Source organism: Pantoea sp. X-Soil-OKNW-713 (assembly GCF_059730685.1).
Genome location: NZ_AP035995.1, coordinates 345,752 through 461,094, shown reverse-complemented (window position 1 = coordinate 461,094; position 115,343 = coordinate 345,752). Strand labels below are relative to the sequence as shown.

General features: G+C 54.1%; 100 protein-coding genes (2 of these 100 running past the window's edge). 44 read left to right on the top strand and 56 right to left on the bottom strand.

What is annotated here, in order from left to right:
- A protein-coding gene (locus AC6I8R_RS02035; RefSeq protein WP_415173106.1) for a glucose/quinate/shikimate family membrane-bound PQQ-dependent dehydrogenase crosses the window boundary here: on the top strand, positions 1–2,128 show its 3' portion. Its footprint begins 263 nt before the window's first position; 2,128 of the gene's 2,391 nt are visible here — the last part of the coding sequence; its start codon lies off the left edge, out of view; it ends in the stop codon at positions 2,126–2,128.
- Between the two features lie 81 nt (positions 2,129–2,209).
- Here the strand turns inward: AC6I8R_RS02035 and AC6I8R_RS02030 are convergent, their stop codons facing one another.
- The 3 genes from AC6I8R_RS02030 to AC6I8R_RS02020 form a co-directional block, all read right to left on the bottom strand.
- Complete coding sequence (locus AC6I8R_RS02030; protein ID WP_415173105.1) at positions 2,210–3,418, bottom strand: MFS transporter; 1,209 nt, start codon at positions 3,416–3,418, stop codon at positions 2,210–2,212.
- 111 nt (positions 3,419–3,529) lie between these two features.
- Positions 3,530–4,426, bottom strand: coding sequence for a LysR family transcriptional regulator (locus tag AC6I8R_RS02025; RefSeq protein WP_208724647.1), 897 nt, complete (start codon positions 4,424–4,426; stop codon positions 3,530–3,532).
- Positions 4,427–4,532: 106 nt separating this feature from the next.
- Positions 4,533–4,901 carry a helix-turn-helix domain-containing protein gene (locus AC6I8R_RS02020; RefSeq protein WP_013507554.1) on the bottom strand — a complete coding sequence of 123 codons (369 nt, stop codon included), beginning with the start codon at positions 4,899–4,901 and terminating at the stop codon, positions 4,533–4,535.
- A 163-nt stretch (positions 4,902–5,064) separates the two neighbouring features.
- On the opposite strand from AC6I8R_RS02020, the gene AC6I8R_RS02015 reads away from it, so the two are divergent.
- The 3 genes from AC6I8R_RS02015 (at position 5,065) to AC6I8R_RS02005 (ending at position 8,377) form a co-directional block, all read left to right on the top strand.
- A complete protein-coding gene (locus AC6I8R_RS02015) occupies positions 5,065–5,724 on the top strand; it encodes a response regulator (RefSeq protein ID WP_021184146.1) in 660 nt (219 codons plus the stop codon).
- A complete protein-coding gene (locus AC6I8R_RS02010) occupies positions 5,721–7,076 on the top strand; it encodes a sensor histidine kinase (RefSeq protein WP_021184145.1) in 1,356 nt (451 codons plus the stop codon). The genes AC6I8R_RS02015 and AC6I8R_RS02010 overlap by 4 nt, the downstream gene beginning before the upstream one ends.
- Before the next feature lie 434 nt (positions 7,077–7,510).
- Entirely contained in the window at positions 7,511–8,377 is an 867-nt protein-coding gene (locus tag AC6I8R_RS02005; RefSeq protein WP_036626344.1) for a nucleoside-specific channel-forming protein Tsx, read from the top strand.
- Positions 8,378–8,486: 109 nt separating this feature from the next.
- Here AC6I8R_RS02005 and yjdN read toward each other — a convergent pair whose 3' ends face one another.
- Both yjdN and AC6I8R_RS01995 read right to left on the bottom strand, forming a co-directional pair.
- Entirely contained in the window at positions 8,487–8,912 is a 426-nt protein-coding gene (gene yjdN, locus AC6I8R_RS02000) for a VOC family metalloprotein YjdN (protein WP_021184142.1), read from the bottom strand.
- Positions 8,913–8,990: 78 nt separating this feature from the next.
- Positions 8,991–9,893 carry a LysR family transcriptional regulator gene (locus AC6I8R_RS01995; protein WP_013507549.1) on the bottom strand — a complete coding sequence of 301 codons (903 nt, stop codon included), beginning with the start codon at positions 9,891–9,893 and terminating at the stop codon, positions 8,991–8,993.
- 116 nt (positions 9,894–10,009) lie between these two features.
- Between AC6I8R_RS01995 and AC6I8R_RS01990 the strand changes: the two genes are divergently transcribed.
- The 4 genes from AC6I8R_RS01990 to AC6I8R_RS01975 all read left to right on the top strand — a co-directional run bounded on the left by AC6I8R_RS01990 (position 10,010) and on the right by AC6I8R_RS01975 (position 15,987).
- Positions 10,010–11,323: an amidohydrolase gene (locus tag AC6I8R_RS01990; RefSeq protein WP_497831848.1), complete on the top strand. Its 1,314-nt coding sequence runs from the start codon at positions 10,010–10,012 to the stop codon at positions 11,321–11,323.
- Entirely contained in the window at positions 11,320–12,765 is a 1,446-nt protein-coding gene (locus AC6I8R_RS01985; RefSeq protein WP_415173281.1) for a M20 family metallopeptidase, read from the top strand. Before AC6I8R_RS01990 ends, AC6I8R_RS01985 begins: the two co-directional genes overlap by 4 nt.
- 92 nt (positions 12,766–12,857) lie before the next feature.
- Positions 12,858–14,378, top strand: a complete 1,521-nt coding sequence (gene abgT / locus AC6I8R_RS01980) for a p-aminobenzoyl-glutamate transporter (protein ID WP_021184139.1) — start codon at positions 12,858–12,860, stop codon at positions 14,376–14,378.
- A 199-nt stretch (positions 14,379–14,577) separates the two neighbouring features.
- Complete coding sequence (locus tag AC6I8R_RS01975) at positions 14,578–15,987, top strand: MFS transporter (RefSeq protein WP_021184138.1); 1,410 nt, start codon at positions 14,578–14,580, stop codon at positions 15,985–15,987.
- 652 nt (positions 15,988–16,639) lie between these two features.
- On the opposite strand, the gene AC6I8R_RS01970 is transcribed toward AC6I8R_RS01975, so the two are convergent.
- Genes AC6I8R_RS01970 through AC6I8R_RS01960 form a run of 3 tightly spaced genes read right to left on the bottom strand, consistent with a single transcriptional unit; the run spans position 16,640 to position 20,492 of the window.
- Positions 16,640–17,959 carry a c-type cytochrome gene (locus AC6I8R_RS01970; RefSeq protein ID WP_497831847.1) on the bottom strand — a complete coding sequence of 440 codons (1,320 nt, stop codon included), beginning with the start codon at positions 17,957–17,959 and terminating at the stop codon, positions 16,640–16,642.
- Between the two features lie 11 nt (positions 17,960–17,970).
- Positions 17,971–19,755, bottom strand: a complete 1,785-nt coding sequence (locus AC6I8R_RS01965; RefSeq protein ID WP_208724641.1) for a GMC family oxidoreductase — start codon at positions 19,753–19,755, stop codon at positions 17,971–17,973.
- A 2-nt stretch (positions 19,756–19,757) separates the two neighbouring features.
- A complete protein-coding gene (locus AC6I8R_RS01960; RefSeq protein WP_036626341.1) occupies positions 19,758–20,492 on the bottom strand; it encodes a gluconate 2-dehydrogenase subunit 3 family protein in 735 nt (244 codons plus the stop codon).
- 295 nt (positions 20,493–20,787) lie between these two features.
- Between AC6I8R_RS01960 and sbmA the strand changes: the two genes are divergently transcribed.
- Complete coding sequence (gene sbmA / locus AC6I8R_RS01955) at positions 20,788–22,029, top strand: peptide antibiotic transporter SbmA (RefSeq protein ID WP_021184133.1); 1,242 nt, start codon at positions 20,788–20,790, stop codon at positions 22,027–22,029.
- Positions 22,030–22,103: 74 nt separating this feature from the next.
- Here sbmA and yncE read toward each other — a convergent pair whose 3' ends face one another.
- The 3 genes from yncE to AC6I8R_RS01940 form a co-directional block, all read right to left on the bottom strand.
- On the bottom strand, positions 22,104–23,159 hold the full coding sequence (yncE, locus tag AC6I8R_RS01950) for a 7-bladed beta-propeller protein YncE (RefSeq protein ID WP_415173283.1): 1,056 nt from the start codon (positions 23,157–23,159) through the stop codon (positions 22,104–22,106).
- A 210-nt stretch (positions 23,160–23,369) separates the two neighbouring features.
- Positions 23,370–23,579, bottom strand: a complete 210-nt coding sequence (locus AC6I8R_RS01945; protein WP_013507539.1) for a YdgH/BhsA/McbA family protein — start codon at positions 23,577–23,579, stop codon at positions 23,370–23,372.
- Positions 23,580–23,873: 294 nt separating this feature from the next.
- Positions 23,874–25,061: an MFS transporter gene (locus AC6I8R_RS01940; protein WP_021184131.1), complete on the bottom strand. Its 1,188-nt coding sequence runs from the start codon at positions 25,059–25,061 to the stop codon at positions 23,874–23,876.
- A 103-nt stretch (positions 25,062–25,164) separates the two neighbouring features.
- On the opposite strand from AC6I8R_RS01940, the gene AC6I8R_RS01935 reads away from it, so the two are divergent.
- Positions 25,165–26,124: an AraC family transcriptional regulator gene (locus tag AC6I8R_RS01935; RefSeq protein ID WP_021184130.1), complete on the top strand. Its 960-nt coding sequence runs from the start codon at positions 25,165–25,167 to the stop codon at positions 26,122–26,124.
- Here the strand turns inward: AC6I8R_RS01935 and AC6I8R_RS01930 are convergent.
- Positions 26,121–27,653, bottom strand: a complete 1,533-nt coding sequence (locus AC6I8R_RS01930) for a methyl-accepting chemotaxis protein (RefSeq protein ID WP_415173284.1) — start codon at positions 27,651–27,653, stop codon at positions 26,121–26,123. The genes AC6I8R_RS01935 and AC6I8R_RS01930 overlap by 4 nt on opposite strands.
- Before the next feature lie 1,309 nt (positions 27,654–28,962).
- Between AC6I8R_RS01930 and AC6I8R_RS01925 the strand changes: the two genes are divergently transcribed.
- The 10 genes from AC6I8R_RS01925 to AC6I8R_RS01880 all read left to right on the top strand — a co-directional run bounded on the left by AC6I8R_RS01925 (position 28,963) and on the right by AC6I8R_RS01880 (position 42,405).
- Positions 28,963–31,167 (top strand): polysaccharide biosynthesis tyrosine autokinase, encoded by a 2,205-nt coding sequence (locus AC6I8R_RS01925; RefSeq protein WP_497831846.1) that lies wholly within the window; start codon positions 28,963–28,965, stop codon positions 31,165–31,167.
- 45 nt (positions 31,168–31,212) lie between these two features.
- Positions 31,213–31,956: a hypothetical protein gene (locus AC6I8R_RS01920; protein WP_497831845.1), complete on the top strand. Its 744-nt coding sequence runs from the start codon at positions 31,213–31,215 to the stop codon at positions 31,954–31,956.
- A gap of 190 nt (positions 31,957–32,146) precedes the next feature.
- Positions 32,147–34,300, top strand: coding sequence for a polysaccharide biosynthesis tyrosine autokinase (locus AC6I8R_RS01915; RefSeq protein ID WP_497831844.1), 2,154 nt, complete (start codon positions 32,147–32,149; stop codon positions 34,298–34,300).
- Positions 34,301–34,391: 91 nt separating this feature from the next.
- Complete coding sequence (locus AC6I8R_RS01910; RefSeq protein ID WP_415173286.1) at positions 34,392–35,270, top strand: glycosyltransferase; 879 nt, start codon at positions 34,392–34,394, stop codon at positions 35,268–35,270.
- Between the two features lie 38 nt (positions 35,271–35,308).
- Positions 35,309–36,523, top strand: coding sequence for a hypothetical protein (locus tag AC6I8R_RS01905; protein ID WP_415173287.1), 1,215 nt, complete (start codon positions 35,309–35,311; stop codon positions 36,521–36,523).
- Between the two features lie 29 nt (positions 36,524–36,552).
- The gene (locus AC6I8R_RS01900; protein WP_415173288.1) at positions 36,553–37,590 is read left to right on the top strand and encodes a glycosyltransferase family 4 protein; all 1,038 of its coding nucleotides are present in this window, start codon (positions 36,553–36,555) and stop codon (positions 37,588–37,590) included.
- A gap of 29 nt (positions 37,591–37,619) precedes the next feature.
- Positions 37,620–38,435, top strand: coding sequence for a glycosyltransferase (locus AC6I8R_RS01895; protein ID WP_415173289.1), 816 nt, complete (start codon positions 37,620–37,622; stop codon positions 38,433–38,435).
- Positions 38,436–38,541: 106 nt separating this feature from the next.
- Entirely contained in the window at positions 38,542–39,078 is a 537-nt protein-coding gene (locus AC6I8R_RS01890; RefSeq protein ID WP_497831843.1) for a serine acetyltransferase, read from the top strand.
- Between the two features lie 13 nt (positions 39,079–39,091).
- A complete protein-coding gene (locus tag AC6I8R_RS01885) occupies positions 39,092–40,777 on the top strand; it encodes a hypothetical protein (protein WP_415173291.1) in 1,686 nt (561 codons plus the stop codon).
- A 47-nt stretch (positions 40,778–40,824) separates the two neighbouring features.
- Positions 40,825–42,405: a hypothetical protein gene (locus tag AC6I8R_RS01880; protein WP_415173292.1), complete on the top strand. Its 1,581-nt coding sequence runs from the start codon at positions 40,825–40,827 to the stop codon at positions 42,403–42,405.
- Between the two features lie 35 nt (positions 42,406–42,440).
- Here the strand turns inward: AC6I8R_RS01880 and murQ are convergent, their stop codons facing one another.
- Together murQ and gltP are read right to left on the bottom strand one after the other, a co-directional pair.
- Positions 42,441–43,352 (bottom strand): N-acetylmuramic acid 6-phosphate etherase, encoded by a 912-nt coding sequence (gene murQ / locus AC6I8R_RS01875; protein ID WP_021184118.1) that lies wholly within the window; start codon positions 43,350–43,352, stop codon positions 42,441–42,443.
- 145 nt (positions 43,353–43,497) lie between these two features.
- A complete protein-coding gene (gene gltP / locus AC6I8R_RS01870) occupies positions 43,498–44,799 on the bottom strand; it encodes a glutamate/aspartate:proton symporter GltP (RefSeq protein WP_021184117.1) in 1,302 nt (433 codons plus the stop codon).
- A 561-nt stretch (positions 44,800–45,360) separates the two neighbouring features.
- Here gltP and acs point away from each other — a divergent pair.
- From acs to actP, 3 genes are all read left to right on the top strand, one after another.
- A complete protein-coding gene (gene acs / locus AC6I8R_RS01865) occupies positions 45,361–47,316 on the top strand; it encodes an acetate--CoA ligase (RefSeq protein ID WP_415173293.1) in 1,956 nt (651 codons plus the stop codon).
- A 248-nt stretch (positions 47,317–47,564) separates the two neighbouring features.
- A complete protein-coding gene (locus AC6I8R_RS01860; protein WP_021184114.1) occupies positions 47,565–47,894 on the top strand; it encodes a DUF485 domain-containing protein in 330 nt (109 codons plus the stop codon).
- On the top strand, positions 47,891–49,543 hold the full coding sequence (actP, locus tag AC6I8R_RS01855) for a cation/acetate symporter ActP (RefSeq protein WP_497831842.1): 1,653 nt from the start codon (positions 47,891–47,893) through the stop codon (positions 49,541–49,543). The genes AC6I8R_RS01860 and actP overlap by 4 nt, the downstream gene beginning before the upstream one ends.
- Before the next feature lie 229 nt (positions 49,544–49,772).
- Here actP and AC6I8R_RS01850 read toward each other — a convergent pair whose 3' ends face one another.
- The 3 genes from AC6I8R_RS01850 to AC6I8R_RS01840 all read right to left on the bottom strand — a co-directional run bounded on the left by AC6I8R_RS01850 (position 49,773) and on the right by AC6I8R_RS01840 (position 51,577).
- Positions 49,773–50,318 (bottom strand): YfaZ family outer membrane protein, encoded by a 546-nt coding sequence (locus tag AC6I8R_RS01850; RefSeq protein ID WP_021184112.1) that lies wholly within the window; start codon positions 50,316–50,318, stop codon positions 49,773–49,775.
- Positions 50,319–50,463: 145 nt separating this feature from the next.
- A complete protein-coding gene (locus AC6I8R_RS01845) occupies positions 50,464–51,159 on the bottom strand; it encodes an LrgB family protein (protein ID WP_497831841.1) in 696 nt (231 codons plus the stop codon).
- Positions 51,152–51,577 carry a CidA/LrgA family protein gene (locus AC6I8R_RS01840; RefSeq protein WP_497831840.1) on the bottom strand — a complete coding sequence of 142 codons (426 nt, stop codon included), beginning with the start codon at positions 51,575–51,577 and terminating at the stop codon, positions 51,152–51,154. The genes AC6I8R_RS01845 and AC6I8R_RS01840 overlap by 8 nt, the downstream gene beginning before the upstream one ends.
- A gap of 107 nt (positions 51,578–51,684) precedes the next feature.
- On the opposite strand from AC6I8R_RS01840, the gene AC6I8R_RS01835 reads away from it, so the two are divergent.
- Complete coding sequence (locus tag AC6I8R_RS01835) at positions 51,685–52,587, top strand: LysR family transcriptional regulator (RefSeq protein WP_021184109.1); 903 nt, start codon at positions 51,685–51,687, stop codon at positions 52,585–52,587.
- 15 nt (positions 52,588–52,602) lie between these two features.
- On the opposite strand, the gene AC6I8R_RS01830 is transcribed toward AC6I8R_RS01835, so the two are convergent.
- The 4 genes from AC6I8R_RS01830 to soxR form a co-directional block, all read right to left on the bottom strand.
- Positions 52,603–54,252: a Na+/H+ antiporter gene (locus tag AC6I8R_RS01830; RefSeq protein ID WP_415173295.1), complete on the bottom strand. Its 1,650-nt coding sequence runs from the start codon at positions 54,250–54,252 to the stop codon at positions 52,603–52,605.
- Between the two features lie 140 nt (positions 54,253–54,392).
- The gene (locus tag AC6I8R_RS01825) at positions 54,393–55,742 is read right to left on the bottom strand and encodes an NCS2 family permease (RefSeq protein WP_497831839.1); all 1,350 of its coding nucleotides are present in this window, start codon (positions 55,740–55,742) and stop codon (positions 54,393–54,395) included.
- Between the two features lie 353 nt (positions 55,743–56,095).
- Positions 56,096–56,761 (bottom strand): glutathione S-transferase family protein, encoded by a 666-nt coding sequence (locus AC6I8R_RS01820; protein WP_415173327.1) that lies wholly within the window; start codon positions 56,759–56,761, stop codon positions 56,096–56,098.
- Between the two features lie 49 nt (positions 56,762–56,810).
- Positions 56,811–57,287 (bottom strand): redox-sensitive transcriptional activator SoxR, encoded by a 477-nt coding sequence (gene soxR / locus AC6I8R_RS01815; RefSeq protein WP_013507513.1) that lies wholly within the window; start codon positions 57,285–57,287, stop codon positions 56,811–56,813.
- An 83-nt stretch (positions 57,288–57,370) separates the two neighbouring features.
- On the opposite strand from soxR, the gene soxS reads away from it, so the two are divergent.
- Both soxS and AC6I8R_RS01805 read left to right on the top strand, forming a co-directional pair.
- Complete coding sequence (gene soxS, locus AC6I8R_RS01810) at positions 57,371–57,799, top strand: superoxide response transcriptional regulator SoxS (RefSeq protein ID WP_021184105.1); 429 nt, start codon at positions 57,371–57,373, stop codon at positions 57,797–57,799.
- A gap of 469 nt (positions 57,800–58,268) precedes the next feature.
- Positions 58,269–58,550: a YjcB family protein gene (locus AC6I8R_RS01805; protein ID WP_013507511.1), complete on the top strand. Its 282-nt coding sequence runs from the start codon at positions 58,269–58,271 to the stop codon at positions 58,548–58,550.
- A gap of 54 nt (positions 58,551–58,604) precedes the next feature.
- On the opposite strand, the gene AC6I8R_RS01800 is transcribed toward AC6I8R_RS01805, so the two are convergent.
- Complete coding sequence (locus AC6I8R_RS01800) at positions 58,605–59,555, bottom strand: ATP-grasp fold amidoligase family protein (protein WP_021184103.1); 951 nt, start codon at positions 59,553–59,555, stop codon at positions 58,605–58,607.
- An 8-nt stretch (positions 59,556–59,563) separates the two neighbouring features.
- Complete coding sequence (locus tag AC6I8R_RS01795) at positions 59,564–60,820, bottom strand: MATE family efflux transporter (protein WP_021184102.1); 1,257 nt, start codon at positions 60,818–60,820, stop codon at positions 59,564–59,566.
- 526 nt (positions 60,821–61,346) lie between these two features.
- Here AC6I8R_RS01795 and AC6I8R_RS01790 point away from each other — a divergent pair.
- Positions 61,347–61,742, top strand: coding sequence for a transposase (locus AC6I8R_RS01790; RefSeq protein ID WP_021184101.1), 396 nt, complete (start codon positions 61,347–61,349; stop codon positions 61,740–61,742).
- Between the two features lie 918 nt (positions 61,743–62,660).
- Here AC6I8R_RS01790 and AC6I8R_RS01785 read toward each other — a convergent pair.
- Entirely contained in the window at positions 62,661–63,620 is a 960-nt protein-coding gene (locus tag AC6I8R_RS01785; RefSeq protein ID WP_021184099.1) for a DMT family transporter, read from the bottom strand.
- 73 nt (positions 63,621–63,693) lie between these two features.
- The gene (locus AC6I8R_RS01780) at positions 63,694–64,524 is read right to left on the bottom strand and encodes an AraC family ligand binding domain-containing protein (protein ID WP_497831838.1); all 831 of its coding nucleotides are present in this window, start codon (positions 64,522–64,524) and stop codon (positions 63,694–63,696) included.
- 129 nt (positions 64,525–64,653) lie between these two features.
- Here AC6I8R_RS01780 and AC6I8R_RS01775 point away from each other — a divergent pair, with 129 nt between their 5' ends.
- Positions 64,654–65,193, top strand: coding sequence for an isochorismatase family protein (locus AC6I8R_RS01775; protein ID WP_021184097.1), 540 nt, complete (start codon positions 64,654–64,656; stop codon positions 65,191–65,193).
- Here AC6I8R_RS01775 and AC6I8R_RS01770 read toward each other — a convergent pair.
- Entirely contained in the window at positions 65,183–66,313 is a 1,131-nt protein-coding gene (locus AC6I8R_RS01770) for an SMP-30/gluconolactonase/LRE family protein (RefSeq protein WP_497831837.1), read from the bottom strand. The genes AC6I8R_RS01775 and AC6I8R_RS01770 overlap by 11 nt on opposite strands.
- 390 nt (positions 66,314–66,703) lie before the next feature.
- On the opposite strand from AC6I8R_RS01770, the gene AC6I8R_RS01765 reads away from it, so the two are divergent.
- Positions 66,704–68,089 carry an amino acid permease gene (locus AC6I8R_RS01765; RefSeq protein WP_021184095.1) on the top strand — a complete coding sequence of 462 codons (1,386 nt, stop codon included), beginning with the start codon at positions 66,704–66,706 and terminating at the stop codon, positions 68,087–68,089.
- Positions 68,090–68,170: 81 nt separating this feature from the next.
- On the opposite strand, the gene ssb1 is transcribed toward AC6I8R_RS01765, so the two are convergent.
- Positions 68,171–68,710, bottom strand: coding sequence for a single-stranded DNA-binding protein SSB1 (gene ssb1, locus AC6I8R_RS01760; RefSeq protein WP_021184094.1), 540 nt, complete (start codon positions 68,708–68,710; stop codon positions 68,171–68,173).
- A gap of 214 nt (positions 68,711–68,924) precedes the next feature.
- Here ssb1 and uvrA point away from each other — a divergent pair, with 214 nt between their 5' ends.
- Together uvrA and AC6I8R_RS01750 are read left to right on the top strand one after the other, a co-directional pair.
- Positions 68,925–71,753, top strand: coding sequence for an excinuclease ABC subunit UvrA (gene uvrA / locus AC6I8R_RS01755; protein ID WP_021184093.1), 2,829 nt, complete (start codon positions 68,925–68,927; stop codon positions 71,751–71,753).
- 221 nt (positions 71,754–71,974) lie between these two features.
- Positions 71,975–73,039 carry an NAD(P)-dependent alcohol dehydrogenase gene (locus AC6I8R_RS01750; RefSeq protein ID WP_415173298.1) on the top strand — a complete coding sequence of 355 codons (1,065 nt, stop codon included), beginning with the start codon at positions 71,975–71,977 and terminating at the stop codon, positions 73,037–73,039.
- Here the strand turns inward: AC6I8R_RS01750 and AC6I8R_RS01745 are convergent.
- The 6 genes from AC6I8R_RS01745 to dnaB all read right to left on the bottom strand — a co-directional run bounded on the left by AC6I8R_RS01745 (position 73,036) and on the right by dnaB (position 78,041).
- Positions 73,036–73,386, bottom strand: coding sequence for an MmcQ/YjbR family DNA-binding protein (locus AC6I8R_RS01745; RefSeq protein WP_021184091.1), 351 nt, complete (start codon positions 73,384–73,386; stop codon positions 73,036–73,038). The genes AC6I8R_RS01750 and AC6I8R_RS01745 overlap by 4 nt on opposite strands.
- Positions 73,387–73,388: 2 nt before the next feature.
- Positions 73,389–73,805, bottom strand: coding sequence for a secondary thiamine-phosphate synthase enzyme YjbQ (locus AC6I8R_RS01740; protein WP_013507498.1), 417 nt, complete (start codon positions 73,803–73,805; stop codon positions 73,389–73,391).
- Between the two features lie 124 nt (positions 73,806–73,929).
- Complete coding sequence (locus AC6I8R_RS01735) at positions 73,930–75,123, bottom strand: amino acid aminotransferase (RefSeq protein WP_497831836.1); 1,194 nt, start codon at positions 75,121–75,123, stop codon at positions 73,930–73,932.
- Positions 75,124–75,171: 48 nt separating this feature from the next.
- The gene (locus AC6I8R_RS01730) at positions 75,172–75,786 is read right to left on the bottom strand and encodes a YitT family protein (protein WP_013507496.1); all 615 of its coding nucleotides are present in this window, start codon (positions 75,784–75,786) and stop codon (positions 75,172–75,174) included.
- Positions 75,787–76,014: 228 nt separating this feature from the next.
- Complete coding sequence (locus AC6I8R_RS01725) at positions 76,015–76,506, bottom strand: Lrp/AsnC family transcriptional regulator (RefSeq protein ID WP_208724612.1); 492 nt, start codon at positions 76,504–76,506, stop codon at positions 76,015–76,017.
- A gap of 128 nt (positions 76,507–76,634) precedes the next feature.
- Positions 76,635–78,041: a replicative DNA helicase gene (dnaB, locus tag AC6I8R_RS01720; RefSeq protein WP_021184088.1), complete on the bottom strand. Its 1,407-nt coding sequence runs from the start codon at positions 78,039–78,041 to the stop codon at positions 76,635–76,637.
- 73 nt (positions 78,042–78,114) lie between these two features.
- Here dnaB and AC6I8R_RS01715 point away from each other — a divergent pair, with 73 nt between their 5' ends.
- Entirely contained in the window at positions 78,115–79,098 is a 984-nt protein-coding gene (locus AC6I8R_RS01715) for a quinone oxidoreductase (protein WP_415173300.1), read from the top strand.
- 190 nt (positions 79,099–79,288) lie between these two features.
- Here the strand turns inward: AC6I8R_RS01715 and pspG are convergent, their stop codons facing one another.
- The 3 genes from pspG to AC6I8R_RS01700 all read right to left on the bottom strand — a co-directional run bounded on the left by pspG (position 79,289) and on the right by AC6I8R_RS01700 (position 82,146).
- Positions 79,289–79,555 (bottom strand): envelope stress response protein PspG, encoded by a 267-nt coding sequence (gene pspG / locus AC6I8R_RS01710; protein ID WP_021184086.1) that lies wholly within the window; start codon positions 79,553–79,555, stop codon positions 79,289–79,291.
- 246 nt (positions 79,556–79,801) lie between these two features.
- Positions 79,802–80,797, bottom strand: a complete 996-nt coding sequence (dusA, locus tag AC6I8R_RS01705; protein WP_415173301.1) for a tRNA dihydrouridine(20/20a) synthase DusA — start codon at positions 80,795–80,797, stop codon at positions 79,802–79,804.
- A 98-nt stretch (positions 80,798–80,895) separates the two neighbouring features.
- A complete protein-coding gene (locus AC6I8R_RS01700) occupies positions 80,896–82,146 on the bottom strand; it encodes a conjugal transfer protein TraF (RefSeq protein ID WP_021184083.1) in 1,251 nt (416 codons plus the stop codon).
- A 449-nt stretch (positions 82,147–82,595) separates the two neighbouring features.
- On the opposite strand from AC6I8R_RS01700, the gene zur reads away from it, so the two are divergent.
- On the top strand, positions 82,596–83,117 hold the full coding sequence (gene zur / locus AC6I8R_RS01695; RefSeq protein ID WP_415173302.1) for a zinc uptake transcriptional repressor Zur: 522 nt from the start codon (positions 82,596–82,598) through the stop codon (positions 83,115–83,117).
- 69 nt (positions 83,118–83,186) lie between these two features.
- Here zur and AC6I8R_RS01690 read toward each other — a convergent pair whose 3' ends face one another.
- From AC6I8R_RS01690 to AC6I8R_RS01675, 4 genes are all read right to left on the bottom strand, one after another.
- Positions 83,187–83,399, bottom strand: coding sequence for a CsbD family protein (locus tag AC6I8R_RS01690; protein WP_021184081.1), 213 nt, complete (start codon positions 83,397–83,399; stop codon positions 83,187–83,189).
- A gap of 164 nt (positions 83,400–83,563) precedes the next feature.
- A complete protein-coding gene (gene dinF / locus AC6I8R_RS01685; RefSeq protein WP_415173303.1) occupies positions 83,564–84,889 on the bottom strand; it encodes an MATE family efflux transporter DinF in 1,326 nt (441 codons plus the stop codon).
- Between the two features lie 90 nt (positions 84,890–84,979).
- Positions 84,980–85,594: a transcriptional repressor LexA gene (gene lexA, locus AC6I8R_RS01680; protein ID WP_021184079.1), complete on the bottom strand. Its 615-nt coding sequence runs from the start codon at positions 85,592–85,594 to the stop codon at positions 84,980–84,982.
- Positions 85,595–85,699: 105 nt separating this feature from the next.
- Positions 85,700–86,068, bottom strand: coding sequence for a diacylglycerol kinase (locus AC6I8R_RS01675; protein ID WP_208724607.1), 369 nt, complete (start codon positions 86,066–86,068; stop codon positions 85,700–85,702).
- A 125-nt stretch (positions 86,069–86,193) separates the two neighbouring features.
- On the opposite strand from AC6I8R_RS01675, the gene plsB reads away from it, so the two are divergent.
- Positions 86,194–88,617: a glycerol-3-phosphate 1-O-acyltransferase PlsB gene (gene plsB, locus AC6I8R_RS01670; RefSeq protein WP_415173304.1), complete on the top strand. Its 2,424-nt coding sequence runs from the start codon at positions 86,194–86,196 to the stop codon at positions 88,615–88,617.
- A gap of 74 nt (positions 88,618–88,691) precedes the next feature.
- Here plsB and ubiA read toward each other — a convergent pair whose 3' ends face one another.
- Both ubiA and ubiC read right to left on the bottom strand, forming a co-directional pair.
- Positions 88,692–89,576 (bottom strand): 4-hydroxybenzoate octaprenyltransferase, encoded by an 885-nt coding sequence (gene ubiA, locus AC6I8R_RS01665; protein WP_415173305.1) that lies wholly within the window; start codon positions 89,574–89,576, stop codon positions 88,692–88,694.
- Between the two features lie 11 nt (positions 89,577–89,587).
- Positions 89,588–90,100, bottom strand: coding sequence for a chorismate lyase (gene ubiC / locus AC6I8R_RS01660; RefSeq protein WP_021184075.1), 513 nt, complete (start codon positions 90,098–90,100; stop codon positions 89,588–89,590).
- A 148-nt stretch (positions 90,101–90,248) separates the two neighbouring features.
- Between ubiC and AC6I8R_RS01655 the strand changes: the two genes are divergently transcribed.
- Together AC6I8R_RS01655 and AC6I8R_RS01650 are read left to right on the top strand one after the other, a co-directional pair.
- Positions 90,249–92,285 carry a prolyl oligopeptidase family serine peptidase gene (locus tag AC6I8R_RS01655; RefSeq protein ID WP_415173306.1) on the top strand — a complete coding sequence of 679 codons (2,037 nt, stop codon included), beginning with the start codon at positions 90,249–90,251 and terminating at the stop codon, positions 92,283–92,285.
- A 282-nt stretch (positions 92,286–92,567) separates the two neighbouring features.
- Complete coding sequence (locus AC6I8R_RS01650; RefSeq protein WP_497831835.1) at positions 92,568–93,551, top strand: IS110 family RNA-guided transposase; 984 nt, start codon at positions 92,568–92,570, stop codon at positions 93,549–93,551.
- A gap of 29 nt (positions 93,552–93,580) precedes the next feature.
- Here the strand turns inward: AC6I8R_RS01650 and psiE are convergent, their stop codons facing one another.
- Positions 93,581–93,991, bottom strand: coding sequence for a phosphate-starvation-inducible protein PsiE (psiE, locus tag AC6I8R_RS01645; protein ID WP_013507480.1), 411 nt, complete (start codon positions 93,989–93,991; stop codon positions 93,581–93,583).
- A gap of 70 nt (positions 93,992–94,061) precedes the next feature.
- Complete coding sequence (locus tag AC6I8R_RS01640) at positions 94,062–94,760, bottom strand: UTRA domain-containing protein (protein WP_021184073.1); 699 nt, start codon at positions 94,758–94,760, stop codon at positions 94,062–94,064.
- 225 nt (positions 94,761–94,985) lie between these two features.
- On the opposite strand from AC6I8R_RS01640, the gene AC6I8R_RS01635 reads away from it, so the two are divergent.
- The 6 genes from AC6I8R_RS01635 (at position 94,986) to AC6I8R_RS01610 (ending at position 101,235) form a co-directional block, all read left to right on the top strand.
- Positions 94,986–96,047 carry an ABC transporter substrate-binding protein gene (locus tag AC6I8R_RS01635; RefSeq protein ID WP_021184072.1) on the top strand — a complete coding sequence of 354 codons (1,062 nt, stop codon included), beginning with the start codon at positions 94,986–94,988 and terminating at the stop codon, positions 96,045–96,047.
- A 10-nt stretch (positions 96,048–96,057) separates the two neighbouring features.
- The gene (locus tag AC6I8R_RS01630; RefSeq protein ID WP_021184071.1) at positions 96,058–96,876 is read left to right on the top strand and encodes an alkaline phosphatase family protein; all 819 of its coding nucleotides are present in this window, start codon (positions 96,058–96,060) and stop codon (positions 96,874–96,876) included.
- Positions 96,866–97,711, top strand: a complete 846-nt coding sequence (locus AC6I8R_RS01625; RefSeq protein WP_021184070.1) for an ABC transporter permease — start codon at positions 96,866–96,868, stop codon at positions 97,709–97,711. Before AC6I8R_RS01630 ends, AC6I8R_RS01625 begins: the two co-directional genes overlap by 11 nt.
- Positions 97,712–97,721: 10 nt before the next feature.
- The gene (locus AC6I8R_RS01620) at positions 97,722–98,507 is read left to right on the top strand and encodes an ABC transporter permease (RefSeq protein ID WP_021184069.1); all 786 of its coding nucleotides are present in this window, start codon (positions 97,722–97,724) and stop codon (positions 98,505–98,507) included.
- A gap of 2 nt (positions 98,508–98,509) precedes the next feature.
- Entirely contained in the window at positions 98,510–99,502 is a 993-nt protein-coding gene (locus tag AC6I8R_RS01615) for an ABC transporter ATP-binding protein (RefSeq protein WP_497831834.1), read from the top strand.
- A 107-nt stretch (positions 99,503–99,609) separates the two neighbouring features.
- On the top strand, positions 99,610–101,235 hold the full coding sequence (locus AC6I8R_RS01610) for a Na/Pi cotransporter family protein (protein WP_021184067.1): 1,626 nt from the start codon (positions 99,610–99,612) through the stop codon (positions 101,233–101,235).
- A 145-nt stretch (positions 101,236–101,380) separates the two neighbouring features.
- On the opposite strand, the gene gntU is transcribed toward AC6I8R_RS01610, so the two are convergent.
- The 3 genes from gntU to gntR form a co-directional block, all read right to left on the bottom strand.
- The gene (gene gntU / locus AC6I8R_RS01605) at positions 101,381–102,721 is read right to left on the bottom strand and encodes a gluconate transporter (protein WP_415173307.1); all 1,341 of its coding nucleotides are present in this window, start codon (positions 102,719–102,721) and stop codon (positions 101,381–101,383) included.
- 2 nt (positions 102,722–102,723) lie between these two features.
- Entirely contained in the window at positions 102,724–103,260 is a 537-nt protein-coding gene (gene gntK, locus AC6I8R_RS01600) for a gluconokinase (protein WP_021184064.1), read from the bottom strand.
- A gap of 139 nt (positions 103,261–103,399) precedes the next feature.
- Positions 103,400–104,395 carry a gluconate operon transcriptional repressor GntR gene (gene gntR, locus AC6I8R_RS01595; RefSeq protein ID WP_021184063.1) on the bottom strand — a complete coding sequence of 332 codons (996 nt, stop codon included), beginning with the start codon at positions 104,393–104,395 and terminating at the stop codon, positions 103,400–103,402.
- 330 nt (positions 104,396–104,725) lie between these two features.
- Between gntR and AC6I8R_RS01590 the strand changes: the two genes are divergently transcribed.
- On the top strand, positions 104,726–105,220 hold the full coding sequence (locus AC6I8R_RS01590) for a GNAT family N-acetyltransferase (protein WP_497831833.1): 495 nt from the start codon (positions 104,726–104,728) through the stop codon (positions 105,218–105,220).
- Between the two features lie 78 nt (positions 105,221–105,298).
- Here AC6I8R_RS01590 and ggt read toward each other — a convergent pair whose 3' ends face one another.
- Positions 105,299–107,050, bottom strand: coding sequence for a gamma-glutamyltransferase (gene ggt, locus AC6I8R_RS01585; RefSeq protein ID WP_021184061.1), 1,752 nt, complete (start codon positions 107,048–107,050; stop codon positions 105,299–105,301).
- Between the two features lie 190 nt (positions 107,051–107,240).
- Between ggt and AC6I8R_RS01580 the strand changes: the two genes are divergently transcribed.
- Entirely contained in the window at positions 107,241–107,516 is a 276-nt protein-coding gene (locus tag AC6I8R_RS01580) for a DUF2756 domain-containing protein (RefSeq protein WP_021184060.1), read from the top strand.
- Here the strand turns inward: AC6I8R_RS01580 and ugpQ are convergent.
- The 8 genes from ugpQ to AC6I8R_RS01540 form a co-directional block, all read right to left on the bottom strand.
- Complete coding sequence (gene ugpQ, locus AC6I8R_RS01575) at positions 107,513–108,256, bottom strand: glycerophosphodiester phosphodiesterase (RefSeq protein ID WP_415173308.1); 744 nt, start codon at positions 108,254–108,256, stop codon at positions 107,513–107,515. The two genes, AC6I8R_RS01580 and ugpQ, sit on opposite strands and share 4 nt — an antisense overlap.
- A complete protein-coding gene (locus tag AC6I8R_RS01570; RefSeq protein ID WP_208724595.1) occupies positions 108,253–109,326 on the bottom strand; it encodes a sn-glycerol-3-phosphate import ATP-binding protein UgpC in 1,074 nt (357 codons plus the stop codon). The genes ugpQ and AC6I8R_RS01570 overlap by 4 nt, the downstream gene beginning before the upstream one ends.
- Position 109,327: 1 nt before the next feature.
- A complete protein-coding gene (gene ugpE, locus AC6I8R_RS01565; RefSeq protein WP_021184057.1) occupies positions 109,328–110,173 on the bottom strand; it encodes a sn-glycerol-3-phosphate ABC transporter permease UgpE in 846 nt (281 codons plus the stop codon).
- The gene (ugpA, locus tag AC6I8R_RS01560; protein WP_021184056.1) at positions 110,170–111,060 is read right to left on the bottom strand and encodes a sn-glycerol-3-phosphate ABC transporter permease UgpA; all 891 of its coding nucleotides are present in this window, start codon (positions 111,058–111,060) and stop codon (positions 110,170–110,172) included. Before ugpA ends, ugpE begins: the two co-directional genes overlap by 4 nt.
- A 60-nt stretch (positions 111,061–111,120) precedes the next feature.
- Positions 111,121–112,437, bottom strand: a complete 1,317-nt coding sequence (gene ugpB, locus AC6I8R_RS01555) for a sn-glycerol-3-phosphate ABC transporter substrate-binding protein UgpB (RefSeq protein ID WP_021184055.1) — start codon at positions 112,435–112,437, stop codon at positions 111,121–111,123.
- 241 nt (positions 112,438–112,678) lie between these two features.
- Positions 112,679–113,392, bottom strand: a complete 714-nt coding sequence (gene livF, locus AC6I8R_RS01550) for a high-affinity branched-chain amino acid ABC transporter ATP-binding protein LivF (protein WP_021184054.1) — start codon at positions 113,390–113,392, stop codon at positions 112,679–112,681.
- A 1-nt stretch (position 113,393) separates the two neighbouring features.
- Positions 113,394–114,161, bottom strand: a complete 768-nt coding sequence (gene livG / locus AC6I8R_RS01545; RefSeq protein ID WP_013507459.1) for a high-affinity branched-chain amino acid ABC transporter ATP-binding protein LivG — start codon at positions 114,159–114,161, stop codon at positions 113,394–113,396.
- Positions 114,158–115,343: the 3' portion of a high-affinity branched-chain amino acid ABC transporter permease LivM gene (locus AC6I8R_RS01540; protein ID WP_021184053.1), read on the bottom strand. 86 nt of this gene lie beyond the right edge of the window; 1,186 of the gene's 1,272 nt are visible here — the last part of the coding sequence; the start codon falls outside the window, past its right edge; its stop codon occupies positions 114,158–114,160. The genes livG and AC6I8R_RS01540 overlap by 4 nt, the downstream gene beginning before the upstream one ends.

Below are 115,343 nucleotides of genomic sequence, written 5' to 3'. Positions count from 1 at the left end.
GCTGGCACCGCGTACTGACGTACTGGTGATTTTTGGCATCTGGCTGGTGTTGCCGTTTGTGTATCGCAAACTCAACAACGCCGGAAAAGGTGCGCTGGGCATTATGGGCATCGCCCTGGTTGCCAGTGCGCTGGTGCTGGCGTGGGCAGTATTCCACGATCCGCAAGAGCTGAATGGCACTCTGCCAGCCACCGAAGCCAATGCCCCGCAGGCACAACCGCTGAGCAACATCGCCGATGGCGACTGGCCTGCTTACGCGCGTGACCAGCAAGGCACCCGCTTCTCACCGCTGAAGCAGATCAACGCAGATAACGTGAAAAATCTGCAAGTTGCCTGGCAGTTCCAGACGGGTGACCTGAAGACGCCAAACGATCCGGGTGAAATCACTGATGAAGTGACCCCGATTAAAATCCGCGACACCCTGTATCTCTGCTCACCGCACCAAATCCTGTTTGCACTGGATGCGAAAACCGGTAAGCAGAAGTGGAAATTTGATCCAGGCTTGAAGCCGAACCCGACCTTCCAGCACGTAACCTGTCGTGGCGTTTCTTACCACGAAGTTCCGGCCGCTGCTGATGCGTCTGGCACCCAGCCTGCGCTGTGCTCACGCCGCATTTACCTGCCGGTAAACGATGGTCGTCTGTTCGCGCTGGATGCGGAAACCGGTGAGCGTTGTGCTGCTTTCGGCAACAACGGCGAGCTGGATCTGCAACACAAACAGCCGGTGCTGACCCCAGGCCAGTATGAGCCGACTTCACCACCGATCATCACCGATACCACCATTGTGATTGCCGGTGCGGTGACGGATAACTACTCAACCCGTGAGCCGTCTGGTGCCATCCGTGGTTTTGACGTCAATACCGGTAAACTGCTGTGGGTGTTCGATCCGGGCGCGAAAGATCCGAACGCGATTCCTGATGATGAACATACCTTCACCATGAACTCGCCGAACTCCTGGGCGCCGGCGGTGTACGATCCGAAACTGGATATCGTTTACCTGCCGATGGGCGTGTCTACCCCGGATATCTGGGGCGGTAACCGCACACCAGAACAGGAGCGCTATGCGAGCAGCGTACTGGCGCTGAACGCCACCACCGGTAAGCTGGTGTGGTCGTATCAGACCGTGCATCACGATCTGTGGGATATGGACCTGCCGTCACAGCCGACGCTGGCCGATATCACTGACAAAGATGGCAACACCGTACCGGTGATTTATGCTCCGGCGAAAACCGGTAACATCTTTGTGCTGGATCGTCGCACCGGTAAGCCAGTTGTTCCGGCACCGGAAACCCCGGTTCCGCAGGGCGCAGCGAAGGGTGACCACGTTTCTCCGACTCAGCCTTATTCAGAACTGACCTTCCGTCCGAAGCAGAATCTGACTGATAAGGATATGTGGGGCGCGACCATGTACGACCAGCTGGTGTGCCGCGTGATCTTCAAGCGTCTGCGCTATGACGGTCCGTTCACCCCGCCGTCTGAGCAGGGTACGCTGGTGTTCCCGGGTAACCTCGGTATGTTCGAATGGGGCGGCATTGCGGTCGATCCGCATCGCCAGATCGCTATCGCTAACCCGATGGCCCTGCCGTTCGTCTCCAAACTGATTCCGCGCGGTCCGGGCAACCCGATCGAGCCGCCGAAAGGCGCGGAAGGGGGTTCTGGCACCGAAACCGGTATCCAGCCGCAGTACGGCGTGCCGTATGGCGTGGAGCTGAACGCGTTCCTGTCACCGTTTGGTCTGCCGTGTAAACAACCGGCGTGGGGCTATGTCTCTGCCGTTGACCTGAAAACCAACGAAACCGTGTGGAAAAAACGCATTGGTACGGTTCGCGATAGCGCGCCGGTTCCGCTGCCGTTCAAGATGGGTATGCCGATGCTCGGCGGCCCGATCACCACAGCCGGTAACGTATTCTTCATCGGTGCGACCGCAGATAACTACCTGCGTGCCTTCAGCACCAACACCGGTGAAATGCTGTGGCAGGCACGTCTGCCAGCAGGCGGCCAGGCAACGCCGATGACCTACGAAATGGATGGCAAGCAGTATGTTGTCATCGCTGCCGGTGGTCACGGTTCGTTTGGCACCAAGCTGGGCGATTATGTGATTGCCTACGCACTGCCGGACAATAAATAGCGTAAATAAAACAGGCGGACTCAGTCCGCCTGTTTTATGCATTCAAAACCGTAGCGGCGTGATTTATCGCGCAGTTATGAATCAATGCTTCCGCAGCACCCGCGCATTCAACACCGCACACAACGCCATAATCACGCAGGTTGCCAGAAACACCGGACGCATACCGAAAGCCCCACCGACAAAGCCGCCAAACAACGGGCCGCTCACCTGACCGACATACTGCGCCGACGTTGAGTATCCCAACATTTTCCCCACCTGGGTTTGCGGCACATTGTGGCGAATCAACGCCGTGACGCACGGCATCAGCCCCCCCAAAGCCATCCCCATCAGAAAACGCAGCACCACCAGTTGCCAGGCTGCGCTAATAAACGCTTGAGGAATCAGCAGCAACGCACATGCAATCAAACCATAAATCAGTACCCGGCCATGACCGATACGGTCGGCCAGCCGTCCGAGACGTGGTGCAGAAAGAATGCTGCCGAGTGCAGCGGCTGCCATCACCAGGCCGGCGGTGACGGTAATCGCGTGGTCGCCGCTGACAAACTGCCCGACATACAGCGTGATAATCGGTTCAATCGACATATTGGCGAAAATCAATAACGTGCCGGATAACCACATCAAACGTACCACCGGCAGGTTCACCGCTTTCTCATCGGCGCTGCTGCTCTGTACCGCCTTTTTCGCCTGACGCGGCGCTTCTTTCAACAAAAAAGTAGTGGCGAGAAAAGCGAGAAAAATCACCGCACCGGTCAGCCAAAAGGTATGACGAATGCCGATCAACGGCGGCAGCACGCCGCCCAGTAACGGCCCCACCACATTACCCGCCATAATACCGGACGACAGCATACCCAGCGCCCAGCCGGTCTGCTCTTTCGGCGTTTGTGCCGCCACCAGGATGGTGGAGCCGGATGCGTAGCCGCCGAGCAAACCAGCCAGCAGACGCAACGCCACCAGTTGCCAGGGCGCGGTTGCCATACCAATCAATGACATGGCAATCGCCATCCCCAGGCTGGCGCGGATCAGCATCAGTTTGCGACCATAGCGATCCGCCAGCTTGCCCCACAGCGGCGCAGTCAGGGCAGCGCTGAGGAAGGTAGCGCCATAGGCCGCCCCCGACCAGCGTGCAATCGCTGCCGGTTCCTGCACCCCGAGTTGCTGTACATACAACGGCAAAAACGGCAGCAGAAGCGTCATCGCCACGATGGTGCTGAAGGAACCGAGTACGCAGACGAACAAATTTCGCCGCCAGTGTTGCTGTTCAGGCGCTAACGCCGTTGGAGGTTGCTGCATGATGATATCCCTGTTTTAAGCTGACATTCAGGCTAACAGCGGCATCTTGTCGATAACAGAGCGACCGGGATATTTGCCACGCAGCGCGCTATTGTTGCCAAAATGCAACAATCAGTTCTCACCCAATGCGGTGATCAGCGCATCGCACAATAACGTCACTGGCGAGGAGGGTTCTGGCTGCGTTTTCAGCAGCAGATAACTGTGCAGGCGATCCATTTGCCACTCCGGCAGCACCTGCACGATATCCCCCTGCGCCAACGCTTCACGCGTCATATAAGCCGGTAGATAGGCAATACCGGTGCCTGCCAGCGCCGCATTCAGCAATGCCATGCTGTTATTGGCACGGAAGCGACTACGAACATCCAGCGCCAGCCGCTGTTTATCACGGCGAAACGGTAGCGCAGCGGTGTGGGCTGGGCCGTGGAACAACAACAAATCGTGGCGCGTGAGCTTTTCGGGATGATCGATAACCGGATGCGCGGCCAGATAATCAGGCGCGGCGTACAAGCCCCAGTCAATGGTGCTCAATTCGCGATAATCAGGGGTTTCTGGTGCGCGCGCGCGAATGACGATCGCCACATCCGCGAGGTTCGAAAGGTCTTCACTGACACGATCGGTCAGTTCAAGATCAACATTGATATGGATATGGCGACGAATAAAGCGGTTTAACGTCGGCACCACGCACTGGCAGCCAAAGGTCACCGGTGCCTGCAAACGCACGTTGCCGGTCGGCAGTTGATGCACCTGTTGGACAAAGGCATCAGCGCGATGCATCTCATCCATCAGGCGGATGCAAAAGGGATAATAGGCCTGGCCAAGTTCCGTCAATGCCACTTTACGCGTGGTACGCTGCAATAATTTGATGCCGAGGCGTACTTCCAGCCGGGCAATTTCACGGCTGACATAGGATTTTGATACGCCGAGGGTGCGAGCTGCTTCGCTAAAACTTTGCCGTTCAACCACGCGCGCAAACAGCATCATGGCGGTGAGATTGTCGCTGTTATCCATTGTCCATAACCGGCAGAGTAAGGGAGAACAGCAGCTTAAAAGGATTAGTGCGGAATAGCACCTGATTTCCCGCGCCCACATGGCAACGGGAAATCAGGTTGGCGACTCAACTGGCCACCGCCAGCGGAAATAACAGACGATCCGGTTCGACACGGCGCTGACGACGCAGCTGACCCGGTGTGACGCGGAAGTAGTTTTTAAAGGTGCGGGTGTAAGCCTGCTGCGTGTCGAAGCCGTAGCTCATCGCCACTTGCAGGATCGCCTCATCACTGTTCAGTAACGTCAACGCCGATTCGGTCAACCGACGCTGGCGAATGTACTCAGCCAGTGAAAATCCGGTGTGCTGACGAAACAGACGTTGCAGATGCCAGCGGGAATACCCGGAACGGCGTGCGACTTCATCCAGATGCAAATCGTGTCCTAAGTTGTCTTCTATCCAGTCCAGCAAACTGCGGATAAATTGACTCTGATTCATGGCTCCTCCTGATACGACGTGATGTCCAGTAAAGCCACTTTAGCGCGTTAAATTTATCCCTTAATTAGCGGAAAATTAGCGCAGAATTAGCAAGGGGAAAACGGGTGTAATTCTGCGCTAATTTTCCAGCGCTACACTTTGTTCATACATTTGGGAGGGCATCATGCGTGTGCTGCTGGTTGAAGATGATGAGATGATTGGCGCGAACTTGCAGCAGGCGCTGGAGGCCGCTGGCTGGTCGGTGGACTGGGTACGGGATGGCGTGTTTGCCACCAATGCCTGGACTGAAGGCGGCTACAGCTGCGTGTTACTCGACCTGGGCTTACCGCGGGAAGATGGCATCCATGTCCTACGCCGCGCCCGTACCCGTGGCGATATGACGCCGGTGCTGGTGCTGACCGCGCGTGATACCGTGGCCCAGCGTGTTCAGGGACTCGACAGCGGTGCCGATGATTACCTGCTAAAACCCTTTGATTTACAAGAGGTCCTGGCGCGAATGCGAGCGATTACCCGACGTCGTCACGGTGCGGCGGATTCCCTGTTAGGCAGCGGCGACGTGCAGCTCGATATGATGACGCGTGAAGTGCTGTATAAAGGGCAGCGTGAGCAACTTACCGCGCGTGAATACGCCCTGCTTTATGCGCTGCTGGAGCGTCCGGGCGCCATTCTTTCACGCGAACAACTGGAAAACCGCATCTACGGCTGGGGCGAAGAAGTCACCAGCAATGCGGTTGATGTCTTAATTCATGGCATGCGCCGCAAGCTGGATAACGAAGTGATCCGCAACGTGCGCGGCCTGGGGTGGCGAGTCCCTGCAATATGAAACCCTTCACGTTTATGCGTTCCCTGCGTAATAAATTGCTGACCACCCTGTTGCTGATGCATCTGGCGATGATCGGTGGTGTCACCTCCTATTTTTACAGCTGCTACGGCGACATGATCGGCACCATGAAGGACGATCAGCTGGCAAAAATCGCCGATGCCTGGGCCAGCAGCAAACGCATTCCCGCCCTGATGCCGCTGATGCTCAACGCCGATAAACTCAAAAGCGCCTATGTGGTGCAATTGTGGGATGACAATCAGCAGCTGCGCGCCAGTTCCTGGCCGGAGTTGAATGCGCCATTGCAGAGTAAAAAAGGCTGGAGTGACGTTAAGATCGGAGATTGTGAAGACTGCGACTGGCGTGTCTTCAATCGCCCCGGTGAACCCGGCAGTGAAATCGCTGCCATTCAGGTGCTCTACAACATCGGCTACATGAAAAGCGTGATGGTGAAGCGCGCGCTGTCAGCCATTATCCCGTTGATTTTAATGATGCCACTCTCGCTGCTGGTGATCTGGCTGGTGGTGCGCGCCATCACGCGCGACTTACGCGTGGCCTCGCGCCAGATTGCCGCCCAGGAGATGTTGCATCCCGACAGCGTCCCCCCGGATGGCTTACCGGACGAGATCCTGCCGCTGGTTGCCGCCTATAACTCGCTGCTGGATAAACTGCGTGCTGCCTGGTCGTCACAGCGCCAGTTCCTCGAAGATGCCGCCCACGAACTGCGTACGCCGGTCACCGCCGTGACGTTGCAGCTGGAGAACCTACGCCAGCATATTCAACCGGGCGAGGCCAGCCGTCAGTTTGATCAACTGGAAGCGGGCGTGACCCGTACCCGCCATCTGGTGACACAGCTGCTGAACATCTCGCGCCAGGAAGATCAGTCGGTGGTTGCCACGGTAGAAAATATTGAGCTGGAAGACCTGCTGAAGGAGAGTATCGAGCAGCTGATGGTGGTGGCCGATAAGCGCGGGATTGATATCGGTTTTAACGGCACTGCCCACTACCGCATCCAGGCTAGTCGTTCCGATTTACGCAGCCTGTTTGACAACCTGATCGGTAATGCCATGCTGCACACCCCCGAAGGTAGCCTGGTGGATGTGCTGCTGCATCGCGTCGGCAATCACACCGTGGTGGATATTGTTGATAACGGGCCGGGTATGCCGGAAGGCTTTATCGAACGCGCGTTTGACCGCTTCACCCGTTCGCCTGATGTGCAGGCCCAGGGTAGCGGTCTTGGGCTGTCGATTGTTCGCAGCGTGGCGCAAAAACACCGTATGCAGGTGGCACTGTCGAACTGCCTCAATCCGCAGGGTCAGATTTGCGGTTTGCAGGTGCGAGTCACCCTCCCTTAATAGCTGTCCCTCATCCGTAACGGCGCGATTTATCGCGCTGTTTATTCCTGCTCCTCATCCGTAGCGGCGCGATTTATCGCGCTGTTTTTTTGTGCTGTGCCCCTCCATGCAAAAAGATGCGCGATAAATCGCGCCGCTACGCATTTACCCATTCAGGTTGTTCTGCGATGAAGGCGACAACGTAAACGGTTGCGGGGTTCCGTTCGATCCATGACATTTATGTGACATAACTCACATTTTTGGTGAATGGAATTGCAACACTTTTTGACAAACGTGATCAAAATCTATTTTCTATCGGACTGATACAGGCACCCTACGCGAGCTTTAAAAACCGGCGGCTCAGACCGGCTTAAAACAATTCACCGCCCACCCCTGGGATCGACTGACACCGATCGCGCATTTTTGCGACGATCACGAGCATGTGGTTAACGATAATGAAATATAAAGCATTGATAGCAGGGGCCTTACTGGCCAGCAGCTGGACCGGCGCGACCCAAGCAGCAGACAGCAACCCGCAATACCTTTCCGACTGGTGGCATCAGAGCGTCAACGTGGTGGGCAGTTATCACACCCGTTTCGGACCACAGTTTAATAACGACGTGTATCTGGAATACGAAGCCTTTGCCAAAAAGGACTGGTTTGATTTCTACGGCTACGCCGACCTGACCAACTTCTTCGGTCTGGGCAACAGCAACGCTAACGGTATTTTCGACCACGGTTCGCCGCTGTTCATGGAAATTGAGCCGCGTTTCTCCATCGATAAGCTGACCGGCACCAGCCTGGCGTTTGGTCCGTTTAAAGAGTGGTACTTCGCCAACAACTACATCTACGACATGGGCCGCAACGCGTCGCAGCGCCAGAACACCTGGTATATGGGTCTGGGCACCGATATCGACACCCATTCCGATGTGGGCCTGTCGCTGAACGTGTACGCGAAATACCAGTGGCAGAACTACGGTGCCGCCAACGAAAACAGCTGGGATGGCTATCGCTTCAAGGTGAAATACTTTGTGCCGATTACCGATCTGTGGGGCGGTAAGCTGAGCTATATCGGCTTCACTAACTTCGACTGGGGTTCCGATCTGCGTGACGAAACCGGTCCATCACGTACCAGCAACTCGATTGCATCCAGCCACATTCTGTCGCTGAACTACGACCACTGGCATGTTTCTACCGTGGCACGTTATTTCCACAACGGTGGACAGTGGGCTGATGGCCAGGAGCTGAACTTCGGCAATGGTCCGTTTGAAGTGAAATCAACCGGCTGGGGTTACTACCTGGTTGTGGGTTATAACTTCTAACTTAGCTAACGCCACCTTCATCCGTAGCGGCGCGATTTATCGCGCAATGTTTTCCGGCACAGCGCCGAATTGCGCGATAAATCGCGCCGCTACGGGTTAACATCGGTGACTAAATTCTTGGTTTGTAAGCATTCACCATCCACGGCACACCGAACTTATCGGTGAACATGCCAAAACCATTCGCCCAGAACGTCGGCTCCCAGCTTTTTGTCACCTGCCCGCCGGCAGACAACGCATCAAACCATCGCTTGCCCTGCACTTCATCCGGCGTGGAGAGACTCACCGCAAAGCCGTTGTAGTGCGCCTCACGATTCCCGTCACTCAACATAATTTCGCCCTGCCCGATGCGTAGGTGCGCGTGCATGATATGTTCCGGCGGAAAGGTCATCCCGGAAGGACAACCTTCTGTGGATTCCGTCTCCGGCATATCGCCAAAGGTCATTTTAAACAGCAACTCGCCGTCAGTCGCCTCAAGGTAGAATGCGATGGCCTCTTCGCAGCGGCCGTCATAAAACAAATAAGGGGTAATTTGCATGGTCGGTTCTCCAGAGTGAACGCCCGATGCCAAGTGTAGTGGCTGCCAGCCAAACAGGACGCGAGCCGGGCCGCACTCTTACCTTTGTTGACAATAGCGCCGGAACAGCTGCGCCATATAGGCGCTCATCGGCGTCAACGCCGTGTCCTTACGCTGAATCAGATAAAAGTTTGCCTTGGGTAACGGATCATCCAGCTCCAGCGCCACCAGCTGGCCGCCGTGGGTGGGGTCTTCAATCACATCTCGCGAGATAATGCTGACGAAATCGGTCTTTGCCACCAGGCTGGTGCAGGCCATAAAGGTTTCGCAGGTGACGACGATTTTCGGTGCCATGCCGCGCTCGCCAAACATATCGTGCAGCAGCCGATAATAGCTGCCCTGCGGCGTCGGCATGGTCCAGTCACAATGCTGCAACTCCGCCAGCGAGCGCGCATGAGCCATCGGATGCCCCTTGCGCACCACCACCTGATAATCTCGCTCCATCAGTCGTTCGTAGGTCAGTTCCTGATCGAGATGGCTTTGGTCGTAGGTGTTGATGGTGAAATCCAGCTCCCCCTGGCGCAGCTCATGTACCATCGCCACCAGTTGTCCTTCGACGATACGCACCTTTACCAGCGGATATTCGCGGTGAAAATGATTGATCACCTGCGGCATCACGGTACGCGCGATGCTGCCGCCGACGCCAATATTCACCCTGCCGCCCGCCAGCCCCAGTCGCTGCTGAATATCTTCCTGCGCGACGCGCAGTTCTTCCAGCACCAGGCTGGCATGCCGAAAAAAGTTATCACCAATATCGGTCAGGGTAACGCCCTGATGGCGTCGTTCAAATAAACGCGCACCGAGTACCAATTCCAGTTCCTGGATCGACTTAGTCAGCGCAGGCTGCGATACGCCTGAAAGACGGCTGGCAGCGCGGATGCTGCCCTGGCGGGCCACATCAACAAAGGCGCGGAGCTGATGCAATTTTAAGTTAGCAGGCATAGTTACTCGGTGATAACCGTTGTTTATCAGGCACAAGATATTCGCATCTTATGCGCGCCAATACCATTGTGTAGATTCGGGACAATGCATAAAAAACCAACATAAAGGATATGCCGATGAAAACCCTTTCCGACCGCGTCAGCGCCCTGGTACCACAAATGCAAAGCTGGCGACGCGACCTGCATCAGTTTGCTGAGTCGGGCTGGCTGGAATTTCGTACCGCCACCCTGGTTGCCGAGGAGCTGCATCGTCTTGGTTATCAACTGCAACTGGGCCGTGAAGTGGTGGATGCCGATGCGCGTATGGGGCTGCCTTCAGCCGCAGTGCTGGCGGCACAGGAAGCGCGCGCCCTGGAGCAGGGGGCGCTGCCGCAGTGGCTCAGCCATTTCTCCGGCGGCTTCTGTGGCATTGTTGCCACCCTGGCAACCGGTCGCCCTGGCCCGGTGATGGGCTTCCGCGTCGATATGGACGCGCTCGACCTCAATGAAAGCACCGCCGCCGATCATCTGCCGCAGCGCGAAGGCTTTGCCTCCTGCAATGCGGGCATGATGCACGCCTGCGGTCATGACGGTCATACCACCATCGGCCTTGGCCTCGCCAACGTGTTGATGGCGATGAAAGACCAACTGAGCGGCACCATCAAACTGATTTTCCAGCCCGCCGAAGAGGGCGTGCGTGGTGCAAAAGCGATGGTGGCAGCGGGCGTAGTGGACGATGTGGATCTGTTTACCGCCATCCATCTCGGCACCGGCGTGCCTGCCGGCGAAATCGTTTGCGGCAGCGACAGCTTCCTCGCCACCACCAAACTTGATGTGCAATTCACCGGGGTGGGAGCCCATGCGGGTGGTCGCCCGGAAGAGGGACGCAACGCCCTGCTGGCCGCGGCGCAGGCCACGCTGGCGCTGCACAACCTGCCGCAACACAGCGGCGGCGTGGCGCGTGTTAACGTCGGCGTGTTGCAGGCTGGGACCGGCCGCAACGTGGTGGCCGACACCGCGCTGATGAAGGTTGAGACGCGCGGCGTCAGTAACCAGGTGAACGACGATATTTATCAGCAGGCGCTGCGTGTGATTGCCGGTGCCGCAGCGATGTACGGCGTTGAATCCGACGTCAAACTGATGGGCGGCGCACGTAGCTGCACCCCAAGCCAACCGTGGGTCGCGTTTATCCACCAGCAGGCAGAAGCGCTGGGGCTGTTCGACTCGGTCATCGACACCAAAAAGCAGGCCGCCGGTTCCGAAGATGCCACCTATATGCTGGAGCGCGTGCAGCAGCGCGGCGGTCAGGCATCCTACGTGATTTTCGGCTGCGAGCTGGCGGCAGGCCACCACAACGCGAAGTTCGATTTCGATGAAGGCATCATGGCGGTGGCGGTACAAACCCTCGCCACGCTGGCACTGAACGGGGCACAGTTCGGAGTCCAGTCATGAGCCATCCTGAGTTTATCGATCACTACATCAATCAACATCAGGCGCGCTTCAGCGCCATCAGCGACGCCATCTGGGATGTGCCAGAAACCCGTTTTGAAGAGACGCAATCCTCGGCGTTACTGGCCGATGCACTGGAGCAGGAAGGCTTCAGCGTCGAGCGCGGCGTGGGGGGGATCGAAACGGCGTTTATCGCCAGCATCGGCAGCGGTAAACCGGTGATCGCCATTCTGGGTGAGTTCGATGCCCTGGCCGGTCTGAGCCAGAAAGCGGCCTGCGCTGAGCCGCAGCCGCTGGTGGAGAACGGTAACGGCCACGGTTGCGGTCACAACCTGTTAGGTACGGCAGGTCTGGCGGCCGCCTTCGCCATCAAGGCCTGGTGGGCAGAGCACGGCCAGCGCGGTACGCTACGTTTTTACGGTTGCCCCGGCGAAGAAGGCGGCTCCGGCAAAACCTATATGGTGCGCGAAGGGTTGTTTGACGATGTTGATGCGGCAGTGACCTGGCACCCGGAAGGTTTCAGCGGCATGTTTAACCTCAGCACCCTTGCCAATATCCAGGCGGCGTTCCACTTCAAAGGGGTGGCAGCGCACGCGGCCAACTCGCCACATCTGGGGCGCAGCGCCCTCGACGCCGTCACGCTGATGAATACCGGCGCGAACTTTCTGCGTGAACATATCGTGCAGGAAGCGCGCGTCCATTATGCCGTCACCAACACCGGCGGCGTCTCTCCCAACGTGGTACAGGCCGATGCCGAAGTGTTGTACCTGATTCGCGCGCCGCAACTCGACCAGGCTCAGGATATTTATCAGCGGGTGATCAATATCGCCAAAGGCGCAGCGCTGATGACCGACACACAAATGACGGTGCGCTTTGATAAAGCCTGCTCTAACTACGTTCCCAACCGCGCGCTGGAAGCGGTGATGGAGGGTTATCTGCATCAGTTTGGCCTGCCGGATTACAACGACGATGAGCGGGCCTTTGCGACGCAGATCCGCGCCACCTTAACCAAAGATGATCTGCGCAACGCCCGGCTCAACGCGGCACGCACCGGCGGTGAAGCCGGAGTTGCCTGGAGCGAGGCGCTGGGGGACAAAGTGCTGATGGATGACGTTGCCCCGTATGCAGTAACGCGTGAGCTGCTGTATGGCTCCACCGATGTGGGCGATGTCAGTTGGGTGACACCCACCGCGCAGTGCTTCGCGCCGTGCTTTGCCTTCGGTACGCCGCTGCATACCTGGCAACTGGTGGCGCAGGGTCGCACCGCTATCGCCCACAAAGGTATGTGCCTGGCGGCAAAAGTACTGGCCGCCACGGCGCTGACCCTGTTGACCGATGATGCCGCTCTGGCACGCTGCCGCGACGAGTTTATCCGCGTACGCAGCGAGCAACCCTATCAATGCCCGATTCCGCCAGGGGTAAAACCGTCAAAACTGGCATCCTGATAATAAACCCGCGCCCATGCAGGCGCGGGCAGTCGTACCCAAAACAATAAAATTTTTACGCAAATACAACATAACGAGACGAGGAAATGCCGATGGAAGTCACCACGGAGAATCGCAGCCCAGGGAAGCTGTTTAGCTGGATTGAGCGGGTCGGTAACAAAATACCGAACCCTTTTTTATTGTTCGTCTATTTGATTGTGGTGCTGATGGTCGCGACGGCCATCATCAGCGGTCTGGATCTGGCGGTGAAGAATCCGACCAACGGCGAGCTGGTGCGGGTCAATAACCTGCTGAGCGTAGCCGGATTGCAGTGGATCCTGCCCAATATCATCAAGAACTTCAGCAGTTTTACCCCGCTGGGTTCGATTCTGGCATTGGTGATTGGTGCCGGTCTGGCAGAAAAGGTCGGTCTGCTGCAATCGCTGATGGTCAAGATGGCGTCACGCGTTAGCCGTCGCTACGCCAGCTATATGGTGTTGTTTATTGCCTTCTTCAGCCACATCTCCTCCGATGCCGCGCTGGTGGTGATGCCGCCGCTCGGCGCGCTGATCTTCCTCGCCGTGGGACGTCATCCGGTAGCGGGTTTGCTGGCGGCGATCGCCGGTGTGGCGTCCGGGTTTACCGCTAACCTGCTGATTGTCACCACCGATGTGCTGCTGTCGGGTATCAGCACCGAGGCCGCCAAAGCGGTGAGCGACACGGTGCACGTCAGCGTGATCGATAACTGGTTCTTTATGGCTTCATCGGTGGTGGTGCTGACCATTGCCGGAGCGGTGCTGACCGACAAGTTTATCGAGCCGCGTCTGCCCGCCTGGAACGGTGGCCACCAGGATCGTCTGCCGCCACTAACCGCACTGGAAAACCGCGGCCTGCGAGCCGCAGGTATCGCCGCGCTGGTGTTTATCGCGCTGATGGCGCTGCTGGTGGTGCCGGAACACGCGCCACTGCGTAACCCGAAAACCGGCGGCATTATCCCGTCGCCGTTTATTCAGGGCATCGTGCCGATCATCATCCTGTTCTTCTTTGTGGTGGCGATTGCCTATGGCGCGGTGACCAAACAGATCCGCCGCGCGGATGATATTCCGCAATTGCTGGTTGATCCGATGAAGAGTATGGCGGGCTTTATTGTGATGGTGTTTCCGCTGTCGCAGTTCGTCGCCTTCTTCAACTGGAGCAACATGGGTAAGTTTATGGCGATTGGCCTGACGGATATGCTGGAAAGTGCCGGAATCAGCGGCGCACCGGCGTTTCTTGGCCTGATGTTCCTGTCGGCGTTCCTGTGTATGTTTATCGCCAGCGGTTCCGCCATCTGGTCGATTCTCGCCCCGGTGTTTGTGCCGATGTTTATGCTGCTCGGCTTCCACCCGGCCTTTGCGCAGATGATTTTCCGTATCGCTGACTCAGCAGTGCTGCCGCTGGCCCCGATGTCACCGTTCCTGCCGCTGTTCCTGGGTTTCCTCCAGCGCTACCAGAAAGATGCGCAACTTGGCACCTATTATGTGCTGATCTTCCCCTATCCGCTGGTGTTCTTCGCCACCTGGATTGTGTTGCTGGTGGTCTGGTACGCACTCGGTTTACCGATCGGTCCGGGCGTCTATCCCAGCCTGCATTAATCGCATCGCCAGGGACGGCGATCACACTTACGTGATTTGCAACGTACGTTGCTAAAATCTCACCGCCTCACCTCTCGGCAACCTGTGCGTAATTGATTATTCTGCTATTCCTTCGCTTGCTAACGGTTAATTATTTTTAAAACCAATCTCCGCCGTTCGCGAGTTTTGTAAACACCGTCATACCGAGGTTCACACAAAAATGACAACAGCCTGCACCACAGGGATGGCTGGCGATTTTATCGCTGCGGATCGCCGCACCTTAGCTGGACGCATTGATGCGCTCCCCTCTTCCGCTGGCCTGTGGCGTTTTATTACGCTGCTGGCACTGGGCGGCTTCTTTGAACTCTACGATCTGTTCGAAACCGGCTATATCAGCTCCGGGCTACTGGCGGCGGGCGTGTTCCACACCGGTAGCGCGGGCGTGTTCGGTATTGCCGATCAGGCCGCTTTTGCCTCGGCCACGTTCCTTGGCCTGTTTGTTGGTGCCAGCCTGCTCGCGCCCTACGCAGACCGCTTTGGCCGCCGCCTGACCTTTATGTGTGCACTGGCATGGTACGGTGCATTTTCGCTGCTGATGGCGTTCCAGCAGAGCGCCGAGATGATTATCCTGTGCCGCTTTCTGGTGGGGATTGGCCTCGGCATTGAGCTGGTGACCATCGATACCTATCTTTCCGAGTGGGTGCCGACCCAGCTGCGTAGCCGCGCTTTCGCCTTCTCGTTCTTTATTCAGTTTCTTTCGGTTCCGGCGGTGGCGCTGATGTCGTGGTGGCTGGTGCCGCAAACCATTCTCGGTCTGGAAGGCTGGCGTTGGGTGGTGATTGCTGGCGCGCTCTGCTCGCTGGTGATCTGGTTTATTCGTAAGAACCTGCCGGAATCAGCGCGCTGGCTGGCACAACAGGGACGGCATCAGGAAGCGCATCGCGTCCTGAGTGCAATGGAACAACGCTGCGGCATTGCGCCGGGAGAAGACTTTTCCGACAGCGATGCGGCGGCGCAACTGCCGAAGAAAGGCCGTTTCAGTGAGATTTGGGCGCCGGCGTATCGTAAGCGCACCCTGATGCTGGTGGTGATGAACTTCTTCCAGGCGATTGGTTTCTTTGGCTTTGGCAACTGGCTGCCAGCGCTGCTGTCCGGCAAAGGAGCCACGGTGACGCACAGCCTGTTGTATGCGTTTTTCATTACCCTGGCGTACCCGCTGGGTTCGCTGATTTGCAGCCGCTACGCCGATAAGCTGGAGAACAAGTGGCAGATTGTTCTGTCGTCGTTGATGACGGTGGTGTTCGGTACCCTGTTCGCCTTTATGACCAACCCGGTGTTGATGATTATCTGTGGCTTCCTGATTACCTACAGCAACGCCTGGCTGACCTTCAGTTACCACGCTTATCAAACTGAGATTTTCCCGACGCACATTCGCGCCCGCGCGGTGGGTTTTTGCTACTCCTTCAGCCGCCTGTCAACCGCATTCAGTAGCATTCTGATTGGCATGATTCTGCAATATGCCGGAAGCGAAGGGGTGATTGCCTTTATCGTGTTGAGTATGTTGATGGTGATGCTGTCGGTGGGGATTTACGGTCCGAAGACGCGTGGGATTGATTTGGAGAATATTTAATCGCTGGCAGCAGCGGGCTGACACCGAGAAGGTTCCGCCCGCCAGGCATTAGGGAGTTTCAGTTGTAACGTGCAGGCGGACGGGTTAAGGCCCGAAGGCGCGGGCCTTAACAATCCGCGCCCTGCGCCGTCCTCGCGCAGCGCATCGCGCTGTCCCCTCGCTTATCACTCAGGCCACCCGGACCGCGCGGATTCGCCATCCCTGGCTCATTCCGCTCTCTCGCCGCATCCATGCGGCTCGCCCTGGCCTTCCCTCTGCGCTCGGCGCTGCGGATGCCGCCCACCTCACCGCCTGTAAGCCAAGTGCTCTCTTCATTGCGCGATAAATCGCGCCGCTACAAATAACCGCACGTAACGTAGCGGCGCGATTTATCGCGCAGACAGCAGTGATGATTTTACAGAGAAGTAAAAGGCGTGCAGCGAGGGTGGGACGCCATCCGGACTCGCTGAGCGAATGAATGCCGCCTGGATGAGCCGCATGGATGCGGCGAAAGGCGGCGTTGAGTGGTAGCGGCGCGATTTATCGCGCAAAAAAGAGGCTGGCGCGAGGCCCGGGATTGCAAAGGGTGCGGCCAGGCACCCTTTGCTCGGTCGCCGCACCGGCGAGCTGCAACTGCCGGTGCCTATGGCGAACGAAATCAGCACCTTCGCTGCTACTGCTGCTCCAGCACCTTAATATCCGCATTACCCTGATGGGCCTGCACAGCCTCATCCTTCCGTAACGACGCCACATCCTTCGCCGTCACCGTGGCTTTGGCACCATTCCCCCAACTGCCGCGAATAAAGTTCACCACATCCGCCACCTGTTGGTCGTTGAGACGCCAGCCGAAGGCCGGCATGGTGATCGCCGTTGGCGCACCCTGCACGCCCGGCAGCGTTCCGCCCGTCAGCACGATATGGATCAGCGAAGTGGGATCTTGCGCCAATACCACCGGGTTGCCACGCAGCGCCGGGAAGAAGCGTTGATAGCCGCTACCGTCCGTTTTATGGCAGGCCGCACAGCTATCGACATACACCGACGCGCCAGGCTGGCTGTCATCCCCTTTCCACAACGCCTGCGCGACGGTGTCATCCTGCTTAAACACCGCCTGGTTGGCATCTTTCGCCCCCAGCGACTTCAGGTAACGGGCAATCGCCGCGATATCCTCATCGCTCAGATATTGCAAGCTGTGCTCAACCACATCGGTCATGCCGCCAAAAGCCGCAGTGTGATCGTTGCGACCATAGCGCAGGAACTGACGCAGGTCGTCCTCGCTCCAGCGGCCTAAACCGTCGCGATTGTCACCACGCAGGTTGCTGGCCGTCCAGCCGTCAATCGGTGCGCTGCTGCCGGAGAGATAATCGTGGGCATCATCGTTACTCAGCGCCTTCTCCTGCATGGTGATGCTACGCGGCGTATGGCAGGCACCACAGTGACCCAATCCTTCCACCAGATAACGCCCACGCGCCAGCTGCGGATCTTCCTGCGCGGCAGGCTGGAACGCTTTCACATCCGGCGCAAACATGCCACGCCAGATAGCCAGTGGCCAACGCATCGACAGTGGCCACGGAATGTCACTGTCTTTATTGGCCTGTGCGACCGGTGCCACACCGTGCATAAAGTAGGCATAGAGCGCCTGCATATCTTCATCGCTCACCACCGCGTAAGACGGATACGGCATCGCCGGATACAACGTGTCACCGTTTTTCGCCACACCATGACGCACCGCTTTCTGGAAATCGTCATAGCTGTAGTCACCAATCCCGCTGGTTTTATCCGGGGTAATATTGGTGGAGTAAATGGTGCCAATCGGGGTCGCCATCGGCAGACCACCGGCAAAAGGCTGGCCACCTTTCACGCTGTGACAAGCCACGCAGTCCCCGGCACGCGCCAGATATTCACCCCGTTTCACCAGGGCATCATTTGCCTGATCATCCGCCAGCGCGGCGAACGACAGCGTGCCCAGCACCAGGGCCAAAATGTTTTTGAACATCAATGAATTCCTTATGCCTGCACCAGTGGACCGGGGTTTTTCAGATACTGTTCACGGATGGCTTTAGCTGACCAGTAAGTCAACGCTGCCACCATACCGGTTGGGTTGTACCCCAGTCCCTGCGGGAACGCAGACGCGCCCGGGACAAAGACGTTCGGCACATCCCAGCTCTGCAAATAACGGTTCACTGCGCTGGTTTTCGGATCTTCACCCATGATCGCGCCGCCGCTCATGTGCGTGGTCTGATACACGGTGGTGTCAAAGTGGCTACCCGGCCCTTTCGCGCCGCCGATGATCATCTTCGGGTTCATCGCTTCGGTGATTTTGCGCATTTTGCCGATCATAAACTGCGCCATCTTGATGTCGTTGTCCTGCCAGTCAAAGGTCATACGCAGCAACGGCTGGCCGTAGGCATCTTTGTAGTTAGGATCGAGATCGAGGTAGTTGGCGCGATACGACTGGTGCGCACCGTGGGCATCCATCGAGATGTGATGGTTATAGGTATCCGCCACCGCCGCTTTCCACTTGCTGCCCCAGGTCGGAGTGCCTTGCGGCGTCGGCAGACCCGAAATCGGTTTGGTGCCCGCCTGGTTAACCCAGAACGGCGAACCGCCAACGAAACCATACGGACCGTGGTCGAAGTTGTCGGCGTTGAAATCATCCACCGCCACCCCTGCGCCACCGGCACCGATAAACGGGTTGGTGGTGGTGTTCTTGTCGAACAGCGCTTTCAGCGTCGAGATGTTCTGATAAGCAAAGTTACGGCCTACCGTGCCTTCGTTGGTGATGGGGTTGTACGGCTGGCCGATACCGGACAGCAGCATCAGATGCACGTTATGGAACTGGAACGCCGACAGGATCACCAGATCAGCGGGTTGCACCACTTCACGTCCCTGACCATCGAGGTATGTCACGCCGGTGGCGCGTTTTTTGTCGTCGGTCAGATTGACGCGCAGCACGTAAGCGTTGTTGCGCAGCTCAAACTTCGGCTCCTGACGCAGCGCAGGCAAGATGTTCACGTTGGGCGAAGCCTTGGAGTACATGTAACAGGCATAGCCGCTGCAATAACCGCAGAAGTTACACGGCCCCATTTGCGCGCCGTAGGTGTTGGTGTACGGGCCAGAAGTGTTGGCCGACGGCATATCATAGGGGTGATATCCCACCGCTTCTGCCGCCTGAGCAAACAACTGTGCGGAGTAAGTACGCTTCTGCGCCGGTAACGGGAAGTCGCTGGAACGATCGGGCGCGTATGGGTTGCCACCTTTCTCTTTACCCACCAGCTTACCTTTGATGGTCCAGGCGCTGCCGGACGTGCCAAACACCTTCTCGGCCTGATCGAAGAACGGTTCCAGCTCGTTGTAGCTGACGCCGAAGTCCTGAATCGTCATGCCTTCCGGAATGAATTTTTTACCGTAACGCGCTTCGTAATGGCTGCGCAGATTCAACTCGACCGGATCGACACGGAAATGCACGCCGGACCAGTGCAGGCCAGCGCCGCCGGTACCGGTGCCCGGCAGGAACGCCGCCAGTTGGCGATACGGCACCGCCGTTTGTGAGGCATCGTGACGAATGGTGACGGTGCTTTTCGACAGATCCTGGAACAGCTTTTTACGGATGTTATAGGTCAGTTCATCAATGGATTGCGGATACGCGCCATCCGGATAGGTGTCGCGGTGTGGGCCACGCTCCAGCGCTACCACGTTCAATCCGGCTTCGGTCAGCTCTTTCGCCATGATCGCACCGGCCCAGCCAAAACCCACCACCACCGCATCCACTTTCTTCAGTTCATTTGCCACGCTTACGCCCTCTCCCCGCGAATATCCACCGACGGGAACGGATAACGTTCACCGCGTTCCACCCAATCCATATAGTCAGCACGGGCACCCGGGAAGCCGATCAGCTGCCAGCCCACCATGCCCTGATTACCACCGTGGATGGGATCGCTGAAGTAACCCTCGCGGGTGTTCTGCAACAGGAAGGAGAAGAAGGTTTTGGCCGGAAGCTGCGTGAACGCCGCTTTGCCGCTTTCGAAGTCACTCAGCAGCGCGTCCTGCTGCTCACCGCTCAGCTCAGCAAACACTTTGCCGTGCTGCTGTTTGCTCCAGTTATCGGCTTCCGCCAGACCGAGACGGTAGATCTGCTGCGGCACCAGCGAGAGCTGATAACCCAGCTCTTTTGGCAGATCGGGGTTGAACGGCCCCTGCATATACCAGTTGCTGCCGGTGGCGTACGGGGTGTTCATCTGGCGATCGATAAACTCCGGCACCCCGGCTTCCAGCGCGCCTGGACCCCGTTCATCGTTGGGGATCAGCCGCGCCACTGCGGCGGTAATCAACGCGAACTCTTCGGCGGTGAACCAGGTGGGCTGATAATCGCGCGCTTTTTGCGGCGCACCCTGTTGCTCTGCTGCACCGGCAGCCATTGGCGCAACCAGTGCGCCCATCGCTGTGGTTCCAACCGCCATTGCTGGCGCCAGAGTGATGGTTCTCAGCAGAAAGTCCCTGCGCGTGTGACCATTTTTGTGTTCTGACATGACATTGCCTCAGTGCCGCATATAATGTGGCATGAAAGGTTAACTAATTGCGTTGTAATGATTTTTATGTGCGGGCTTAAGGATACAGCGCCACCGTTACCGGTAACATTGCGCGCAGTGTAACACCGATGCTGACAAAGATTTAGCGGAAGGAAACAAATTCGCACAAATTAATTAACATTTTGCGCAGCTGCTTTACACCGCAGGCGCGACATTGTCATTGTCTGATACAACAGCCTACAGACAGTTAAGTCCCCAAAACGGTATAAAGGGATCTGATCACAGCGGAGTGTCTATGTTTAAGTCCTATTTTCCCCGGCCAGCGCTGTTTTTCAGCTCGGCTGCCATCTGGAGTTTGATGGCGATTTTTGCCTGGTTTGGCTTCGCCAGCGATTTACCGGCAATGTGGCCCAACATCGCCGCAGCGATGAGTAAACCTTTGCCCGATAATGCGTTGCGTTTTATCGCCGCCAGCCAACTGTGGTTTTACGGCTATTACTGGCTGGTGGTGGCGCTGTTTGCCATTGCCTGGCGCATCGTCGATAACCACCCGTGGCAACGCTGGTCGGTGTGGGGTTCCGCGCTGATCATCTTTGTCACCTGGTTTGGCGTACAGGTCGGCGTGGCGGTGAATGCCTGGTACGGTCCGTTTTACGATTTGATCCAGAAAGCGTTAACTAAAGCGGGATCGGTGCAGATCGGTGAGTTTTACCAGCAGGTTATCGCCTTTTTAGGCATTGCGTTAATCGCCGTGGTGATTGGCGTGATGAACTCATTCTTTATCAGCCACTGGGTGTTCCGCTGGCGTACCGCGATGAACAACTACTACATGCACAACTGGCAGCGCCTGCGTCATGTAGAAGGTGCCGCACAGCGTGTGCAGGAAGATACCATGCGCTTCGCCAGCACACTGGAAGACTGGGGGGTGAGTTTTATTCAGGCGATTATGACGCTGATTGCCTTCCTGCCGGTGCTGATCGCCCTGTCACATCATGTGAAAGATATTCCGCTGTTGGGCAATATCCCTTATGCGCTGGTGATCGCCGCCGTGTTGTGGTCAATTTTCGGCACCGGCCTGCTGGCACTGGTGGGGATTAAGCTGCCAGGTCTGGAGTTCCGTAACCAACGGGTGGAAGCCGCCTATCGTAAGGAACTGGTCTACGGCGAAGATGACGCCTCGCGCGCCTCGCCGCCAACCGTAACCGAGCTGTTTAGTCGTGTGCGTTTCAACTATTTCCGCCTCTACTTCCACTATCTGTACTTCAACATTACCCGCATTCTCTACTTGCAGGTGGATAATGTGTTCGGGCTGTTTTTGCTGTTTCCGTCGATTGTCGCGGGCACCATCACGCTCGGTTTACTCAACCAAATCACCAACGTGTTTGACCAGGTACGTTCATCTTTCCAGTATCTGATCACCTCATGGTCAACGCTGGTGGAGCTGATGTCGATCTACAAACGTCTGCGCAGTTTTGAGCAGATTTTGCAGGATATCCCGCACGAAGAGATGATGCGCGAAGCAGCGGAGTCTGAATAACATCCGTAGCGGCGCGATTTATCGCGCGGATTTTTCCTGAATCGCGCACGAAATCGCGCCGCTACGGGTTCTGATTACAGTGTGATACGCAGCACGCTGTCCGGATTTTTCGGTGGCTCTTTACGGGAACCCGGCTGCTTGATGCTGACAAACAGCGTTTTACCGTCGGCAGACAGCGCCAGGCTGTTCGGCAGGCCCGGTGCTTTCACGGTGCGTTTCACCTTGTAGCTGCTGGCGTCGATGATGCTGATCTCACCTGCTTTACGGTGCGTCACATACAGTTCGTCACGGTCAGCGTTAAACAGCACCGCCAGAGATTCCGGTACATCGATCTTGTGGATGACCTGCTGAGTACGGGTATCCAGCACCAGCACCTGCGGCTGTTTGGAGTCGCTGAGGAAGGCGCGATGGCCTTTGGTATCCAGCGCGATATTCAGGAAGAAGTGATCCTTCTCCGCATCAATTTTCTGACGTTTTTCAATCGCATTCAGACGGGTATTGATGGTGACCAGCTCGCCATCACCGTTGGTGACGTAGAGTTTCTGTGCAGCGGAATCCAGCGCCAGACCGGTCCCCATTTTGCCGGTGTTCGGCACGGTGCTGACTAACTGCAAGGTTTTGCCATCCACCACCCATACCACGCTTTGCGGTCCGAGGCCGGTGATATACACGCGGTCGGTTGCCGCATCGGCCACCAGCTCACGCGGTTGCAGCGGGCGCACATCTTCACTGCGTTTGCGCGCATCCAGCACCAACGTGTTCAGCACCTTGCCAGTGCTGGCATCAATAGCCGTCACCGCCGCATTCACGGTATTACCGATATACAGGGTATTGGTTTTGGTATTGATGGTGGCACCGAAGGCTTTCAGATCGGTGTCGATGGTCTGCTTCACCGCCAGATTCTGCGGGTCGAGACGATAGACAGTGCCGCCTTTTTCATTGGTGGCATTTTGTGACGTCGCGAGGAACAGCGCGTTATCGCTGTTGCTGAACGCCAGTTCATACGCACCTTTAGAAATCGGCTGATTCAGTTCCTGCGCATCAGCTGCCAGAGCAGCAGAGCCAGAGAACAGAGCCGTTGCCAGAAACAGTGGACGCAGCACCCACTGCACAGTTTTATTCGCTTTCATGACTTCTCCATAGCAAAACCACCGCCTCACGGCAGTGAATGAAAGCCCGACATTGCAACCAGATAGTTAAAAGCAGCCCGAGGCGGGCCGACGAAGGATATTAGTTTTTGCGAATAGTAATCATTTGCGAGGGAAAGTGACAGGATTTTATCTGCTTAAACGCGGCCAGGGCGCCCGGAGGCGCCCTGTCAGCACAGATTGTTAACCGACTTATTTGGTCAGTTCAGCGGTCATGTGCACGCCGTTGTTGAAGTTGGCTTCGGTCACTTTATATGAAGCACCAGCTTCGTGTGCCTGAGCAGCGATTTTCGCTTCAGCACCGTCCAGAGTAGAAGCGGTAGCGGTCACGCTCTGAGCAAAGCTGGCGAACGGCAGAACAGAAAGGGCAACAACAGCAGCAAAAGTTTTGATAGATTTCATGGTCAATTCCTCGGTCAACGTTTGATTAGGTAAGGCATCATCGCCTTGTTGAGAGATATAATAGGCGGGAAATTGATCAACAAAAAGCGGAGAGATTTGCGGATATCATTCAAATAAACTGAATTTAAAAAGCACGATATGATTAGCTTTTATGCAGAGTGTTAATAATCTGCCTTTTAGTTAAAAGGCAGGATTTATTGCTGCGATTGGTAAAGGTTAACGTGCGCGATACATCGTGCCGCTACAGACAGGTGCAGTTTGTAGCGACGCGATGTATCGCGTGGTTTTCATTACCTAACCGTGATGGCGCACGCGGGTGAAAATGGTGATCGCCGCCAGCAGCATCAGTACGCCACTGGAGAGGAACACGCCGCCAGCTCCCTGTAAATCAAACATCCAGCCACCGGCGGCAGCACCGACGGTAATCGCCAGTTGGATGGTGGCGACCAGTAATCCGCCCCCGGATTCGGCATCATCCGGCACAGCGCGTGAAATCCAGGTGGACCAGCCGGTCGGCATCGAGCCAAACGCCAGGCCCCAGAGCGCAACACCCGCCCCCACCAGCCAGGACACGCCGCCAAAACTCACCAGCACCAACGCGGTGACACTCATCACCAGCGCCATGCCACTCAACGTCAACGACACGCTGCGCGTCACCAGATAACCCGCCAGCGATGTGCCAAAAAAGTTTGCTACGCCAAACGCCAGCAACACCAGAGACAGTTGGTTGACGTTGAGCTGGGCCGCGCTTTCGAGGAACGGACGCAGATAGGTAAAGAAGGCGAAGTGACCGGTAAACATCATGATCACCGCCAACATGCCCCAGCGCATCACGCTACGACGCAGCAGGTCGAGCACGCCACCGCTACGCGCCTTGTTCTCCGGCGGCATAGCAGGCAGGGTAAAGAACTGCCAGAACAGCGCCAGTACCCCCAACGCTCCGGTCAGCAGGAAGATATTACGCCAGCCAATCAACCCACCCAGATAGCTACCCAACGGGGCCGCGATAATGGTCGCCAGTGAAATCCCGCTAAACACAATCGACAATGCACGCGGCACCTGTTCACCTGGCACCAGACGCATGGTGATGGCGGTTGATAACGTCCAAAAGCCGCCAATCGCCATCCCCAACAGCACGCGTGCCAGCAGGATCATGGTAAGGTCCTGAGCAAACGCCACCAGCAACGCCGAGGCAATCAGCAGCAGGGTAAACGCCAGCATCACCATCCGGCGATCGAGACGGCGGGTGATATTGCCGATGACCAGGCTGGTCAGCAGCGCCACCAGCGCAGTGACCGTCACCGTCTGTCCGGCCTGCCCTTCGCTGACCTGCAATGCATCGGCAATCGGCGTGAGCAGGCTTACCGGCAAAAATTCGGCGGTAATCAGACCGAATACGCCAAAAGCCATGGCAAATACCGCCCCCCAGGCCGGTTTTTCTACCGGCAAACTCTGTTCGACGACATCACTATTCAGGCTCATCTGCGATCCCCATCACAAAAAATTAAAATGTGAGCATAGTGAGCAACAGCAAGACGATCTATGATACAAAAACTTTGTTTTTTGATAATTCGTCTGGAATCGTATGAGCCGCTATGAAGATCTGACCAGCGAACTGCTGATGGGCATGCGCCTGTATGGCGTCAAATACCAACGTATCGCCCTTAACGCCCCGTTTGGTCTGCGTTATGACGACGCGCCGGGTCGGGCGCAACTGCATTTTGTCGGGCGTGGATCGCTGTTGATCCGTTCTGCCTCCGGGACGATCTATCCCCTTCAGGCGGGTGACGCTTTGTTGATCCCACATGGCCGACCGCATGCGCTGATCTCCAGCGAAGAGGTAGAGTGCGAACCGATCAGTACCTTTAACAGCAAACCGATCTGCGCCAGCGTGTGTGCCATTGACGGCGCTGAAGGGGAGTGCGTGGACAACACCGATGTCGTGCTGTTCAGTGCCTGCATGGCGTTTGAGTTGGGCGGCATGCAGCCGCTGGTCCACACCATGCCGGATGTGATGCTGGTCAGCACGCTGTTGGCGCAATACCCGGAAATCCAGCCCATTCTCGACGCGATGGAGCGGGAAACGCGCCAGCGCCAGGCGGGTTTTGCCGGGATTTTGTCCCGGCTGGCGGATGTGGTGGCGGCGCAGATTGTGCGTGGTTGGGTGGAGAATGGCTGTGGTAAGGGCAGCGGCCTGGTGCAGGCGTTGCGCGATCCGCGTCTCAGCCTGGCGATGGCCGCCATGCATCGTGCGCCGGGGGAAAACTGGACTGTCGAACGACTGGCGCGTGAATCCGGCAGTTCACGCTCGGTGTTTGCTGCACGCTTTCAGTCGGCGACCGGAATGACGCCCCTGCGCTACCTCACCGAACTGCGTATGCGGCTGGCGGTGCAGCGTATCGTCAACGAGGGTGAGGCGATGGAAAGCGTCGCTTTTCATCTGGGTTACGGTTCGCTGGCGGCCTTCAGCCGGGCGTTTAAACGGATTGTCGGACAACCGCCAGGCGCTTTGCGCGCCCGACGGGAGATGCTGCCCGATGTCTAACGGAACACGCTAATCGCTTCCACCAGGCGGTTCGCCTGACGTGCCATACGGCCCGAGGCTTCCGCCCCCTCCTGCACCCGCGCTGCGTTCTGATGGGTAATATCGTCAAGATCTTCTACCGCCCCGCTCACTTCACTCAGCGCGGTGGATTGCTCTGCGGTGGCGGCACTGATTTGCGCGATAAGCGTGGTAACGTGCTGCACCTGTTCGACGATGTCCTGCATGGTGCGCCCGGCAGCATCGGCGTGCGCACTTCCCGACTGCACGCGGCTGGCGCTGGTTTCCACCAGATTTTTAATCTCACTGGCTGCGGTGGCACTGCGCTGTGCCAGATTACGCACCTCACCGGCTACCACAGCAAACCCTTTCCCCTGTTCACCGGCACGAGCCGCTTCCACTGCGGCGTTCAGGGCAAGGATGTTAGTCTGGAAGGCAATGCTATCAATCACGCTGGTGATATTGGCAATACGCTTCGAACTGTCCGCTATTTCAGCCATCATCCCCACCATCTCCTGTACCACCTGACCGCCCTTCACCGCCGACTGGCTGGTGTTGACGGAGAGGTTATTCACCTCGCTGGCAGTCTCGGTATTACTTTTTACCGTCGCAGTCATCTCATTCATGGTGGCGGCAGTTTGCTGCACGTTAGCCGCAGCCTGTTCGGTGCGACGGCTCAATTCATCGTTACTGCGCGCAATAGCGTCGCTGGCGCTCAGTACATTAATCGCCTGACCGCTAACATCATCCACTAACCAGCGGAACATCAACCCCAATTGGCCGATGGCACGCAACGTGACGCCGATTTCATCTACCCGATCCATCTGCTCCACTTTATGACTGGCACCGGTCGCCACGCTCAATGCCTGACGGCACATGCGTTCTATCGGGCGGGAAATCTGTTGTTCCAGCCACAAACAAGCCAGCAGCAGCAACACTGACATGCCGCCGGTAAAACAACCGATGGCCAGCGGGGCCATCTCCAGTAGCCAGACACTCAACGCCGATAGCGGCAACAACGCCGCGAGGGTGGAACGAATCCGCCAGCGCAGTGGCAGGGTTTTCAGCACCGCACTGAACCGGCCCACAATCAAGCCCTTATGGAAGCGCCGCCCTTTGGCACGCCCTTCGCGGAAATCACGATACAGCGCCTCTGTCTGGCGGATCTCCTCGGATGTCGGTTTGGTACGTACCGACATATACCCCTGAACCTGCCCCTCACGCACCACCGGAATGGCATTGGCACGCACCCAATAATGATCGCCATTTTTGCGGCGGTTTTTCACCAGCGCAGTCCAGGGTTCTCCCTGCTTCAACGTTGCCCACATATCCGCAAAGGCCTCCGGCGGCATATCCGGGTGGCGCACCATATTATGTGGCTGACCATTGACCTCTTCCGGGCTAAACCCGCTGACTTCAATAAAAGCGTCGTTGGCGTAGGTGATATAGCTGTTGAGATCGGTGGTGGACATCAATGTGGCATGATCGTCGAAAACGTATTCGTGCTGAGTAATGGGCTGGTTGTTACGCATGAGTCAGTCCTTGCAAGGCCCGCAGAGGGTGAAGTATTGATAACGCTTTTTTATATTTTCGGCAGGCAATGGTCCTTACTTTAGCGTGGCTTTATAATTTTAGAGCCAGATCCCACGAGGGAGAAGCGCTGCGGTGCGCTTTAACAGAGGGGTAAATCAATAAAATTTTATTTAGAGTAAATAAAATCAATGTTTTACCATGAAAGTCAGCTTATCCTCCTGACCGCGCGCTGATATCGACAGCCACCCCCGCCAGAAAGACGGACGATTAATCGCGTAGTTCCAGTGCCACTCCCCTTTATGTTTTTCTGCTCCCGGTAAAAAACATTATTTTCCGGTCCAGCCAGGTATAGCGAATACTCCTGAGCCCGATAAACAGACTCAGTCGTCAGGTTAATCATTCAGGTTCAGATCACTGGTTATGGCTGGTCATGTTATCTGGCCTCTACCAAATCTGGCTTTAAGTTCCTGTTAACACACGCCCTAACACCTCTGCATCACAATTTCTATAAGATAATTACTGAAGTCCCGATACACGAAACCGCCGTGCTGAGTGCAATACGGACGTGGGAAAATGCTTTTAATGCCTTCCAACTAAATGGCTAAAATCCTAAGACCATTCACGCAGGACAAAAATCATCTCAATAAAAACGGCAGCTTATTAATTTAACTATATCGCCTGGTAATATTTTTATTCTTTAGCAGAAATAATATGCCAATCTAAAATGAATAGCCAAAATCTTAGATGAGATTGTCATTCAATCTAAGTCACGCGCATTTTAGGAAATTAGCTATATTCCTTTGCCCCCAATTGGAAGATATTACTAAGCATGACAAAGATGTTTTCTTGTAAGAAATTCACCCGGACAGCAGTTGTTTTTTAACTGCCTAAAGACCAAATTAAGATTTACATTCATCAAAAAAATAATAACGATGCATCACATTTTTACGTTAAGTTATCAATTTATGGCTACAGACACACTACAGATGCCACTTTTATGTAACATGATGGATATTAAGGGATTATTATTAAATTACATTCTGTTCGCTGAGCGCCATTCAGGGCCATTAATAAATAGAGAATAAGCGAGCAATTAAAATTTATTTATTTAACCACTGCAACAACAGCATGGTTCTCCAACAGGGACGTACCACTGGCAGATAAGACGAAATTGAAAATATCCATACCGTACTGGCAGTAATGATGTACTGCTATCGCGGAGCTTTTGATGCTGTTTATCAATTTATTGCTCAGGCCGGTAATTGTTGGGCTGCAAGGCTCACTGGTGGATTTCACGGGAATCATGGCATGACAACCACTATTAAACATAAAATCGTCACCGCCAAATCAGAAGAGATCGATTTGGGGCGCATTTACGGTGGGCTGCTGGATCATCGTAAATTGATTATCGCGGTGACCAGTGTCGTTACCCTGTTTGCGATTGTTTATGCACTGTTCGTCACGCCGGTTTATCAGGCGAATGCGATGATTCAGATTGAGCAAAAGCAGGGGAATGCGTTGCTGAATAACATCAGCCCAATGCTGCCGGATACCGAGCCCGTCTCCGCGCCCGAGATCGCATTGCTGCAATCGCGCATGATCCTCGGCAAGACCGTTAATGATTTGAACTTACAGGCTGTCATTAGCCAGCAATATTTTCCGCTGTTTGGCCGTGGATGGGCAAGGTTGACGGGAGAGGTGCCGGGAAAACTCAGCATCAGTCAGTTGTATCTGCCACGTACAGATGAAACCCCGCCGCGCATTACCTTAACCGTTGTGGATAACGAGCGTTTCCTTGTCGAGAACGGCAATGTCCAGTTCTATGGCAACGTCGGTAGCCCGATCACCCGCGATGGCATGTTACTGAATGTCGATAGCATGCATGCCCAACCGGGGACGAAATTCACCGTGAAATATATTTCACGCCAGGCGGCTATTGCCAGTCTGCTGGATAACTTTGATGTCGAGGATCAGGGCAAGAAAACCGGGATCCTGCTGCTGACATTGAGCAGTGATGACAAAGCCAGAGCCGCATCGATCCTGAATGTAATCAGCGAGAACTATTTAGAACAGAACGTTGCCCGGCAACGGGCTGAGGATACTAACAGTCTCGATTTTCTGCATCAGCAATTACCACAGGTACGCAGTAATCTCGATGCAGCAGAAGACAAAATGAACCTTTACCGTCGTCAGGTAGACTCGGTGGATTTGTCTCTTGAGGCGAAAGCCGTGCTTGATCAAGTGGTGAATGTGGATAGTCAGCTGAATGAACTGACGTTTCGTGAATCTGAAATTTCACAGTTATATACCAAAGATCACCCGACCTATAAAACGTTGCTGGACAAGCGCCAGACGTTATTACAGGAGCGCGACGATCTGAACAAGCGTATTTCCACGATGCCGGCCACCCAGCAGCAAGTTGAACGTCTGAGCCGCGATGTGGACTCCGGACGTGCTATTTACATGCAGCTACTTACCCGTCAGCAAGAGCTGGGCGTGGCGAGATCCAGCATCATCGGCAATGTGCATATTATTGACACCGCGGTAACGCAGCCGTCACCTGTTCTGCCGCAAAGAACAAATATGGTGGTGACGGCCCTGGTCGCCGGATTTATTTTCTCGCTGATACTGGTTGCCGGGAAGATGTTATTGCGTCGGACAATTGCATCAGCTGAGCAACTGGAGCACATCGGGGTGAGTGTGTATGCCAATGTGCCGGTGTCCGAATGGTTGAATAAGCAGAATCAAGGCGTGAAACGCTTCGGTAGCAAAAAGTCGGTTGTGGGGATCAAGTTCCTGGCAATTGAAAACCCTGCTGACCTGGCGATTGAGGCATTGCGCAGTCTGCGCACCAGCCTTTACTTTGCGATGCTGCAAGCCAGAAACAACGTGTTAATGATCTCTGGCGCCACGCAAAACGTCGGTAAGACATTTATTGCCAGCAACTTAGCGGCGGTGGTCGCTCAGTCAGGTCAGAGGGTGTTATTTATTGACGCCGATATGCGTAAAGGCTATGCCCATAAGCTGTTTAATCATCGTGGGAATAAAGGGTTGTCAGACATTATATCTGGTCAGGTCAACGTGGTTGACTTAGATAAGAAAGTCCCTGGTGTTGGCTTCGATTTTATATCACACGGAAGCATTCCTCCGAACCCGGCAGAATTGCTCTCGCATAAGAGATTTGAAGCTTTATTAACCTGGGCATCGAATAATTATGATCTGGTGATTGTTGATACTGCGCCGATTCTGGCAGTCACCGATGCCGCAATCATTGGACGCTATGCAGGCACGTCCATGCTGGTTGCGCGATTTGAGGTCAACACCATCAAAGAAGTGCAGGTCAGTATCAAACGCTTCGAACATGTGGGGGTGGAAATCAAAGGATGCATTCTTAATAGCGTGCTCAATAAGGCAAGCAATTATTATGTCTATGGATATAGTCAATATAATTACGCCTATGCAGATGAAAAAAAGGATAACAAGACTGAGTCAATGAAAATGCCCTCTGTGTAACCAGGGTGTTTTTAAACGCTAAACTCAATGGTTAAAGGTTTTCCTATGCGTAAAACAATCTTCGTTGTAATTTTAAGCGGTAAAAATTATAAAGACTCACGCGTTCTTAATGGCATGATGAATAAATCCTGTGCTGATACCGATCTCCTGATCATCAATCGGGGACCGAATCCGCTGCGATTTGATAAAGACTTCATTCATACCCTGGGCTTTTGCGTCAATAATATCGACATCAAAGAGTCAATTGGTGATCTGCCATTGGGCGAAGTCTGCAATAATGTTATCAGCAAAAATGCAAGCTATGACCGCTTTATCTTTTGCGATGATGACAGTGTTCTGAACAAAGAATATATAAAACGTCTGGATCGCTACCATAAGCAAGGTGTGGACTTACAAATCCCGAGTATTCGGGGGCGTGTCGATGGCCGGGTTTATTATCCAATTATCAATGAAGCGGTGTGTAAAGCCGCCGACGGTTTCAACATCAACACCGAGAGCACGGTTAAATCATTGGGGTTAGGCCTGGTGATCTATCGCTCATTAATCGAGAAATTTTCAGCAAGAAATATGGGCGTATTCGACAGCCAGTTTGCATTAAACGGTTGTGATACTGGCTTTTTTAGTCGACTCGACTTGTTGAAAACGGAGAAGATCAATATCGCCATACAGGTTGTTAACTCACTTAATTATGCCCTGGTGCAGTCGCAAGAGATAACCAGTAAATGGCGCGCGCTGGACAAACTGCGCGATAGTTTCTTATCGGTAAAAATGAGTCGTTTTCGCTATTAATATGAATGAAAGAAAATAATAACACTTATGACAGGATATTTTCCGGGACATTTTTAATTTTTTGGATTTATTTTATATGACTACTTTACAGCAGCGCATACACATTCAATCTGAGTGTCGTCTCTCTCCGTCGATCATCTGGCGCGGGCTATGCCTGTAACTTCTGTACAAAGATAACAGGATAAAAACCATGGCCATGAAACCGGTTGTAAACATGCTAATGGATGACGAAGAGGGGGTCGATACCAGTCGACTCTTCGCGGAACTGCTCGACTCCCGCTATTTGATACTGGTGATCACCGTCAGTTTTATGCTGATGGCGTGGGTCTATACGTTGCTGACGCCCGTCGTCTATCAGGCCAATGCACTGATTCAGTTAGAGCCGCAACGCGCCAACGCTATTCTGGCTAATCAGAACAGTACGCCGCTGCCTGATGGCAAACCGGTTTCAGCTATCGATGTGAAATTACTGCAATCACGCCATATCCTCGGTGCGACGGTGGACGACCTGAATTTACAGGTGGTGGTTGAGCCGAAGCACATGCCGATTATTGGTTCAGCGTTGGTAACGTTGACAGGAAAATCTTCGGGTGAAATTGACGTCAGCCAACTTTTTTTGCCCGGCACCACTGACGACAACAGCGAGCAAGTGACATTAACGGTGCTGGATAGCCGCCATTATCAGATTAACTGGGGCAATGCCTCCTTTGTGGCTGAAACCGGCAAAGTTTTTGCGCACGCAGGCATGCAGATCCTGGTTGCCAGCATCAACGCGCTGCCGGGGATGCAATTCACTGCGACTTATCTCTCCAGACTGAACGCAATCAACAGGCTTCAACATCAGCTGAGCGCGCAGGACCCGGATATCAATAGCAGCATGATCAGACTGACATTGACCGGAGAAGATCAACACGAAACCATGCGGGTGCTGGATAATATCGCCTCACATTATCTTCACCAGAATATTAGCGAGCAGGTTGCGCAGGATAGTCGCAGCCTGGTGTATTTGAACCAGCAACTCCCCGAAGTGCGCAGTGAGTTAGACCGTAATGAAGATAAGCTGAATGCTGCCAGAGAAAAAAACGGCAGCGTCGATCTGCCGCTGGAAGCGCAATCGGTTCTTGACCAGTCGGTAGATATTGATAATCAACTCAATGAGTTGACTATCAACGAAGCTGACATCTCACAGCTCTATACCAAAGGTCATCCCGTGTATAAAACGCTGCTGGATAAACGCCAGACGCTGCTGGCAGCAAGAGATGGGTTGAAAGAGAAGATATCGGCGATGCCCGCTGTGCAGCAGGAAATATTACGCCTGACCCGTGATGTTGATTCCGGACAAGCACTTTATATGCACTTGTTGAGCAGGCAACAGGAACTGAACATCACCGTATCCAGTGCGATTGGTAATGCGCGCGTGCTTGACCATCCGCTTGATGATCCTGAACCGGTTTCACCGAATAAATACCTCATCATTATTCAAGGCTTGTTGCTTGGCCTTTTAGTGTCGATAAATGTGATTTTTATCCGATTTGTGCTGGATAAAGCGGTGGAAACATCAGAGGAATTAGAAGAGCAGGGAATGACCGTTTATTCCAGCATTCCGTTTTCACCCTGGCTGGAAAAAAGTAATAAGAAGAACATCTACAAAATGGCAAAGTCCTTTCTTCTGCGGGAAAACCCCACGGATCTGGCGATTGAAGCATTGCGTAGTTTGAGAACCAATATACATTTTTCCATGCTGGAAGCACGCAATAACATTCTGATGATTTCAGGTGCCAGCGCCAGTGTGGGGAAAACCTTCATCAGCACCAATTTCAGTGCGGTGATGGCGCAAACAGGGAAGAAAGTGCTGCTGATTGATGCTGATTTAAGAAGAGGCACCGCGCATCATATTTTCAATGTTAAGGAAAAAGCAGGATTATCAAATATTCTGGCGGCGAAGTATCCCATTGAATCAATCCAGCCAATAACCATCAGCGATGATCTGCACTTTATTGGTCGTGGCACCCTTGACCAGGGTTTTACCGAACTCCTGATGAGCCGACGGTTTGGTGATCTGATGCGCTGGGCTGAGAAAAATTACGATTTAGTGGTGGTAGACACACCCCCGGTGCTGGCCGTTACGGACGCGGAGATTATTGGTGCCTACGCCGGAACGACCATGCTGGTAGTACGCTGCGAGAAAAATACCCTCAAGGAAGTTGAAATCAGTCAGCGTCGTTTTGAACGCAACGGCATTCATATTAATGGATGTATTCTGAATGGGACCAAACTTCGTTCCTATGGATATTACCGTTACAGCAACATCCAATATACTTACGAGTCCGCCAGACAAGGATAAAATAATTATTCACGCGTCGTTATGCACTTAATTAACTTTAACATTTCACACGAAGTGAAGTGTCCATTATATTTCCCAGGAGATCAGCATTATGAATGCTAAGTACGCAGCACAACCTTTAGTGACGATTTATATTCCTACCCACAATCGCTCGTCACTGGTTAAACGTGCCATAGCATCGGTTCAAAACCAGACCTATACAAACCTGGAAATTATTATCTGTGATGATGGTTCGTCTGATAATACCCAAATGGTGATTGCGGAGATGAAAAAACGGGATGGCCGCATTATCTATCTTAGAAATGATGTCCCAATGGGAGCCTGTTATGCGCGTAATCGCTGCATCGCCATCGCCAAAGGTGAATTTATTACTGGCCTGGATGATGACGACTATTTTCTGCATAGCAGAATTGCGAATTTTGTCACTGCCAGCCAGAAACTGAATAAATCATTTCTTTGCGCCAACATGATCTTCAAAAATCGTCACATTGAGAAAAAATGGAAGAGTTATGTCGGTGACATCACACTAAATATGATGGGATTTAAAAATTGGGTGGGTAACCAGGTATTCATCGAAACCCGCATGATGAAAAACATTGGTGGCTTTGATATCAACTTTCCCGCCTGGCAAGATTATGACCTCTGGTATCGCATGATCATGCAGTATGGTTCATGTTACAGAATTGATGACGCCAGCTATGTCGTTAATATTGAAGATGATCGCCCACGTATTACCACTGGCAGTAAGGCATGGCAGGGTTATCAAAAATTTATTACGACACATAAACCTTCTCTGAGCCGTCAGCACCTGAACTCGCTCTATTTTCAGGATAAGCTGAACAGAAAGGATGAAATTAATCTCAGAGAATTCTTCTACCACCCCAGCATTGATAATTTTCTGATCCTTGCCAGACATAAAGTCAGAAAGCTTATTAGCATTCAGAAACAATCACTAAAGGTCCGCTTATGATGATAAGAATGAATAAGCTAATGCCGCTGAGCTTAGCAATGAGCATGACCATTCCAATAGGTGGGTTGATACTTTCCTTTTTATCTCTGGATAAAAAAGGGATGAACCGACTGCCCTTTCTGGTGATGTCGATGTTCTATTTCTTTCTGCTGATCAAGATACCGCCATTAGGGGATCTCTACAGGCGCTATCTGGAAATCCATGCTTATGGTCCAGGTACGCATTTTTCTGATATTGCCAGTGCCCATACCGATGTTCTGCTTTATGTTAATGGCTGGATTTTCCAGCTACTGAATATTCCGTTCTTTTTTATCCCGGCATTTTACGGTGGCGTGATGTGTTACTTGTTACTCGCAGCATTCCGTAATGTGACATTGATAGACAGTTCGGGAAGAGAAAACAGAGAGGTTTCATCAACCAGATTGGCCCTCACCTATTTTACGGTTTTTTCGGCGCTGAATATTTTGAACCTCGTGCTGGGTATCCGCTACGGTACGGCACTGGTGTTTATGATTTATGCCGTTACCTGTTACTTCAGCAGAAGCAAACTGCGCTGCGGTATTTTTGTACTGCTTGCATTGCTGATGCACTTTTCGATGGTGTTTGTCTCTCTTGTCTTCGTGGCAAGCCTGTTCTTTAAAGTTGAAAAGAAATTTGTCTTACCTTTAAGCATCTTGTTCTGGCTGCTGAGTTCTGTGGCGCTGCGTTCAATTCTGCCCAGCATCGGGTTTATGGGCATTGGTGACTATGCCATGGGGGGGTATGTTGATGGTAGCTTTAGCGCAACGCCCAATGACAGCAACACCATTATGGTCGCCATTATTACCCGTGCACTCGGATTGGCTTCTTTCGTTTTCTATCTTTTCAGCAAAGGTGAGGTGAAAGGTTTTGACCGTTTTTTAAACCTCTTCATTCCCTGCTGTTTCATCATGTCTGTCTCATATACCGCAATGGGGCGTTATCTCAACATTGCACAATATTTGCTGGCGATCCGCATTTGTTATGTTTATTTGTTCTCAACCGGAGTTGACTCGGCAAGATTTCGCCTGCTACTCAGAAACTATCTTGTCGTATTTGCGTTACTTAGCTTACTGATTATCAATATTTATACCCAACGCAGAACGTTAACGATGGGAGGACTCTGGTCATATGCCTGGACCAGCCCGGTTTTTCTTCTTAATTACAGTGAACAGGACTTTGAGAAATATCTCAATGATATTGATTATGACGGCTACTGGATAAAACACAGATAACCTTACTACCCTATTAAAAGACCTAAAAAATGAAAAATAAAATCCTTTTTATTGTCCCAAGTTTGAAAAATGCGGGACCGGTTAACGTATGCCTTAACATCATCAAAAACCTGCCTGCGTTTTATGATATTGAAGTTCTGGCGCTGAATGGTGGCGAAAGGGAAGAGGAATTCGCCTCGCGGGCTAAAATCACCGTCTTCAAACGTACCGCCATATTACAGATACTGAGATTTATCCGTAAAGGTGGCTTTTCGGTTATTCATAGCCACTGTACCGTCTCGGATATATTTAACTATTTATCGTTCCCCTCTGTACCACAAGTCACCACGATACATAACTATTTCGAAGTGGATTTTGTCCAGACCAAGGGATTCGTTAAAGGCATGCTCGAAGGCCTGGTCGGGCGTTATATGATTCGCCACTTTCATAAAGTCGCCTGTTCATATGCGGTGATGAAACATTGCGTCAATTACCATGCGATGCATAACGTTACCGCCATTCCCAATGGTGTTGAGCAGCCGCGTCCACTACAACATCAGAATCATGACAATGAGGTTCACTATTTTTATTTAGGTGTACTTAACAAAAGAAAGAATGTTCAGCAAATTCTTGAAGCCTTCAGTGGCTGGTGCCAGGGAAAAATGGCAAAGCTGCATATTATTGGAGCAGGTAGCGATGAAACGTTTCTGCGCCAAAAATTCAACAATGAGAAAATCATTTTTCATGGTAGTACCGATCAACCGCATGCGGTGTATAAAGATTTTGATTGTTTTATCTCAGCGTCTCATGCCGAAGGGCTGCCATTAGCACTGATTGAGGCAATGGCTTCAGGAAAGACCTTTATCTGTTCAGATATCGAACCTCATCAAGAGGTACATAACGCCTTTGAACAAAAAAGCGGATATTTATTTAACAAAACCACACATGGTTTGATCTGCTGCCTCAACGAGTATTACCTGTCCGATGAAAAAGCCAGTCTGGCGGATAACGCCAAAAATAATTATTTAAAAAATTACTCAGCAAAAAAAATGGCACTTAGCTACAGCGACCTTTACCAAAAAATATAAATTATTCTACACACAGCAAAAGGTGACTTATGTTACAACAACATTTTTCCGTGTTGATGTCCCTATATTACAAAGAAAGTGCTGAAAATCTGGATAGTTGTTTTCGTAGTCTGGAACAGCAAACTCTTCAGCCAACCGAAATAGTTCTGGTTATAGATGGACCTGTTGGACCTTTACTGGAAAAGGTGGTTTCACGCTGGGAAGATAAACTCCCCATCCACCGGGTACAACTGAAAACAAATATTGGCCTGGGATTAGCACTGGCTGAAGGAATGAAACATTGCTCATATGAATATATTGCCAGAATGGATACCGATGATATATGCCTGCCGCACCGTTTCCAGCGGCAAATGACGTTTATGTCCGAAAACAACGATGTGGCCCTGTTGGGTTCCGCAGTGATTGAATTTGATGAAGAAGGTCAACATCGACTTAAACGCTTACCTGAACTGCACGCTGACATTAAACATTTCTCACGGTTCAAAAATCCGTTTAATCATATGAGTGTCGTGTTTAGAAAATCCGTAGTGGATCACGTTGGAGGTTATCAACATCATCTATTTATGGAGGATTACAATCTGTGGTTAAGAATAATCGCAGAGAATTACACAACACATAATTTAACAGATATTCTGTTGAACGTGCGGGCAGGCTCTGGCATGTTAAAGAAACGCAGGGGTTTGAACTACATCAAAAGTGAAGTCTCTCTTTTTAATTTGAAGCGCAAATTGAAAACGGCTTCGGTAGTTAACAACCTTGCGGCTTTTCTTGTTAGGGTATCTACCCGCGTCGCACCAGAAAAATTTCTTGAGCTTCTGTATCGTGTAGACAGAGCCAAAATTTAATTTTTTACTTTTCATCCCATCATACTTATTTTTTAAATAATAAAATTCTGTTCTTACAGGATATTGCTGTGAACAGGATTAATGACTATCCAGCGTAAGGTGAATCATGACGAACATCATTCGTAGCCTCAAACTGACATTATCTGAAATTAAAATGAATCCTGGCATCAAATCCAAGCTGGTTGTACTGCTGTACCGCCTGGCTTCTTTACATGCTAAACGGGTGCGGGTGTCTTATCCCATCACGCTGGCTTTTGTTATTCTGCATAAGTTCTTTAACGAGTTTATGTTTGGCGTCGAGATCTCCTATCGGACCAGGATCGGTCATGGATTTGTTATCTGGCATGCTTACTCCGTCATCATTAACAGTGGTTGCGTAATTGGGAAAAACTTCAATATTCGACAATGCTGCACCGTCGGCGGGAATAGATTGCCGTATCCTAAACATTTTATCATTGGTGATAATGTTTCTATGGGCGTTAACTCCTGCATCCTCGGTGATGATATTGAAATTGGCCACAATGTCATGATTGGCGCAGGGGCCATTGTCATGACCAATATTGCTGATGATCACTACGTGGTCGCACCGAAACCCTTTATTAAAACCCGTAAGTTTCAATCAGACGCGGTGCGTGTAGCCTGAAAGGTATCCCAGAATGAAGTTTATCTATGTTGATCCTTCAGCGACGATTCCGGGTAACGGGAGCCTGGAAAAACCTTATCGCACGATGGATGAGGTAATTTCATCCGGAGTTAGCCATCCTGTCACCGTATCAATTAAACGTGGCACGCATTTCTACTGGTCCTATATCAGCCAGAATGTAATGGCTTTTTTCTTAAATCGTTCTGGCACGCAGAGTGTTCTGACATCCTATGGTGAGGGTGCTTACCCGATTTGGTATCCTAAAGACGCTGCCACACGTCACACTGATACCCTTTTCCAGAACTTTAATATCAACTCGTTACAGCTTTCCTCTCCCCCTGGTGAACAACATACCGGTGGCTATTTGTATGGTACGCTCAGAGGGGATGCCAATGGGATTTGCAATCTGGAAATTCACCATATTAACTTTATTGGTGATCCGGCCGCGATAGCAGGTTCCGCTCCCGCCAAAGAAGTGGCATGTATCCACCTGACCGTTAAAGACAAAGCAAACATCGCCCACAAAGTTTTTATTCATGATATCTATGGCGATAACATTAATTGCGGCATATTCATTCGTGGCAACCCCCATCTTTCAGAGCCTGATACCTATTATGGTGATCAAAGAAAAAGCTATGGGGTACGTATTCTTGATGTTTCTTTCACCAACATTGTTAATTACGGTGTCTTATTGTCTGGTGCGGCCAGCAAAAATAAAAACCGTGATGTTCGTGGAGATGAATGGGAATCTGGCTGGGATAATATTTATTACTCGTCCTACCGTACCAACGTGTATAACCCGATAAAAGATCCCCATGCATGGACCACCGCCCGTGCGGATGTCCCGCTGTGGATGACCATGTGCGCTTACGCCACCGGGCAGAATTTTGAGGTGCATGGGTCCGGACCGGCCGCGCCCGATCGCTATGCGTTAGATTTGGATTATCACTGCAATCATTGCCTGTTACGTTGGGGTTATCTGACCAATAATGCCAAACCGTTTATGTTCGTTCAGGGTCCCTTCTCCAACAGTTGGTATCATGCTAACGGTTATAAGCCGCTCAATGATGACATCTATACGCTCTACCATACCCTTGGCCTGGGTTGTGTGAATAACGTGATTGAATACATTGTTTCCTATAACGATGGCGTCGCGCGAACACAACGCAGCGAGGATATTTACTGGAAAAAAGCCTGTTGTTTTTGGTATTGCTATAACAATGTCGTGCGAAATTGCCTGTTTATTGACACCGTTTCTCAGGCCAATGACCATGTTCTTTTCTGCAACCCACGCAAAGAGGACAATCCAGCCGCCCTTGCCATGACGCTGGAGAATTGTATTTTTTACTGGAAACACCGTGACAATTCCAATCTGATCAGCCCTGCGGAAGTGTCCGAATTTGGCACGTTGCTGACCAAATACGCCTTCAAAAACTGCATCTTCTACTCTGAAGCCTGGTCATCCGCCGCTCCCGCCGCCCTGGCGGGTGTCTCCACCAGCGAGCTGCAATATGTCGATCCTAAATTCCGCTTTACCCTCCCCCTCGTGCCGCCGGCGGGTATGAAGGAAGCAAAAAATATCCTGCAACTCGCCAGCGATTCACCCGCCCTTAAAACCGGGACAACCAATACCGGCCTGGATATATGGGGAAACGCTGGCAACAACATTGGCTGGCAGCAGCAACCGACGGCGTTGTAATAATAAACAGACGGTGAGACATCATGACTCTATCAAGAAGACGTCTTTTGAACTGGATTGTGCCTTCGACACTACTGGCGTTGTTCTCAAACCGCAGTTCTGCATCCAACTCCAGTGATGTCAGGATAAATCACCCTCCCTTACCCGCAACGGCAGCGCCAGACACATTACGTACTGAGATTGGCAAAGAGAATGGATTCGAACTGGTTGGCGGTTTCTTTACCGGCGAAGGCAAGCAAGTGGCGGGCAGTGGAACAACGTCGGTGTTTGACCGGGTCAGGCAACGCGGGCAGTTTGATATCGTACAAGGCGTGTCGGATCCTAAAGGGATCGCTGGCTTAACGTTTGGCGGGCCAGATAACCGGGGGGCGTTAATTATTGATGAACGTGGGCGTCTCCAGACGTATGCCACGAAAGAGGGAAAACCCACGGCGGCCAGAGTGGCCATCCCGTTCAGTGAACCCTATGGACAAGGTATCGCTGGCTGGAATGGCAGCATATTGCGCTTACCCTTCTCCGGTGCCGAAGATGACACGCTGCATTCCTCGTTAATCTTTCTACCCAAAGCCGACGGTTCAGCTGACATGTATATTGCCGGACCGGGGCAATATACCGACTACGGCACTCCCTATGCGGGATCGGGCGTGGTTGCTCCGCGTGCCTTAACGGATAAGGATTTAATCGCGCCGTTGAGGAAGGGAAATGTGCAGTCCACAACCTGGCTCAGCCAACCCAGTTGGGTAACGTTATTCACCCTGAAAACCGGTGTAAGAAATTCAGGCCCGAACTTCACCGGATTTTTTATCTCCGGGGGAACCCTGGCAGAGTCAATCTATACCTATCTGATTCAATGCAATGACATTTTTGTCTCATCGCTCAATGCCGCGACGGTGAAGCATGTCTTGCGTATCACTAACTTACGCGATCCCTCGGACTACCGACACGACACCGCAAACCTGACACAATTTGGCTACGTCTACAACACGTCGGACAACACGTTGACGGTCTACGCCAAAATTGCCGCCCGTAACGAAGGTGCGACCTTCATTCCACTTCGCTATGCCGAGGCAGGAAATTCAGGGGAAGAGAAAGTCGTTCTTCATCAAGCGGGCGATGGACCGCTGAACAGAGAGCCTGAAGGTATTGTGTATGTTGAGGAAGAAAATTCTTTAACCTCAAATACCTACATCCCCCTTAATGATGGCCGTGTGGTGAAAACATCCGGGGCAGTGATCCGCATCTCTGACTCCATAGCCGCCGCGACCCGATCGCCGGTGCAGGATGCGTTTAAACAGAACGATGACTTTAGCGCGGTTAATCGAGGTTACGCGCAGTCCGGCAAGTTGACCGCGACAAAAGAAGCGACGGGAAAATATAAGATCATCGGCACATCAATCGTCACGAAAAAATCTTTATGGAAAATCAGCAATCCGGTGATTGCAGGCGGAGCAGGCATCCAGAATCTGGCGGCGACTATCGAGTCTGATTCTTACAACACGATTGTGATTGGTGTCAGGGCGCTGAAATACACCCTGAATGGTTCTGAGGGCACCATAACCGCCGCCCTCGGTGATTACACCGACATTCCGGCTGACAGCTGGGTCGATATCCACACCACGTTGCAATGATCGGGTGCCAGCAGAGTAACGCTGGCCCCCTTCCATTAACGCAACGGCACCTCGCGCAATGCCTGGCGAATAAAGCCATTGTTGTGGCTGAGCAGCGCTTGTGCTTCTGCCGCCGGCAACCCGGCGAGTACCATCACAATCGCGGTTTTGCAGTGTCCCTGACAGGCCGCCAGCGCCTGCTGCGCAGTTGCGTCATCGCATTCGGTTGCCTGTTTAACGATATTAATCTGCCGCTGTACCAGCTTCTGGTTAGTCGCTTCGACATCCACCATCAGGTTGCCGTACACCTTGCCGCTACGGATCATCGCGCCGGTGGTCAACATATTCAGTACCAGCTTTTGCGCTGTGCCCGCTTTCATACGCGAAGAACCGGTGACCACTTCCGGCCCCACCACTGGGGTCAGTGCCACATCGGCCACCTGCGCCATCGCGCTGTTCGGGTTGCAGGTTAAGGCGGCGCTAAAGGCTCCCACCTGTTTGGCGTAATCGAGGGCACCCAGCACGTAAGGCGTGCGACCGCTGGCGGCGATGCCTACCAACACATCTTTGCTGCTGAACTGGATATCACGCAGATCCTGCGCACCTTGCTCATAATTATCCTCGGCATTTTCCACCGCCTGCAAAATTGCGGTGTGACCTCCGGCGATCAGCCCTACCACCTGGCTGCGCGGGGTGCCAAAGGTAGGTGGGCATTCACTGGCATCGAGGATCCCGAGACGACCTGAGGTACCCGCTCCGCAATAGATGAGACGACCACCCTGACTGAAGGCGGCGGTGATGGCATCCACCACCTCGGCAATCTGCGGCACAATCGCTTCTACCGCCAGCGCCACTTTCTTATCTTCGTCATTGATAACGCGCAGCATCGCTTCCGTCGACAGCTCATCAATCTGTTGGCTGGCCGGGTTACGCCCCTCAGTAATCATCTGGCTGAGATCGATTTTCATACAAGTTCCGCTAAGAGAATAATTTATTCTTGAAACTATATATCAAACTGAATTGTTAATTCACCAGGTGGAAAGGGAAATTTTTCCGTTTTGCCCGGCGCAGGGATAAAAAAACCCGCCAGATGGCGGGTTTATGAGAGGCAGGTTACGCAGCGTTTTGCGTACGTAACTTAAGCTCGTAAGCGGCGGCTTGTTCGGTGTCGAACTGGTTTTCCCAACGGGCGATCACCAGTACCGCCAGCGCGTTACCGATCACGTTCAACGCGGTACGCGCCATATCCATAATACGGTCAACACCGGCAATAAACGCCAGGCCTTCCAACGGAATCCCGACACTCCCCAGCGTTGCCAGCAGCACCACGAAAGAGACGCCCGGTACGCCTGCAATCCCTTTCGAGGTCACCATCAACGTCAGCACCAGGATGATTTCATCGGTCAGCGACAGGTCAATGCCATACAACTGAGCAATGAAGATCGCCGCAATGCTCTGGTACAGCGTTGAGCCGTCAAGGTTGAACGAATAACCGGTTGGCACCACAAAGCTGGTGATAGCCTTCGGCGCGCCATAGGCTTCCATCTTCTGCATGATGCGCGGCAACACGGTTTCTGAGCTGGAGGTGGAGTAAGCCAGAATCAGTTCATCTTTCAGAATGCGCATCAGGGTGGTGATACGCAGTTTGCAGAAGCGCGCCACCGCCCCCAGCACCACAAAGGCGAAAAACAGAATCGCCACATACACCAGCAACACCAGCTTGGCGAGCGGCCACAGTGAGGCGAAGCCGAAGTTAGCAATGGTGACGGCAATCAACGCAAATACGCCGACCGGTGCGTAACGCATGATCATATGCGTCACTTTAAACATGGTTTCAGAAACCGAACGGAACAGCCCCACCAGCGGATCGCGATGTTCCGCAGGCAGAGACGACAGCCCCAGACCAAACAGCACCGAGAAGAAGATAATCGGCAGCATGTCACCCTTCACCAGCGAGGCAAAAATGTTCTGCGGGATCAGTGACAAAATGGTGGTGACCAGGCTGTGCGGTGCACCCTGCACCGCCTGCGTTGTGGCTTCGTATTTAGAGATGTCCACCGTTGCCAGCGTTGACATATCAATGCCGCTGCCGGGTTGGAATACGTTGGCCAGCGTGATGCCGACCACAATGGCAATGGTGGTGATCACTTCAAAATAGACAATGGTTTTGACGCCAATACGTCCGAGTTTTTTCGCATCGCCCACGCCAGCAATGCCGACGATCAATGACGAAACCACAATCGGCACCACAATCATCTTAATCAGATGAATGAAGATGTCGCCCGCCGGGCTGAGAATATTGGTGATTAACCATTCACGATCGTCCGGTTGATTATGCAACACCGTACCGACCACGACGCCCAGAATCAGCGCAATCAATATCTGCCAGGCGAGGCTGAGTTTAAAACCTTTCATAACGCGTTACTTTCCTCAGTTAAAACCCCTTTGCTCTGCTGCGAAGGAGCAGAAGACGAAACACACAGGGAAGTGAGCAAAAGCCCGATAAAATAGAGGGTTATTATGGACTGCATCCGATACTACCTTGCGCACATTTTGCACGCGTCCTGTGATGCAGCCTGAGTGGATACTGGCTTGCCAGGGGCGAGATAAGTACCATTTTCACTACGGTAAATGCAACCCCTGGCGGGTTCGCTTAATTCTTATCCTGCGCTGTAGCATAAAATGCTGATCCGGGGAGAAAACCATAACCCGCTGTTATGAAAAGTTTTAATTCGATAATTTTCCGCATAGCTATGCAAAATCGCGTAAAAAGCAGTCGGGCGCGTTTGCTGATATTTTGTTCAGAAATTTCTCAGAGTTAGCACCTGCTGCGCCTGATGATTCCATGATATTGGCCAAACGAATACCCACAGGCTTAGGCCGTGATCCAGTCTGCAAAACCGAAACAAAGCCGCAGGGCCGGGCTTCAATTAACCATTGATTGACATATGATTAACATCTTCAAGGAGGTCAGCCATGAGCCAAATTCACAAGCATCCCGTTCCTGCTGCGATTGCCGAGAACGCCCTGATTAATGCAGAGCAATATGCAGCGATGTACCAACAGTCGGTTGACGATCCCGAAACCTTTTGGGGCGAGCAAGGCAAAATTCTCGACTGGATTACTCCCTATAGCAAAGTGAAGAACACCTCCTTTGCGCCGGGTAATATCGCCATTCGCTGGTATGAAGATGGCACGCTCAATCTCGCGGCCAACTGCCTTGATCGTCACCTGCAAACCCGTGGCGACCATCCTGCCATCATCTGGGAAGGTGATGACGCCAACGAAAGCAAAACCCTGACTTTCCGTCAGTTACACGCTGAGGTGTGTCGTTTTGCCAACGTGCTCGGCAGCCTGGGTGTGAAGAAAGGCGATGTGGTCGCCATCTATATGCCAATGGTGCCGGAAGCCGCGATTGCCATGCTGGCCTGCGCGCGCATCGGAGCGGTGCATTCGGTGATTTTTGGCGGTTTCTCACCAGAGGCCGTCGCCGGACGCATCATCGATTCAAACGCCAAATTGGTGATTACCGCCGATGAAGGCATTCGCGCCGGACGCAGCATTGCGCTGAAGAAAAACGTGGATGATGCCCTGAATAACCCGAATGTCACCAGCGTGAAGAACGTGGTGGTATTCCAACGCACCGGTAAAGATACCGGCTGGCGCGAAGGCCGTGACCTATGGTGGCATGATCTGATGGCAGGTGCCAGCGACCAGCATCAAGCGGTAGCGATGAATGCCGAAGATCCGCTGTTTATTCTCTATACCTCCGGCTCTACCGGTAAGCCCAAAGGCGTGCTGCATACCACCGGGGGCTATCTGGTGTATGCCGCTACCACTTTTAAGTATGTTTTTGATTATCATCCGGAAGACGTTTACTGGTGCACCGCCGATGTCGGCTGGGTTACCGGACACAGCTATCTGATTTATGGTCCACTGGCGTGTGGTGCTACCACGCTGATGTTTGAAGGCGTGCCGAACTGGCCGAAGCCGAGCCGCATGGCGGAAGTGGTCGATAAACACAAAGTGACCCTGCTCTACACCGCCCCCACCGCGATTCGCGCGCTGATGGCCGAAGGCGACAAGGCGATTGAAGGAACTAACCGCAGCAGCCTGCGCATTATGGGTTCGGTGGGTGAACCAATTAACCCGGAAGCCTGGGAGTGGTACTACAACAAGATTGGTGATGGCCGCTGCCCGATTGTCGATACCTGGTGGCAGACCGAAACCGGTGGTTTCATGATCACCCCACTGCCGGGCGCTATCGAGTTGAAAGCAGGTTCCGCCACTAAACCGTTCTTCGGTGTGCAACCGGCGCTGGTCGATAACGAAGGCAATACCCTGGATGGCGCGACGGAAGGCAACCTGGTGATTGTTGATTCATGGCCGGGCCAGGCACGTACCTTGTTTGGCGATCATGAACGTTTCGAGCAGACCTACTTCTCCACCTTCAAGCACCGTTACTTCAGCGGTGACGGCGCACGCCGGGATGAAGATGGTTACTACTGGATCACCGGGCGTGTTGATGACGTGCTGAACGTCTCCGGTCACCGCCTCGGTACCGCAGAAATTGAATCAGCGCTGGTGTCACATCCGAAGATTGCTGAAGCGGCGGTGGTGGGGATTCCACACAGCATTAAAGGTCAGGCGATCTATGCTTACATTACGCTGAATCACGGCGAGGAGCCGTCGCCAGAGCTCTACACCGAAGTACGTAACTGGGTGCGTAAAGAGATTGGCCCGATTGCCACCCCGGACGTGCTGCACTGGACCGACTCGCTGCCGAAAACCCGCTCCGGCAAAATCATGCGCCGTATCCTGCGTAAGATTGCCACCGGTGATACCAGTAATCTGGGCGATACCTCCACGCTGGCCGATCCAGGCGTGGTAGAAAAATTACTGGAAGAGAAACAGTCGATAAAAATGCCGTAAATAGTCATCTGATAAATACGTAGCGGCGCAATTTATCGCGCGCTGTACTGATTAAAAGCGCGATAAATCGCGCCGCTACGAATATAGCCCGGCAATGCGGTTCAGCCTGTCCCCACAGGCTCCGCATCGTCAACCCTGCCCTCCGTCGTACTCGTCAACATCGCATTTACTAAATAATTAGAACATTCAGTCAGTTAACATCACTTTTCGGTGAGGTTACTGCCTGCCTTGCCTCTGGAGAAACTGTGATGAACGAAGCCGTAAACCAACAGGAAGCTGTGTGGCAACAAATCGAGAGCAATCCGCGCTTTCAGGAGCTGGTGCATAAACGCCAGTCCTTTGCGCTGGTGCTCAGCCTGATCATGCTGGTGTTATATGTCGGTTTTATCCTGCTGATCGCCTTCGCCCCCGCCTGGCTCGGTACGCCGCTCCATCCCGGCACTAACGTCACGCGAGGTATCCCCATCGGCGTCGGCCTGATTGTGATCTCTTTTGTGCTGACGGGAATTTATGTCTGGCGTGCCAACGGTGAATTTGATCGTCTGACCCAACAGATTCTGCGCGAGGTGAAATCATGAAGCGTCTGCTCCCACTGTTCCTCGCCGCCGCCCCCATCAGCGCCTTTGCCGCCGATGCCATTACCGGTGCGGTGCAGAAACAACCCATCAATTACGGCGCCATTATTATGTTTGTGGTGTTCGTCGCCGCGACCCTCGGAATTACGTATTGGGCTTCCAAACGTACCCGTTCTCGTAGCGATTACTATACCGCAGGCGGCAATATCACCGGTTTTCAGAACGGGCTGGCGATGGCAGGCGATTATATGTCCGCAGCCTCGTTTCTCGGCATCTCCGCCCTGGTTTACACCTCCGGCTATGACGGCCTGATCTATTCACTCGGCTTTCTGGTGGGCTGGCCGATGATCCTGTTTCTGATTGCCGAGCGTTTACGCAACCTTGGTCGCTATACCTTTGCTGACGTGGCCTCCTATCGTCTGGAGCAAAAACCCATTCGCACCCTCTCCGCCTGTGGTTCACTGGTGGTGGTGGCGCTGTATCTGATTGCGCAGATGGTTGGTGCCGGTAAGCTGATTCAGCTCCTGTTCGGCCTCAATTACCATGTCGCGGTCATTCTGGTGGGCATCCTGATGGTGATGTATGTGTTGTTCGGCGGCATGCTGGCGACCACCTGGGTGCAGATTATCAAAGCGGTGCTGCTGCTGTTCGGTGCCACCTTTATGGCTGTCATGGTGATGAAAACCGCAGGTTTCAGCTTCAACACGCTGTTTACTGAAGCGATGGCAGTGCACCCGAAAGGCTCGGCCATTATGCAGCCCGGTGGGTTGGTGAAAGATCCGATTTCAGCGCTGTCGCTCGGACTGGCCCTGATGTTTGGTACTGCCGGATTGCCACATATCCTGATGCGCTTCTTTACGGTGGCCGATGCTCGTGAGGCGCGTAAAAGCGTGTTTTGGGCCACCGGCTTTATGGGCTATTTCTACTTCCTGACCTTTATTATCGGCTTCGGCGCGATCTTGCTGGTAGGGGCCAATCCCGCCTTTAAAGATGCCAGCGGCGCGCTGATTGGCGGCACCAATATGGCGGCAGTCCATCTGGCGGATGCAGTGGGTGGCAGCCTGTTCCTTGGCTTTATCTCTGCTGTGGCATTCGCCACCATTCTGGCGGTGGTGGCCGGGTTAACGCTGGCGGGGGCTTCTGCGGTTTCTCATGACCTGTATGCCAGCGTGATCCGCAAAGGCAAGGCCACCGAACGCGAGGAACTGCATGTCTCGAAAGTCACGGTGCTGGTGCTTGGCATCGTAGCGATTGCGTTGGGGATTTTGTTTGAGAAGCAGAATATCGCCTTTATGGTCGGCCTGGCGTTCTCTATCGCGGCCAGCTGTAACTTCCCGATTATTTTGCTGTCGATGTACTGGTCGAAGCTGACCACACGCGGCGCAATGATTGGAGGCTGGCTGGGCTTGCTGACGGCGGTGGTGCTGATGATTCTTGGACCCACCATCTGGGTGCAGGTATTAGGACATGTCGCGCCGATCTATCCGTATGAGTATCCGGCGTTGTTCTCAATACTGGCCGCGTTTATCGGCACCTGGCTGTTTTCCATTACCGATCATTCGGAACAGGGGGCCATTGAACGTCAACGCTTCCGTGGACAGTTTATTCGTTCTCAAACCGGCGTGGGTATTTCGCAGGGGAAAGCGCACTGACGCCCTCACCCTAACCCTCTCCCACAAGTGGGAGAGGGAATATATGGTTCCCCTCCCTCTCCCACTTGTGGGAGAGGGAATGGTCCGTGCAAAACTGGCATATCGCACACCTCCCTCTCCCTCATGGGAGAGGGCCGGGGTGAGGGTCACAGCGCGCAGAGGACTCTAACCGCAGAGGGCCGGGGTGAGGGTCACAGCGCGCAGATGACTCTAACCGCAGAGGACCCTATTAAAAACGCAGTGACGCCCCAACATACGGGCCATCGGCCAGCACGTTGTCTTTACGGCTGCCTTTGTTGTTCAGCTCGATATACTGATAACCCACACGTACGTTCAACAGCGAGATCGGGGTGAAGCTCAGGCCGCCAGACACTTCCTGGTAGCTGTCGAGATGATCAGAGAAGGATTCCGGTGCATAGTAGTAGCCACCATACAGGCCCCACATGCTATTGAAGTTGTACTGCGCACCCGCACCCACTGCCACGGCAAATCCGTCTTTACCATCTTCCGGGTGGGTAAACAGCGCTTTCGCCGTCGGAGCCAGACGCAGGTTACCAAAATCAACGTTGTAACCCAGACCCAAACCATAAGTGCTGCCGTCATGATCGCTGCGCAGCCAGTTGCCATTAAGGAACAGACCCGGTGAGTTGGTACCGAGGCCAAGGTTGAGGTTGGTGGTGTGTTCACCCACGTCAACACTGCCCTCAATCGCCTGCGCGCCGCTGCTCAGCAGAGCCAGACCCAGTACGCTTCCTGTAACAAGTTGCTTTAACATGTAATTCCACTCCATGAAGGACAATCAATTCGGCGGAAAGGGTAAACAGCCAGGCGGCAGGAAACAACTTTATTTGGCAAGCTTTACGTAAACAGGAATGACAGCAACAGGCAAAACGGCCCTTGCGGGCCGTTAATTTGGCAGATTACGCCTGCCACATCAGATGCCCCAGCAAGGGGGCAAGGATCACCGTCACCACACCAGATAGCATCATCACCAGGCTGGAAACCACCCCTTCCTGCTGACCTATCTGGTAAGCGCGCGCCGTACCGGCACCGTGCGAGGCCGCGCCGAAACCGGCCCCCTTCGCCACCCCCTGTTTGATCGCGATACGCAGGAACAGAAAATCCCCTACCGCCATGCCAAACACCCCGGTGATCACCACAAACAGCGCCACCAGATCCGGCTGACCGCCAATCGGTTTCGCCGCCGCCAGTGCAAACGGCGTGGTGATGGAGCGCACGGCCAGGCTGCGCTGAATAGATTCCGGCAGAGTAAGCAAACGCGCCAGCCACACCGAGCTGCACACCGACACCAGTGTCGCGGTCGCCACCCCCAAACTGAGCGATAACCAGTGGCGTTTGATAATCTCCTGGTTTTCATACACCGGCACCGCAAAGGCCAGCGTTGCCGGGCCAAGCAGCCACAGCAGCCAGTGGCTTTCGGCGATGTAATCTTTCCAGCTCACATGGGTAATCAGCAGCAGTACCACCAACACCAGCGGCGTCATCACCAACGGCATCAGCAGCAAAGTGCGCCAGCGTTGGTACAAACGTTTGTTGAGGTAATAAACCAGCAACGTCAGCACCAGACAAAGCAGGCTAATGATCAGATCATTCATGATGCGCCTGCTTACGCGCTGCATGCGCCATTTCAAAACGGTAAACGCGATCAACCACCAGCGAGGTCGCCGCCAACACCAACAGGGTGCTGATGCCAATCACCAGACAGATGCGCCAACCCTCGCTGCGCAACAAATCGCTGTAGTTCACCACCGCCACCACCGCCGGGACAAAGAACAACAACATCTCGGCCAGCAGCCAGTTAGCGCCCGCCTTCACCCAGCGCAGCGGTATCACGCGCGTCATAATCAACACCAACAACAGCAACATGCCGACGACATTGGCAGGCAGCGGCAAATGCAGCCAACCCACCAGTTTATCGCTGGCGATAAACAATCCCACGTACAGCACCAACTGTAGCGGGACGAAAATACGTTGCAGGATGTCCGTTCTGCGCGGACTCAATGCGAACGCCATTTTCTTCACTCCCCCGTAAATAAATCAGGTGTTCAGTATAAAACGCAGGCAGAGTGTGAAAAAAATGAATTAATATTATTCAAACTATGCCAATAAGGAATACTTCTATGGACGTCCGCGCCCTGCGCTACTTTACCGAAGTGGTGCGCCAACAAAGCTTCACCCGCGCCGCGCAGAAGCTTTACGTCACACAGCCCACCATCAGTAAAATGCTGCGCCAACTGGAAGAGGAGCTGGGCTGCACGCTGCTGCTGCGCGACGGTCGCAAGCTGCATCTTACCGATAGCGGCCAGGCGGTTTATCAGCGCGGGCTGGCGATTTTGCAGGAGTTTCACCAACTGGAAGCTGAGATCGGTGACATCACCCAACTGAAGACCGGCGAGCTGCGGCTGGGCATTCCGCCAATGGTGGGGATGCAAATTGCCGGTTCCATCTCTGCCTTCCGCCGCCGTTATCCCGGTGTGGAACTGAAAATCGCCGAGTTTGGCGGCCTGACGGTGCAGCAGGCGGTGCTGGATGGCAGCCTCGATATCGCGCTGACGGCGCTGCCGGTCGACGCCGATTTGCCACTGAATACGCTGGAGTTGATGCACCATCCGTTATGCGTTTTGCTGCCGCGCACCGCCCCCTGGCTCAATCGTACCCATCTGGGGCTGGGTGAGCTGGCGGAACATCCGTTGCTGATTTTCAACGAAGAATTTTCGCTCAATCGCCAGTTAATGAAGGCCTTTCATCGTCTTGGGTTGACGGCAAATATCGCGGTGCGCAGCGGTCAGTGGGACTTCCTCGCTGCGATGGTGCAGGCGGAAATGGGGTTGGCGATCCTGCCGGAACCGATTTGCCAACGGCTGGATAAGCAATCACTGCTGTGGCTGCCGCTGGAATCAGAGCTGAAGTGGAGCCTGGGATTGATCTGGCGGGAAGGCAGTTATTTGTCACGTAGCGCTCAGGCGTGGATTGCCTGCTGTCGTGAGCACTGGCCGGATAATGCGCCGCGAATCTCAGTCTGATTCGCGGCGCAGCGGTTACTCTTCTTTCTCGATCAGCAAGGTTTCCAGCAGGTCGAGATCGCGCAACAATTTCTGCATGGTTTCGTTGGAGATTTGCTGGGTGGCGCGCAGGTGATACACCTCGGCGCGCTCGGCGCGGATCGCCGTCAGACGGAAACGGCGTTCAAGGTTCTCCGCAAACAGTGCCTGCTCCAGCTCCTCTTTCCCGACCACGCGACGACGCAGATTGCCAATCACCCGCAGGCTGACCTCTTTCAACAGCTCCGGATCGATGTTTTCTTCGGTGTCTTTTTCCAGCCGGGCTTCCATCTTTTGCAGGCTTTCGATCGCCACGCTGGCCATCGCGGCACGCGCGCTTTGAATTTCGCGTCGATGGCCTGCTTTATCGGTGCTCTCCATGCCGCGCAGCAGGATGGGTAACAGCACCACACCAACCAGCAGCGAAAACAGGATCACGCCGGTAGAGAGGAACACCAACTCGTAGCGCGCCGGGAACGGGTCACCGTTGCTGAGGAACAGCGGAATTGACAGCACACCGGCAAGGGTAATCGCCCCGCGCACCCCGGCGAACGAGGCAATCAGCAGTTCGCGCAGCGAGTAGCTGGCAAATTCCAGCGGCTTTTTCTTGAGGAAACGCAGGCTGGCGCGTTTCATCATCCACAGCCAGCCAAAACGCACCACCATCAGCGCGGCATACACCAACACGATGTCGGTGAACAGCATCCACAGCTCGACATTGGGATCGGCGTTGGCCTGTGCCACCGAGGTTTCAATAATGTCCGGCAGTTGCAGGCCGAGCATCAGGAACACCATGCCGTTGAAGACAAATTCCAGCATCTGCCACACGCTGTTGGCGCGTAAACGCATCGCCAGCGGAGCCTGGCGGATGATACCGGAACGGGTGATGGTCATACCGGCCGCCACTGCCGCGAGGATCCCGGAGACACCAAGGTGTTCCGCAATCAGGTAGGAGGCAAACGGCAGCAGCAGCAATAACACCGTCTGCGTTGCCGGATCGTCACCGCTCCAGCGACTCAGCAGACGCAGCGAGCGGCCATACAGCCAGCAAACCGCGACCCCGGCCACCAGGCCGCCAACCGCCACTTTGAGGAACTCGACGCTGGCACCGCCCCAGGTGAAGACCATAGTGCCCATCGCCACGGCGACAGCAAACTTGAGAGACACCAGGCCGGATGCGTCGTTCATCAGGGCTTCGCCCTGCACAATCGACATGATTTTTTTCGGGATGCGCCCTTCCCCAACGATACCGGAGAGCGCCACCGCATCGGTCGGTGACAGTACCGCCGCCAGCGCAAAGGCCGGAATCAGCGGGATACCCGGTACCAGCCAGTAAATCAGATAGCCGATACCCACCACGGTGATCAGCACCAGTACCAGCGCCAGTCCGATGATCTCACGACCGTGATGCAGAAATTCGTTAATCGGTGTTTTCCAGCCGTCGGCGAACAGCAAGGGCGGAATAAACAGCACCAGAAACAGTTCGGGATCAAAATCGACATGCAGACCAAAGGTCGGCCAGGCAAGCATTGCACCGGCCGCGATCTGCACCAGCGGCAGCGGGATTTGAAACGGCAAGATACGTGCCGCAACACCAGAGAGTGACACAACCAGTGTCATGATGAGAATGGTAAAGAAGATTTCCATGCTTTCCTTAGGCGAATCATTTTCGTTAAAGCGATGTTTGTTGCGCAGGAAAGTGTAAAACAAAACGCCGCACGACGGGAAAACCCGACGTGCGGCAGTACAAGGAAAGCGAATAATTCGGATTTCAGGAAAATTTCAGGTCAGATGGCCCAGCCACCGGCGTAGAAAGCCACCAATGCCACAGCAATCACCACCGTACCGATATTCAGCTTACGCCACTCACCGGCAAACAGGCGACCAATCACCAACGCCGCAAAGCCGAGCATAATGCCGGTGACGATGTTGCAGGTCAGCACGATAAACACCGCCGTCAGCAGGCCGGACATGGCGTCAACGAAATCATTGAAATCGATTTTCGCCACGTTGCTGAGCATCAGCAGACCGACATACATCAGCGCCGGAGCCGTAGCATACGCCGGTACCAGATACGCCAGCGGCGACATAAACAGAATCACCATGAACAGCAGACCCACCACCACCGCCGTCAGACCGGTTTTACCGCCCGCCGCCGTACCAGCCGCCGATTCGATATAGACCGCCGCCGGGGAAGCGCCCACCAGACCGGCAAACAGGCTGCTGACAGAGTCGGTGGTCAGGGCGCGGCCACCATTGATGATCTGGCCGTCTTTATCCAGCAGATTAGCCTGACCGGCCACCGCCCGGATGGTGCCGGTAGCATCAAACACCGCCGTCATCACCAGCGCCAGCACCGTCGGCAGCACTGCGGGTTTGAGCGCGCCCATGATATCGAGGCTGAACACCAGCGACTGACCGCTGGCATCTTTCAGGCTCGGCATGGCAAACAGTCCCTGATATTTCACTGATGGATCAAAAATCAGTCCGACAATCGAGATCGCCACAATGGTCAGCAAAATGCCGCCAGGGACACGGCGTTTCTCCAGCCCGAAGATCGCCGCCAGACCCACCAGCGCCATAATCACCGGGAAGGAGGCGAAGTGGCCCAGTTCAACCGGCAAACCCGCCGCCGGGTTTTTCACCACCAGGCCAACGCTGTCAGCCGCGATCAGCAACAGAAACAGGCCAATACCGATGCCGGTACCATGCGCCACGCCCATTGGCAGGTTGCGCAGAATCCATGCGCGGATGCCGGTCACGGAAATCAGGGTGAACAGCAGCCCCATCAGGAACACCGCACCAAGCGCCACCGGCACGCTGATGTGCTGACCCAGCACCAGGCTAAAGGCGGTAAACGCCGTCAGCGAGATAGCGCAGCCAATCGCCATCGGCAGGTTGGCCCACAACCCCATGATGATCGAACCGAAACTCGCCACCAGACAGGTAGCGACGAATACCGCGGTCGGTGAGAAGCCCGCTTTGCCGAGCATACCGGGTACCACGATGACGGAGTAGACCATCGCCAGGAAGGTGGTTAAGCCCGCCAGCACTTCCTGACGCACGCTACTGCCGCGTGCTGAAATATTGAACCAGCCGTCCAGTTTTCCACTGGCCGGGCGAGATTCGCCAGACATAATTAATCCTCTGAATTTTTGCTGTTGTGAGTGGCCACACGACTGACGTTTGCCTGCCATCCTGGTGCACGTTTCTCCAACGGAGAAACAACGCAAACGTTTACGTAGTCGCGTATTTCTGGTCGTAAAAGGGGGAACTCAGAAAAAAGGCAAACGATTATCCGGTGATTGGCCTGAGATTTTCAACTGCTAATCTGCATCGATACAGGATAATCCTCATTGCATAACAGAAATGCAACGGTGTTCCGCTGCCCCGACATACGCCAGATTTAGTGGAACAGACTGGAAATTATAGGAATTTTTATGCGTGTTTTTGTTGCGCAACCAAATGATAGCCAGGTTGCGCAACATGATTATTGGCTGAAATTGATCGGGCCGCCCTGCTCAATCGCCCGCTGCCAGGCGGCGCGTTGTTCCAGCCCTTCCAGCCAGTGCTGACTGGCAGGCATATCACGCAGGCCGGTACGCGCACGCATCGCCAGCAGCGGAAAACTCATCTGAATATCGGCGATACTAAAACGATTACCGGCGAAGTAAGGGTGCTGACTCAGGTGCTGTTCAATCACATCCCCATGTAATTTCAACTGCTTGTTCAGCCAGGCTTTCTGGATCCCGGCGCTAAGAGCCTTACCGGCCGGGCGCAACAGCCAGGGCACCGGTTTTTTACCCAACTGCCCGAACACCAGTTTCATCACCAGCAAGGGCATCAACGACCCCTCGGCGTAATGCAGCCAGTAACGCGCCGCAATTTGCGCATCTTCATCGGACAGCTTTAATCGATATTCGGCGTCATATTTGTCGGCCAGATACTCCAGGATTGCGCCGGATTCCGCGATCACGCGATTGCCATCGGTGATCACCGGAGATTTCCCCAAAGGATGGACTTTCTTCAACGACTCGGGCGCCAGCAGGGTGCCTTCACGTTGGTAACGTTTGATCTGATAAGGCACTGACAGCTCTTCCAGCAGCCACAGCACCCGATGTGAACGAGAATTTTCAAGATGGTGAACGGTGATCATCATGGCTTCCTGACCAATGGTTGGACCAGCAAGTATAGATGATGTCGCCTCAGCGTTTCTGCTCGTCCTGTTGCGGATCGAGCAAAACCGCCCCCGAACCTTGCTCGCCCAAACGGTCGCCAGGGTTACGCAATGGACAGTCACGCATTGACAGGCAACCACAGCCGATACAGCCATCAAGATCGTTACGCAGCCGCGTCAGGGTTTCGATGCGTTTATCCAGTTCCTCACGCCAGTGCTGCGTCAGCGCATCCCATTCCTGGGTCGACATGCGCTTGTTAGCCGGCACATGCATCAGACTGTCGCTGACTGTGGCGAGGGGAATACCGATGCGCTGCGCAATTTTAATGATCGCCACGCGGCGCAGCACATCACGGCTGTAACGCCGTTGGTTGCCGTTGTTACGCGTACTGGAGATCAATCCTTTGGTTTCGTAAAAGTGCAAAGCCGACACCGCCACACCGCTGCGCTTCGCCACTTCACCCGGCGTCAGCACCGGTTTCGGGTAGTTGCGTTCTTTTTTCATTTCGCTCTTTACCTCAAGTTAACTTGAGGAATTATACTCGCTCCCCATTGAAACTTCGAATCTCTACTCAGAAGGATGTGGTTATGATGCAAGAGGAAATCATTCATTCACTGACTCACTGGATCGATCAGAATCTGGATAAAACCCTGTCGATTGATGAAGTAGCGGCGAAATCAGGTTATTCCAAATGGCACCTGCAACGTATGTTCCGTACCGTGACGAAACAAACGCTGGGCGGTTATATCCGCGAACGCCGCTTAACGCTGGCCGCTGAGGCTCTGCGTCAGACACAACGTCCGGTATTTGATATCGCTATGCAGTACGGCTACGACTCACAGCAAACCTTTTCCCGCGTGTTTCGCCGTCAGTTCTCGCAAACGCCCACCGCGTATCGCCATACCATGCGTCGCCAGGCGATGATTCAGCGCCCACGTCTGGTGAGCTTTGATTGCAACGAGAATATGGCCAGCTTTACCCAGCGTACTACCGGCGAGTGCTGCCCGGTTCGCTAACCTTGCCTGCGCGCCCCGCGCGGGCGCTCCCTGCCCTGTCTATATGTGCGCGATAAATCGCGCCGCTACAAATCCGTGGCAACGTTATAAATCATCGCACGCTGTCGATACGTGCGCGATAAATCGCGCCGCTACAAATCCGTGGCAACGTTATAAATCATCGCACGCTGCCGATACGTGCGCGATAAATCGCGCCGCTACAAATCCGTGGTAACGCCATAAATTTCCGCATGCTGTCGTTGCGGCGCGATTTATCGCGCGAATCCTCTGCCTGCATCGATAAATTTTTTTCTACCATACCAGGTATAAATTTTGTTCAAACTTTCAAATCGGATGATATAATGTGACCCAAGTCACAGTTTAATGCGTAGTTCGACGGCCTGAAGGGCCTCCCTGACCTTCCTTCTCTGCCGCCAGTGATGTCCGATGAATGTCAGGGATGTTACTGATTCATAGAGGTTCGTTGCAGATGGCTACTTTAACCACCAGTCTTATCGTTATGCGCTGGGAATTGCTGAGCGCAGTAATGATGTTTTTCGCCAGCACCCTGAAAATTCGTTTTCGTCAGAACAGCCACCATGTGATGGCGCTGATGTGCGGCGGAATCGGCCTGGGTATGTCCTGCTGGTTTGTCACTGGCCTGATGGGGATCACCCTCAGTATGGAGAATCTGCATAACTTTATGGAAATCTCCAAAAATGCCTTTGTTGAGGTGATGAGCCAGACGCCTGCTGACTGGCCAATGCCTTAATCGCTACCCATAAAAAACCCCGCGTTGCGGGGTTTTTTATTTTGCTGTGTGATTTCAAATTTTCTTCAATACGGCCGGGATGTTGACATCCTCCACCGTTCCGTCGGGTGTCTGTGCACCAAGACGGTCCTGAATCCACATATCACCCATCATCTGATTAAGTCCACGATCCAGCCCGGTGACCATCCCCGCGCCAGGCGTAAAGGTCAGCTCACCAAAGAAAACCTGCTGCTCGTGGATATACCAGTCAACGCGCACATAATCGAAATCACTTGCCAGCTTCTTGCTCAAGACTAACGCGTGCTGTAACGCGGCCATTTGCGGCGAGATATCCAGGCCGGTATCGCGAATCTTGTGATACGCCTCGTCTAAATTATTAACGTAAAAGTTCATGGATAACAACGGTCTACATCGGTTGTAAATCACCTGAAGCACATATTCAAAGTTGCCGTCGCGTTTATTAAACATATGGAACTTGTAATCAATGGGCGCGTTTTTCCCATCACCAATGTATTTTTCTACCAGAATGCGCGGTTTGATATAGCGGTAGTGGATCTCGCGCGCTTCATCCGCATAGTCTTTTTTCAACCAGGTTTGGCATTTACTGATGATCTGCTGTTTCTTCAGCGCATCTGGCTCTTCCAACAGGATTTCGACCATATTCGAACCGTGGTTCGGTTTGATGACCGTATTTTTCCAGCTCGACAGGGTATGCAGTGAATGAGGATCGCTGGTCTCATACACCAGCGGGATCAGATATTCGCTGCCCACCTTCTCGGCAACGTAATCTCGCACCGAGTATTTATCCGACAGGCGACCATAGTTCTGGTAATCGCCATAGACAAACTTGCGATACAGCACCTTCTCATTAAACACCTTGGGCTGACGCAAATTGGGTAACCGACGAAACCTACGGAAGTAGTACAGACGGTCCTGGTAAGCCCAGGGCATTTTTTTGATGAAATACCGCACACTTCGTCTGAGTTCATCTTTCAACTTGAGCATATCTAACCTCATTTGTAGGTTTTGTAGTTGAGCGAGGAAACTTGAATCTTAAAAATGGCGCCATTTCTGAAGAAGTAATTCATCACCGTAAGGGACAGAAGTTCAGTAATGAAGACGCTCCAGGCGGCCCCCATGATGCCGTAGCCCTGAATAAGCCACCACGAGAGCGGCAGGCTGATCGCCATCAAGCAGATAATTTTTCTGAGCAGATAGTTAAACCCTCCTTCCTTGACCATGTAGCGGTACGCCACGGTTCCCATTGCAGAGAAGCTGGACGCTATCGACAACACGGTAATCAGACTTCCTGACTGCGTGTATTCGTGACCATACAAAGCAATGATGATTTTTTCGCCGTATAAGGCGATGACAAGTAACAAGAGCAATGAAACACCCAAAACATAACCGTTCAGGCGCGCCGTCAGCTTGATAGCAACGCTGCCGCGCTCCCTGAAAATCTCTGAAAAGCTGGAGGTGATAATGGCCAATGGAATGAAGGTCCATGAGGCCGATATGGTGTTGGCGGCGGCGAACAAGCCAAGCTCACGCGCCGAGGCGATACCCACCAGAAACATCTGCGCAGTTTTCACCTGTACCGAAATAAAAATGCTGGAGATCGCCAACGGCAAACCGGCATACAGCAGATAACGCAGATAAGCGCCGCGTTTGCTGCGTGCAGGTGCCTGCTCCTGGTTTTCACGGTAGAAGTTGTAGCGTTTGATGGCGTAGGGAACCAACGTCACCACCACAATCGATAAGGTCAGCCAGATGGGGTTGAGCCGGAACCAGGCAATGGCAAAACTGAGTGAAAAACCCAGCAGCAGACCGATTGAGTTGGCAATGGTATTGAGCCGTGAAGCCAGACGCGCGTTGTTATACACACTGAACGTGTCCTGGGTAACGAATACCGAAGCGATGAACGAAGCCAGCGCAAACGCAAGAAAGTTTTCCTGCATGTTGTACCAGACCCAAATCAACACCGGCACCGAGGTCAATACCAGGAGCGCAAATCGCAACGTGCGTGCCACGTTCATCAGGCGCACACCTTTTGGCTCACTTTTGCTGATGGTTTTGAACAGTATCGTTTCGGTGCCAAACATCGCTACGGTCTGCACCATAGAGAACAATGAGGTGGAAAACGCCATTTGGCCGAACACCGTCGGGCCGAAGGATTTTGCCACATAGGAAGTCACAAATATGACGCCGAAAACCGAGACGATCTTCTCAGACATCATCCAGGCGGCATTTGACATTACGCTTAATTTCATCAACTCGTCCTTAGTATTACTTACTGCAACTACTTTCGGTACAACGTCCTTGAAAGAATTAAACAAGCGCTAATTGGGCCTGACTTAAATTAATATCTTCAAACCATGCTGGTCCGAAAAAGAGGACTCGCGTCAGGATTCAGACAATGAATTCAGGATAATTCTGATTAAATCCGGCGCGAAACCCTGTGGATGTAACCGATTTCAGTCAAAATATTGACCAAAAAGCTACTGGCATATCCTGGCGTTTTTGCAAGCAGGTTATGCCGTTTTTCCGATGAATGTATAATTTTTCCGCATTTGGGATGAAATGAATCTATATCAAAAACCCAACACCAGGAAGGCGTTCAATGACAATCAGAATAAAATAAGACTTATCCCATGATGATATTTATTCTAAATATCTTAATTTAACCCTCGCAATTCTAATCGCGCACTTTAATACTGCATTAATAGTGTTTTTGCAGTACCAGATATTAATACAGTAATTCTCATCCACTAATTGATAAGAAAGGTAATAGCATTTATGAGAAAGTCACGATATAGCGAAGAGCAAATCACAAATGCCATTAAAGCTTCTGAAACAGGAGTGAAAGTCAGGGAGATTTGTGAGGAGCTTGGCATTTCCGAAGCCACTTTCTATAGCTGGAAGAAAAAATTCTCTGGACTTTCTTCTGAGGAGGGAAGAAAAATCAAAGAGTTAGAAGACAAACTTCAAACACTCACCCGCGAGTTGCAGACACTCAGCTCTGATAAGGAGATGCTGCAAAGCGTGCTGAAAAATTTCTTCACCACCAATGAAAAACGCCAGGCTGTTAACTTTCTGCAAACCACCTTCGACATAGGCACACGTCGCAGTTGCCGCTTGCTGGATATTAGCCGCAGCGTTTACCACTACCCGTCAGGTACAGAAAATCGCTAACAACATTAAGGCCGTTGTTATTTGACTTAATGCTGAGATTTGTTCTTACCAGAAGAGATGAAGATCATTTAATTCGGCGTTCGTGACATAACAATTCGCACCATTATTTCCTGATGAATAACATCACGAAATTACTTCTTTTTTTGCGGTAAAATTGATTCACATCAGCAAAAGTCTCGCGTTTCAAGCTATTTACGTCCCTCCCAATCTCATTCAGGTGAGATTGGGGCTTTCATTATTACTTTATCAACATTAATACTCTGCGCCAGAAACAGGTATTTTTGTTTAGCATTGATGAACAACAGACCAGAATCCCTCTCACACCCACTCTTCTTTTAAGTGGATCTATCGTTATCTGGGGGTGATCATATTATCCGCAGTTCCATGTACCGATGGCGTATTCATACCAGGAATCAGCCTGAAGAGAAACGTTATCATCGCTAAACAATAACGCAATTAGCCATACTGGATGAGTTAATATCACGTCACTATTCATCGCCGCACTTAACCAATCTCGGTCACATGCACGGCGGAAGAGTCTCAACCAGACAGCAACACCTTGAGGAAATGATGGTTCCGGCAGGGGGTTTTCAGTGCCAGAGCGCAATAAAAAGAGACCTGGCCCGGTTGTTTAATGCCTGTTTAGCGACCATTCAGCCGCCAAAACGGCCCATTTTGCCCGTGAATCACCGCGTCTCCCCCCCAGAACAGGGAGAATTTTATCCACTCGTCCCTGCCAGCCTGGCGTCAGATATGACGTTTCGCGCTGAAAACCTGCCTGGTGTCCCAGGAAATGGTTATAACGCGGTATGGCTTAAGAACAGATAAGGCAAAAGTGGCAGGATTTCTGGCTGGTCATAATCTTAAAATCAGGGGCAAATCAGGATGCCAGCACCCGTGGCTGGCATCGTTTTACGCTTAAATTTCCAGTGAAGTTACCACCGGCTGCGGCTTGATACGCATTGCCGAGATGACACCAATAATCAAACAGCAGATACCGATGGCGGTCAGCAACGGCGGCCAGCTTTGTCGCCACAGGAAAGTCCAGAACAAGCCAGACAGGGTTTCGAACACAATTAACGGCCCCATAATGACCGTGGGCAGGCGCTGGCTGGCCGCATTCCAGCACAGCGTTCCGAGCCATGAGCACAGCAACCCTATCGCCAGCATCAGCAGCAGGAAAACCTCGGGCTGCGGGCCAAAAGGTAACGCGAAATCAGGTTGTTGCCAGTGGATCTGTCCGCACACCAGCAGATAAAACACCACTGCCAGGGGTAACGTCACCAGGCCTTGCGCAGTCGCCCAACTGCCGGGTTTATGCTGCGGATGGTTACGCAGCCAACGCGCATTACGTAGCGGGTACCAGGTCCAACAGCCCACCGCCATCACCGCCAACAGCAGGCCGGAGAGATAGCGCGGCCAGTCCAGCGTTGCTCCCTGTGCCTGCAACTCCGCAGCATTGACGCATACCAACCCCAGGGCAATGATCAGCAAGGCAGGCATCAACCGTCGCCAGGGCAATCGCCCTTCCAGATGTCCGTAACATAGGTTAGCCGTGACCGACATCACCACCGGTAAGGTGCCGATAATCATGGTTGCTACCGGTGCGCCGGTGCGCTGAATGGCGGTGGCGAGAAAGGCGTAATACATCAGATTGCCCACCAGCGACAGCTTTAACGCCTCAATCCAGTCCTGGCGCGCCAGTTGACGCAAGCGACGACGATCCAGCCAGGCAAGCGGCAAGGCGATCAAACCAAAAGCGACATAGCGCCCGGCGGATTGCAACGTGCCGGGATAATCCGGCACCAGCAGCGGCCCGACAAAGATCAGCCCCCACATCAATCCCGCCGCCAGCGCAAACAGAACTCCAGCCAACATAATCTTTTCCTGATTAAGATATTCCGGCGCAGTGTGGCGGAACGCAGCAGCAAAAGCTTGTAGCAGATTGCGGTTAGCGTGCGGGCCAGACCTGTTTTTGATAACGGCCAGGGGTGATGCCATAGCGATGCGCAAAGGCACGCGTCAGATGTGCCTGATCGGTTAAGCCAACGGCTGCCGCAACCGAGGCCGCACTTTCGCCCTGTGCCAGCCGCAACTTGGCGTCATAAAGCCGGAATGCCATCAGCATCTGATGCGGTGTGACATGAAACTGCTGGCGGAAACTGCGCAAGAAATGCCACGGCGACAATCCCGCCAGCGCGGCCAGTTCATCCAGCCTGACCGGTTCAGCGAGATTTTCTCGCAGATACGTTTTCACCAGATCAAAACGGTGCGCTCCTTCCACTGGTCGGGATTGCCCGCGATGCGCCAATGGACGCATCAACTCCAGCAATTCCACCAACAATCCCTCGCGTTCCAGCGCGGTTTCAGCCTGCCACAAAGCCGCCAGCCGCAGCGAAAACGGCTGCGCCAGACAAGCATCGGTGCGCAGGGCCTCACTGAACCACCAGTTGCGATCGCCGGTCAGCCTGTCCATCTCATCCGGATGGATGTAAATCATGCGGTAACGCCAGCCCTCTTCACAGGCGGATTCGCCGGTGTGAAGCTCATCCGGATTCATCATCACCAACGAATGCTCGGGAGCGGTGTAGTGGGTGCCACGATAGCGGAAGCGTTGTGCACCCGACTCGATGGTGCCAATGCCAAACGCTTCATGGGTGTGCGGCTCAAAGGCATAACGGGAGATATGCGCCTGATACAATTCAATGCCCGGCAGCTCGGAAAATTGCTGGAATTGCGCGCGGTCACGCTCGCACGGGAAGATTGCAGGAACCACTGACACGACACACCTCCATCGTAAAGAAGATCACCAGCATGCCCCGTAAGACGGGCAAAATGCAAAACAGATTTGTTTTGCCTGTGAGGAAGTTCAGCGCGACACTGACGCCCAGGCATATAACAGGAGGCGATCATGGGAAGCAAGGTAGTGATGGTGGTGGACATGCAAAACGGTGTGCTGGCAACGCCGCGTTTCGATCGGGCAGGACGTTGCGCGCGGATTAATCAGCTCATTGCCGCCGCTGACCAGGTCATTTTTATCCAGCACGTCGGTCCGGGTCTGGAGCTGAACAGCGAAGCCTGGCAGATTGTGCCTGAGCTACACCAACCGGCTCACGCCCTTTACGTCAATAAAACTGCCTGTGACGGCTTCTGGCAGACCGAGCTGGCGGCGCAGCTGGAACAGCAAGACATTTCGTCTTTTGTCATCTGTGGTTGTGCGACTGATTATTGCGTCGATACCACCCTCAAAGTGGGTGCCAGCCTGGGTTATCGCATCACCGTCGCCGCCGACGCGCACACCACAGCCGATCGTACCTGGGCAACAGCGCAGCAACTGATCAACCAACATAATGAAGTCTGGGCCGATCTGATCCTGCCGGGCAACCCGGTGCAGGTACGACCGACCGCAGAGCTGCTGGCTATCTGGCAGCCAGAGACGGTTAACCCGTAATCGGGCCGCCCAGGTTGAGGCCCTGAAACTGATCGGGCAACGCCAGCTTATAAATGGCAAAATGCGCAGCCGCGCCTGGTTGCGCTGCCAGCGGCTGTTTAACCGGAATATAAAGCTGACGATCGGCGCTGATAAACGTGCCGTCTGGCCGTAACAACCGCACATCACTGGCAATGACGCGCGTTTCACCGGACGGTGCCAACACCCGAATGTTGTGGGTAACGGTTTCCGAGAAGTACACATTACCCGCCGAATCCATGCAGCAGCCCCCCGAGAAGTTGTTGTCATACACCTGCTCAACATGGGGCAGGATGTCTTCATCAGGCAGATCACTTTGCAGCCAACGGGTTTCCACGCGATAAAGCGGCCCGGTTGGTGCGGCCCAGTAAAGCCAGTTGCCGTCGGCGGTGATTTCAATCATATCGCTATTGGGCGGATGGAAGGTTTTGCTGCCTTTGATGCCAGACAACATCGCTGGTGGCGCTTTATCCGTCGCCTTCACCACCGGGGTAGCCGACAAACGACGCAGCGTTTTGCCACTGACCATGTCGTGTACAATGATGCCACCCAGACCGGAATCGGTAATGTACAACGCGTTGCCGTGAAAACGCAGGTCGTTCATCTGCGCGCCTGGCGGCAGGATGCGTTCGTCAAACCGCAGAATTTGCAGGATTTCGCCGCTATTTGCATCCAACTGCACCAACTTTTGCGCGCCGGGTTGTGGCACCGCATCTTTTGCTGAAAAAACACCGGCACTGAGCGACCCCTGATCAACACACCACACCGTATCATCAGCAAAAATATGTACCGAGTTAAGGTAAACAAACGCATTGCGCCCATCTTTACCCGGCTGCCACTCATTCCAGCCATTGCCAGGGAAAGGTCGCAAACTGCCATCCGTCTCGCGTCGCGCCAGCGAAGGTGTCGGTTTATCTTTGGCATAGCGTGGCAGGCCAAGAAACAGCAGATTACCGCGGGTTAACGCCACCTGATTCGCCATCCACGGTGAAACGACCACCCGCTCCAGTGGCAACGGATCTTCAGCCGTAAAAGCCTGAACATTGCGCGCTACGCCCAGCGCGCCCAGCGCCAGCAAAAATGTACGGCGATTGAGGTTCACTCACGCTCCTTCTGCGCCATTGTGTTAGGCCTGACAGGATGGCGAAGCCGCCGTGGGGATGAACGGCTTTTTGTGCCACGCCGGGAGGAATGTGGCAAAAGGTTAAAGCCAGCATTCAATCCGGGGGCTAACTTGCACGCCACCATGCACCTTTTTGGTTCACGTCAGTCATAAAAAAGACGTTTAACGCTCACTGCTTGCACAAATTTGCCACAAAAAGCACAAATCAATTAATTTTTGCGCAATTAATGCACGGACCGTGAATTTACCCATAAAATAATTATTCTTTTTTATCATGATGTTAAGTATAACTTTCCGCAAAGCATCCCCCCACTGGCCCAGGAATTGCTAATCCCATGTAGATAAATATTGATACCTGCGGGAGTAGACATGGGCAACCACCAGTCAGAAAGTCAGCTGCACAGAGGCTTGAAAAATCGCCATATTCAACTGATTGCGCTGGGAGGCGCAATCGGTACCGGGCTGTTTCTTGGCATTGCGCAAACCATAAAAATGGCAGGTCCGTCGGTCCTGCTGGGCTATGCGATTGCCGGCGTGATCGCCTTCTTTATTATGCGCCAGCTCGGCGAGATGGTGGTTCACGAACCGGTTGCTGGCTCGTTTAGCCATTTTGCCAACCAATACTGGGGCAATTTTGCGGGCTTCGTAGCAGGATGGAATTACTGGGTGCTCTACGTACTGGTCAGCATGGCAGAGCTGACCGCGGTCGGTATTTACGTCCAATACTGGTGGCCGGAAATCCCGACCTGGGTGTCCGCCGGGGTGTTCTTTGTTGTGATCAATGCCATCAATATGACCAACGTGAAAATTTATGGCGAGGTCGAATTCTGGTTTTCAATCATCAAAGTCGCGGCGATTGTCGGCATGATCGGTTTTGGTGCCTGGCTGCTCGCCAGCGGGCACGGAGGTCCCGAGGCGAGCGTCGCAAATCTGTGGCAGCACGGAGGGTTCTTCCCTAACGGAATCAAGGGACTGGTGATGGCAATGGCCGTAATCATGTTCTCATTCGGTGGTCTGGAGCTGATCGGCATTACTGCCGCCGAGGCCGATAATCCGCAGAAAAGCATTCCGAAAGCCACAAACCAGGTTATCTATCGCATCCTGCTGTTCTATGTTGGCGCACTGGCGGTGTTGCTGTCGCTCTACCCGTGGCAGAAAGTGGTGGAAGGGGGTAGCCCGTTCGTCCTGATTTTCCACGCACTTGACAGTAATCTGGTCGCGACGTTGCTCAACGCCGTCGTGCTTTCTGCTGCGCTTTCCGTTTATAACAGCTGTGTGTTCAGCAACAGCCGTATGCTGTTTGGTCTGGCGAAACAGGGGAACGCTCCCGCCTCATTGTTAAAAGTTAATCGGCGCGGTATTCCTTTTAACGCCCTCAGCGTCTCAGCGCTGGTTACTGCGTTGTGTGTGCTGCTTAACTACCTCATGCCGGGCAAAGCCTTCGAGCTGCTGATGTCGCTGGTGGTCTCTGCACTCGTCATTAACTGGGCGATGATCAGTATCACTCATCTGAAATTCCGCCGCGCCATGCGTATCACCAAACAGAAAACCCATTTCCCCAGCCTGGGCTACCCACTGACCAATATCCTGTGTCTGCTGTTCCTGGCCGGAATTCTGGTGATTATGTTTATGACGCCTGGCATCGAGATTTCAGTCTGGCTGATCCCCGTTTGGCTGCTGGTGCTGGCCGTCAGCTATCGGTTAAGAAAAAAGAGCAACACAGAAGCACAGCATCAGAAGATAGCGGCCAACTGAATGTCATTGGCACGGCAATGCATAAAATAAAAAAGAGGCCTTACGGCCTCTTTCGAAAATCTGTCTGAATGTGTTCCGATCTTAGAACGGAATATCGTCGTCAAAATCCATCGGCGGTTCGTTGTTCGCCGGTGCGCTCTGCTGCTGTGGACGCTGCTGCGCACCGCCGCTGAACTGGTTGCCGCCCTGCGGCTGCTGTGGTTGACCCCAGCCGTTGTTGTTGCCGCCACCCTGGCCGCCCATCGGTGCTCCGCCGGTGCTGGCGCCCTGCTGACGACCACCCAGCATCTGCATGGTGCCGCCCACGTTTACCACGATCTCGGTGGTGTAACGATCCTGGCCGCCCTGGTCCTGCCATTTACGGGTGCGCAGCTGGCCTTCGATGTAGACCTGTGAACCTTTACGCAGGTATTCACCGGCCACTTCCGCCAGTTTGCCAAACAGCACCACGCGGTGCCATTCGGTGATCTCTTTGTTTTCACCGGTTTGTTTGTCACGCCAGCTTTCTGACGTAGCCAGCGTAATGTTGGCAACTGCGCCACCATTTGGCATATAACGTACTTCCGGATCCTGACCCAGATTCCCGACAAGAATCACTTTGTTAACGCCACGACTGGCCATGTTGCTGTCTCCCGATGAGTTAATGCGTCAATACTAAACGATCAATTCTAGCACGTCTGGATCGCGGTTCCCACTTTCGAGCTGGCTTCCAGAATACACAATCAAAACGCAAAATACTGGATATTTATTCAGTTTATTTTTTATGCCATAATACGCGTTTCTTCTGGCCGCCGTCGGCAAGGCGCGGCGAGTGCTGCTAATCCGGGAAAGGTGAATGGATAAGATCGAAGTTCGTGGTGCCCGCACCCATAATTTGAAAAACATCAACCTGATCATCCCTCGCGACAAACTCATTGTGGTTACCGGCCTGTCAGGCTCCGGTAAATCCTCTCTGGCGTTTGATACGCTGTACGCGGAAGGTCAGCGTCGCTATGTGGAGTCGCTCTCTGCCTATGCGCGCCAGTTTCTTTCCTTAATGGAGAAGCCGGACGTTGACCATATCGAAGGTCTCTCGCCCGCCATCTCTATTGAGCAAAAATCCACGTCCCATAACCCGCGCTCGACGGTCGGCACCATTACCGAAATCCACGACTATCTGCGTCTGCTGTTTGCCCGTGTTGGCGAGCCGCGCTGCCCGGATCATGACGTCACCCTGGCGGCGCAAACCGTTAGCCAGATGGTCGATCAGGTGCTGGCACAGGAAGAAGGCCGTCGCCTGATGTTGCTGGCTCCGGTGGTGAAGGATCGTAAAGGCGAGCACACCAAAACGCTGGAGAACCTTGCCTCGCAGGGGTATATCCGCGCCCGTATCGATGGTGAAGTCTGTGATCTCTCCGATCCGCCAAAGCTGGAACTCCAGAAGAAGCATACTATCGAGGTGGTGATTGACCGCTTCCGCGTCCGTGACGACCTCGCGACACGTTTAGCCGAATCGTTCGAAACCGCGTTGGAATTAAGCGGTGGCACGGCGATTGTCGCGGATATGGACGACAACAGCGCCGAAGAGATGCTGTTCTCCGCCAACTTTGCCTGCCCGGTGTGCGGCTATAGCATGCGCGAACTCGAACCGCGCCTGTTCTCGTTCAATAACCCGGCGGGTGCCTGTCCAACCTGTGACGGCCTCGGTGTGCAGCAATATTTCGATCCCGATCGTGTAGTACAAAACCCGGAGCTGTCGCTGGCGGGTGGTGCGATTCGCGGCTGGGATCGCCGTAATTTCTACTATTTCCAGATGCTGCGTTCGCTGTCTGAGCATCTGGATTTCGATGTCGAAGCACCGTTTAACAGCCTGAGCGACAAAGCACAGCAGGTGATTCTGTACGGTTCTGGCAAAGAAAGCATCGAATTCAAATACATCAACGACCGTGGCGATACCTCAGTGCGCCGCCATCCGTTTGAAGGCGTGCTGCACAATATGGAGCGCCGCTATAAAGAGACGGAATCCAATGCGGTGCGCGAGGAGCTGGCGAAATTTATCAGCAACCGCGCCTGCGCCAGCTGTGAGGGCACCCGTCTGCGCCGTGAGGCGCGCCACGTCTTTGTGGAAAACACCAACCTGCCGACCATCTCTGACATGAGCATCGGCCACGCAATGGATTTCTTCCGCGATCTCAAACTGAGCGGCCAGCGCGCCAAAATTGCAGAAAAAGTCCTGAAAGAGATTGGCGATCGTCTGAGCTTCCTCGTCAACGTCGGGCTGAATTATCTTTCCATGTCGCGCTCTGCTGAGACGTTGTCCGGCGGTGAAGCACAGCGTATCCGTCTGGCGAGCCAGATCGGTGCGGGTCTGGTGGGGGTGATGTACGTACTGGATGAACCGTCGATTGGTCTGCATCAGCGCGACAACGAACGTCTGCTGAGTACGCTGATTCATCTGCGTGACCTCGGCAATACGGTGATTGTGGTGGAGCACGATGAAGATGCGATTCGTGCCGCCGACCATATCATCGATATCGGCCCCGGCGCCGGGGTGCATGGCGGCCAGGTGGTGGCGGAAGGTGACGTCAACGCCATCATGGCGCATGAAGATTCTCTTACCGGCCAGTACCTGAGCGGCAAACGTGAAATTGCCGTGCCGAAAGAACGCGTTAAAGGCGATCCCGCCAAAGTGCTGAAGTTGACCGGGGCGCGCGGCAACAACCTGAAAGACGTGACCCTGACGGTGCCGGTCGGTCTGTTTACCTGCATCACCGGCGTGTCTGGTTCCGGTAAATCGACACTGATTAACGATACCCTGTTCCCGATTGCTCAGCGCCAGTTAAACGGTGCCACCAGCGGTGAACCGGCACCCTATCGCGAGATCGCCGGTCTGGAACATTTCGACAAAGTGATCGATATCGATCAAAGCCCGATCGGTCGTACACCGCGCTCCAACCCGGCGACCTATACCGGTATCTTCACCCCGGTGCGCGAACTGTTTGCCGGTGTGCCGGAGTCGCGTTCGCGTGGCTATAATCCGGGCCGCTTCAGCTTTAACGTGCGTGGTGGACGTTGTGAAGCCTGCCAGGGCGATGGGGTGATCAAGGTTGAAATGCACTTCCTGCCGGATATTTACGTCCCCTGCGATCAGTGCAAAGGCAAACGTTATAACCGCGAAACGCTGGAGATTAAATACAAAGGCAAAAGCATCCATGAAGTGCTGGAGATGACCATCGAAGAAGCGCGTGACTTCTTTGATGCGGTGCCAGCGCTGGCGCGTAAGCTGCAAACCCTGATGGACGTGGGCTTGTCCTATATCCGCCTCGGCCAGTCTGCCACCACGCTGTCCGGCGGTGAAGCGCAGCGTGTGAAGCTGGCGCGTGAGCTGTCGAAACGCGGTACCGGCCAGACGTTGTACATCCTTGATGAGCCGACCACGGGCCTGCACTTTGCTGATATCCAGCAACTGCTGGAAGTGCTGCATCAGTTGCGCGATCAGGGCAACACCATCGTGGTGATTGAGCACAACCTCGACGTAATCAAAACGGCTGACTGGATCGTCGATCTCGGCCCCGAAGGCGGCAGCGGCGGCGGCGAAATCCTGGTGGCGGGTACGCCGGAAACCGTGGCGGAATGCGAAAAATCACATACGGCACGCTTCCTTAAACCAATGTTAAAAAAGTAATTTCTCTCTCAGGCCCGCGATTGCGGGCCTGATTCTTTCTGCCAGATTCCGCAGAGAAATGCAGAAACAGGCAAGAATCAGACATCTTCAGGCATATACGCTTTCCCATCAGGTGACTATCCTTACACAGTTCCTTTTTGGCGTACTCAAGCGCCTTTATCCCTTCCGTTTGCGGAGGGGATCCCCGCAAAAACTCACGACACATCTTAACTGGAGACACCATGAATATTACGCATGCCTATGCCGCACAGGACGCGAAATCTAAACTCGCTCCGTTCGACTATAAGCCTCGCGAGCTGCGCGCTCATGATGTGCAGATTGAAGTGTTGTACTGCGGCGTCTGCCACTCTGACCTTCACACGGCGCGCAACGAATGGAAAAACACCATTTTCCCGGTCGTACCAGGCCATGAAATCGTTGGCCGCGTGACGGCGGTAGGCGCACACACCCATAAATACAAAGTGGGTGATCTGGTCGGCGTGGGCTGTATGGTCGACTCCTGCCGTAGCTGTCCGAGCTGCCAGGAAGGTCTGGAGCAGTACTGTGAAAACGGTTTTGTTGGCACCTACAACGGTGAAGATCGCGAAACCAAAGCCATCACCTTTGGTGGCTACTCCACCAGCATGGTTGTGGATGAAAGCTTTGTGCTGCGTGTACCGGAAAACCTCGACCTGGCAGGCGTTGCACCGCTGCTGTGTGCCGGTATCACCACCTACTCACCGCTGCGTCACTGGAACGTGGGTCCGGGTCAGAAAGTCGGTATCGTCGGTCTTGGTGGTCTCGGTCATATGGGTGTGAAGCTGGCGCATGCCATGGGCGCGCATGTGGTGCTGTTCACCACGTCACCGTCAAAAATTGAAGACGGCAAACGCCTTGGCGCTGACGAAGTGGTGATCTCGAAGGACGCGGATCAGATGGCCCAGCACCTCAACAGCTTTGACTTCATCCTGAACACCGTGGCGGCGCAGCACGATCTCAACCCGTTTATTGCCCTGCTGAAGCGCGATGGCAACATGACGCTGGTGGGCGCACCGGAGCACGATCACCCGGCACCGCAGGTGTTTAACCTGATCTTCAAACGTCGCAGCATCGCTGGCTCGCTGATTGGCGGTATCGCTGAAACCCAGGAAATGCTGGATTTCTGCGGCAAGCACGGTATCACTTCCGATATCGAACTGATCGCCATGAACCAAATCAACGAAGCCTATGAGCGTATGCTGAAAAGCGACGTGAAATACCGTTTTGTAATTGATATCAACACCCTACGGGAGGAAGCTGCCGCTTAATCCTCATCATGGCTGACGCCCGCCGCGCGTGTGGCGTCAGCCTGTTGCCAGGAAGCATCCACCAGGTAGTAAATCTGCGAATCTTTCAGCGAACCGTCCAGCCACAGGGTGCTCCAGTGGGACTTGTTCAGATGCTCGCTGGGAAACACATCACTATGTTCTTCACGCAATAAATCGGCCAGTGCCGGGGTGGCTTTCAACGAAACCGCCGGACGCCCTTTTACCTCATGCACCATCGCAAATAAAATCCCCTCGCTTTTGATCTGCGTAGCTTTCCAGTCACTGTGCACACTCTGCTCTGCGCCCGGCTTGCTCATGCAATATGTCAGTAAATCCGAAGTGTTCATATTTACTCCCCTTGTAAGGTGGCGACAATGCGCCGCGCGCCGCCGTGAACCCGATGTTCACCGAGCCAGATCCCCTGCCACGTCCCCAGCATCAGCCGCCCACGGCTAATCGGTAACAACAAGGATACGCCGAGTAGCGATGACTTAATGTGCGCGGGCATATCATCTGCACCTTCATAATCGTGTTGATAAGGGGCATTTTCTGGCACATGACGCAGAAAATGTTGCTCCATGTCGCTGCGTACCGTGGGATCGCAATTTTCATTGAGGGTCAGTGAGGCGGAGGTGTGCTGTAGCAACAAATGCAGCTGACCAATACGCACATCCGACAGGGCGCGTAGCTGTCCGACGATCTCGTCGGTGACCAGGTGAAAACCGCGTGGTTTGGCGCTAAGCGTTAAGGTTTGTTGGTGCCACATGCCTGAATCCTGAATTAAACACACCGTTTAAGTGTGCAGCATGACGGCGAAAGGTAAAGGAAAAAACGGCCTGAAATTGGACGAAAAAAAACCGCCAGCATCAAGCTGGCGGCTTCATCATGGATTACATCACCGCAGCAAAGGCTTCAGCTACCTGATGTACGTTGCGGCTATTAAGTCCCGCCACACACATACGACCGCTGGCAATCAGGTAGACACCGAACTCGTCACGCAGACGATCAACTTGCTGCGCGCTCAGACCGGTGTAGCTGAACATGCCACGCTGTTTCAGCAGATAATCGAAGTTCTGGCCCGGCAGCTTCTCACGCAGTACCGCAACCAGTGCCTGACGCATTTCGATAATACGCAGACGCATCGCTTCTACTTCCGCCAACCAGTTGTTCAGCAGCGCTTCATCGTTCAGGACACAGGAAACCACCTGAGCACCGAAGTTCGGCGGGCTGGAGTAGTTACGGCGCACCGTTGCTTTCAACTGACCCAGCACACGGCCTGCTTCTTCTGCGCTATCGCAAACGATGGAGAGTCCACCGACGCGCTCACCATACAGTGAGAAGATTTTGGAAAACGAGTTGCTGACCAGCGCTGGCAGACCCGCAGCCGCCACGGCACGAATCGCATAGGCGTCTTCGTTCATACCGGCGCCAAAGCCCTGATAAGCGATATCGAGGAACGGGATCAGTTCCTGTGCTTTCAGCACCTCAACGGTCTGGTCCCACTGTGCGTCAGTCAAATCCGCACCGGTTGGGTTATGGCAGCACGGATGCAGCAGCACGATGCTTTGCTTCGGCAGAGTTTTCAGCGCAGCGATAAAGGCATCGAATTTCACACCGTTGGTTTCTGCGTCGTACCACGGGTAAGTGCTGACTTCAAAACCGGCACCGTTGAAGATCGCAATGTGGTTTTCCCAGGTAGGATCGCTGACCCAGACGTTGGAGTTCGGGAAGTAACGTTTGAGGAAATCCGCACCGACTTTCAGCGCACCTGACCCACCCAGCGTCTGGATGGAGGCAATGCGGCTCGCCTTCAGCATCGGGTGCTCGCGACCGAACAGCAATGGTGCGATGGCGTTACGGTAAGGACCAAAACCTTCCATCGGCAGATAAAGCGAAGCCTGATGCGGTGCCGCTTGCAGGCGCTCTTCCGCTGCGGCAACCGCCTGCAGCTGAGGAATGATGCCCTGCTCGTTGTAATAGAGGCCGATGCTCAGATTCACTTTATTCGCGCGCTGGTCCTGTTTGAAGGTTTCCATCAGCGACAGAATCGGATCGCCGGCATAGGCATCAACGTTTTGAAACACGGTGCAGATCTCCATGATTGGTCAAAAAAGTCAGGTAACGATGCATCGTCAAACCCTGTAACGGCCTGGGCGGTGATTCATGGCGATGATCAGATTCAGGATCACCGCGCCCGCTATCGAGGCAAGCAGCATGGGTACGGATACGACAAACAACGAAGCCAACACCACGCAGGTATCGACCGCCATTTGCAGTTTTCCAGCGCGCAGGCCGATGCGGTCCTGCAACCAGAGCGCCAGAATATTGACGCCGCCCAGACTGGCTTTGTGACGAAACAACACTATAAACCCAATCCCCATTACCACGTTACCGAACAATGTCGCATAAAACGGATTTAATGAGGAAAAATGGATGAACAACGGGTGCAGGTGGGTAAACAGTGACACCAGGCCCACGGCGCAGAATGTTTTCAGGGTAAATTCCCAGCCCATACGACGCACCGCCAGCCAGTAAAATGGCAGGTTAATCAGGAAAAAGGCGCTGCCGAAGGAAAGTGGCGTCAGATAGCTAATTAAGAAGGCAATACCGGCGGAACTTCCGGTCAACGCTCCCGCTTGCTTCAGCATGATCACGCCGAAAGAAACCATCAGCGTGCCAAGCACTATCGCCAGGGCATCTTCGATACGGGAGTGGGGAATCTTGGTGGGTTCAACAACGTTATCCATGGATTTATCTCATTGCAATTGATGCGGTTCAAATGCAAAAAACGCACCACATCGGCGACGTCGTGTCGCCGCCGATGGGTGCCAATGATTATCCAATTGATAACTAAGGCGCTTTATTGCAGGTTTTTGTGCACGGCTTAGAGGATAAATCAGTAATCCATGCACAAATCTGTTATCTGGTGCGCGTTTTTTGCATTTGATTGGCAATAATTGCACCAGACTAGCACATTACGCACTTTTTTGGCGCGTTTTGTGCTCAGGAATTATCATCAAACCGTTCTCTTTTAAACGGCTCAAAACCACCGAGGTTTTGACATGGGCGACACTTTGATGCCCCCCCACCAGTTGGCTGATTAAGGCACTGAGTGAAGCCAGATCCGCTACCGCAACTTTCAGCAAATAATCCGCATCACCCGTGGTTTTAAACGCATCCACGATGGCCGTTTCCTGTTCCACCATACGGTGAAAACTCTCTTCATAATCAGGGGTGTGGTTAATCAGCCGCACCTCAATCAATCCCACCATGCCAAGGCCGATGGCATCGGGCGACAAGCGGGCGTGATAACCGAGAATCAGGTTTGCCTGTTCAAGATTGATGCGTCGGCGTGAACATTGAGACGCCGAAAGGCCCACTAAATCACTGAGTTCCTGGTTGGTGAGGCGGCCGTTAGATTGTAATAATGTCAATATTTTAAGGTCGTAATCGTCTACCTGAGTCATGCTGCTTCCAGAGCGTAAATGGGGGCGCTTTGCTACAGATAACCTGATTAAAGGCGGGGTTGTCCAACACTATTTTCCAATGACGTGAAATGCATGCACAGATCGTGCATGCAGAGGGGAGGAGAGGATTATTCGTCGTCGTATTGTGGGCCTGCGTAGTTATCAAAACGCGACCAGTGACCATTAAAGGTCAAACGTACTGTGCCGATCGGTCCGTTACGCTGTTTACCGATGATGATCTCAGCAATGCCTTTCAGATCGCTGTTTTCGTGATAAACCTCATCACGATAAATAAACATGATCAGGTCCGCATCCTGTTCGATCGAGCCAGATTCACGCAGATCCGAGTTCACCGGGCGTTTATCGGCACGTTGTTCCAGCGAGCGGTTCAACTGCGACAACGCCACCACCGGCACATTCAGTTCTTTCGCCAACGCCTTGAGCGAGCGTGATATTTCGGCGATTTCCAGCGTACGGTTATCCGACAGCGAGGGCACACGCATCAATTGCAGGTAGTCGATCATGATCATGCTCAGACCATCGTTTTCACGATAGATACGGCGCGCGCGCGAACGCACCTCCGTCGGCGTCAGACCGGAAGAATCATCGATGTACATATTCTTCTTCTCAAGCAGGATGCCCATAGTAGCGGAGATACGCGCCCAGTCCTCATCCTCCAGCTGACCGGTACGGATACGCGTCTGATCCACGCGTGATAATGACGCCAGCATACGCATCATGATCTGTTCGCTGGGCATTTCCAGACTGAAAATCAGGACCGGCTTTTCTTGCAGCATGGCGGCGTTTTCGCACAAGTTCATGGCGAAGGTGGTTTTACCCATCGATGGACGTGCCGCAACGATAATCAGATCAGAACCCTGCAAACCGGCGGTTTTTTTGTTCAGATCCTGATAACCGGTGTCTACCCCGGTGACGCCATCGTGCGGCGTAGAAACCAGCGATTCAATACGCGATACCGTGGCTTCGAGGATTTGCTCGATATTCCTCGGGCCTTCATCTTTGTTGGCGCGCTGCTCGGCGATCTTGAAGACGTTGGATTCCGCGAAATCGAGCAGATCTTCACTGCTGCGCCCCTGCGGATCGTAACCGGCATCGGCGATTTGATTCGCCACTGAGATCATTTCGCGTACCACCGCACGCTCGCGCACGATGTCAGCATAGGCACCAATGTTGGCCGCGCTCGGGGTGTTTTTTGCCAGTTCGGCGAGATAGGCAAAGCCCCCCGCCATTTCCAGCTCGCCACGCGTTTCCAACGATTCCGACAGCGTAATCAGGTCGATAGGCTGTCCGGCTTCCAGCAAACTCTGCATTTCGGAGAAGATTAGCCGGTGCGAGCGGTTGAAGAAATCCTCAGCGACCACGCGTTCGGAGACGTTGTCCCAGCGCTCGTTATCCAGCATCAACCCACCGAGTACCGACTGCTCCGCCTCAATGGAATGCGGCGGCATTTTCACGCCCTCCAGTTGACGGTCGCGGGTTTCGTTCGATTTGTTGGTGGGTTTATTTCCTGCCATAGTGAATGCATTACCGATCTTTAGAGTGACGGGCAAGTATAACGTCACAGGATGAACAATCACAGGAGTCAGAATGGCAAAGCGTATTCAGTTCAACGAACATGGCGGCCCTGAAGTACTGCAATGGGTGGATTTTGAACTTGCCGACCCCGCTGAACATGAAGTCCAGGTGGAAAATCGGGCAATCGGTATTAACTATATCGATACCTATGTGCGTAGCGGATTGTATCCGGTGGCAGCGAAACCTTCTGGTCTGGGTACGGAAGCGGCAGGCGTAGTGAAAAAAATCGGTTCTGCCGTTACACGCTTTAAAGTGGGCGATCGCGTGGTGTATTGCCAGTCGGCGCTCGGTGCGTACAGCGAGTTGCACAATGTGCATGAAGATCGTCTGGTGATTCTGCCTGAACGCATCAGCTTCGAGCAGGGAGCCGCCTCGTTCCTGAAGGGGCTGACCGTACAATATCTGTTGCGTCAGACTTATAAGGTCAAAGCAGATGAGACATTCCTGTTCCATGCCGCAGCGGGCGGCGTCGGTCTGATTGCCTGTCAGTGGGCGAAAGCACTGGGCGCGCACCTGATTGGTACCGTAGGCTCCGCTGAAAAAGCGCAAATCGCCAAAGAGGCGGGCGCATGGGCCACCATTAACTATCGCGACGAGAATATTGCGCAGCGAGTGAGTGAACTGACCAACGGCAAAAAAGTGGCAGTGGTGTATGACTCGGTAGGTAAAGATACCTGGGAAGCGTCACTGGATAGTCTGCGTCGCCACGGTCTGATGGTGAGTTTTGGTAATGCGTCCGGTCCGGTCACCGGTGTCGATTTGGGCATTCTGAACAAGAAGGGGTCGCTGTTTGTCACCCGTCCTTCATTGTTTGGTTATATCACCAACCGCGAAGAACTCGACCACGCCAGTGCTGAGCTGTTTTCACTGATTGCCAGCCATGCGATTAAAATCAATGTGCCGGAACAGCAGAAATTCGCGTTACGCGATGCGGCTCAGGCGCATAAGGTGCTGGAAAGCCGCGCGACGCAAGGCTCAAGTCTGCTGATTCCCTGACGCCATAAAGCAAACGGGGCTTCCCGTAGGAAGCCCCTTTTTCTTTTTTATAGTTCGCGCTGGTGTAGGGACAGCGGCGATGAATTTGTTTCGACTCAACGGCAAACATCCTGACAGAAAACATAAGTAAAAAATATGTTTAATTGCAGATTTGGACTAAGCATTGCCAACTCTGTGATCGCCTCCGCATTTAGCGCCAGCCGTTTCTCTCTAACTTACTGATTTTTCTTTTCAGTCGATTCAGCTTCACTTCACCCTGCGGCGTGGTAAACGCGCGATACACCCAGACAGCCACCACCGCCAACACCAGCCACGGCAACAATTTAATAACAAGTGCAAACAACCCGCCGAGGAACATCAGCACCGTTGCAACAATCAGCGCGGCAATCACGCCCAGCAGCGACACACCGGTCAGCAACAGCATGAGAAAAAAGCCGATAACAAATAATATTTCCACGAAAGTTCTCCTGTGTAGGTTACAGGAAGTGCATTACAAGATGCGTGCCAACACTGAATTCTTGCTAATTAATTGAAATAAATAGAAATGATAAGTGAGATAGGTTTGGAGAATAGTGAAATTCACCAAATAGTGGTGTGAATAAAACCATTGAACCATCCCCGTAGCGGCGCGATTTATCGCGCAATTTCGTGCGCGTTGCAGGAAAAATCCGCGCGATAAATCGCGCCGCTACGGAGAAAAAAATCAGGCTTCCTGGGGAATTTTATCCGCCACCAGCGCCAGCGCCGCTTCCAGCACGCGAACATCAGCGCCCGGTTTGTGGGCATTCTCGCTAAGATAACGTCGCCACTGACGTGCGCCCGGAATGCCCTGGAACAGGCCCAACATATGGCGCGTGACGTGACCAAGGTAAGTCCCTTTCGCCAGTTCCGCCTCGATATACGGATACATGCTACGTACCACGGCCACGGGATCAACAGCTGGCGTATCACGACCAAACAACTCACGGTCAACCTGCGTCAGAATGCCCGGATTCTGATAGGCTTCACGCCCCATCATCACGCCATCCATATGTTGCAGGTGGATTTTCGCCTCTTCCAGCGTTTTGATCCCCCCATTGATCGCCATAGTCAGATGGGGAAAATCACGTTTCAGTTGATAGACGCGCGGATAATCAAGCGGGGGGATCTCGCGGTTCTCTTTTGGGCTAAGACCCGACAACCAGGCTTTACGGGCGTGGATGATAAACGTGTCGCAGCCACCCTGCTGTGCGACAGTGCCAACGAAATCGCACAAGAAGGCGTAGCTATCCTGATCGTCAATACCGATACGGGTTTTCACCGTCACCGGAATGCTTACCACGTCACGCATCGCTTTAATGCAATCCGCCACCAGCGCCGCTTCTCCCATCAGACAGGCACCAAAACGGCCATTCTGCACGCGATCGGACGGGCAGCCGACATTAAGGTTGATCTCATCGTAACCACGCGCTTCCGCCAGTTGCGCGCACTGCGCCAGGGCTGCTGGATCGCTGCCACCCAGTTGCAGCGCAACCGGATGTTCATCCTCGCTAAAAGCCAGATAATCCCCCTTGCCATGAATGATCGCGCCGGTTGTCACCATTTCGGTGTAAAGCAGCGTGTCACCACTCAGCTGACGGTGAAAATAACGACAGTGACGATCGGTCCAGTCGAGCATCGGGGCAATAGAAAAACGTTGCGAAGAGAAGGTATCGGTCATGAAACGCAGTAAATCCGGGGTTAAGTGATGAGATTCTGCGCAATGATATCACAGGATTGACGGGCGACACAGCCGCCCGTCAGGATGAAGCAGAGACATCAGAAATTAAAGCCAAGCTGCAACATCGCACCCCAGGTATTGTCGTCGCCAACCGAACCGGCCAAATCAAGGTGCACGGTATTGTTAAACGGTGACACACCAAAACCTGCGGTGAACACGTTGGCGTCATTTGACTTCATATCCGCACGATAACCAGCCCGCAATTGCAGCCAGTCCAGTACACGGTATTCCCCACCGACGCCAACGTATTGACTGCTGTCTTCCGATTTAAAACGCTTGGTTTGTGTCAAATCGACATCGCCAGTCAGTGTGAAGGCACCATAGTTCCAGGCCAGACCGGTGGTGACCAGTGGACGGATTTGGTACGTATCACGGTAGCCATTCACTTCTTTGGTATCGATATCGCGTGAAATCAGGTTCTGGCCGGTCAGGCCGAACGTCCAGTTATCGGCAAAGTCCGTTGCGATACCTGCATCAACGTTAAAACCGGTATCTGAGCTGCGGTAGCGGCTGTTGTTGATATCGCTTTTATCGTAGTTGTACACGCTGGCGGTGTAGTTATACAGCCAGGTTTTTTGCAGTTTCGGCGTAATCCCTACGGAGACAGGATGCCCGGCAATGCTGAACTGATGCGCCATAGCAATACCGTAATCGGTCACTAACGCCGCCAGACCGTTGGCGCTGGAGGTCAGCTTATCCTCATCACCCGGCACTGGAATGACAGTGCCATCCGCAACCCCTTGCAGATAATCAATATCGCTTTGTGACACGTTGGCACGGATGTGTGCAGTACCGTAGGCTTTGGTGACAAACGCGAAGGGCAGCGTTTCATTGGGCACCGTAACAGCCAGCGCAACGCCTGCTGAGCCGTCTGCTTTGTTGCCACGCAGATCGCGCAACTGGTTTGCCATATCACCCGCCGCGGCTTTAAGTTCTGGATAGCCGTTGAGGTAGTCCTGGAAGGTTAAGTTATCAATCACGTTCTGATAACGGTCGACGGTGTCCGTGATGTCATCAACACGATTAATCAGTTTGTCTTTATCAGTAACCTGTATCCCGGCTGAAGGGAAAATAATACTCACGTCATCATCAGGTTTTGCTTTGGTCATCAAAGCCGGGTTTGCCAGTACCGCAGAACTCCAGGTGGAAGAAGCGACCCCTGTCCCCCCCATTGCATCGTTACGAGCGTCGTACCAGGTACCTGCGGCCAGGGCCGAAGAGGAAAGAAATACTGCATTCAAAACAACAATATAACCAACACTTTTGCGTCTGAATAATGTCTTCACCATTTGCCTGCCATCACCTTTAAAAGTCGTGACCACGTCATCGACGAAACAATTTACCAGCCCCTTATTGTGAACCTGGGCTAACGATTTATTGCTGTGAAATGAAAGGAAATAGCACTGCTATTCGCAGAATTGACTGCTGATGCGTCAATCTGTCGTGTATTTATGCAAAAAAATAAACGGCACTTAAATTAAGACCAGATATTACTTAAGACCTTTTGAACCTTAGTCGCTAAGTCGGTGAGTTGCAAAGCAAAAAATGATAAGCCTCCGTAATGAGGTCAGAGCAAGCAGAATCAATGATGGCAGGGTGAGAAGAGTCTGCGGAAAATTGCGCGGCTAACCCGATGAAAAAATGAAATTTTACTGAGAGAGTTAAGAAGAAAAAGCAATCACAGCAGCGTAAAAATTTGTGTGATAAAATAACATCACTCGCAACCTGGAGAACGCTTATGTCAAATCTGTCGCCCGACCAACTGCTTACTCAGGCAGAGACACTCTGTCTGCAACGCGGTGTACGTCTGACCTCACAACGCGCCGAGGTGCTGCGCCTGATGGCAGAGCAGAATGGATCGATCAGCGCCTATGATTTGCTGGATCAGTTGCGTGTCAGTGAGCCCCAGGCAAAACCCCCCACTATTTACCGTGCACTGGACTTCCTGCTGGAGCAGGGTTTTATCCATCGTGTGGAGTCCAATAACAGCTACGTGGTTTGCCATCATTTCGATGAACCGGCACATACCTCAGTCATGCTGGTGTGCGATCGTTGTGCCGCAGTCAGTGAAAAGCACGCGCATGGCGTGGAAAAGATCATTGCAGGCCTGGCCGAACAGGCCGGTTTTTCCTTGCGTCACAGCGTCATAGAAGCACACGGTCTGTGTGAAAATTGTGTTGAAGTAGAAGCCTGTACGCATCACGAAAGCTGTGAACACGATCATCAGTTGGAAAGTAAGAAGCGGGGTAAAAAAGGATAGATGGCACATCCCTGTGCCAGCCCGATCATCACGATCGGAGGGCAGGAGCATCGTCCTTAAACGGGTCCGTTACCAGCGATAATCCTTGTTGTGACTTTCCCAGTCTTTAACTTCTCGCTCGGCCTGATCTTTTGCGTAGCCGTAGCGTTCCTGAATTTTCCCGACAAGCTGATCGCGTTTCCCTTCAATGACCGTCATATCGTCATCCGTCAGCTTGCCCCATTTTTCTTTCACTTTCCCTTTGAATTGTTTCCAGTTTCCGCTCACTTCGTCTTTGTTCATAACCTTTCTCCATGTTATGTCGAGTGATAGTGGTGGAATACCCAACGCTCAGCGGGTAAAACCAACATAAAGCGCTACTCATTCGCGCTGATAAGGATAATTATAGTAGACATTGCGGAATGGTTAGCACACTTACGGATTATTCTGTATTCAAAGCATCATAGTTAACTGTTTGCGAACCAGCTGTCATGACGCCAGTGACGACGCCAGACCCACCAGAGTGTTATTCCACGCACGGCCAGAAACACCGTCACCGCCAGCCACAATCCATGATTACCTAACCAGGGAAGCGTCAGTAATGACAGGCCATAACCGAGCGCCGCCAGCGCCATGCTGTTACGCATTTCCCGGCCGCGCGTTGCCCCAATAAACATGCCATCCAACAGGTAGCACCACACGCCCACTAACGGCATCACCACCTGCCATAGCAGATAGCGATCGGCCGCATCGCGTAATGCTTCCAGTGAAGTCAGCAGGGCCACGATATGGGTGCCAAATAACGCATAAATCGCCGCAAACAGCAGCGCGACCAACCCCGCCTGACGGCAGGCAGCATGCCAGATGAGCAATAGCCGACTGCGATCTTTGGCACCGACGGCTTCACCAGAACACGCTTCAACCGCATAAGCAAAGCCATCCTGTGCATACGCGGTGAAAGTCAGAAACATCAACAGCACCGCATTGACCGCTACCACATCCGGGCCAATACGTGCACCGAGTATCGTCAGGGAAGCAAAGCAGATTTGTAGCAGGAAGGAGCGCAGCATAATGTCGCGATTGAGGCGAAACAGACGAGCAGCATCACCGCGCCAACTCTCCCGCAGCATCGCCAAATCAATTCCGCGCAGCTTCAATACACGCGCCACCATCCATAATCCGACGGCAAGGGTCGTATATTCAGCCAGTGCCGTTGCTGCTGCGGCACCTGCTACGCCCCAATGCAGCCCCAATACAAACGCCAGATCCAACAGGATATTGACCAAATTCCCCACCACCAGTAGCACCACTGGCGCACGCGCATATTGCACCCCCAACAACCAACCGAGGATAACCAGGTTTGCCAGCGTGGCGGGAGCGCTCAGCCAGCGAATCTGAATGAACAATTGCGCCTGCTGTTGGACCTCCTGGCTGCCACCCATCAGCACCGCTGCCAGATTACTGACTGGCGTGCGCAGCAAAATAAACAGCACACCGGCCACCAGGGCAATGAGTAAAGGCTGGGTAAGCGCCCGAGCCAGTGCCTTTTTGTTGCCAGCACCAAATGCCTGAGCAGTCAGCCCGGTGGTGCTCATACGTAAAAACAGCAGCAACATAAAGATGAAACTGGTCGCCGTGGTGCCAACCGCCACACCGCCGAGATAAATGGGGCTATCGAGATGACCAATGACAGCGGTATCAACCACGCCAAGTAGCGGAACAGTGATATTGGAGAGAATCATAGGCAGCGCCAGCCGCCAGAGTGCTTTGTCAGAGGAGGAAAACAGCTGCATCAGCCCGTCCCGGTTTGCTGCACTACCGTCTTGTCAGAGAATAAAACCACGGCAGCACAGAAGGCTGCCGTAGCGGGGGGAATCAAGGTATCAGAGCCACTCGCCGTTGCGCACAATACCTACCGCCAGCCCTTCGACCGTCAGGGATTGTTCGCGGGTATCGACAACAATCGGCTGGAAGTCGCTGTTTTCCGGCAGCAATTGCACAATTGCGCCCTGCTTTTTCCAGCGCTTCACCGTGACTTCGTCATCGATACGTGCGACGACAACCTGGCCGTTACGCACTTCCTGTGTTTTGTGTACCGCCAGCAGATCGCCATCCATAATGCCGATATCTTTCATCGACATGCCGCTGACACGCAGCAGGAAATCAGCGCTGGGTTTGAACAGGTTAGCATCGACCTGGTAGTGCGCTTCAATGTGCTCCTGCGCCAGCAAAGGTTCACCCGCAGCGACACGGCCAACCAATGGCAGCCCCTCACTGGCTTCTTCTTCCATTAATAAACGAATGCCGCGCGAAGCGCCGGAAACGATCTCAATAACACCTTTACGCGCTAATGCTTTCAGGTGTTCTTCTGCCGCATTAGGTGAGCGGAAGCCCAGCTGCGAAGCAATTTCCGCACGCGTTGGCGGCATGCCCGTCTGGTTAATATGGTCGCGAATCAGATCATAGACCTGTTGCTGCCTGCTGGTTAACGCTTTCATCCCGCCCCCTGGTTGTTTATACAGTCGCTGTGAGTATATACAGGTATTGGTGAAATGGAAACCAAAACTGAGGGAAAAATCAGCGAGTTGATGAATCCGGAATCCTTATCGCAAATGTGACCAAAGCAGCGCGATCCAGACAAACAGCGCCAGTAAAATAGCCAGCAACACGGCGGCCGATCCCATGTCTTTCGCGCGTCCAGCCAGCGGATGGCGTTCCTGACCAATGCGGTCGACCACGGCTTCAATGGCGCTATTCAGGATCTCCACAATGACCACCAGCACCACGGAACCAATCATGAGTACGCGGGAAATAGCATCAACATCCAGCCAGCACGCCACTATAATTGCCACTAATGCGGCAATGGCTTCCTGGCGAAACGCTGCTTCATGTGTCCAGGCAGCGCGCAATCCCTGCCAGGAATAACCGGCTGCTTTCACTATCCTGAGAAAACCGGTGACGTTATTTGCCATGTCGTTGAACCCTTTACTCGTTTTGACGTCAATGTCTGGGCAGCCGGAGTGGTGCAGCCACAGATTTTCGCGGCGCATTCTGGTATGCTTGCCGCGCTTTGCTAACAAGAGGCTTGAAGTTGTCTATGTCAGGTTGGCGTAAACTTTATTATAAATTATTGAATTTACCACTCTCCATTTTGGTAAAGAGTAAGGCTATTCCCGCCGATCCCGTGTCCGAGCATGGACTGGATCCGACGCGGCCTATCCTGTATGTACTGCCTTATGACTCCAAGGCCGATCTCCTCACACTGCGTTCGCAGTGTCTGAAACACGATCTGCCCGATCCGCTCGCACCGCTGGAAATTGACGGCTCATTGTTGCCGCGACATGTGTTTATCCACGATGGACCGCGTGTTTTCCCGTATTTCGTGCCGAATCTGGAGTCCGTAAAGCTGTTTCATGACTACCTTGATCTGCACCGCAGCAACCCGGAACTGGATGTACAGATGCTGCCAGTATCGGTGATGTTTGGACGTGCACCAGGACGTGAAGTTCAGGGGGAATCCACCCCTCACCTGCGTATTCTGAACGGTGTGCAGAAATTCTTCGCCATTCTCTGGCATGGTCGCGATAGCTTTGTGCGCTTTTCGCCGACCGTTTCACTGCGCCAGATGGCGACCGAACACGGTACGGATAAGTCGATAGCCCAGAAACTGGCACGCGTGGCACGGATCCACTTTGCCCGCCAGCGTCTGGCTGCGATTGGCCCGCGCTTGCCCGCCCGTCAGGATCTGTTTAATAAGCTGCTGCAATCGAAAGCGATTGAAAAAGCGGTGGAAGATGAGGCGCGCAGCAAAAAGATTTCCCATGAGAAAGCACAGCAAAACGCCGTCGAATTGATGGAAGAGATTGCTGCCGACTTCTCGTATGAAGCTATCCGCGTCACCGATCGCGTGATGGGTTGGATGTGGAGTCGTCTCTATCAGGGGATCAACGTGAATGGTGGCGAGCGTGTGCGCCAGTTGGCACAGGATGGACATGAGATCGTTTATGTCCCCTGCCATCGTAGCCACATGGATTACTTGCTGCTTTCCTACGTTCTCTACCATCAGGGACTGGTGCCGCCGCACATCGCCGCAGGTATCAACCTGAATTTCTGGCCCGCCGGGCCGATTTTCCGTCGCCTTGGCGCGTTCTTTATTCGCCGTACCTTCAAGGGCAACAAGCTTTACTCTACGGTCTTCCGTGAATATCTGGGCGAGTTGTTTAATCGCGGCTATTCGGTTGAATACTTTGTGGAAGGCGGGCGCTCACGTACTGGCCGCTTGCTGGAACCAAAAACCGGCACGCTGTCGATGACGTTGCAGGCATTGCTGCGCGGCGGTAGCCGTCCTATCACCTTCGTGCCGATTTATATTGGCTACGAACATGTGATGGAAGTCGGCACCTATGCCAAAGAACTGCGTGGTGCAGCGAAAGAGAAAGAAGGCTTTATGCAGATGGTGCGCGGCCTGCGTAAGCTGCGCAATCTTGGCCAGGGTTATGTGAACTTCGGTGAACCCCTGCCGCTGGTGAACTATCTGAACAAACATGTGCCGGAATGGCGCGAGGCGATTGATCCGATCGAACCTCAGCGTCAGACGTGGATGAACCCCGCAGTGAATGACATCGCCAACCGCCTGATGGTGCGGATTAACGATGCGGGTGCCGCCAATGCCATGAACCTGTGCGTCACCGCGCTACTGGCTTCTCGTCAGCGTTCGCTGACCCGCGAGCAGCTCATTGAGCAACTGGAGTGCTACACCCAATTGCTGCGCAATGTGCCCTACTCACCGGAAGCCACGGTGCCGAATCTCAGCGCTGAAGCCCTGCTGGATCACGCGATGGGCATGAATAAGTTCGAGACTGAGCAGGATAATATCGGTGACATCATCATCCTGCCGCGTGAACAGGCGGTGTTGATGACCTACTATCGCAACAACATTCAACACATGCTGGTGATGCCGTCGCTGATTGCCGCGATTGTGCAGCAGCATCGTGAAATCAGTGAAGCTGAATTGTTGCGTCAGGTCGCGTTGGTCTATCCGATGCTGAAGAGTGAACTGTTCCTGCGCTGGAGCAACAATGAGTTGCCTGAGCTGATTCAATCGCTGTGTAACGAGATGGCGCGTCAGGGTCTGATCACGCAACAAAACGGTCAGGTACAAATGACCACCGCGCGCTATCGCACGCTACAGCTACTGGCGGCGGGTATCCGTGAAACGCTCCAGCGTTTTGCCATCACCTTCTCGATTCTCAGTGCGAAACCCACTATCAGCCGTGGCACGCTGGAAAAAGAGAGCCGTACACTGGCACAGCGTTTGTCGGTGCTGCACGGCATCAATGCCCCTGAGTTCTTTGATAAAGCGGTGTTCACCGCGCTGGTGCTGACCCTGCGCGATGAAGGCTATATCAGCGACGGTGGCGATGCCGATCCAGAGCAGACACAGGCCATGTGGCAAATGCTGGCCGAGTTGGTGACCAGCGATGTGCGTCTGACCATCGAGAGTGCAGTGGCTCACGATTAAGGTGCTAATGAAAAAGCCGTCATCCACTGGATGACGGCTTTTTTACTTCAACAATCGCACGAAAAATCGCGCTGCTACAGCAAATCGATAAACGGCTGAGTATTCAACAGAATACCGATAAACAGCACCAGACCAACGTAGTTGTTATTCAGGAATGCCTGGAAGCAGGGTTCGCGCTCGCGTTGAGCAATCAACTTCTGCTGATGGACAAACAAGCCTGCCGCTAACAGCAGCGACCAGTAAAACGCGCCATTCAGATTCAGCAGCAGCCCCACCAGCACCATCAGACCCAGCGTTGCCAGCTGCAACAAGCCGATGATCAACTTGTCATAGCGACCAAACAGAATGGCCGTCGATTTCACGCCTATCTTTAAATCATCGTCCCGATCCACCATGGCGTATTGTGTATCGTACGCGACCGTCCAGCACAGGTTGGCAATAAACACCAGCCAGCAGACTAAAGGTAAGGACTCACTAACTGCCGCCCAACCCATGGGAATGGCCCAGCCAAAAGCTGCGCCCAGCACCACCTGTGGCAGATGGGTATAACGCTTCATGAAGGGGTAAACCCAGGCCAGCGCCAGCCCCACCACTGACAACATAATCGTCATGCGATTCATGGTCAGCACCAGCAAAAACGCCAGCAGCGCTAAGCCCACAAACAGCAGCTTCGCTTCTTTTTCCGTCACCAGCCCACTCGCCAGCGGGCGTGCAGCGGTACGTTTCACATGTCCATCGACTTTACGGTCGGCGTAGTCATTAATGACGCAACCCGCAGCACGCATCACAATGACACCCAACACAAACACCAGCAGCACCGGGAGTGGAGGAATCGCCATGCCGGATAACCACAGCGCCCACAGCGTTGGCCACAGCAGCAGCAGCGTGCCAATCGGTTTATCAATGCGCATCAGGCGGCTGTAGGCCTGTAATTTATTTATTCCCAGGGTCTTTTGCACAATCCTTATCCTTAATCCAGCGCGCGATAAAGTGGCGACGCCGGTAAAAACAGTTCAGTTAACAACAGCGGTTTGCCGGAGAGGCGTAAACGGGAACGCCGTCCCCACAACGCACCGACCTGACCCGGATCGATAAAATCTCGCGTCAGGGTAGAGTCGGCAAACAGATAGCGCCCGAGTGGGCGTGTACCAAGCTGCTGTAGCATCTGCTCAGGGCCATTAAGCGTGCTTTCCGGCACCAGGGTGCGGCCAGCCAGCCAGGGCACACCATCGCCGCATAACAAAATTTCTCGCAGCCAGAAGCGCTGATCTGCGGGTAGCAAATCCCCTTCCTCTTGCAGTTCACCGGCATCAATAAAGGCTTCACGTACCAGTTGCACCGTGACTTGCTGGCAATGCTGCTCAAAGCGTCGTGTCATCGAGTCTTCTTCCATTAGCCAGTCGAGCAAGGGTGCGGTTAGCAGCGGGGAAGAAGCAGGCAGCCAGTGTAGCGCGCGCAATTGCGCCAGCGCATCCTGAGACATAAAAACTCTCCACAGAAAAAAGTGCGCCCAGTGTAACGCACCACCGCCGCAGCGCGAATAACGAAGCGTTGCCGGAAATGCGTTGTAAGTTAATTCAATGCAAAACCGCTATGCTTGCTTCAGTTCACCAGGCTACTAAGGAGATGTCATGACGCCAGAACAACATCAGGATCTGTTAAACGCACTGGAGCAACCCCTAAACGACCAGGCACTCAGCTGGGTCGCCACACAAAACAGCCTTACCACTGCTCAATTCGCTCAGGGCAGCCGTTTCCAACAGGCCCAGCAAGCGACGCTGCATTGGCTGAATGACAAGTCCAACATTCCCTGGGTTACCCACTATCGCGAGAGCCTGTATAACTTCTGGCAGGATGAGGAACATCCGCGCGGTATCTGGCGGCGTACTAACGCGGTCTCCTATCAGAGCGCCGAACCCGAGTGGGAAACCGTGCTGGATTTGGATCAACTCAACCAGCAGGAAAACAGCCACTGGAGTTTTCATGGCGCCCAGCCACTCTACCCCGACTACGCGCGTGCGCTGATTTACCTCTCCAGCGGCGGCGATGCCTGTGAGATACGCGAGTTTGATCTGGTCAGTAAGACCTTTATCAACGACGGCTTTTTTCTCCCTGTCAGCAAAAGCCGGGTGAGTTGGGTAGATGAAAACACCCTTTTACTCAGCCTGGATGCGGGGGGCGAAACCTTGACCTCTTCCGGCTATCCACGCTGTGTCCGGCGCTGGCAGCGCGGCACGTCCCCTGAATCCGCCCCGTTGATTTACGCAGGTGAGGTCAACGATCTCTCGGTTTCTGCCTGGCGTATTCATACTCCGGGTTATGAGAAAGAGTTGGTGTATCGCGGGATCGATTTTTACCGTCATCAAACCTGGTTACTGAAAGATCAGGGCCAGCTGGAACACATTGCCATCCCGGATGATGCCACTGCCGGTTTTTTCAAAGAGTGGCTGCTGGTTACCCTGACCAGCCGCTGGCAGATAGCGGATGAGGTCTACCCGGCAGGCGCGTTACTGGCGATTAACCTGGACGATTTTCAACAGGGAAAACGCCACTTCACCACCCTGTTTACGCCAGATGCGCACACCACATTGAATAGCTACTCTGCCACGCGTGATTATCTGTTGATCGATAAGATCCGCGACGTGGTGGAAAGCGTCAGCGTGATGGCACTGGCAGAAGGAGAGTGGCAGACGGTTGAAGAGATCAGCCTCAATGATGCCACCAATGTATTCGCGCATGCGCTGGATAATGAGAACAACCGCTACGCACTCATCAGCCACGGTTTTTTGCAGCCGAGACGTCTGAGCTGGGGTGACTTTGATCGACAAACGCGCGTAGAGGTGAAGCAGGATCCAGCCAGCTTTGACGCCACAAACTTTGCAGTGACGCAACATTTTGCGCTATCGCTGGATGGCACCCCTGTTCCCTATTTCCAGGTTAGCGCCAAAAATCTGACGTTGAGCGGCGATCACCCGACGTTACTCAATGGCTACGGCGGCTTTGAAGTTTCACTGACGCCCTCTTATCTGGGTGCGAAAGGCGCGACATGGCTGCAAAAAGGCGGCGTTTACGTGGTGGCAAATATTCGCGGTGGGGGTGAGTATGGCCCGCAGTGGCACCAGGCGGCGTTGAAAGAGCATCGTCACCGGGCTTATGAGGATTTTGCTGCTGTCGCTGCCGACCTTGTCGCGCGCAATGTCACCTGCCCGGCACGTCTTGCCGCACGCGGCGGCAGCAATGGCGGATTGCTGATTGGCAATATGTTGACGGACTACCCCGCATACTTCGGCGCGTTGGTCTGCGAAGTTCCGCTGCTGGATATGGCGAACTATCATCGCTGGCTGGCAGGCGCATCCTGGATTGCGGAATATGGCGATCCGGACAAACCGGAAGAGTGGCAATGGCTGAAAAACTATTCCCCCTTCGACAAGGTTCAGGCCGATAAAACCTATCCTCCCACCCTGTTTACCACCGGAACCCGGGATGATCGCGTGAGTCCGGCGCACGCCCGTAAAATGGTGGCGCGGATGCAGCAACAAGGACATCAGCAGGTTTGGTTATATGAAGAAACCGAGGCCGGACACGGTAACGCGCCAGAGAAAGGGCAGATTGCATTCAAGATGGCGTTAGTGGAGGAGTTTTTGTGGCAAATGTTAATGGGTAACTAAGGGATGCGTAGCGGCGCGATTTATCGCGCAATTTCGTGCGCGCTGAAGGAAAAGCCCGCGCGATACGCGCCGCTTGTATCTTGAAGTTGTAACTGGTTAGCTACCCGTTACACGAAACGGAGGCAGCTTGTCGCGCCGCTTAAGACTCGATCTTGTGTCGTAGCTTAAAGCCCTCCGTTTCTCCTTTCACGCCAGCATCTACTCTGAACGGTAACCAGAAGCTCTGACTTCGTATGTACAAGGCAAGATGGCGTGATGGTTCATGTGAAAGGGAGCTGTCTTATGATTTATCTCGGTATTGATGTCAGTAAAAACAAACTCGACCTCTGCCTGTTGCCCGGCAACGGGAAAAAGAAAACCAAAACCCTCAAAAATCATCCCGACGCCGACCGGGAGATAAATGACTGGTTAATCAGGCAAAAATGCCATCCTGAACAGGTGATGGTGGTGCTCGAAGCGACCGGCATTTATCACGAAAACGTCGCCTTTGGTCTTCATGAAAATACCCCCGTCACAGTCTGCATCAGCAATCCTCAGCGGGTCAGGGAGTTCGCCCGTGGAATGGCTATCCTGACTAAAAACGACTCCGTTGATGCTTACATCCTGGCCCGTTATGGCGAGCTGAAACAGCCTGATGCCTGGGTGCCCCCCTCCCCGGAGGTCCGTAAACTTCGGGAGCTGGTGCGTCTGCGGGACTCACTTCAGGCTGATGTCCAGCGGGCGGAGAACCGACTGGAAAAGGCCCATTCAACCCGCACAGCGCCTGAAATCATTGACTCGCTGGAGAGAACCCTGAAAGCCCACAGGGACGAGCTGAAGCGTATTGAAGCGCTCATCTCAGACCACACAGATAATCATCCGGGTCTGAAGGAAGACCGTGAGCTGCTGGAATCGATAAAAGGAATAGGCAGCGTGGTGGGCACGACAATGCTGTCGGTGCTGCGCTCGTGTCCGTTCCGGAGTGCTTCACAGGTCGCTGCGTGGCTGGGTGTGGTACCGGTGGAAAAAACGTCCGGTAGCTCAGTCAGGGGGCGTGCACGGATGTCAAAAACAGGCCCGGCAGACGTAAGGGCGAAACTGTATATGGCGGCGATTGTAGCGATCAGGTGGAATGCCCCGGCGAAGGCGCTGTACCAGAGGCTAATCGCGAAGGGCAAAGCCAGCAAGGCTGCGCTTGGAGCGGTGATGCGCAAGCTGGTTCATCAGTGCTTCGGGGTGCTGAAAACGCGGATGAAGTGGGATGAAAATTACGCAGCTACCGCTTGACGTTCAAGACGGTAGCTACGAACGTGAAATTACTCGCGTTTCAATCTGTTGCTGTTCGCGAGCCACAGCGTCACCACCAGAATCAGAATGGCGGCGGAGTAGCACAGCGTATCGAACGGGTTTTTATGGTCGACGATAATCAACCGAATGATCGCAGTGATGCCGATATAGACGAAATAGCGCAATGGGAAGTGATAGCCAGACTGGAAATACTTCACAATCAACGCGATAAATTCGAAATAGAGAAAGTAGATCACAATCCCTTCGATCAGCAGAAATGACGACGCCTGTTCGCCGGTGCTAAACAGCACGTTGGCCAGATGAATGGTTTCCTTACCCAGGAATACCACCAGAATGATCGCCAGGATCACCAATCCCAGGTTCAATACCCATTGCAGAGCCGTGGCAATCAGTTGCCCCGCCGCTGATTTTTCAGTCATTTTTGCGCCTTAATAAAACGAGTTATCTCTGGCGCTATCATGCGGTAGTGTGATCAAAATCACAATATGGTCAGACATCCACATCCACGCACAGCGCATCATAGCGCCAGTACTCACAGTCGCAGTCGATGACACGTTTGTGCTGATCACGGTTGGTGCGGGTAATCAGCAATCCTGGCGTGCCGCTGGCAACATTTAATGCTGGCGCGGCATGAGCGGGTAATGGCCCCGGCAGGATAGTAAAACGCGCGCCGCCGTAACGAATGCCATAGCGGTGGTTATACAGGTCAGTCAGGGAGCGGGTGAGGTCCTCGTCAAGCAGGCCCGGAAAATAGTGTGGGTTAAGATAGTGCTCCACATACAGCACCGCGCGCCCATCAATGCGGCGCAGACGGCGAATCAGGTAAACCTCATCGCCTTCAGCCAGTTGCAGTTGATGCGCCACCGAGGAGTGCACCGGCGCTTTACGCGCTTCAATCACCTCAGTGCTGGCAATCCGCCCCTGTTGGGCAGCCATCGCGTGGAAATGGCTGTGGTGCAACGGGTTGTACACCAACCTCGGCGGGGCGAGAAACCAACCGCGGCGCAATTCACGGTAAATAACACCCTGTGCCTCCAGCGATCCCAGCGCTTCACGCAAGGTAATACGCGTGGTGGAATATTGTTCGCTCAGGCTGCGTTCCGCAGGCAAGCGCCCGCTGGTGAACTCGCCTGCGTCAATCCGACTGTGCAGCGCGGCTGCGATGACATCTGCCGTTTTCGACAACATCTTTAAAGCCTCATTTTGGGGCGAAGCTGCACTATGACAGTTCGATGACATTCTAATGACAACGTAAACCTGGCCTCAATGCCTTCCGAACATCTGTGTGGATCGGCGCTCTACACCACATTTTACCGCCTTAGTCATAAAACCTTCATCTGCAACAGCTAAATTGGCTCGGTTCTTGCTGGACTAGACCAAGATGTCCCTCAACTTACACCGGGAGCAACTGAGATGAAAGCGTTAATCGCCTCTGTAGTAGCCAGTGCCGTACTGCTTGCGTTGCCAGCCGCGCAAGCCGCCGACAACGACCTCGCCGCGTTGGAAAAAGCCGCGCGCAGTGAAGGTCAAATCAACAGCGTCGGTATGCCAGATAGCTGGGCCAACTGGAAAGATACCTGGAATGACATCAGTAGCAAATATGGCCTGAAGCACAGCGATACCGATATGTCATCGGCGCAGGAGCTGGCTAAATTTGCCGCAGAAAAAGAGAATGCCAGCGCCGATATCGGTGACGTGGGTGCCGCTTTTGGCCCGGTCGCGGTAGCGAAAGGTCTGGCACAGCCCTACAAGCCGACGCACTGGGATCAGGTGCCGGACTGGGCGAAAGATAAAGAAGGCAACTGGATGCTGGCCTATACCGGCACCATCGCGTTCCTCGTCGACAAGCAGCAGGTGAAAGATGTCCCGCATAGCTGGGCCGATCTGAAAAAAGGTAAGTATGTGGTCACTATCGGTGACGTCGGTGTGGCTGCTCAGGCTGCCAACGGTGTTCTGGCGGCTAACTACGCGCTGGGCGGTGACGAGAAGAACCTGAAACCGGCACTGAACTTCTTTGCTGACCTCGCCAAACAGAGCCGTCTCGGCGTGACCGATCCGGTGATTGCCAACATTGAGAAAGGCGAAATCCAGGTTGCTGTGGTGTGGGACTTCAACGGTCTGAACTACCGCGATCAGATCGACAAAAACCGCTATGAAGTGGTGATCCCATCCGACGGTTCTGTGACGTCTGGCTACACCACCATCATCAACAAATACGCCAAACACCCGAACGCCGCCAAACTGGCGCGCGAATATATCTTCTCTGATGCCGGCCAGACTAACCTGGCAAAAGGTTATGCACGCCCGATTCGTGCCAAATACCTCACGCTGCCAGCTGACGTGCAGGCCAAACTGCTGCCGGAATCTGAGTACAAAAATGCCCGACCGATCAAAGACCAGGCTGCCTGGGATAAATCGTCAAAAGCACTGCCGCGTCTGTGGCAGGAGAACGTGATCATCAATATGCAGCAGTAAGGAGAAGGGGATGAAAACAATCCTGGTGGTACTGGATGGGCTGAGCAATCAGGTGGCACAGCACGCAATGGGTTACCTGTTTGCCGAATGCGCGCAGGGCAATGGCCAATATTACACCCTGACCTGCGAGTTGCCGTCACTGTCGCGGCCGCTGTACGAATGTATTCTCACCGGCATCCCGCCGGTGCGTAGCGGCATCATTCATAATGGCGTCAGTCGGTTGAGCAAAGAGCGCAGCATCTTCCATTATGCCCGCGCCGCCGGTTTAACCACTGCGGCTGCGGCGTACCACTGGGTGAGTGAGCTGTATAATCAGACCCCGTTTAACGCAGCGCGCGACCGGCATACGGTCGCGCCTGACCTGCCCATTCAATATGGGCACTTTTACTGGGACGACGGCTACCCGGATTCCCACCTGTTTGAAGATGCCGAAAGCCTGCGTCTGCGCCACGACCCGGACTTTATGCTGATCCACCCGATGAATATTGACGATGCCGGGCACAAACATAGCCTGTCGTCACCACAGTATCGCAACCGTGCGCGCATGGCGGATGGTTATCTGTCGCACTGGATGCCAGGCTGGTTGGCTGCCGGTTACCAGGTGATTGTCACCGCCGACCACGGCATGAACGACGATCGCTCTCACGGCGGGATTCTGCCGGAGGAAACCAACGTGCCGCTGTTTGTGTTTGGTGAAGGCTTCTCAAAACAGCCGGATCTGCAACCACAACAGACCGAGTTGTGCGGCATCGTCTGCACCCTGTTGGGCGTCGAGCATGATAAACCGGTATGCCGTGACCTGCTGGCGGAGCCGCGTCATGAAGGGTAAGGGCCTGGCGCTACTGCTGTTGCTGCCGTTCGCCCTGTTCTGGGTGGCATTCCAGCTCGCCCCTTTGCTGTGGATCGCCATCAACAGCTTCTGGAGCGACATGAACGAAAGCTGGGGACTGGATAACTACAGCGATATCCTGACCTCGCCGTTCTATTTACAGGCTTTTCGCCTGTCTCTGGATATCTCGATCTGGTCGAGCATTTATGGCCTGTTAATCGCGCTGGTCGCCGGATACTCGCTGCATCAGATGGGCAGTGGACGCTTTCAGCGCTTTTTGATGTCGTTTACCAATATGACCAGCAACTTCGCCGGCGTGCCGCTGGCGTTTGCCTTTGTCATTTTACTCGGACTGAACGGCTGCCTGACGTTGCTGCTGCGCCATTACAATTTGCTGGAAAGCTTCAAACTGTTCTCGCGCGACGGCATGGTGATTGTCTACACCTGGTTCCAGATCCCGCTCGGCATTCTGCTGCTCTACCCGGCTTTTGATGGCTTGCGTCAGGACTGGCAGGAATCCGCCGCGTTGCTCGGTGCCAGCCGCTGGCGCTACTGGTGGCATATCGGGCTACCGATTTTGTTCCCGGCCCTGCTCGGCACCTTCGTGATTCTGCTCGCCAACGCCCTTGGCGCTTACGCCACCATTTATGCGCTCACCACTGGCAACTTTAACGTGGTGCCGGTACGTATCGCCGCCCTGGTATCGGGTGATATTTCGCTGGATCCTAATACCGGCGGCGCGCTGGCGATGCTGTTGGTGCTGTTGATGGCGGTGATTACCGTGGTGCAGCAGTATCTGGTGCGCCGCAGTTATCTCAACGCCAAACCGTCCTGAGGAGCGGCCCATGTCTCGCGTCGAAAAACTTTACCATCGCCTGATTGTCTGGCTGCTGCTGGTGATTCTGGCGGCTCCGCTGCTGGCAACGCTGTTGTATGCGCTCTCCTCCGACTGGAGCAACACCATTCTGCCGCAGGGCTACACGCTGAAATGGTTCTTTGAACTGTGGAGCGACAGTCGTTTCCTGACGGCGCTCGGCCATTCGCTGTTGATTTGCTTTGGTGCGTTGTTGTTCTCGTTAGTGCTGGTGCTGCCTGCGATGTTTGTGATCGCTTACTACTTTCCGAAGCTGGACTCGGTTATGAACGTGCTGATTCTGATGCCGTTCGCCGTACCGCCAGTAGTGTCATCGGTCGGCTTGTTGCAGCTTTACTCCTCATCACCGCTGATGCTCACCGGCACGCCGTGGATTCTGATTGGCTGTTATTTCACCATCGCGCTGCCGTTTATCTATCGTGCCATCTCCAACAATATGCAGGCCATCAACCTGAAAGAGTTGATTGATGCCGCGCATCTGCTGGGCGCCAGCACCTGGCAGGCAGCGCTGTTTGTGGTGCTGCCGAACCTGCGCAAAGGGGTGTTTATCGCCGTGCTGCTCTCCTTCTCTTTCCTGATAGGTGAGTTTGTATTCGCTAACCTGCTGGTCGGCACCCGCTATGAAACCTTGCAGGTTTACCTCTACAACATGCGCAACGGCAGCGGCCATTTCACCAGCGCGCTGGTGATCTCCTATTTTGTTGTCGTCCTGCTGGTCACCTGGCTGGCGAATGCCCTCAATCCTGAACGAGGCTGACCATGAGTTACCTGAACGTTACAAAGCTGAATAAAAGCTACGGCCCGACCACCATTTTCGAAAATATCGATTTCAGCGCCGACGAGGGCGAGTTCGTCACTCTGCTCGGTCCAAGCGGCTGTGGTAAATCAACGCTGCTGCGCTGCATCGCCGGGCTGACCTCGGTCGACAGCGGGCAAATTCTGTTGCAGGGCCAGGATATCGTGCCGTTGCCGCCGCAGAAACGTACCATCGGCATGGTGTTTCAGAGCTATGCCCTGTTCCCGAATATGACGGTAGAAAAGAACGTCGCCTTCGGCCTGAAGATGCAAAAACTGGCGGCAAGTGAAATCCAAAGCCGGGTGATGGAAGCGCTGGCGCTGGTGGAACTGACCGACTTCGCCCGCCGCTATCCCCACCAACTGTCAGGCGGCCAGTGCCAGCGCGTGGCGCTGGCACGTTCGCTGGTGACGCGTCCACGTCTGCTGCTGCTGGATGAACCGCTGTCGGCGCTTGATGCCCGTATTCGCCGCCATCTGCGCGAGCAAATCCGCAATATCCAGCAGGAACTGAAGCTCACCACCATCTTCGTGACGCACGACCAGGAAGAAGCACTGACACTGTCAGATCGCATCGTGTTGATGAATCGTGGAAAAATCGTGCAAAACGGCAATGCCGAAGCGCTATATACTCAACCGGCCGATCTGTTTGCCGCCGGGTTTATCGGTAACTACAACCTGTTGAGTGCCGAGCAGGCAACGCAGTTAACCGGCCAGACGTTCACCGGTCAGGTGGCGATTCGCCCGGAATCGATTCTGATGGGTCCGCCAGAGTCAGGTATTGCGGCCACCATTATCAGCCACAGCCTGCTGGGTAACGTGATCCGTTATCGTGTGCTGGCGCACAATGTGGAACTTTCGGTCGATGTTCTGAACCGTAGCGTGGCAGATTTACACCCCGCCGGGATGCAGATTGGGCTACAGTTAGAGATGTCGACGTTGCGCCAGGTCGCTTAAATTACAGGAAAAATTAGCAACGCAACGTGACGATATCTTGTACAGGTTGCGCTCTCCGTCAGGCTGGCAACCTGCTTTAAAGCCTGACGGTAAAGGAGCCAGCTTACGTGTTAACCCTGTTAAACCTGTTATCTGCCGTGGCCCTGTTGGTGTGGGGCACACATATTGTTCGTACCGGCATTATGCGTGTGTATGGTGCCGATCTGCGTCGGGTACTTAGCCGCAGCGTCGAGAAAAAACCGATGGCGTTTCTCGCCGGGATTGGCGTCACCGCGTTGGTGCAAAGCAGCAACGCCACCACCATGCTGGTCACCTCATTCGTCGCGCAGAATCTTGTCAGCCTGACACCCGCCCTGGTGGTGGTGCTGGGTGCTGACGTCGGTACGGCCGTCATGGCACGTATCCTGACCTTCGATCTTTCGTGGTTGTCGCCGCTGTTTATCCTGTTTGGCGTGATCTTTTTCCTCGGTCGAAAACAAACCCGTCTCGGTCAACTGGGACGAGCCAGCATCGGCCTCGGTCTGATCCTGCTGGCGCTGCAACTGATTGTCGCCGCCGCGCGCCCGATTACCCAGGCAGCGGGCGTACAGGTCATCTTTTCCACGCTGACCGGTGATGTGATGCTGGATGCCCTGATTGGCGCGGTGTTCGCCATCATCAGTTATTCCAGTCTGGCGGCGGTGTTGATTACCGCCACCCTGACCGCCACCGGGGTGATCTCCTTCAAAGTCGCGCTTTGTCTGGTGATTGGTGCCAATCTTGGCAGCGGCCTGCTGGCGATGATTAACGCCAGCGGCTCCAATGCCGCCGGCAAACGTGTCGCACTTGGCAGCCTGCTGTTTAAACTTATCGGTAGCATCGTGATTTTGCCGTTCGTTAATACCGTGGCAGACGTATTGGATAAGCTGCCAGTTAACGACGAAGAGTTGGTCATTTTCTTCCATGTGTTCTACAACCTGATCCGCTGCATCGTGATGGTCCCCTTCGCCGATCCGATGGCGCGCCTGTGCCGCCGGATGATTAGCGATGACGCAGAAACTGACACCGTGCTGAAACCGAAACACCTCGACAGCAGCGCGCTGGATACCCCCGCGCTGGCGCTGGTCAATGCGGCGCGTGAGACGTTACGCATTGGCGATGTGGTTGAGCAGATGGTCGAAACCTTCAGCAAGGTGGTGCACGGCGAGCTACGTGAGGAACGCGCGGTGCGACGGCTGGATGATGATGTTGATGTGTTGTACACCGCCATCAAACTCTATCTGGCACGTATGCAAAAGGAAGATCTGGCGGAAGAGGATTCGCGCCGCTGGGCGGAGATCATCGAAATGGCGCTTAACCTGGAACAGGCGGGCGACATTATCGAACGCATGAGCGCTGATGTGGCCGATAAAGCGCTGGCCGCACGCCGTGCCTTCTCACCGGAGGGGCTGGAGGAGCTGGAGACATTGCAGGAGCAGTTGCTGAATAACCTGCGCCTGAGCCTGTCGGTGTTTTTATCCCACGATGTCGCCAGCGCCAAACGTCTGCGCCGTTCCAAACATCGTTTCCGTATTCTGATTCGACGTTTTTCCCATGCCCATGTTGAGCGTCTGCATCGCCAGAACGTGCAAAGTATCGAAACCAGCTCGCTGCATCTGGGATTACTGGGAGATATGAAGCGTCTGAATTCGCTGTTCTGCGCCGTAGCCTACACGGTGCTGGAACAGCCGGATGACGACAGGGATGATGAGTAAACCCGCGCGATAAATCGCGCCGCTACCGACCTTTGCGACTGGTAGCGGCGCAGTTCCGTGCGCGATGCGGGAAAAAACCGCGCGATAAATCGCGCCGCTACCGACCTCTGCGGCTGGTAGCGGCGCAATTTATTGCGCTGGGTTGTTATGACAATAAGGTAAAAGCAATCATCCCGACAATCGCCCCGGTGGTGCCGAGGATAGTTTCCATCAGCGTCCAGGTTTTCAGGGTTTCACCTTCCGTCGCGCCGGTAAAGCGGCCAAACAGCCAGAAACCAGCGTCATTGACGTGGCTGATTATGATGGAGCCACCGCCGATACAAATCGACAGCGCCGCCAGTTGCGCGCCGCTGTAGTGCAGCGGTTCGATCACCGGCATCACCAGGCCAACCGTCGTCAGGCAGGCGACCGTGGCTGAACCCTGAATCACCCGCACCGCACCGGAGAGGATAAAACAAGCCAGCGCAATCGGCAGACCCGCGCCAATCAACGCGTGGCCCAGTACCGGACCGACGCCGGAATCCACCAGCACCTGTTTAAACACCCCACCCGCACCGATCACCAGCAGGATAATCCCCGCCGGTTGCAGCGCGCTGCCGCAGACCTGCATCACCTTCTCTTTATCCATTCCCTGACGGTACGCCAGGCCATAAATCGCCACCAGACAGGCCAGCAGAATCGCGGTGAAGGGGTGACCAATAAACTCCAGCCACTCATACAGACGTGAATCCGGCGTAGTGAAGCGCGCACCGATGGTTTTCAGCCCCACCAACAGCAGCGGGAACAGGATCAGCGCCAGACTGAAGCGAAACGACGGCAGTTTGCCCTCTTCCACATCCGGTTGATTGTCTTCCGGCGGGGCGCTGAAGGTGACGCGTTTAGCAATCAGGTTGCCAAACAGCGGTCCGGCGATAATCATGCCAGGGATCGCTGCGCACAGGCCCAGCAAAATCATCCAGCCAAAATCAGCGTGCATTTGTGACGCCAGCAACATCGGAGCCGGTCCCGGCAGCAGAAACGCTGCGGAAGCAGCGACCCCGGCAAACAACGGGATCACCAGTTTCACCAGGTTATCGCCGGTGCGGCGCGCCACGGCAAATGCGATGCTGATCAGCAACACCACCGCCACCTCAAAAAACAGCGGCAGCGCGCAGATTAACCCGGCAATGCCCATCGCGTAATGCGCGCGGCTTTCCCCGAAGGTTTTCAGCATGCGGATAGCAATCTGATCGACCGCGCCGGTTTCATGCAGGATTTTGCCGAACATCGCGCCCAGCGCCACCACAATCGCCAGGAAACCGAGCGTACCGCCCATGCCTTTCTGCATGGTGTCAGCAATTTTGTCGAGCGGCATACCGGAGAACAACCCGGCACCAATGGAGACTAACATCAGGGCGACAAAGGCGTGCATACGCGCTTTCATCACCAAAAACAGCAGCAGCAGGACAGAGCCTGCTGCGGTTAACACCAGCGTTGCGGTACTCATGACTAACCCTTGTTGATTGCTCCCTTGATGGTCGCAACCGTGGCCGCAACTACCTCATCCAGTGAATGATTAATATCAACCACCAGTACATCGGGTTCGTTCGCGCCGGGTTCTTCCAGCGTGGCAAACTGCGTCACCAGCATCTGTGGTTTGAAGAAGTGGCCTTTGCGGGCTTTCAGGCGGGATTCGATGGTTTCGAAATCGCCTTTCAAATAGACAAATTTCAGGTTGTGGTTGCCCTGACGCAGGATGTCGCGGTAGGACTTTTTCAGTGCCGAGCAGACAATGATGGAGACTTCCTGGGTACGTTGCATGGCAAAAGCGGCATCGTTCAGCGCCTGCAACCACGGACGACGATCGTTGTCATCCAGCGGATGACCTTCGGCCATTTTCATAATGTTGCTGCGCGGATGCAGGAAATCACCGTCGAGGAAGGCGGTGTTGAGTTGGTGTGAAACCTGATTGGCGACGGCAGACTTTCCGCTGCCGGACACACCCATCAGGATAAAAACATGGTGCGACGGGGATGGCGTTGTCATTGTTTTGCGCTCCGGCAGTTAATCTGCCAATGTTACCGATAACAAATTCGATCATCATTGTCGGTACCCGGTCACAGGCTGGCAACCCTTTTACCGGGAAAAGCACGAAAGTGTGAACTGACTCAAAAAATCGCCAGAATCAGATGCTGCCGCCCTCGGCAATTTCAAACCCGACATCCAGTGGCACGGTGACGGAACGATCGCCGCCAATTCGCGCCAGCAGCATCGCCGCCGATTCCCGTCCCATGCGTTCGCGCGGGGTCAGCACCGTCGCGAGACGCGGGTTAACCACCTGGGTGATATCGTGACCGTGGAAACCGGCAATCGCCATTTGCTCCGGGACGCGCAATCCCTGACGTTGGCATTCGAACATCGCCCCGACTGCAAGGTCATCGTTGGTACAGAACAAGCTGTCGGTTTGCGGATAGCATCGTTGCGCCTCACGCAGCAACAAGGCTCCGGCGCTGAAGGACGAGGCATCTTCCATCATCACGCTGTGCGGTGTTAACCCGGCTTCACGCATCGCCTGCTCGTAGCCCTGCTGTTTCTGGAGGGTACGTTCATCAAGGCGCGCACCGAGGTAGACGGTGTGGCGATGGCCTTTTTTCAGGATAGCATGGGTCATCTGACGCGCCGCTTCGACGTTGTTAAAGCCCACAGCCATATCGAGGCAAGGTGAAACCGAGTCCATCATTTCGATTACCGGGATGCCTGCCACTTCGAGCATACGCAGCGTACCCGGCGTATGGGTGCGTTCCGTCAGGATCACCCCATCGATGTTCCAGCCCAGCAGCGAACGCAGCTGCAATTCCTCTTTCTGTGCGTTATAGCCGAAGTGCCCCACCAGCGTCTGATACCCCGCCTCATCGGTGACGGTTTCAATCCCGCGCAGCACGTCAGCAAATACCTGGTTGGTCAGCGAAGGCAGCAGCACCCCAATCGCCCGGCTGGTGGCGTTTGACAGCATATCGGGCGCACGATTGGGGATATAACCCAACTCGTCCAGCGCAATGGCGATTTTGTCACGCAGCGCAGCGGAGACCTGCTCTGGATTACGCAGGTAGCGGCTGACGGTCATTTTGGTGATGCCGACGCGATCGGCAACGTCCTGTAGTACCGGTCTTTTTTTCTTCATCGTAAGCGCCTGAGGTCAGAGATACGCTGAGTCTATCATTAAATTGTCATGCGATTGTAAACAGGGCGCGGGAAGCGGGATCGTTGCCAAATGTCGGAGAAAAAGACAAAAAAAAAGCCAGCACCCGAGCTGGCTAAGAAACACTGGAAGCAATGTGAGCAATGTCGTGCTTTCCCGGTTTGTCAGGAGGACGTCCCGGGACCGCATCGCAATAATAATCATTATCATTCGCGTCTGTAAAGTCCTTTTGAGAATTATTTTCAGTTGACCAGCGATAAAAAATCCTTGATGTTAAAGGGGATTTTTTCATTTTGCATAAGGAGCCGCACCATGAGTCTGATCACTGTCCGTCACACTACGCCTGATGACGCCGCCGTACTGTTTCAGCTTTACAGTCACGCTGAAACCCAGGCGGATACCCTGCATCTACCCTTGCAATCGCCTGCGCTGTGGCAGGAGCGACTGCAAAACATTCGTCCGGGTGAGCAACGACTGGTGGCGTGCATTGATGGACAAGTGGTGGGACAACTCACCGTCAGCGTGCTGGAGGCAATGCGCCGTCGTCATACCGCGACTATCGGGATGGGGGTTGATCCGGCGTTTCACCGCCGTGGCGTCGGTTCCGCGTTGATGGCGGCGATGGTGGACCTGTGCGACAACTGGTTGCAGGTGACGCGCATTGAGCTGACGGTGTTTGCCGACAATAAAGCCGCGATTGGGTTGTATCAGAAGTTTGGGTTTGAGATTGAGGGCACCGCGCGCCGTTATGCGATGCGGAACGGCGCGCTGGTGGATACCCATTATATGGCGCGGTTGAAAGTGTAAAGCTAAAAACCGCGCGATGAATCGCGCCGCTACAGACCAAAGATGGCTGTAGCGGCGTGATTTATCACGCAAAAATCATTAATAACCCGCGCTTAAATCATCCACCGAACGCGGATCGGATGCACCATAACGCGTGCCATCCGGCCCAATCATAATGCTCTGGGTACTGCCCATCGCCGGGAGCACCTTCACATGCTGACCTTTGCTCTCCAGCAAACGCAAGGTATCCGGGCTAAAGCCCTTCTCCACACGCAGCTGATCCGGCAGCCACTGATGATGGAAACGTGGCGCATTGGTCGCCTCGGCCACATTCATACCAAAATCGATGCTGTTGACCACCATCTGCAACACCGTGGTGATAATGCGGCTGCCGCCAGGGCTACCGGTCACCAGCCAGGTTTTGCCATCCTTCACCACAATGGTCGGTGACATCGACGACAGTGGACGCTTGGCAGGTTGTACCGCATTGGCTTCACCACCAACCAGACCATAGACGTTCGGTGTCCCCGGTTTAGCGGAGAAGTCATCCATCTCGTTGTTCATCAGGATACCGCTCTGCCCGGCCACAATGCCGCTACCGAAGTAGGTATTCAGCGTGTAGGTCACCGCCACCGCATTGCCGTCCTTATCCACCACGGAGAAATGGGTAGTTTGATTGCTCTCGTACGGCTCCAGCTTGCCCGGTTTGATTTCGCTCGACGGGCGCGCCTTGTTGACATCAATCTGCTGCGCCAGCGATTTCGCGTAAGCTTTGCTGGTCAACGCCTGCTGCGGCACCTTCACAAAATCCGGGTCACCGAGATATTCCGAGCGGTCGGCATAGGCGTATTTTTCTGCCTCGGCCATCACCTGCATCGCATCGGCGCTACCAAAGCCCATCTTCGCCAAATCGAAGTTTTCCAGGATATTAAGGATTTCGATGATATGAATGCCGCCTGATGACGGCGGTGGCATTGAGAAGACCTGATAGCCGCGATAGCTGCCGCTGACCGGTTTGCGCTCAACGGCGCGATAGGCTGCCAAATCAGCTTTGCCAATCAGACCACCATGTTGTGCCATCTCACCGGCGATTTCGTCGGCAATTTTGCCTTTGTAGAAGGCATCCGGCCCCTGTTGCGCAATCAGTTGCAGACTATGCGCGAGGTTTTTCTGCACCAGACGATCGCCCTTCTGATAAGGCTGGCCGTCGGCTTTGTAGAAAATGGCCCGGCTGTTGTCGTGATTGATCAGGTTTTCTTTGCCATAGGTGGCGAGGTCATCCGCCAGCGCATCGTTAACAATGATGCCGTTCCGCGCCAGTTTGATTGCCGGGGCCAGCAAGGTGCTTAACGGCAGCGTGCCATATTTATGAGCGGCCAGCGCAAAACCCGCCACCGTGCCTGGCGTACCCGATGCCAGATGGGAAGTGAGTGATAACTTACTGTCGGCGTTGCCTTGTTTATCAAGGAACATATCGCGCGAGGCACGCGCCGGAGCCATTTCGCGGAAATCGATGGCGGTGGTCTGCCCGGAGGCGGTACGCAGCAACATAAATCCGCCACCACCGAGGTTTCCGGCCTGTGGATGGGTCACCGCCAGCGCGAAGCCGACCGCGACCGCGGCATCCACCGCATTGCCGCCCTGTTTGAGAATCTCCACGCCCACGTCAGTGGCGGTCGCATCCACCGAGGCCACCATGCCATGTTTCGCCTTCACCGGATGGAAGGTATCGCTATCCACGCCATAAGAGACGGGAGGTGCGCTGTTTGGTGCCGCCTGTCCCCCCTGCACCACGGTAAAACTCATCAACAACGCCCAGCCGAGCTGGCGTACACTGCCTTGTATCCGCATGCCACTACCATCCTTTTCAGTTGTTTATAATTGTTTACATTGACGCAAGTGTTTACAAACACTGAAAAAGATTAGCAGCTAACTCAAATTAGGTGCACTCCTGGATTGGCCCTTTTTAATATCGCATAAACTTATGGTTGCTGCGGTTACGCCAGACACACAGCACCGCGGCATCAATGGAGGAGTGATCATGAAAAAATGGCTGATTGTTTTCGCTGCCCTGCTGCCGTTAAGCAGCATGGCGAATATGCTGAATAACACCAACGAACCCTTTAAACCGGGCTACAACCCAAGCCAGCAACGGATGCAGACGCAGATGCAAATCCAGCAGCAGCAGGAGAAACTGAAGCTGCAACAGGATCAGCAACAGCAGAAACAGGATTTACAGCGCAAAATGCAGGAACATCGCGATAGCGCCCAGCAGCGCATCATCAAAACGCAGCCGGGCCAGCAGAAGACCAATTAACGGAAGTCGGGACCAATAATGTCGATGCAGTCGGTACAGATCGCATCGACGCCCCACCCCAGCAGCTCGCGCGCCCGCTCGGGCTGATTCACGGTGTAAACCAGGATATGCAGACCTGCCGCTTTCAACTGCGCGGTGCGCTCGGCATTCAGCAATTTGTGGTTGAGGTGAATGGAGACGCAATCCAGGCTTGAGGTCAGCGCTTGCCAGTCATCATGCCAGCTATCCAGCAGCAAGCCGCGCGGCAGCTCTGGCACCGCCTGCATGGCGGCTTCCAGCGCCTGATACGAGAAGGAAGAGAGCAGCGGCGCAGTTTGCCCCTGCCACAATTCACGCGCGGCTAACGCCACATCGCGCCCCGTCTCCACCTCTTTGCCAGTGGTCGGTTTGATCTCAATATTCGCCATCATCTGATGCTGACGGCAGCGCGCGGCCACGTCACTCAGCAGCGCCAGCGGCTCACCGGCAAATTTGTTGCTGAACCAGCTACCGGCATCCAGTTGCGCCAGCTTATCCCACGGCAAATCGCCCGCCACGCCCCAGCCGTTGCTGGTGCGATCGAGGGTGTCATCGTGCAGCAGGAAAATCTGGCGATCGTCTGAGAGTTTGGCGTCAAACTCAATCATTTGGTGGTGATAATGCGCCCCCACATCAATGGCGGCGAGGGTGTTTTCCGGGGCCAGTTTACCGCCGCCACGATGGGCGACGATGTGCGGATACGGCCAGTTGTGCTTACTCATTCCAGACGCTTTCCATGAGTTGAATCGAAGAAATGTAACGCCTCCGACGGCAAATGCAGCCATAGGCTGCTGCCCGCCGGCGGGCGTTCGCTGTGCGGCAAACGTACCACCAATCGCGCCTCACCGATACGACCATGCGCCAGATTATCAGCACCGAGCATTTCCAGTGTCTCCACCACCAACGGAATCCCCCCCGCCTCTCGGCTTGTTAGCTGGATATGCTCAGGGCGAATGCCCAGCGTCAGTGGCCGATTGGCCCACTTCGCCTTGCTTTCCGCCAGCGGCAGCGCATGCAGGGCATCGAGAGTAAAACGGGTGCCGTCGCTGTTGATCTGCCCCGGCAGCAAGTTCATCGCCGGTGCGCCGATAAAAGCGGCGACAAACTGGCTGGCCGGGCGTTCGTACACCTCAACCGGCGTGCCCACCTGCTCGACAATGCCTTTGTTCATTACCATCACGCGCTGTGCCAGCGTCATCGCCTCAACCTGGTCATGCGTCACGTACAGGCTGGTGGTTTGCAGACGACGGTGCAGCTGTTGCAGCTCCAGCCGCATCTGCACGCGCAGGCGGGCATCAAGGTTTGACAACGGTTCATCAAACAGGAACACCGCCGGTTCACGCACGATGGCGCGCCCCATCGCCACACGCTGGCGTTGACCGCCGGATAACTCACGCGGGCGACGGGTCAGCAGATGATCCAGTTCGAGGCTACGCGCCGCTTCCAGTACGCGCTGGCGAATCTGTTCTTTGCCCATACCACGGATTTTCAGGCCATAGGCCATGTTCTCTTCTACCGTCATATGTGGGTAGAGCGCGTAGTTCTGGAACACCATCGCGATACCACGATCTTTCGGCTCCAAATCGGTAACACGTTGGTCGTCAATATAGATATCGCCAGAGCTGACGCGCTCCAGCCCGGCCACCATACGCAGCAGCGTGGATTTACCGCAGCCGGAAGGCCCGACCATCACCATAAACTCGCCATCGTTGATGGTGATATTCAGCGGCTGAATGATCTGATTTTTGCCGTCATACGATTTGGTGACGGTCTGAAGGGTTACGCCTGCCATTTTATTTTTCACTCTCCACCAGGCCACGCACAAAGGCACGCTGCATGACTAAAACCACCACCACCGGTGGGATCAGGGTTAATAACATTGCCGCCATCACTTCATTCCACTGCGTCGGACCGCCGCTGGTATTGATCATACTTCTCACCCCGGCCACGGCTGTGCCGAGGCTGGCATCATTGATGATCAGCAGCGGCCACAGATACTGGTTCCAGCCGTAGATGAAGGTAATGACAAACAGCGCGGCCAGATTGGTTTTCGACAGCGGCAACACGATGTCCCAGAAGAAGCGCAGTGGACTGGCGCCGTCGATGCGTGCCGCTTCAATCAACTCATCCGGTAGCGACATAAAGAACTGGCGAAACAGGAAGGTGGCGGTGGCCGAGGCCATCAGCGGCAACGTCAGACCGCTGTAGCTGTCGAGCATATGCAGTGTCGCAATCACCTCCACCGTCGGGAAGATTCGCACTTCCACCGGCAGCATCAGGGTGATGAAAATCAGCCAGAAAAACAGCGAGCGCAGCGGAAAGCGAAACCACACCAGCGCAAATGCCGACAGCATCGAGACGGCGATTTTGCCCACGGTGATACTCAGCGCCATCACCAGGCTGTTGAACAGCATCAGGCCAAATGCCGGGCCACTGCCGTTAACGCCCTGCGTCCAGATGCGCGCGATGTTGTCCCACAGGTGGGTGCCGGGGATCAGCGTCATCGGTACCTGATAGACCGCGTTGTTGTCCAGCGTTGCCGCGACAAAGGCGACATACAGCGGAAACAGGATCGTCAGTACGCCCAGCACCAGCAGCGTGTGGCTGAAGATATCCAGCCCGCGTCGGTTCTCAATCATTGGTATTGCACCTTACGCTCGACAAAGCGGAATTGCAGGATAGTCAGACCAATCACCAGCAACATCAGCACCACCGATTGCGCTGCCGACGAGGAGAGATCCAGCCCGGTAAATCCTTCGCGATAAATTTTGTAGATAAGCGTGGTGGTCGCCTGTACCGGCCCACCGCCAGTGGCGGCATCGATCACCGGGAAGGTGTCGAAGAAGGCATAGACCAGGTTGACCACCAGCAGGAAGAAACTCACCGGGGTGATCAACGGCAGCGACAGGTTAAAGAAACGCCGTACCGGTCCGGCACCGTCAATCGCCGCTGCTTCCACCAGCGATTTAGGGATCGATTGCAGCGCCGCAAAGAAAAACAGGAAGTTGTAGCTCATCTGCTGCCAGATCGATGCCAGCACGATCAGGAACATCGCCTGGCCGCTGTTTTGCGCGTAGTTCCAGTTGTAACCGATCTGGTTAAGGAGATGGCTGAACAGGCCGAGTCCGGGATTAAACAGGAACATCCACAGCACTGCCGCGACCACCGGGGCCACTGCATACGGCAGCAGCAGCAAGGTTTGGTAGAGTTTTTTCAGCCGCACCACATAATCCACCAGCGCCGCCAGCAGCAGGGAAAACAACATGCCGCACACCGTGACCAGCGCGCTGAATTCAATGGTGGTCCAGAACGAGGCCAGGTAGTACTCATCACTGAACAACCGTCTGAAGTTATCCAGCCCAACAAAAGTGCTGGAGATACCAAAGGGATCAAGGCTTTGCAGTGAGTACCACAGCGCTTCACCGGCTGGCCACAGAAAGAAGATGGCGGTGATCACCAGCTGTGGCAGTACCAGCAGATAGGGCAACAAACGGGAGCGGAAAACCGGGCGTGATGATGAGGACATAACGGACTCGTTCAGGCAAAAAGATCGGGGCAGACACGCGGCCTGCCCCGTTACGGCGGGTTACTTCACCTGCTGCTCAAAACGGCGCAGCAGTTCGTTTCCGCGTTTAACTGAGTTATCCAGCGCTGCCTGCGGCGATTGTTTGCCGGTCCACACGCTTTCCAGCTCCTCGTCCACTATGGTGCGAATCTGCGGCATATTGCCCAGACGCATCCCTTTGGTGAACGGCAGCGGATCTTTGTTCAGCATCTGGCGCGTCGCGATATCGGCACCCGGGTTCTTGTCGTAGAAGCCCTGCTGTTTGGTCAGCTCATAAGCTGCGGTGGTGATTGGCAGATAACCGGTTTTCTGGTGCCACTCGGCGGCGATTGCCGGTTGCGCCAGGAACTGCATAAACTCCGCCACACCTTTGTAAGTGTTGGCATCTTTGCCCTTCATCACCCACAGGCTGGCACCACCGATGATGGCATTCTGCGGTGCATTCGGCACGGTTGCGTCATACGGCATCATGCCGACACCAAAGTTGAATTTGGCGTAGTGTTTGATATCCGCCAGTGAACCGGAAGACGCGGTGGTGATGCCGCAATCGCCGTTGTAGAACTTCGCGGTGGATTCATCTTTACGGCCAAAGTAGGTGAAATCACCCTTCTTGTTCATGTCTTCCAGCATCTGGATGTGACGAACCTGCACCGGCTTGTTGAACTCCAGCTCAGCGTCTGTGCCGTCAAAACCGTTGTTTTTGGTCGCCACCGGCAAGCCGTGCCAGGCGCTGAAGTTTTCAATCTGAATCCAGCCCTGCCAGCCGCTGGCGTAACCGCAGGTCAGGCCCGCTTTACGCAGCGCATCGGCGTCTTTTGCCAGTTCCTGCCAGGTTTTTGGTGGCTGATCCGGGTTCAGACCGGCTTTTTTGAAGGCGTCTTTGTTGTAGTACAGCACCGGGGTGGAGCTGTTGAACGGCTGAGAGATTAAATGGCCGCTGGAATCGCTGTAGTAACCTGCGACAGTGGGGACGAACTGTTTTTCATCAAAGGCGATTCCGGCATCCTGGAACACCTGATGCACCGGCACAATGGCTTTGGACGCCATCATGGTGGCAGTACCCACTTCATACACCTGCAAAATGGCCGGTGCTTTACCGGTACGCACAGCGGCAATCCCCGCCGCCAGGCTTTGTTCATAGTTGCCTTTGTAGACCGGGACGATTTTGTAGTCTGGGTGAGCCTGGTTAAAACGTTGTGCCAGAGAATCAACTTCTTTGCCTAACTCGCCTTCCATAGAGTGCCAGAAAGGAATTTCGGTGGCAGCCAGTGCATGACCACTGAGCATCAGACCGAGCAGGGCACTCATCAGGCGGGGACGAAGCGTAAAAGCGGACATAATGTTTTCCTGTGCATGTAGGTACGCGCGAAATCACGCATTTTTTGTTCGCGAAGTAACATGACACGGGAAAATGACGGAAAAATAACAGGTTAATGACGGGAATGTGACAAGGCTGAGTGCAGCTTGTTGCCCTCATCCCGACCTTCTCCCGCAAGCGGGAGAAGGAGACGTGCAATATATAAGTTTGGCTCGATCGATTCCCTCTCCCGCTCGCGGGAGAGGGTTAGGGTGAGGGCACTCAGGCACCTAAATAGGCGCTTCTTACGGCCTCGTTGGACAACAGCGCTTCGCCAGTATCCTCCAGCACCACATGCCCGTTCTCCAGCACGTAGCCACGGTCGGCCAGTTTCAGCGCCTGGTTGGCGTTCTGCTCGACAAGGAAGATGGTCATCCCTTCTTTACGCAGTTGCTCGATGGTGTCGAAAATCTGCTGAATGATAATCGGTGCCAGGCCGAGCGATGGCTCGTCCAGCAACAGCAGACGCGGCTGGCTCATCAGCGCACGGCCAATCGCCAGCATCTGCTGCTCACCACCGGACATGGTACCGGCACGTTGCACCTTACGCTCCGCCAGACGCGGGAACAGATCATAGACGCGCTCAATACGCTCCTGATACTGGCTACGGCTGGCAAAGAAGCCCCCCATCGCCAGATTCTCTTCCACCGTCATGCGCGAAAACACCCGACGCCCTTCCGGGACAATGGCGATCGCCTCACGCATGATGCGTGCGGTTTGCCAATCGGTAATGGTTTTGCCATCAAACGTAATGGTGCCTGCGGTTGCACGCGGCTCGCCACACAGCGTACCGAGCAGCGTAGTTTTGCCTGCACCGTTGGCACCAATCAGGGTGACAATTTCGCCCTGATTGATATACAGGCTGACGTTATGCAGCGCCTGGATTTTACCGTAATGGGCGCTGACGTTTTCAATGGTTAACATTGGGTTGGCCATATTACGCCTCTCCTAAATAGGCACGGATCACGTCCGGGTTATTACGAATCTCTTCCGGCGTGCCGTTGGCCAGCGGCGTTCCCTGATTGACCACGTAAATACGGTCAGAAATGCCCATCACCAGCTTCATATCATGTTCGATCAACAACACCGACACCTTATGCGTACCGCGCAGTTCGGCAATCAGTTCGTCCAGTTCGTGCGTTTCTTTCGGGTTCAGACCGGCCGCCGGTTCATCCAGCATCAGGATTTCCGGGCGCGTGACCATACAGCGCGCGATCTCCAGACGACGTTGCTGACCATAAGCAAGGTTACCCGCCTGACGGTTCGCCAGCTCCAGCAGGCCGATACGCTCCAGCCAGGTGGCGGCGCGATCCAGTGCTTCGCTTTCGCCTTTGCGGAACGCCGGTGTTTTGAATAACCCGGAGAATACGCCGCTTTTCAGATGCTGATGTTGCGCCACCAGCAGGTTTTCAATCACCGTCATCTCACGAAACAGGCGCACATGCTGGAAGGTACGCACAATGCCCATCCGTGCAATTTTCTGCCCCGGTAAGCCGGCCAGATTTTGATCGCGCAGTTTGATGCTGCCGCCAGTGGGTTTGTAGAAACCGGTCAGGCAGTTGAACACCGTGGTTTTACCCGCGCCGTTTGGACCAATCAACGAAACGATTTCCTGCTCACGCAGTTCCAGCGCCACGTTGTTGACTGCCAGCAGGCCACCAAAACGCATCATCAGGCCTTCTACGGCTAATAAAGGCTGACTCATGCCTGCTCTCCTGCTTTACCCTGTTTCAGTTTCAGCTGCGGACGCTTCATCGGCAGCAGCCCCTGCGGTCGCCAAATCATCATCAGCACCATTAAGCCACCCAGTACCAGCATGCTGTATTCGTTGAGGTCACGCATCAGCTCACGCGATACCACCAGCAACACGGCGGCGAGGATCACCGCAAACTGCGAGCCCATGCCCCCCAGCACCACAATCGCCAACACAAACGCCGACTCGACAAAGGTGAAGGATTCCGGGCTGACAAAGCCCTGGCGCGCAGCAAACAGCGTACCGGCAAAACCGGCAAAGGCCGCGCTGATGGTAAACGCCGTCAGCTTGATACGCGTCGGGCTAAGACCAAGGGAACGGCAGGCGATTTCATCTTCGCGCAGCGCTTCCCAGGCACGGCCCAGCGGCATACGCAGCAGGCGGTTGATGATAATCAGCGTCAGCACTACCAGCAGCAGCGCCACCAGGTAGAGGAAAATCACGCGGTCATTGGGATCATATTTCATGCCGAACACCTCGTGGAAGGTGCCCCAGCCGCCCTCGCTGACCTTGCGACCAAACTCCAGGCCGAAGAGGGTCGGTTTCGGGATCTGCGCGATACCGTTTGGACCGCCGGTAATCGAGGTGTTGTTCAGCAGCAGGATACGGACGATTTCGCCAAAGCCGAGGGTGACAATCGCCAGATAGTCACCACGCAGACGCAGCACCGGGAAACCGAGCAGTAAGCCGAACGCCCCGGCCACCAGACCCGCCAGCGGCAGGCTCTGCCAGAAGCCAAAACCGTAGTAGTGGTTCAGCAAGGCGAAGGTATAGGCACCGATGGCATAGAAGCCGCCGTAGCCCAGCACCAGCAGGCCCGACAAGCCCACCACCACGTTAAGGCCGAGGCCCAACATCACGTAGATCAGCGTCAGGGTGGCGATATCCACGCTACCGCGCGAAACCAGGAACGGCCAGATCACCGCAGCCACGATCATCAACACCATCACCAGCTTCTGCTTCGGCGTTGAACCATCAAAGCCCGGCAGCACCAGGCCATTGCCGCTGCGTTTGAATTTGCCGTGGAATAACGGACGCAGCAACTGGAACAGGAATACCACGCCGCAACCGACAAAAATCCAGTTCCAGCGCACCGTTCCGGCGTTCGATACCACCAGTTTGGTGCCATCAAGA

What these genes read in the sequence shown, in the direction of transcription:
- AC6I8R_RS02030 (WP_415173105.1), bottom strand. Translation starts at nt 3,418, where the DNA reads ATGCAGCAACCTCCAACGGCGTTAGCGCCTGAACAGCAACACTGGCGG.
- AC6I8R_RS02025 (WP_208724647.1), bottom strand. Translation starts at nt 4,426, where the DNA reads ATGGATAACAGCGACAATCTCACCGCCATGATGCTGTTTGCGCGCGTG.
- AC6I8R_RS02020 (WP_013507554.1), bottom strand. Translation starts at nt 4,901, where the DNA reads ATGAATCAGAGTCAATTTATCCGCAGTTTGCTGGACTGGATAGAAGAC.
- AC6I8R_RS02015 (WP_021184146.1), top strand. Translation starts at nt 5,065, where the DNA reads ATGCGTGTGCTGCTGGTTGAAGATGATGAGATGATTGGCGCGAACTTG.
- AC6I8R_RS02010 (WP_021184145.1), top strand. Translation starts at nt 5,721, where the DNA reads ATGAAACCCTTCACGTTTATGCGTTCCCTGCGTAATAAATTGCTGACC.
- AC6I8R_RS02005 (WP_036626344.1), top strand. Translation starts at nt 7,511, where the DNA reads ATGAAATATAAAGCATTGATAGCAGGGGCCTTACTGGCCAGCAGCTGG.
- yjdN (WP_021184142.1), bottom strand. Translation starts at nt 8,912, where the DNA reads ATGCAAATTACCCCTTATTTGTTTTATGACGGCCGCTGCGAAGAGGCC.
- AC6I8R_RS01995 (WP_013507549.1), bottom strand. Translation starts at nt 9,893, where the DNA reads ATGCCTGCTAACTTAAAATTGCATCAGCTCCGCGCCTTTGTTGATGTG.
- AC6I8R_RS01990 (WP_497831848.1), top strand. Translation starts at nt 10,010, where the DNA reads ATGAAAACCCTTTCCGACCGCGTCAGCGCCCTGGTACCACAAATGCAA.
- AC6I8R_RS01985 (WP_415173281.1), top strand. Translation starts at nt 11,320, where the DNA reads ATGAGCCATCCTGAGTTTATCGATCACTACATCAATCAACATCAGGCG.
- abgT (WP_021184139.1), top strand. Translation starts at nt 12,858, where the DNA reads ATGGAAGTCACCACGGAGAATCGCAGCCCAGGGAAGCTGTTTAGCTGG.
- AC6I8R_RS01975 (WP_021184138.1), top strand. Translation starts at nt 14,578, where the DNA reads ATGACAACAGCCTGCACCACAGGGATGGCTGGCGATTTTATCGCTGCG.
- AC6I8R_RS01970 (WP_497831847.1), bottom strand. Translation starts at nt 17,959, where the DNA reads ATGTTCAAAAACATTTTGGCCCTGGTGCTGGGCACGCTGTCGTTCGCC.
- AC6I8R_RS01960 (WP_036626341.1), bottom strand. Translation starts at nt 20,492, where the DNA reads ATGTCAGAACACAAAAATGGTCACACGCGCAGGGACTTTCTGCTGAGA.
- sbmA (WP_021184133.1), top strand. Translation starts at nt 20,788, where the DNA reads ATGTTTAAGTCCTATTTTCCCCGGCCAGCGCTGTTTTTCAGCTCGGCT.
- yncE (WP_415173283.1), bottom strand. Translation starts at nt 23,159, where the DNA reads ATGAAAGCGAATAAAACTGTGCAGTGGGTGCTGCGTCCACTGTTTCTG.
- AC6I8R_RS01945 (WP_013507539.1), bottom strand. Translation starts at nt 23,579, where the DNA reads ATGAAATCTATCAAAACTTTTGCTGCTGTTGTTGCCCTTTCTGTTCTG.
- AC6I8R_RS01940 (WP_021184131.1), bottom strand. Translation starts at nt 25,061, where the DNA reads ATGAGCCTGAATAGTGATGTCGTCGAACAGAGTTTGCCGGTAGAAAAA.
- AC6I8R_RS01935 (WP_021184130.1), top strand. Translation starts at nt 25,165, where the DNA reads ATGAGCCGCTATGAAGATCTGACCAGCGAACTGCTGATGGGCATGCGC.
- AC6I8R_RS01930 (WP_415173284.1), bottom strand. Translation starts at nt 27,653, where the DNA reads ATGCGTAACAACCAGCCCATTACTCAGCACGAATACGTTTTCGACGAT.
- AC6I8R_RS01925 (WP_497831846.1), top strand. Translation starts at nt 28,963, where the DNA reads ATGACAACCACTATTAAACATAAAATCGTCACCGCCAAATCAGAAGAG.
- AC6I8R_RS01920 (WP_497831845.1), top strand. Translation starts at nt 31,213, where the DNA reads ATGCGTAAAACAATCTTCGTTGTAATTTTAAGCGGTAAAAATTATAAA.
- AC6I8R_RS01915 (WP_497831844.1), top strand. Translation starts at nt 32,147, where the DNA reads ATGGCCATGAAACCGGTTGTAAACATGCTAATGGATGACGAAGAGGGG.
- AC6I8R_RS01910 (WP_415173286.1), top strand. Translation starts at nt 34,392, where the DNA reads ATGAATGCTAAGTACGCAGCACAACCTTTAGTGACGATTTATATTCCT.
- AC6I8R_RS01905 (WP_415173287.1), top strand. Translation starts at nt 35,309, where the DNA reads ATGAGCATGACCATTCCAATAGGTGGGTTGATACTTTCCTTTTTATCT.
- AC6I8R_RS01900 (WP_415173288.1), top strand. Translation starts at nt 36,553, where the DNA reads ATGAAAAATAAAATCCTTTTTATTGTCCCAAGTTTGAAAAATGCGGGA.
- AC6I8R_RS01895 (WP_415173289.1), top strand. Translation starts at nt 37,620, where the DNA reads ATGTTACAACAACATTTTTCCGTGTTGATGTCCCTATATTACAAAGAA.
- AC6I8R_RS01890 (WP_497831843.1), top strand. Translation starts at nt 38,542, where the DNA reads ATGACGAACATCATTCGTAGCCTCAAACTGACATTATCTGAAATTAAA.
- AC6I8R_RS01885 (WP_415173291.1), top strand. Translation starts at nt 39,092, where the DNA reads ATGAAGTTTATCTATGTTGATCCTTCAGCGACGATTCCGGGTAACGGG.
- murQ (WP_021184118.1), bottom strand. Translation starts at nt 43,352, where the DNA reads ATGAAAATCGATCTCAGCCAGATGATTACTGAGGGGCGTAACCCGGCC.
- gltP (WP_021184117.1), bottom strand. Translation starts at nt 44,799, where the DNA reads ATGAAAGGTTTTAAACTCAGCCTCGCCTGGCAGATATTGATTGCGCTG.
- acs (WP_415173293.1), top strand. Translation starts at nt 45,361, where the DNA reads ATGAGCCAAATTCACAAGCATCCCGTTCCTGCTGCGATTGCCGAGAAC.
- AC6I8R_RS01860 (WP_021184114.1), top strand. Translation starts at nt 47,565, where the DNA reads ATGAACGAAGCCGTAAACCAACAGGAAGCTGTGTGGCAACAAATCGAG.
- actP (WP_497831842.1), top strand. Translation starts at nt 47,891, where the DNA reads ATGAAGCGTCTGCTCCCACTGTTCCTCGCCGCCGCCCCCATCAGCGCC.
- AC6I8R_RS01850 (WP_021184112.1), bottom strand. Translation starts at nt 50,318, where the DNA reads ATGTTAAAGCAACTTGTTACAGGAAGCGTACTGGGTCTGGCTCTGCTG.
- AC6I8R_RS01845 (WP_497831841.1), bottom strand. Translation starts at nt 51,159, where the DNA reads ATGAATGATCTGATCATTAGCCTGCTTTGTCTGGTGCTGACGTTGCTG.
- AC6I8R_RS01840 (WP_497831840.1), bottom strand. Translation starts at nt 51,577, where the DNA reads ATGGCGTTCGCATTGAGTCCGCGCAGAACGGACATCCTGCAACGTATT.
- AC6I8R_RS01835 (WP_021184109.1), top strand. Translation starts at nt 51,685, where the DNA reads ATGGACGTCCGCGCCCTGCGCTACTTTACCGAAGTGGTGCGCCAACAA.
- AC6I8R_RS01830 (WP_415173295.1), bottom strand. Translation starts at nt 54,252, where the DNA reads ATGGAAATCTTCTTTACCATTCTCATCATGACACTGGTTGTGTCACTC.
- AC6I8R_RS01825 (WP_497831839.1), bottom strand. Translation starts at nt 55,742, where the DNA reads ATGTCTGGCGAATCTCGCCCGGCCAGTGGAAAACTGGACGGCTGGTTC.
- AC6I8R_RS01820 (WP_415173327.1), bottom strand. Translation starts at nt 56,761, where the DNA reads ATGATCACCGTTCACCATCTTGAAAATTCTCGTTCACATCGGGTGCTG.
- soxR (WP_013507513.1), bottom strand. Translation starts at nt 57,287, where the DNA reads ATGAAAAAAGAACGCAACTACCCGAAACCGGTGCTGACGCCGGGTGAA.
- soxS (WP_021184105.1), top strand. Translation starts at nt 57,371, where the DNA reads ATGATGCAAGAGGAAATCATTCATTCACTGACTCACTGGATCGATCAG.
- AC6I8R_RS01805 (WP_013507511.1), top strand. Translation starts at nt 58,269, where the DNA reads ATGGCTACTTTAACCACCAGTCTTATCGTTATGCGCTGGGAATTGCTG.
- AC6I8R_RS01800 (WP_021184103.1), bottom strand. Translation starts at nt 59,555, where the DNA reads ATGCTCAAGTTGAAAGATGAACTCAGACGAAGTGTGCGGTATTTCATC.
- AC6I8R_RS01795 (WP_021184102.1), bottom strand. Translation starts at nt 60,820, where the DNA reads ATGAAATTAAGCGTAATGTCAAATGCCGCCTGGATGATGTCTGAGAAG.
- AC6I8R_RS01790 (WP_021184101.1), top strand. Translation starts at nt 61,347, where the DNA reads ATGAGAAAGTCACGATATAGCGAAGAGCAAATCACAAATGCCATTAAA.
- AC6I8R_RS01785 (WP_021184099.1), bottom strand. Translation starts at nt 63,620, where the DNA reads ATGTTGGCTGGAGTTCTGTTTGCGCTGGCGGCGGGATTGATGTGGGGG.
- AC6I8R_RS01775 (WP_021184097.1), top strand. Translation starts at nt 64,654, where the DNA reads ATGGGAAGCAAGGTAGTGATGGTGGTGGACATGCAAAACGGTGTGCTG.
- AC6I8R_RS01765 (WP_021184095.1), top strand. Translation starts at nt 66,704, where the DNA reads ATGGGCAACCACCAGTCAGAAAGTCAGCTGCACAGAGGCTTGAAAAAT.
- ssb1 (WP_021184094.1), bottom strand. Translation starts at nt 68,710, where the DNA reads ATGGCCAGTCGTGGCGTTAACAAAGTGATTCTTGTCGGGAATCTGGGT.
- uvrA (WP_021184093.1), top strand. Translation starts at nt 68,925, where the DNA reads ATGGATAAGATCGAAGTTCGTGGTGCCCGCACCCATAATTTGAAAAAC.
- AC6I8R_RS01750 (WP_415173298.1), top strand. Translation starts at nt 71,975, where the DNA reads ATGAATATTACGCATGCCTATGCCGCACAGGACGCGAAATCTAAACTC.
- AC6I8R_RS01745 (WP_021184091.1), bottom strand. Translation starts at nt 73,386, where the DNA reads ATGAACACTTCGGATTTACTGACATATTGCATGAGCAAGCCGGGCGCA.
- AC6I8R_RS01740 (WP_013507498.1), bottom strand. Translation starts at nt 73,805, where the DNA reads ATGTGGCACCAACAAACCTTAACGCTTAGCGCCAAACCACGCGGTTTT.
- AC6I8R_RS01730 (WP_013507496.1), bottom strand. Translation starts at nt 75,786, where the DNA reads ATGGATAACGTTGTTGAACCCACCAAGATTCCCCACTCCCGTATCGAA.
- AC6I8R_RS01725 (WP_208724612.1), bottom strand. Translation starts at nt 76,506, where the DNA reads ATGACTCAGGTAGACGATTACGACCTTAAAATATTGACATTATTACAA.
- dnaB (WP_021184088.1), bottom strand. Translation starts at nt 78,041, where the DNA reads ATGGCAGGAAATAAACCCACCAACAAATCGAACGAAACCCGCGACCGT.
- AC6I8R_RS01715 (WP_415173300.1), top strand. Translation starts at nt 78,115, where the DNA reads ATGGCAAAGCGTATTCAGTTCAACGAACATGGCGGCCCTGAAGTACTG.
- dusA (WP_415173301.1), bottom strand. Translation starts at nt 80,797, where the DNA reads ATGACCGATACCTTCTCTTCGCAACGTTTTTCTATTGCCCCGATGCTC.
- AC6I8R_RS01700 (WP_021184083.1), bottom strand. Translation starts at nt 82,146, where the DNA reads ATGGTGAAGACATTATTCAGACGCAAAAGTGTTGGTTATATTGTTGTT.
- zur (WP_415173302.1), top strand. Translation starts at nt 82,596, where the DNA reads ATGTCAAATCTGTCGCCCGACCAACTGCTTACTCAGGCAGAGACACTC.
- AC6I8R_RS01690 (WP_021184081.1), bottom strand. Translation starts at nt 83,399, where the DNA reads ATGAACAAAGACGAAGTGAGCGGAAACTGGAAACAATTCAAAGGGAAA.
- dinF (WP_415173303.1), bottom strand. Translation starts at nt 84,889, where the DNA reads ATGCAGCTGTTTTCCTCCTCTGACAAAGCACTCTGGCGGCTGGCGCTG.
- lexA (WP_021184079.1), bottom strand. Translation starts at nt 85,594, where the DNA reads ATGAAAGCGTTAACCAGCAGGCAGCAACAGGTCTATGATCTGATTCGC.
- AC6I8R_RS01675 (WP_208724607.1), bottom strand. Translation starts at nt 86,068, where the DNA reads ATGGCAAATAACGTCACCGGTTTTCTCAGGATAGTGAAAGCAGCCGGT.
- plsB (WP_415173304.1), top strand. Translation starts at nt 86,194, where the DNA reads ATGTCAGGTTGGCGTAAACTTTATTATAAATTATTGAATTTACCACTC.
- ubiC (WP_021184075.1), bottom strand. Translation starts at nt 90,100, where the DNA reads ATGTCTCAGGATGCGCTGGCGCAATTGCGCGCGCTACACTGGCTGCCT.
- AC6I8R_RS01655 (WP_415173306.1), top strand. Translation starts at nt 90,249, where the DNA reads ATGACGCCAGAACAACATCAGGATCTGTTAAACGCACTGGAGCAACCC.
- AC6I8R_RS01650 (WP_497831835.1), top strand. Translation starts at nt 92,568, where the DNA reads ATGATTTATCTCGGTATTGATGTCAGTAAAAACAAACTCGACCTCTGC.
- psiE (WP_013507480.1), bottom strand. Translation starts at nt 93,991, where the DNA reads ATGACTGAAAAATCAGCGGCGGGGCAACTGATTGCCACGGCTCTGCAA.
- AC6I8R_RS01640 (WP_021184073.1), bottom strand. Translation starts at nt 94,760, where the DNA reads ATGTTGTCGAAAACGGCAGATGTCATCGCAGCCGCGCTGCACAGTCGG.
- AC6I8R_RS01635 (WP_021184072.1), top strand. Translation starts at nt 94,986, where the DNA reads ATGAAAGCGTTAATCGCCTCTGTAGTAGCCAGTGCCGTACTGCTTGCG.
- AC6I8R_RS01630 (WP_021184071.1), top strand. Translation starts at nt 96,058, where the DNA reads ATGAAAACAATCCTGGTGGTACTGGATGGGCTGAGCAATCAGGTGGCA.
- AC6I8R_RS01625 (WP_021184070.1), top strand. Translation starts at nt 96,866, where the DNA reads ATGAAGGGTAAGGGCCTGGCGCTACTGCTGTTGCTGCCGTTCGCCCTG.
- AC6I8R_RS01620 (WP_021184069.1), top strand. Translation starts at nt 97,722, where the DNA reads ATGTCTCGCGTCGAAAAACTTTACCATCGCCTGATTGTCTGGCTGCTG.
- AC6I8R_RS01615 (WP_497831834.1), top strand. Translation starts at nt 98,510, where the DNA reads ATGAGTTACCTGAACGTTACAAAGCTGAATAAAAGCTACGGCCCGACC.
- gntU (WP_415173307.1), bottom strand. Translation starts at nt 102,721, where the DNA reads ATGAGTACCGCAACGCTGGTGTTAACCGCAGCAGGCTCTGTCCTGCTG.
- gntK (WP_021184064.1), bottom strand. Translation starts at nt 103,260, where the DNA reads ATGACAACGCCATCCCCGTCGCACCATGTTTTTATCCTGATGGGTGTG.
- gntR (WP_021184063.1), bottom strand. Translation starts at nt 104,395, where the DNA reads ATGAAGAAAAAAAGACCGGTACTACAGGACGTTGCCGATCGCGTCGGC.
- AC6I8R_RS01590 (WP_497831833.1), top strand. Translation starts at nt 104,726, where the DNA reads ATGAGTCTGATCACTGTCCGTCACACTACGCCTGATGACGCCGCCGTA.
- ggt (WP_021184061.1), bottom strand. Translation starts at nt 107,050, where the DNA reads ATGCGGATACAAGGCAGTGTACGCCAGCTCGGCTGGGCGTTGTTGATG.
- AC6I8R_RS01580 (WP_021184060.1), top strand. Translation starts at nt 107,241, where the DNA reads ATGAAAAAATGGCTGATTGTTTTCGCTGCCCTGCTGCCGTTAAGCAGC.
- ugpQ (WP_415173308.1), bottom strand. Translation starts at nt 108,256, where the DNA reads ATGAGTAAGCACAACTGGCCGTATCCGCACATCGTCGCCCATCGTGGC.
- AC6I8R_RS01570 (WP_208724595.1), bottom strand. Translation starts at nt 109,326, where the DNA reads ATGGCAGGCGTAACCCTTCAGACCGTCACCAAATCGTATGACGGCAAA.
- ugpE (WP_021184057.1), bottom strand. Translation starts at nt 110,173, where the DNA reads ATGATTGAGAACCGACGCGGGCTGGATATCTTCAGCCACACGCTGCTG.
- ugpA (WP_021184056.1), bottom strand. Translation starts at nt 111,060, where the DNA reads ATGTCCTCATCATCACGCCCGGTTTTCCGCTCCCGTTTGTTGCCCTAT.
- ugpB (WP_021184055.1), bottom strand. Translation starts at nt 112,437, where the DNA reads ATGTCCGCTTTTACGCTTCGTCCCCGCCTGATGAGTGCCCTGCTCGGT.
- livF (WP_021184054.1), bottom strand. Translation starts at nt 113,392, where the DNA reads ATGGCCAACCCAATGTTAACCATTGAAAACGTCAGCGCCCATTACGGT.
- livG (WP_013507459.1), bottom strand. Translation starts at nt 114,161, where the DNA reads ATGAGTCAGCCTTTATTAGCCGTAGAAGGCCTGATGATGCGTTTTGGT.